General features: G+C 63.9%; 90 protein-coding genes, 1 tRNA gene, 2 pseudogenes and 1 riboswitch (2 of these 94 running past the window's edge). Of the genes and pseudogenes, 46 read left to right on the top strand and 47 right to left on the bottom strand.

Annotated features, from left to right (window positions below):
* On the top strand, positions 1-1,544 hold the 3' portion of the coding sequence (locus tag AC3A43_RS10015) for a TonB-dependent receptor (RefSeq protein ID WP_487792398.1). 829 nt of this gene lie to the left of the window's left edge; only the last 1,544 of its 2,373 coding nucleotides appear in the window; its start codon lies off the left edge, out of view; the stop codon is at positions 1,542-1,544.
* Between the two features lie 142 nt (positions 1,545-1,686).
* Positions 1,687-3,009 carry an amino acid permease gene (locus AC3A43_RS10010; protein ID WP_487792397.1) on the top strand — a complete coding sequence of 441 codons (1,323 nt, stop codon included), beginning with the start codon at positions 1,687-1,689 and terminating at the stop codon, positions 3,007-3,009.
* Here AC3A43_RS10010 and AC3A43_RS10005 read toward each other — a convergent pair.
* From AC3A43_RS10005 to AC3A43_RS09995, 3 genes are read right to left on the bottom strand one after another with little or no spacing between them, the layout of a single operon-like run.
* Positions 2,971-4,575, bottom strand: a complete 1,605-nt coding sequence (locus AC3A43_RS10005) for a phytoene desaturase family protein (RefSeq protein ID WP_487792396.1) — start codon at positions 4,573-4,575, stop codon at positions 2,971-2,973. The genes AC3A43_RS10010 and AC3A43_RS10005 overlap by 39 nt on opposite strands.
* A complete protein-coding gene (locus AC3A43_RS10000) occupies positions 4,572-5,783 on the bottom strand; it encodes an FAD-dependent oxidoreductase (RefSeq protein ID WP_487792395.1) in 1,212 nt (403 codons plus the stop codon). Before AC3A43_RS10000 ends, AC3A43_RS10005 begins: the two co-directional genes overlap by 4 nt.
* A gap of 25 nt (positions 5,784-5,808) precedes the next feature.
* On the bottom strand, positions 5,809-6,972 hold the full coding sequence (locus tag AC3A43_RS09995; RefSeq protein WP_487792394.1) for an aromatic ring-hydroxylating oxygenase subunit alpha: 1,164 nt from the start codon (positions 6,970-6,972) through the stop codon (positions 5,809-5,811).
* Between the two features lie 33 nt (positions 6,973-7,005).
* Here AC3A43_RS09995 and AC3A43_RS09990 point away from each other — a divergent pair, with 33 nt between their 5' ends.
* Entirely contained in the window at positions 7,006-7,596 is a 591-nt protein-coding gene (locus AC3A43_RS09990) for a TetR/AcrR family transcriptional regulator (RefSeq protein WP_487792393.1), read from the top strand.
* A 3-nt stretch (positions 7,597-7,599) separates the two neighbouring features.
* On the opposite strand, the gene AC3A43_RS09985 is transcribed toward AC3A43_RS09990, so the two are convergent.
* The 4 genes from AC3A43_RS09985 to dapB form a co-directional block, all read right to left on the bottom strand.
* Positions 7,600-8,970 (bottom strand): M20/M25/M40 family metallo-hydrolase, encoded by a 1,371-nt coding sequence (locus AC3A43_RS09985; protein ID WP_487792392.1) that lies wholly within the window; start codon positions 8,968-8,970, stop codon positions 7,600-7,602.
* Between the two features lie 67 nt (positions 8,971-9,037).
* A complete protein-coding gene (gene nth, locus AC3A43_RS09980; protein WP_487792391.1) occupies positions 9,038-9,697 on the bottom strand; it encodes an endonuclease III in 660 nt (219 codons plus the stop codon).
* Positions 9,694-10,317, bottom strand: coding sequence for a hypothetical protein (locus tag AC3A43_RS09975; RefSeq protein ID WP_487792390.1), 624 nt, complete (start codon positions 10,315-10,317; stop codon positions 9,694-9,696). The genes nth and AC3A43_RS09975 overlap by 4 nt, the downstream gene beginning before the upstream one ends.
* An 8-nt stretch (positions 10,318-10,325) precedes the next feature.
* A complete protein-coding gene (gene dapB, locus AC3A43_RS09970; RefSeq protein ID WP_487792389.1) occupies positions 10,326-11,051 on the bottom strand; it encodes a 4-hydroxy-tetrahydrodipicolinate reductase in 726 nt (241 codons plus the stop codon).
* A gap of 108 nt (positions 11,052-11,159) precedes the next feature.
* On the opposite strand from dapB, the gene AC3A43_RS09965 reads away from it, so the two are divergent.
* On the top strand, positions 11,160-11,861 hold the full coding sequence (locus AC3A43_RS09965) for an NAD-dependent deacylase (RefSeq protein WP_487792388.1): 702 nt from the start codon (positions 11,160-11,162) through the stop codon (positions 11,859-11,861).
* On the opposite strand, the gene tadA is transcribed toward AC3A43_RS09965, so the two are convergent.
* Complete coding sequence (gene tadA, locus AC3A43_RS09960; RefSeq protein WP_487793030.1) at positions 11,858-12,316, bottom strand: tRNA adenosine(34) deaminase TadA; 459 nt, start codon at positions 12,314-12,316, stop codon at positions 11,858-11,860. The genes AC3A43_RS09965 and tadA overlap by 4 nt on opposite strands.
* 167 nt (positions 12,317-12,483) lie before the next feature.
* On the opposite strand from tadA, the gene rpmB reads away from it, so the two are divergent.
* Positions 12,484-12,777, top strand: a complete 294-nt coding sequence (gene rpmB, locus AC3A43_RS09955; protein WP_487792387.1) for a 50S ribosomal protein L28 — start codon at positions 12,484-12,486, stop codon at positions 12,775-12,777.
* Between the two features lie 36 nt (positions 12,778-12,813).
* Here the strand turns inward: rpmB and AC3A43_RS09950 are convergent, their stop codons facing one another.
* Positions 12,814-13,851 (bottom strand): esterase-like activity of phytase family protein, encoded by a 1,038-nt coding sequence (locus AC3A43_RS09950; protein ID WP_487792386.1) that lies wholly within the window; start codon positions 13,849-13,851, stop codon positions 12,814-12,816.
* Positions 13,852-13,968: 117 nt separating this feature from the next.
* Here AC3A43_RS09950 and AC3A43_RS09945 point away from each other — a divergent pair, with 117 nt between their 5' ends.
* From AC3A43_RS09945 to AC3A43_RS09875, 15 genes are all read left to right on the top strand, one after another.
* On the top strand, positions 13,969-14,370 hold the full coding sequence (locus tag AC3A43_RS09945; RefSeq protein ID WP_487792385.1) for a glycine zipper 2TM domain-containing protein: 402 nt from the start codon (positions 13,969-13,971) through the stop codon (positions 14,368-14,370).
* Between the two features lie 190 nt (positions 14,371-14,560).
* Positions 14,561-15,664, top strand: a complete 1,104-nt coding sequence (locus AC3A43_RS09940) for a Ppx/GppA phosphatase family protein (RefSeq protein WP_487792384.1) — start codon at positions 14,561-14,563, stop codon at positions 15,662-15,664.
* Positions 15,661-16,386, top strand: a complete 726-nt coding sequence (locus AC3A43_RS09935) for an RlmE family RNA methyltransferase (protein ID WP_487792383.1) — start codon at positions 15,661-15,663, stop codon at positions 16,384-16,386. Before AC3A43_RS09940 ends, AC3A43_RS09935 begins: the two co-directional genes overlap by 4 nt.
* Positions 16,387-16,423: 37 nt before the next feature.
* A complete protein-coding gene (locus AC3A43_RS09930; protein ID WP_487792382.1) occupies positions 16,424-17,887 on the top strand; it encodes a S41 family peptidase in 1,464 nt (487 codons plus the stop codon).
* Positions 17,888-17,938: 51 nt separating this feature from the next.
* Positions 17,939-18,122, top strand: a riboswitch (cobalamin riboswitch).
* A 149-nt stretch (positions 18,123-18,271) separates the two neighbouring features.
* On the top strand, positions 18,272-20,224 hold the full coding sequence (locus tag AC3A43_RS09925) for a TonB-dependent receptor plug domain-containing protein (protein ID WP_487792381.1): 1,953 nt from the start codon (positions 18,272-18,274) through the stop codon (positions 20,222-20,224).
* Entirely contained in the window at positions 20,224-20,769 is a 546-nt protein-coding gene (locus tag AC3A43_RS09920) for a hypothetical protein (protein WP_487792380.1), read from the top strand. Before AC3A43_RS09925 ends, AC3A43_RS09920 begins: the two co-directional genes overlap by 1 nt.
* Positions 20,769-21,176: a DUF1636 domain-containing protein gene (locus tag AC3A43_RS09915; protein ID WP_487792379.1), complete on the top strand. Its 408-nt coding sequence runs from the start codon at positions 20,769-20,771 to the stop codon at positions 21,174-21,176. Before AC3A43_RS09920 ends, AC3A43_RS09915 begins: the two co-directional genes overlap by 1 nt.
* On the top strand, positions 21,173-22,189 hold the full coding sequence (cobT, locus tag AC3A43_RS09910) for a nicotinate-nucleotide--dimethylbenzimidazole phosphoribosyltransferase (RefSeq protein ID WP_487792378.1): 1,017 nt from the start codon (positions 21,173-21,175) through the stop codon (positions 22,187-22,189). The genes AC3A43_RS09915 and cobT overlap by 4 nt, the downstream gene beginning before the upstream one ends.
* A complete protein-coding gene (locus tag AC3A43_RS09905; RefSeq protein ID WP_487792377.1) occupies positions 22,186-22,755 on the top strand; it encodes a histidine phosphatase family protein in 570 nt (189 codons plus the stop codon). Before cobT ends, AC3A43_RS09905 begins: the two co-directional genes overlap by 4 nt.
* Entirely contained in the window at positions 22,752-23,471 is a 720-nt protein-coding gene (locus tag AC3A43_RS09900; RefSeq protein WP_487792376.1) for an adenosylcobinamide-GDP ribazoletransferase, read from the top strand. Before AC3A43_RS09905 ends, AC3A43_RS09900 begins: the two co-directional genes overlap by 4 nt.
* Positions 23,468-24,454, top strand: a complete 987-nt coding sequence (locus AC3A43_RS09895; protein WP_487792375.1) for an aminotransferase class I/II-fold pyridoxal phosphate-dependent enzyme — start codon at positions 23,468-23,470, stop codon at positions 24,452-24,454. Before AC3A43_RS09900 ends, AC3A43_RS09895 begins: the two co-directional genes overlap by 4 nt.
* Positions 24,447-25,385, top strand: a complete 939-nt coding sequence (cbiB, locus tag AC3A43_RS09890) for an adenosylcobinamide-phosphate synthase CbiB (protein ID WP_487792374.1) — start codon at positions 24,447-24,449, stop codon at positions 25,383-25,385. Before AC3A43_RS09895 ends, cbiB begins: the two co-directional genes overlap by 8 nt.
* Positions 25,373-26,830, top strand: coding sequence for a cobyric acid synthase (locus AC3A43_RS09885; RefSeq protein ID WP_487792373.1), 1,458 nt, complete (start codon positions 25,373-25,375; stop codon positions 26,828-26,830). Before cbiB ends, AC3A43_RS09885 begins: the two co-directional genes overlap by 13 nt.
* Entirely contained in the window at positions 26,827-27,348 is a 522-nt protein-coding gene (gene cobU, locus AC3A43_RS09880) for a bifunctional adenosylcobinamide kinase/adenosylcobinamide-phosphate guanylyltransferase (RefSeq protein ID WP_487792372.1), read from the top strand. The genes AC3A43_RS09885 and cobU overlap by 4 nt, the downstream gene beginning before the upstream one ends.
* An 89-nt stretch (positions 27,349-27,437) precedes the next feature.
* Positions 27,438-28,514 carry a transglutaminase-like cysteine peptidase gene (locus AC3A43_RS09875; protein WP_487792371.1) on the top strand — a complete coding sequence of 359 codons (1,077 nt, stop codon included), beginning with the start codon at positions 27,438-27,440 and terminating at the stop codon, positions 28,512-28,514.
* On the opposite strand, the gene AC3A43_RS09870 is transcribed toward AC3A43_RS09875, so the two are convergent.
* The 6 genes from AC3A43_RS09870 to AC3A43_RS09845 are packed head-to-tail and all read right to left on the bottom strand — an operon-like array spanning position 28,460 to position 49,948.
* Complete coding sequence (locus AC3A43_RS09870; protein WP_487792370.1) at positions 28,460-29,710, bottom strand: HlyD family type I secretion periplasmic adaptor subunit; 1,251 nt, start codon at positions 29,708-29,710, stop codon at positions 28,460-28,462. The two genes, AC3A43_RS09875 and AC3A43_RS09870, sit on opposite strands and share 55 nt — an antisense overlap.
* Before the next feature lie 12 nt (positions 29,711-29,722).
* Entirely contained in the window at positions 29,723-30,823 is a 1,101-nt protein-coding gene (locus tag AC3A43_RS09865; protein WP_487792369.1) for a cell wall hydrolase, read from the bottom strand.
* Positions 30,820-32,967, bottom strand: a complete 2,148-nt coding sequence (locus AC3A43_RS09860; protein ID WP_487792368.1) for a type I secretion system permease/ATPase — start codon at positions 32,965-32,967, stop codon at positions 30,820-30,822. Before AC3A43_RS09860 ends, AC3A43_RS09865 begins: the two co-directional genes overlap by 4 nt.
* A 37-nt stretch (positions 32,968-33,004) precedes the next feature.
* On the bottom strand, positions 33,005-34,399 hold the full coding sequence (locus tag AC3A43_RS09855; protein ID WP_487792367.1) for a TolC family protein: 1,395 nt from the start codon (positions 34,397-34,399) through the stop codon (positions 33,005-33,007).
* Complete coding sequence (locus AC3A43_RS09850) at positions 34,399-35,121, bottom strand: OmpA family protein (protein ID WP_487792366.1); 723 nt, start codon at positions 35,119-35,121, stop codon at positions 34,399-34,401. Before AC3A43_RS09850 ends, AC3A43_RS09855 begins: the two co-directional genes overlap by 1 nt.
* 52 nt (positions 35,122-35,173) lie before the next feature.
* Positions 35,174-49,948: a VCBS domain-containing protein gene (locus tag AC3A43_RS09845; RefSeq protein ID WP_487792365.1), complete on the bottom strand. Its 14,775-nt coding sequence runs from the start codon at positions 49,946-49,948 to the stop codon at positions 35,174-35,176.
* A gap of 491 nt (positions 49,949-50,439) precedes the next feature.
* Between AC3A43_RS09845 and AC3A43_RS09840 the strand changes: the two genes are divergently transcribed.
* On the top strand, positions 50,440-50,934 hold the full coding sequence (locus tag AC3A43_RS09840; protein ID WP_487792364.1) for a PilZ domain-containing protein: 495 nt from the start codon (positions 50,440-50,442) through the stop codon (positions 50,932-50,934).
* Between the two features lie 15 nt (positions 50,935-50,949).
* Here the strand turns inward: AC3A43_RS09840 and AC3A43_RS09835 are convergent, their stop codons facing one another.
* The 6 genes and pseudogenes from AC3A43_RS09835 to AC3A43_RS09810 form a co-directional block, all read right to left on the bottom strand.
* Positions 50,950-52,182 carry an MFS transporter gene (locus tag AC3A43_RS09835; RefSeq protein ID WP_487792363.1) on the bottom strand — a complete coding sequence of 411 codons (1,233 nt, stop codon included), beginning with the start codon at positions 52,180-52,182 and terminating at the stop codon, positions 50,950-50,952.
* A 72-nt stretch (positions 52,183-52,254) separates the two neighbouring features.
* Positions 52,255-54,618 (bottom strand): TonB-dependent siderophore receptor, encoded by a 2,364-nt coding sequence (locus AC3A43_RS09830; RefSeq protein ID WP_487792362.1) that lies wholly within the window; start codon positions 54,616-54,618, stop codon positions 52,255-52,257.
* Complete coding sequence (pgmB, locus tag AC3A43_RS09825) at positions 54,615-57,593, bottom strand: beta-phosphoglucomutase (protein WP_487792361.1); 2,979 nt, start codon at positions 57,591-57,593, stop codon at positions 54,615-54,617. Before pgmB ends, AC3A43_RS09830 begins: the two co-directional genes overlap by 4 nt.
* Positions 57,594-57,715: 122 nt before the next feature.
* The gene (locus tag AC3A43_RS09820) at positions 57,716-58,714 is read right to left on the bottom strand and encodes a substrate-binding domain-containing protein (protein ID WP_487792360.1); all 999 of its coding nucleotides are present in this window, start codon (positions 58,712-58,714) and stop codon (positions 57,716-57,718) included.
* 59 nt (positions 58,715-58,773) lie between these two features.
* Positions 58,774-59,130: a hypothetical protein gene (locus AC3A43_RS09815; RefSeq protein ID WP_487792359.1), complete on the bottom strand. Its 357-nt coding sequence runs from the start codon at positions 59,128-59,130 to the stop codon at positions 58,774-58,776.
* Positions 59,131-59,162: 32 nt separating this feature from the next.
* Positions 59,163-59,419, bottom strand: a pseudogene (locus AC3A43_RS09810) (transposase); the annotation flags it as partial.
* Between the two features lie 288 nt (positions 59,420-59,707).
* Here AC3A43_RS09810 and AC3A43_RS09805 point away from each other — a divergent pair.
* The gene (locus tag AC3A43_RS09805) at positions 59,708-60,934 is read left to right on the top strand and encodes a site-specific integrase (RefSeq protein ID WP_487792358.1); all 1,227 of its coding nucleotides are present in this window, start codon (positions 59,708-59,710) and stop codon (positions 60,932-60,934) included.
* Between the two features lie 86 nt (positions 60,935-61,020).
* On the opposite strand, the gene AC3A43_RS09800 is transcribed toward AC3A43_RS09805, so the two are convergent.
* The 4 genes from AC3A43_RS09800 to AC3A43_RS09785 form a co-directional block, all read right to left on the bottom strand.
* Entirely contained in the window at positions 61,021-61,413 is a 393-nt protein-coding gene (locus AC3A43_RS09800; protein WP_487792357.1) for a cyclophilin-like fold protein, read from the bottom strand.
* A 119-nt stretch (positions 61,414-61,532) separates the two neighbouring features.
* Positions 61,533-61,886 carry a (R)-mandelonitrile lyase gene (locus AC3A43_RS09795; protein ID WP_487792356.1) on the bottom strand — a complete coding sequence of 118 codons (354 nt, stop codon included), beginning with the start codon at positions 61,884-61,886 and terminating at the stop codon, positions 61,533-61,535.
* 175 nt (positions 61,887-62,061) lie between these two features.
* Positions 62,062-63,030 carry an alpha/beta hydrolase gene (locus tag AC3A43_RS09790; protein ID WP_487792355.1) on the bottom strand — a complete coding sequence of 323 codons (969 nt, stop codon included), beginning with the start codon at positions 63,028-63,030 and terminating at the stop codon, positions 62,062-62,064.
* A 159-nt stretch (positions 63,031-63,189) separates the two neighbouring features.
* Positions 63,190-64,362, bottom strand: coding sequence for an MFS transporter (locus tag AC3A43_RS09785; protein WP_487792354.1), 1,173 nt, complete (start codon positions 64,360-64,362; stop codon positions 63,190-63,192).
* Positions 64,363-64,512: 150 nt separating this feature from the next.
* Here AC3A43_RS09785 and AC3A43_RS09780 point away from each other — a divergent pair, with 150 nt between their 5' ends.
* Complete coding sequence (locus AC3A43_RS09780; RefSeq protein ID WP_487792353.1) at positions 64,513-65,406, top strand: LysR family transcriptional regulator; 894 nt, start codon at positions 64,513-64,515, stop codon at positions 65,404-65,406.
* 143 nt (positions 65,407-65,549) lie between these two features.
* On the opposite strand, the gene AC3A43_RS09775 is transcribed toward AC3A43_RS09780, so the two are convergent.
* The 6 genes from AC3A43_RS09775 to AC3A43_RS09750 are packed head-to-tail and all read right to left on the bottom strand — an operon-like array spanning position 65,550 to position 71,819.
* Positions 65,550-66,119, bottom strand: a complete 570-nt coding sequence (locus tag AC3A43_RS09775; protein WP_487792352.1) for a hypothetical protein — start codon at positions 66,117-66,119, stop codon at positions 65,550-65,552.
* A gap of 49 nt (positions 66,120-66,168) precedes the next feature.
* Positions 66,169-66,828: a hypothetical protein gene (locus tag AC3A43_RS09770; RefSeq protein ID WP_487792351.1), complete on the bottom strand. Its 660-nt coding sequence runs from the start codon at positions 66,826-66,828 to the stop codon at positions 66,169-66,171.
* Between the two features lie 33 nt (positions 66,829-66,861).
* Positions 66,862-68,781, bottom strand: coding sequence for a TonB-dependent receptor domain-containing protein (locus tag AC3A43_RS09765; protein ID WP_487792350.1), 1,920 nt, complete (start codon positions 68,779-68,781; stop codon positions 66,862-66,864).
* Positions 68,781-69,635: a hypothetical protein gene (locus tag AC3A43_RS09760; protein ID WP_487792349.1), complete on the bottom strand. Its 855-nt coding sequence runs from the start codon at positions 69,633-69,635 to the stop codon at positions 68,781-68,783. Before AC3A43_RS09760 ends, AC3A43_RS09765 begins: the two co-directional genes overlap by 1 nt.
* Before the next feature lie 28 nt (positions 69,636-69,663).
* Entirely contained in the window at positions 69,664-70,827 is a 1,164-nt protein-coding gene (locus tag AC3A43_RS09755) for a hypothetical protein (RefSeq protein ID WP_487792348.1), read from the bottom strand.
* A 20-nt stretch (positions 70,828-70,847) separates the two neighbouring features.
* Positions 70,848-71,819, bottom strand: a complete 972-nt coding sequence (locus tag AC3A43_RS09750) for a retropepsin-like aspartic protease (protein WP_487792347.1) — start codon at positions 71,817-71,819, stop codon at positions 70,848-70,850.
* 204 nt (positions 71,820-72,023) lie between these two features.
* Between AC3A43_RS09750 and AC3A43_RS09745 the strand changes: the two genes are divergently transcribed.
* From AC3A43_RS09745 to AC3A43_RS09725, 5 genes are all read left to right on the top strand, one after another.
* Complete coding sequence (locus AC3A43_RS09745; protein ID WP_487792346.1) at positions 72,024-73,118, top strand: sensor histidine kinase; 1,095 nt, start codon at positions 72,024-72,026, stop codon at positions 73,116-73,118.
* Positions 73,115-73,861 (top strand): LytR/AlgR family response regulator transcription factor, encoded by a 747-nt coding sequence (locus tag AC3A43_RS09740; RefSeq protein ID WP_487792345.1) that lies wholly within the window; start codon positions 73,115-73,117, stop codon positions 73,859-73,861. Before AC3A43_RS09745 ends, AC3A43_RS09740 begins: the two co-directional genes overlap by 4 nt.
* Positions 73,862-74,073: 212 nt before the next feature.
* A complete protein-coding gene (locus AC3A43_RS09735) occupies positions 74,074-74,283 on the top strand; it encodes a hypothetical protein (protein ID WP_487792344.1) in 210 nt (69 codons plus the stop codon).
* A gap of 144 nt (positions 74,284-74,427) precedes the next feature.
* Entirely contained in the window at positions 74,428-75,003 is a 576-nt protein-coding gene (locus tag AC3A43_RS09730) for a hypothetical protein (protein ID WP_487792343.1), read from the top strand.
* A gap of 50 nt (positions 75,004-75,053) precedes the next feature.
* The gene (locus AC3A43_RS09725) at positions 75,054-77,270 is read left to right on the top strand and encodes an esterase/lipase family protein (protein ID WP_487792342.1); all 2,217 of its coding nucleotides are present in this window, start codon (positions 75,054-75,056) and stop codon (positions 77,268-77,270) included.
* 165 nt (positions 77,271-77,435) lie between these two features.
* Here AC3A43_RS09725 and AC3A43_RS09720 read toward each other — a convergent pair whose 3' ends face one another.
* Complete coding sequence (locus tag AC3A43_RS09720; protein WP_487792341.1) at positions 77,436-78,017, bottom strand: TetR/AcrR family transcriptional regulator; 582 nt, start codon at positions 78,015-78,017, stop codon at positions 77,436-77,438.
* 90 nt (positions 78,018-78,107) lie between these two features.
* Here AC3A43_RS09720 and AC3A43_RS09715 point away from each other — a divergent pair, with 90 nt between their 5' ends.
* The 5 genes from AC3A43_RS09715 (at position 78,108) to AC3A43_RS09695 (ending at position 81,990) form a co-directional block, all read left to right on the top strand.
* Entirely contained in the window at positions 78,108-78,905 is a 798-nt protein-coding gene (locus AC3A43_RS09715; protein ID WP_487792340.1) for an alpha/beta hydrolase, read from the top strand.
* A gap of 1,057 nt (positions 78,906-79,962) precedes the next feature.
* Positions 79,963-80,109: a hypothetical protein gene (locus AC3A43_RS09710; RefSeq protein ID WP_487792339.1), complete on the top strand. Its 147-nt coding sequence runs from the start codon at positions 79,963-79,965 to the stop codon at positions 80,107-80,109.
* A 168-nt stretch (positions 80,110-80,277) separates the two neighbouring features.
* Positions 80,278-81,177 carry a MerR family transcriptional regulator gene (locus tag AC3A43_RS09705; protein WP_487792338.1) on the top strand — a complete coding sequence of 300 codons (900 nt, stop codon included), beginning with the start codon at positions 80,278-80,280 and terminating at the stop codon, positions 81,175-81,177.
* Entirely contained in the window at positions 81,177-81,356 is a 180-nt protein-coding gene (locus tag AC3A43_RS09700) for a hypothetical protein (protein WP_487792337.1), read from the top strand. The genes AC3A43_RS09705 and AC3A43_RS09700 overlap by 1 nt, the downstream gene beginning before the upstream one ends.
* Before the next feature lie 136 nt (positions 81,357-81,492).
* A complete protein-coding gene (locus AC3A43_RS09695; RefSeq protein ID WP_487792336.1) occupies positions 81,493-81,990 on the top strand; it encodes a hypothetical protein in 498 nt (165 codons plus the stop codon).
* A gap of 20 nt (positions 81,991-82,010) precedes the next feature.
* On the opposite strand, the gene AC3A43_RS09690 is transcribed toward AC3A43_RS09695, so the two are convergent.
* Positions 82,011-82,829: an NYN domain-containing protein gene (locus AC3A43_RS09690; protein ID WP_487792335.1), complete on the bottom strand. Its 819-nt coding sequence runs from the start codon at positions 82,827-82,829 to the stop codon at positions 82,011-82,013.
* A gap of 188 nt (positions 82,830-83,017) precedes the next feature.
* Positions 83,018-83,299 carry a hypothetical protein gene (locus AC3A43_RS09685; protein ID WP_487792334.1) on the bottom strand — a complete coding sequence of 94 codons (282 nt, stop codon included), beginning with the start codon at positions 83,297-83,299 and terminating at the stop codon, positions 83,018-83,020.
* A gap of 155 nt (positions 83,300-83,454) precedes the next feature.
* Between AC3A43_RS09685 and AC3A43_RS09680 the strand changes: the two genes are divergently transcribed.
* The 4 genes from AC3A43_RS09680 to AC3A43_RS09665 are packed head-to-tail and all read left to right on the top strand — an operon-like array spanning position 83,455 to position 86,339.
* Positions 83,455-84,333 carry a hypothetical protein gene (locus AC3A43_RS09680; RefSeq protein WP_487792333.1) on the top strand — a complete coding sequence of 293 codons (879 nt, stop codon included), beginning with the start codon at positions 83,455-83,457 and terminating at the stop codon, positions 84,331-84,333.
* A 31-nt stretch (positions 84,334-84,364) separates the two neighbouring features.
* Positions 84,365-84,961, top strand: a complete 597-nt coding sequence (locus tag AC3A43_RS09675) for a hypothetical protein (RefSeq protein ID WP_487792332.1) — start codon at positions 84,365-84,367, stop codon at positions 84,959-84,961.
* Between the two features lie 26 nt (positions 84,962-84,987).
* The gene (locus AC3A43_RS09670; RefSeq protein WP_487792331.1) at positions 84,988-85,548 is read left to right on the top strand and encodes a hypothetical protein; all 561 of its coding nucleotides are present in this window, start codon (positions 84,988-84,990) and stop codon (positions 85,546-85,548) included.
* Positions 85,545-86,339, top strand: a complete 795-nt coding sequence (locus tag AC3A43_RS09665; RefSeq protein ID WP_487792330.1) for a hypothetical protein — start codon at positions 85,545-85,547, stop codon at positions 86,337-86,339. Before AC3A43_RS09670 ends, AC3A43_RS09665 begins: the two co-directional genes overlap by 4 nt.
* Here the strand turns inward: AC3A43_RS09665 and AC3A43_RS09660 are convergent.
* Both AC3A43_RS09660 and AC3A43_RS09655 read right to left on the bottom strand, forming a co-directional pair.
* On the bottom strand, positions 86,336-88,075 hold the full coding sequence (locus tag AC3A43_RS09660; RefSeq protein ID WP_487792329.1) for a response regulator receiver domain: 1,740 nt from the start codon (positions 88,073-88,075) through the stop codon (positions 86,336-86,338). The genes AC3A43_RS09665 and AC3A43_RS09660 overlap by 4 nt on opposite strands.
* Positions 88,065-90,992, bottom strand: coding sequence for an ATP-binding protein (locus AC3A43_RS09655; protein ID WP_487792328.1), 2,928 nt, complete (start codon positions 90,990-90,992; stop codon positions 88,065-88,067). Before AC3A43_RS09655 ends, AC3A43_RS09660 begins: the two co-directional genes overlap by 11 nt.
* Positions 90,993-91,026: 34 nt before the next feature.
* Between AC3A43_RS09655 and AC3A43_RS09650 the strand changes: the two genes are divergently transcribed.
* Complete coding sequence (locus tag AC3A43_RS09650) at positions 91,027-91,452, top strand: very short patch repair endonuclease (RefSeq protein ID WP_487792327.1); 426 nt, start codon at positions 91,027-91,029, stop codon at positions 91,450-91,452.
* Here AC3A43_RS09650 and AC3A43_RS09645 read toward each other — a convergent pair.
* The 4 genes and pseudogenes from AC3A43_RS09645 to AC3A43_RS09630 all read right to left on the bottom strand — a co-directional run bounded on the left by AC3A43_RS09645 (position 91,410) and on the right by AC3A43_RS09630 (position 95,824).
* Positions 91,410-92,657, bottom strand: coding sequence for a DNA cytosine methyltransferase (locus tag AC3A43_RS09645; protein WP_487792326.1), 1,248 nt, complete (start codon positions 92,655-92,657; stop codon positions 91,410-91,412). The two genes, AC3A43_RS09650 and AC3A43_RS09645, sit on opposite strands and share 43 nt — an antisense overlap.
* A gap of 551 nt (positions 92,658-93,208) precedes the next feature.
* Positions 93,209-93,772 (bottom strand): annotated as a pseudogene (locus AC3A43_RS09640) (ParB/RepB/Spo0J family partition protein); the annotation flags it as partial.
* 148 nt (positions 93,773-93,920) lie between these two features.
* Complete coding sequence (locus AC3A43_RS09635; RefSeq protein WP_487792325.1) at positions 93,921-95,240, bottom strand: HEPN-associated N-terminal domain-containing protein; 1,320 nt, start codon at positions 95,238-95,240, stop codon at positions 93,921-93,923.
* Positions 95,241-95,749: 509 nt separating this feature from the next.
* Positions 95,750-95,824: transfer RNA gene (locus AC3A43_RS09630), tRNA-Gly, on the bottom strand.
* A 203-nt stretch (positions 95,825-96,027) separates the two neighbouring features.
* On the opposite strand from AC3A43_RS09630, the gene AC3A43_RS09625 reads away from it, so the two are divergent.
* Together AC3A43_RS09625 and AC3A43_RS09620 are read left to right on the top strand one after the other, a co-directional pair.
* On the top strand, positions 96,028-96,939 hold the full coding sequence (locus AC3A43_RS09625) for a tetratricopeptide repeat protein (protein WP_487792324.1): 912 nt from the start codon (positions 96,028-96,030) through the stop codon (positions 96,937-96,939).
* Entirely contained in the window at positions 96,939-97,589 is a 651-nt protein-coding gene (locus AC3A43_RS09620; protein WP_487792323.1) for an LON peptidase substrate-binding domain-containing protein, read from the top strand. The genes AC3A43_RS09625 and AC3A43_RS09620 overlap by 1 nt, the downstream gene beginning before the upstream one ends.
* A gap of 8 nt (positions 97,590-97,597) precedes the next feature.
* On the opposite strand, the gene AC3A43_RS09615 is transcribed toward AC3A43_RS09620, so the two are convergent.
* On the bottom strand, positions 97,598-98,299 hold the full coding sequence (locus tag AC3A43_RS09615) for a sigma factor (RefSeq protein WP_487792322.1): 702 nt from the start codon (positions 98,297-98,299) through the stop codon (positions 97,598-97,600).
* A 97-nt stretch (positions 98,300-98,396) separates the two neighbouring features.
* Positions 98,397-99,638, bottom strand: a complete 1,242-nt coding sequence (locus AC3A43_RS09610; RefSeq protein WP_487792321.1) for an FAD-dependent monooxygenase — start codon at positions 99,636-99,638, stop codon at positions 98,397-98,399.
* Between the two features lie 124 nt (positions 99,639-99,762).
* Between AC3A43_RS09610 and AC3A43_RS09605 the strand changes: the two genes are divergently transcribed.
* From AC3A43_RS09605 to ribA, 4 genes are all read left to right on the top strand, one after another.
* Complete coding sequence (locus tag AC3A43_RS09605) at positions 99,763-102,075, top strand: FtsK/SpoIIIE family DNA translocase (protein WP_487792320.1); 2,313 nt, start codon at positions 99,763-99,765, stop codon at positions 102,073-102,075.
* Positions 102,076-102,183: 108 nt separating this feature from the next.
* Entirely contained in the window at positions 102,184-102,828 is a 645-nt protein-coding gene (locus tag AC3A43_RS09600; RefSeq protein ID WP_487792319.1) for a LolA family protein, read from the top strand.
* Positions 102,829-103,218: 390 nt separating this feature from the next.
* Positions 103,219-104,013, top strand: coding sequence for an exodeoxyribonuclease III (locus AC3A43_RS09595; protein WP_487792318.1), 795 nt, complete (start codon positions 103,219-103,221; stop codon positions 104,011-104,013).
* Complete coding sequence (ribA, locus tag AC3A43_RS09590) at positions 104,010-105,065, top strand: GTP cyclohydrolase II (RefSeq protein WP_487792317.1); 1,056 nt, start codon at positions 104,010-104,012, stop codon at positions 105,063-105,065. Before AC3A43_RS09595 ends, ribA begins: the two co-directional genes overlap by 4 nt.
* 39 nt (positions 105,066-105,104) lie before the next feature.
* Here ribA and AC3A43_RS09585 read toward each other — a convergent pair whose 3' ends face one another.
* The 3 genes from AC3A43_RS09585 to AC3A43_RS09575 form a co-directional block, all read right to left on the bottom strand.
* Complete coding sequence (locus tag AC3A43_RS09585; protein ID WP_487792316.1) at positions 105,105-105,911, bottom strand: LytR/AlgR family response regulator transcription factor; 807 nt, start codon at positions 105,909-105,911, stop codon at positions 105,105-105,107.
* Positions 105,908-107,032: a sensor histidine kinase gene (locus tag AC3A43_RS09580; protein ID WP_487792315.1), complete on the bottom strand. Its 1,125-nt coding sequence runs from the start codon at positions 107,030-107,032 to the stop codon at positions 105,908-105,910. Before AC3A43_RS09580 ends, AC3A43_RS09585 begins: the two co-directional genes overlap by 4 nt.
* Before the next feature lie 64 nt (positions 107,033-107,096).
* Positions 107,097-107,618 carry a winged helix-turn-helix transcriptional regulator gene (locus AC3A43_RS09575; protein WP_487792314.1) on the bottom strand — a complete coding sequence of 174 codons (522 nt, stop codon included), beginning with the start codon at positions 107,616-107,618 and terminating at the stop codon, positions 107,097-107,099.
* Positions 107,619-107,743: 125 nt separating this feature from the next.
* Between AC3A43_RS09575 and AC3A43_RS09570 the strand changes: the two genes are divergently transcribed.
* Both AC3A43_RS09570 and AC3A43_RS09565 read left to right on the top strand, forming a co-directional pair.
* Positions 107,744-108,079 (top strand): CC_3452 family protein, encoded by a 336-nt coding sequence (locus AC3A43_RS09570; protein ID WP_487792313.1) that lies wholly within the window; start codon positions 107,744-107,746, stop codon positions 108,077-108,079.
* A gap of 216 nt (positions 108,080-108,295) precedes the next feature.
* Positions 108,296-110,389, top strand: coding sequence for a RelA/SpoT family protein (locus tag AC3A43_RS09565; protein WP_487792312.1), 2,094 nt, complete (start codon positions 108,296-108,298; stop codon positions 110,387-110,389).
* A gap of 105 nt (positions 110,390-110,494) precedes the next feature.
* Here the strand turns inward: AC3A43_RS09565 and AC3A43_RS09560 are convergent, their stop codons facing one another.
* Together AC3A43_RS09560 and AC3A43_RS09555 are read right to left on the bottom strand one after the other, a co-directional pair.
* Positions 110,495-114,832 (bottom strand): hypothetical protein, encoded by a 4,338-nt coding sequence (locus AC3A43_RS09560; protein WP_487793029.1) that lies wholly within the window; start codon positions 114,830-114,832, stop codon positions 110,495-110,497.
* On the bottom strand, positions 114,829-115,343 hold the 3' end of the coding sequence (locus tag AC3A43_RS09555) for a hypothetical protein (RefSeq protein ID WP_487792311.1). 1,417 nt of this gene lie beyond the right edge of the window; the window shows 515 of its 1,932 coding nt (coding positions 1,418-1,932); the start codon falls outside the window, past its right edge; the stop codon is at positions 114,829-114,831. The genes AC3A43_RS09560 and AC3A43_RS09555 overlap by 4 nt, the downstream gene beginning before the upstream one ends.

Below are 115,343 nucleotides of genomic sequence, written 5' to 3'. Positions count from 1 at the left end.
TCCAGAAATCCGACGGCAGCTTTGCGCAGGAACGTTCGTCCGCGGTGACGCGCAGCCTGCAGACGGTGCAGTACAACCCCGAACGCGGCGACGACAAATGGATCCAGGCCGCGCTGACGATCGAAGGCAAGATCGGGAACTGGGATTTGACCGTCACCGGCGGCCATCTGCGCCGCAAGACGCTGACCGACAGCGATTATTCGGACTATGCCTATTTCTATGACGCGCTCTTTGGTTCGGGCGTCTACCTCTATGACAATGCGGGCGATATCATCAGCCCGAACCAATATATCGAGGGCGTCGATCGCTATCGCCGCAACTTCGGCGAAATCCGCTTCGCGTCGCCTGCCGACGCGCGCATTCGCTTCATCGGCGGGCTGTTTTACCAGCGCCAGTCGCACAATATCGAACAGCATTATATCATCGACAATCTGTCCGACGATCTGCAGGTGCCGGGTACCGTCGACAATATCTGGCTGACCAAGCAGCAACGCGTCGACCGCGACTATGCCGCGTTCGGCGAACTCAGCTTCGACATCACCGACAAGCTGACGCTGACCGGCGGCGGCCGCCTCTACAAGTTCGACAACAGCCTCGTCGGCTTCTTCGGCTACAGCAATCCCGGCTACAGCACCAATCCGGTCTATGCTTGCCAGGGGCCCGCGGTCGTCAACGGATCGCCGTGCACCAACCTCGACAAGAGGACAAAAAAGACCGACTTCATCCACAAGCTGAACCTGACCTACAAGTTCACCGACGATGTGATGATGTATGCGACCTGGTCGCGCGGCTTCCGTCCCGGCGGCATCAACCGCCGCGGTTCGCTGCCGCCCTATGGCTCCGACACGCTCGACAATTATGAACTGGGGTGGAAGACCAGCTTTGGTCCGGTCCGCTTCAACGGCGCAGTCTATCAGCAGGATTGGAAAAATATCCAGCTCTCCTTCCTCGGCGCCAACGGGCTGAGCGAAGTGCGCAATGCCGGCATTGCGCGTATCCGCGGGGTCGAAGCAGACGTCAGCTATCGTTCGGGCGGCTTCTCGCTCAGCGCGGGCGGCAGCTATAATGACGCGACGATCCGCCGCGATTTCTGCGCTGTCGCCAATGCGACCTTCGACTGCACGACGCCCGGTAACGACCTGCTCGCGCCGTCAGGATCGCGTCTGCCGGTCACCGCGAAATTCAAGGGCAATGCCGTGGCGCGCTATGAATTCCCGATCAGCGGGCTGGACGGCCATGTCCAGTTCGCGGTCAACCATATCGGCAAGCGGCGGTCCGACCTTCGCACGCTCGAAAATGACATCGTCGGCAATTTCAAAGCCTATACCACCGCCGATTTCAGCATCGGCGTGAAGGGCGAGGGATGGGATGCCGAATTGTTCGCGACGAACCTGTTCGACAGCCGCGGTGTGATCAACAGCGCGGTCCAGTGCGGCGAAACTGTGTGCGGGGACGCCGATGGCGACACGGCGAATGGCGGTGTCTTTTATGACAACGTCATCCGCCCGCGCCTGATCGGCATCAAGGTGAGCAAGGATTTCTGATCGGGCAAGGAACGGCGTGGTTTCTGGCCGCGCTCGGCTCTCACCCGCCAGCCGGGGCATAGACGACGGGCTCCCATCGCGGGCAGTATCAGCCTTTGCGGTCGATCCGGACCGGGAAATGTAGGATAGGGGCCGGCTTCACATGGCAGATACGACCACCGCGCGCGTGAGGCCGGCCCAAAAGCTCGGCCTTGCGATGTGCGTCGCGCTCGTCATGGGCAATATGATCGGCTCCGGCGTGTTCCTGCTCCCCGCCAGCCTCGCGCCTTTCGGCTGGAACGGGGTCGCCGGATGGGTGATCACCATCATGGGCGCACTCGCACTGGCGGTAGTCCTCGCGCGGCTGACCGTCGCCTTCCCGCAGGCAAGCGGCCCGACCGCCTTCGTTCAACTCGCCTTCGGGCGTATCCCCAGCTTCATGATCGGCTGGGCCTATTGGGTGTCGGTGTGGACGGCCAATGTAACGCTTGCGGTCGCCGCGGTCAGTTTCCTCAGCCTGTTCGTGCCGGCGCTCGGCCAGCATATGGCGCTATCGACGCTTGCGCTGATCTGGATCGTTACCGCGATCAACTGGCGCGGCGCGCGGGCCGCAGGCCGCTTTCAGGTCGTGACTTTGCTGATCAAGCTGATCCCTTTGCTGACGGTGATGATCCTCGTGCCGCTCGCCTTCGGGAGCCCGACACCCGTCGTCACGACGCCTTTTCCTGCCGAAGGACTGTCGATCACCGCGGTCAGCGGATCGGCAATCCTCACGCTGTGGGCGCTGCTCGGCTTTGAATCGGCAAGCATCGCGACCGACAAGGTGAAGGACCCCGTCGTGACGATTCCGCGCGCGACGATCATCGGGACGCTGACGACGGGCATCCTATACCTCATCGTCTGTTCGGCGGTCGCGCTGATGCTGCCGGCGGCGGAGGTCGCCAGATCGGATGCCCCCTTCGCGCTGTTCGTCGAGACCTATTGGGGACATGGCCCGGCGCTGTTCATCGCCGCTTTCGCCGCGATCAGCGCGATCGGGGCGCTCAACGGCTTCACGCTGATTCAGGCCGAACTGCCCGCGACGCTCGCGCGGCAGGGCCTGTTTCCCGCCCGGTTCGCACGCACCAATCGCCACGGGACGCCGGTCGCCGCGCTGCTGATCGCAAGCAGCCTCGCGAGCGCCTGCGTCATCCTGAACAGCAACAAGTCGACCGCCGAGATGTTCACCTTCATGGCGATCCTGTCGACCTCGGTGACGTTATGGCTCTACCTGTCGTGCGCCGCCGCGGCGCTGCGGCTGCGCGTCGCGATACCCGCCGCCGCGATCGGCCTCGCCTATTCGGTCTGGACGTTGTGGGGCGCGGGCATATGGGTCAGCGCGCTGAGCCTGATCCTGATGGCGGCGGGCTTGCCTCTCTATTGGTGGACGCGCGAGTCCGCGCCCACCTCAGCGCCATTTGGGAGCGAAGAAACCCCGGTCGCGTAGGATCACCTGCGCCGCGTTATGCCCCGGCGCGCCCGTGACGCCGCCGCCCGGATGGGTGCCCGCACCGCACATATAAAGACCTTTGAGCGGACCGCGATAGGCGCCGTTGCCGAGCACCGGGCGCGCCGACCATAGCTGATCAAGGCTCATATTGCCGTGCATGATGTCGCCGCCGACGAGGCCGAACTTGCGTTCGAGCCCCTTGGGGCTGAGGATCTGGCGTCCGACAATCGAGGCGCGGAAGCCCGGAGCATGCGCCTCGACGGTGTCGATGATCGTGTCGGCCGCCTTGCCTTCCTCATCATCCCAGTCGCGTCCGTCCGGAAGCTCGGGGGCGAACTGCTGACAAAAGAGACTCGCGACATGCTGGCCCGGCGGCGCGAGGCTGTCGTCGATCGTCGAGGGGATGAGCATTTCGACGATCGGCTTCTTCGACCAGCCATATTGTTTCGCGTCGAGGAAGGCGCGGTCCATATAGTCGAGCGTCGGGGCGAGGATGATCCCCGACTGATGATGCTCGCCGGGTTCGGGAAGGCAGGTGAATCTGGGCAGCTCGCTGAGCGCGACGTTCATGCGGAAGGTACCGCTGCCCGCCTTGAACGCCTTGATCCGGCGGCGGAACTCAGGCGCGATATCGCCGTCGTCGAACATCCGTTCGTAGAGCAGCTTTGGCCCGACATTGGCGATGACACGCGCCGCGGCAATTTCCTCGCCGCTGACCAGCTTGACCCCGACCGCCTTGCCGCCATCGACCAGAACGCGCGAAACGGGCGCTTCGAGGCTGATCTCGACGTCGAGCTGGGTGCACACCTTCGCCATCATCTGGGTGATCGCGCCCATGCCGCCGATGCTGTGACCCCATGCGCCCTTCTTGCCGTTCACTTCGCCGAAGACGTGATGGAGGAGGACGTATGCGCTGCCCGGTGTATCAGGGGACGCATAGTTGCCGACCACGGCGTCAAAGCCGAAGGCGGCTTTCACCGCTTCGCTCTCGAACCAGCTGTCAAGGAAGGTCCGCGCGGACTTGGTGAAAAGTTCGAGCACGTCGCGCTGCTGCGACAGGCTGAGTTTGGTCAGCCCGCGCCCCTGCCGCGCCGCGTCGATCAGCGTCTTGAAGCCATCGCCGACATTCGGCGGCGATTTGAGCGCGAGGTCGCGCAGCACGTCGGCCACGCCCTCGAGCATGTCATAATATTCGGGAAGGCGCGCGGCGTCGTGGGCCGAGAAGCGCGCGAATTCCTTCTGCGTGCGTTCCAGCCCACCACCAAGTTTCAGATAGCCGCCATCTTCCTGCGGCAGGAAATTGCTGATCGGCCGCTCGATGACGCGATAGCCGTGCTCGGCAAGCTTCATGTCGGCGATGACCTTGGGCTGGAGCAGGCTGACGGTGTAGCTCGCGACCGAATTGCGGAAGCCCGGCGCGAATTCCTCGGTCACCGCAGCACCGCCGACGACGTCGCGCGCCTCGACGATGCGGACCTTCAGCCCCGCCTTGGCAAGATAGAAGGCGCAGACGAGGCCGTTGTGGCCGGCGCCGATAATCAGGGCGTCATAGGCTTTGGTCATGAGAATTCTTTCGCAAGCGGGGATTGGACATGCTGGCGGCCGAAGCCGAGGCCAAGAATACGGCCCGGGATACGGCGCAGCAGCGGAATGCGGTTGAGCAGGCGAACCGCGAACGGCACGCGCGTGATCTCGCCGCGCAGCATCGGTTCGATGATATTCTGATGCGCGAAACGCTGCATCGCCTGCATCCGCGTCGTCGGTTTCCAGCGGCGCGCCTGCACCTTGGCCAGGAGCGGATCGGGATCAGCCCCGGCGGCAAGCGGCGCCGCGAGAATATTCGCGGTCGCAACCGCGTCTTGCACCGCAAGGTTGATACCGACACCGCCAACCGGCGACATCGCGTGCGCGGCATCGCCGATCGCAAGCAGCCCGGGACGCGACCAGCGCGTCAGCCGGTCGAGCGCGACCGTGAGCAGTTTGACGTCGTCGAAGCCGGCAATTGCGTCGATGCCCGCGGCAAGGCCGGGGACGAGCGACGTGACATCCTCGCGAAAGGCGGCGATCCCGCGGGCTTCGATCGCAGGAAATCCACCCTTTTCGATGATCCGCGCGCATTGCCAATAATCGCCGCGCGGGATGGCGACGACCATGCCGCGCGTATCGATGGTCCCCAGCGGCACGTCGGTCGGAGCACCGGCGGGCATCGGGATACGAAACCACAGCACGTCCATCGGCGCGCCAAGGTCTTCGAGCGGCAGTTCGGCTGCGTCGCGGAGTACCGAGCGGCGACCGTCGGCGGCGATGACGAGCCGCGCCGGAAGCGTCTCGCCCGTGGTCAGCGTCACGCCATTCACCCGGCCCGCGGCGTCGAAGGTCGGGCCGGTCGCTTCGGTCGACAGGCGCAGGTCAAAGGTCGGATAGGCCCGGCCCTGCCGTGCGATGAAGTCGAGCAGATCCCATTGCGGCATCATCGCGACATAGGGCGCGACGACGGGCAGGTTTTTCAACGACGCGATCGTATAGCGCCCGCCGAGCAGGTCGAGCGTCATCGTGTCGACCTTTGCGTGCGGCAGTTTCAGCAGTTCATCGAGCAGCCCGATTTCGTGGAACAGTTCGAGTGTCGAGGGATGCACCGTGTCGCCGCGAAAATCGCGGAGGAAATCGGCGTGCTTTTCGAGGATGGTGACGGGGACCCCGGCGCGTGCGAGCAACAGGCCCGCGACCATGCCCGCAGGGCCGCCGCCGACGATGATAACTGGATCGCTCATACTCCCCTCCTCCCGTGCGTTGCGACTAGCGGCTCCATCCCGGCGGCGGCGCCTGTTCCTGCCGCGCTTCGGGGATCAGGTCGCGCATCCGCGAACAGAAATGCTTGAGGCACACCTCCTTGTCGCTGAGCGGCCCCATGGTGAAGCTTTTCGACTGCATCCCCTGCTGGACGCGGGTGATCAGCTCGGTGTCCTCGGCGTTGACCTGGCGGTTGATGCGCCAGTTCAAATAACGCGCGGCCTTCATCTCGCGGCGCTCATCGGGGAGCACATAGGAGATTTCGCGGATCAGGCACGTCGTCGGCCCCGTCGGCAGCCACTGCATGAAATCGACCTGATCGGGGTAGATGTCGAACGCGACGTTCGGCCAGAGCTTGAAATAGAGCCAGTGGCGCTGCTTGTCCGCCGGCAAATGCGGAACCGGCGGCAGCAGCCGCTGGTACATGCGTTCGGACCAATTGACCGACGGCCGGTCGATCAGGTCGCCCCACATGCGGTCGACATTATCCTTAGCCTCGACGCCATAGCTTTTGCCGAACAGGCGCGTGAGGCCGGGGTGTGCGACGGGGATGTGAAGGCCGTCCGAATAATTGTCGCCGACATTCTTCCAGTTCACGTCGCGCGGGCGGAGTGTGACGCGGCCGAGCGCGCCAAGCTCCTCGAAGCGATAGGGAGCAACCTGCGCTTCATAGGGCGCCATCATCGTCGCGACCGACGGGCCGCCATCATCGTCGAGCCGCACGAACCAGAAGCCACGCCATTGTTCGAGGCCGACGGGGACGAGCCCCGCCCTGCCCTTGTCGAGCGTCGGATAGCTTGCCGAATCGGGGACGCCGGTCAGCCGGCCGTCGAGTTCATAGGTCCAGGCATGATAGGGGCAGACGAGCTTTTTCGCGCAGCCCGCGGCGCCATCGACAAGGCGCGAACCGCGGTGACGGCAGACATTGGTGAAGGCGCGAACATTGCGGTCGGTGCCGCGCACAACGATGACGCTTTCGCCGCAATAGTCGATGCTGTGCCAGTCGCCAACGTTCGGGATGTCGCTGTCGTGGCAGACGACCTGCCAGCTCGGGCGGAAGACGCGCTCCATTTCGGCAGCATGGAAATCGGGATCGCTGTAGGTCCAGGCAGGCAAGGACCAGCCGTCGTGCGGGTCGATGTTGGTGAAGGTGTCGCGTAGCGTTGCCATGAGTCGATCCTTGTTGTACAAGCGTATAACAACATGCAGCCCGCTCGCCAAGCCTTTACGCGCGAAAGCGCCGATGCCCGCCGCGCCGGCCTGATCGAGGCGACCGGGGCGTGCCTTGCCGAACATGGCCTTGCTGGCACCAACGTCCGCGCGATCTGCGCCAAGGCCGGGGTGTCGCCGGGGCTGCTCCGCCATTATTTCGGCGGCATCGACGATCTGGTCGCGGCAACGTACGAAGCGACGAGCGACCGGATGGACGCGATCTTTGCGGGCGCGGTCGAAGGTGCCGGCGCCGATCCGCGCGCGCGGCTTCTGGCCTATCTGACCGCAAGCTTCCGTTCGCCGGTGACCGATCCCGAGCTGCTCGGCGCGTGGACCGCCTTTTGGGCGCTCGCGCGCAGCGATGCGCGGATGGCGGATATTCACGCGAAAAGTTACGCGGGCTATCGCGCCCGGCTTTGCGAATTGCTGATCGCGTGCGGCACGGCCGACGCCGGGCGGCTGGCGATCATGCTGACCGCAATGGTCGATGGTCTGTGGCTCGAACTGTCGCTCGACGCCGAAAGCTTCGGCGCCGAGGCGGCAGTTCAGATGGTCGAACGCGCCGTCACCGCGCTCGCCTGACGCTTATTTCGACAGATCGCGCAGCAGGCTGTCCCAATGCGCGAGCGCCGGCGCGATCGCATCGACCGGAACGCGTTCGTTGAGGCCGTGCGCGTAGCTGTCGCTCGCCTTGCTGAAGAGGCCCGCGACACCATAGCTCGGCACGCCCTGGATGCGGAAATGATAGCTGTCGGTCGCGCCCGCGCTCATCGACGGGATGATCGGCAGCCCCGGCGCGCGTGCATGCACCGCCTTCGTCACCGCGCCCACGACGTCGGCACGCAGCGGCGAGGCATCGCTCGCGCTGGCGTCGGGATCGGTGTTCACCTTGATCGCGGGATCGGCGATGATTTTTTCGAGTTCGGCGCGCACCGTTTCGACGGCAACGCCGGGAAAGATGCGACAGTTGATGTTCGCGGTGGCGCGCTGCGGCAGCGCGTTCTCGGCATGGCCGCCCTTGACCAAGGTCGGCACGCAGGTGGTGCCGATCTGGCCGACATATTCGGGATCGGCGCGGATCGTCGCGATCGCCTTCGCATCCGACGGGTTGGCGGCAAAGGCCTTGAGCGCCGCGCCGATTTCGCCGCCGACCTGATCGGCGACGATCGGCATGCCGATTTTCGTCAACTCATTCTGTTGCGGCGTGAAGCGATAGGCGCCGACCTTTTCGAGCGCCGTCGACAGCTGGACGATCGCATTGGTCGCACCGGGGCGCGAGCTGTGCCCGCCGGGGTTGGTGACTTCGAGCGTGAAGTCGGCATAGGTTTTTTCGCCGGCCTGCAGCCCGTAATATTTGGGCTTGCCGTCCTCGCCGATCGTCCCGCCGCCGCCGTCGCCGTTCAGCGCGAATTCGGCGCCCTTATATTTGGCGGCGAGCGCGCGCGTCGTCAGCATCTGGGTTTCCTCGTCGCCCGAAAGCAGCAGGATGATCGAGCGCCTGGGCTTGAAGCCGTCCTTCTTGAGCTGCGCCATCGTGGCGACCATCATCGAGACGTCGAACTTGTTATCCTCCGACCCGCGGCCGAAAATATAGCCTTGTTCCTCGACCGGCACGAACGGATCGCGCGTCCAGTCCTTCGGATCGGCCTCGACGACATCCATATGGCCGAGCAGCACGATCGGCTTGCCCTTCCCCGTTCCGGCGAGCGTCGCGGCGAAGGTCGCGGTTTCGCCTACGGGCGTGATTTCGATATCGCTGTCGGCATAGCCCGCGGCTTTCAGCACGCTGGCATAATAGGCCGCGAGCTTGGGCACCTGTCCGCGTCCCTCGACGGTCGGGATTGCGATGCTGTCCTTCAGGATTTTCTTGGCGGTTTCGGTGTCGGCCGGTTTGGCATGGACGGGTGCAACTGCGAGCAGCGCGGCGGAAGCAAGAAAAGCGGAAACAAGGCGCATATCTTCGACCCTCTTTTTTGGAATGGCTGTGTTCAATCGGTTCGCGCTGCGCTTGTCGAGCGGAATTTCAGGCAGCCGCCTTCTTTCCTTTCGGCGCGGGCGTCTTCGGCTTGTACCGGCAGAGGTCGTCGACCGGGCAGCGCCAGCATTCGGGGGTGCGCGCCTTGCAGATGTAGCGGCCGTGGAGGATCAGCCAATGGTGTGCACCGACGCGGAAGGGCCCCGGCGTGTTTTTCTCGAGCTGCTTCTCGACCGCGAGCACCGTCTTTCCGGGTGCGAGGCCGGTGCGGTTGCCGACGCGGAAGATATGCGTGTCGACCGCGAAGGTCTCCGCCCCGAAGGCGCAGTTCATCACGACATTGGCGGTCTTGCGCCCGACCCCGGGGAGTTCGACGAGCGTGTCGCGGTCGGCGGGCACCTCGCCGCCGAAATCGCGGACGAGGATTTCGCTGAGCGCGATGACATTCTTCGCCTTGCCGTTGAACAGCCCGATCGTCTTGATGTGCTGTTTGAGGCCATCTTCGCCAAGGTCGACCATCTGCTGCGGCGTCTTCACCTCTTGAAAGAGCAGCCGCGTCGCCTTGTTGACGCCGACGTCGGTCGCCTGCGCCGACAGCACGACGGCGACGAGCAACTGATAGGTGTTGCCATATTCCAGCTCGGTCTCGGGACTCGGGTTGAGCTCGGCTAGGCGGCGATAGAATTCGAAGATATCGGCTTTCTTCATTTCGGCGTTCCATGCCGAATGACCTCGCGTTCAGACGCGCGAGCAATCTCAATGAGCCAACTGACGTCTTCATCAGACAGGGTAAGGTAGCGGACCCATGAAGGGTTTGAGCACTGTCCCTGAACATGCTGTCCAAAGCGGTCAGGCCAACGCGTTGCCAGCTTTTCTAGCCAGCCGCCATCATTGCCGTGCTTGAGATAATTGGCAGCAAAGCAAAGCGCGTCCACGTCCGCGTGAAGTGGCACGCTCTCACGAATCGCATCCGCGATCAGGTCAGTATGTTTTCGAAAGCGGGTAGCGGACTGGTTCGGAATATTTCGTTCCCAATGGTGGTAGATCGCAATGGTAATCGCCGCCCTCAGTTCGACGAGCGCATCATCGACAGTCTGCTGCTCCAAGCGATAGACGTCTTCTTGGTCCCACAGCCTATGCCCGTCTGTTTCCCATTCTCCTATTGGAGCATTGCCGTGATCGGTATGGCGCCGATATTCTCTAGTCCGATCTCCAAGATCGATACGATGCTCGTTCAGTGTTCCCTTCGCAGCATGGTACATCATGCCGATGGCCTTCAGTCCCTCGGCATAATGATACGCGGCCATGTCAAAGCTCAGGTCAGCCACGGTAGTGGTTATAATCCCAACACTTGCGGCATGGTATAGCGATCGGGCTTCTGCTGGATCAGCCACAGCGCCGCGCGCACCGCGCCGCGCGCAAAGATCATGCGGTTTTCTGCGCGGTGTGAGAGCGTGATCATCTCCGCCGGCCCGGCGAAGATCACATCATGATCGCCCGCGACGGTGCCGCCGCGCAGGCTGGCAAAACCGATAGCGCCGCGACCGCGTGCGCCAGTGACGCCGTCGCGGCCGCGTTCGGAGGCAGCCGCGAGGTCGATTCCGCGTCCTTCGGCGGCGGCCTGGCCCAATAGCAGCGCGGTGCCGCTTGGTGCGTCGACCTTTTTGCCGTGGTGCATTTCGAGGATTTCGATGTCCCAGTCGGCGTCGAGCCGCGTCGCCGCCTCGCGCACCAGATGCGCGAGCAGCGTCACCCCGAGCGAGGTGTTGCCCGTCTGGAGCACCGCGATATCCTTCGCCGCATTGTCGATCAGATAATGGTGACGCTCCTCGAGCCCGGTCGTGCCGATGACGATCGGCGTCCCGGCCGCGATGCAGGCGTCGAGCGTCGCTTCGAGCGCGGCGGGTGAGGAAAAGTCGACGAGGACATCGCTGTCGCTGGCGAGCTTCAGCAGATTGCCGCCCTTGTCGACGCCGCGATGCTCCTGCCCCGCTTCGGCAATCGCGGCGGCGAGCGCGACGCCCATCCGCCCTTCGCTGCCGATGATACCGATGCTGGTCATAGTCCGTCCCCTGATTGCCAACCTCCCTTAGCCGCTCGTGCCGAGCGAAGTCGAGACATCGGTCGCGGCGTCTCGACTTCGCTCGACACGAAGGGATAGAGAGGAGGCATGACCGACATCCAGAACATCGTGATCCTGACCGGCGCGGGCGTATCGGCGGAAAGCGGCATCGACACCTTTCGTGACGGCGGCGGATTGTGGGAACAGCATCGGGTCGAGGATGTCGCGACCCCCGAGGCGTTCGCCCGCGATCCCGACCTGGTGCTGCGATTCTATGACATGCGGCGCGAGGCGATCCAGACCAAGGTGCCGAATGCCGCGCATGACGCGCTCGCGCGGCTCGATGCCGCATGGCGGGGCGAGCTGTTGATCGTCACGCAAAATGTCGACGACCTTCACGAGCGCGCCGGCGCGAAGCGATTGATCCACATGCACGGCGAGCATCTGAACGCCTGGTGCACCGCGTGCGACGCGCGCGTGCCATGGGCGGGGCCGCTGCTCGATCGGCCCGCCTGCCCCGCGTGCGGCGCCGTCGGCACATTGCGTCCCGATATCGTCTGGTTCGGCGAGATGCCGTACCAGATGGACGAAATCTATCATGCGCTGAACCGCGCCGACCTGTTCGTGTCGATCGGCACATCGGGCGCGGTCTATCCCGCCGCGGGTTTCGTGCGCGAGGCGCGCAAGTCGGGCGCGCGGACGCTCGAACTCAATATGGAGCCGAGCCAGGGCAGTTACTGGTTCGCCGAGGCGCGGCATGGGCCGGCGAGCGTGCTGGTGCCGCAGTGGGTCGCGGAGATGCTCGGCTAGTCCTTTTGTTTCGGTGTTGCCGAAACGGGGCGCCGCGCGGCGAAGAAATTGCGGAGCAGCGCGCCCGCTTCGTTCGCACCGATGCCGTCGTAAATTTCGGGCCGGTGATGGATGGTGGTTTGCGCAAAGGTGCGAGGGCCATGGACGACGGCGCCACCCTTTGGATCATCGGCACCATAATAGAGCCGCGCGATTCGGGCATGGGCGATGGCGCCGGCGCACATCGCGCAAGGTTCGAGGGTTACGTACAGATCGCAGCCGTCGAGCCGTTCGTTTGCGAGCATTTTCGCCGCAGCGCGAATCGCAACGATTTCTGCGTGGGCGGTCGGGTCGTGCGATTCGCGGGGATTGTTGTGGCCCTCGCCGATAATCGCGCCGTCCTTGACGACGACCGCGCCAACGGGCACTTCGCCCAGATCGCCCGCTTTTGCGGCGAGTTCGAGCGCACGGCGCATGGCCGGGGGGAAGAACGAAACGGTCACCTGGATGCGCTAGTCGCTTGACGAATCTGCGGCAAGCCGATAAGCGCGCGCCTTTCCCGGCTCACTCCGGTCCCGCATCCCCCGATCAGTCGGGACGCACCCGGACGCCGAACCGAAATTTTTGTACGAGGACAAACATCATGTCGCGCATCTGCGAACTGACCGGCAAGGGCCGTATGGTAGGCAACAATGTCAGCCACGCCAACAACAAGACCAAGCGCACCTTCCTGCCCAACCTGCAGAATGTGACGTTGCTGTCGGACGCGCTCGGCAAGGGCGTCAAGATGCGCGTGTCGACCCATGGCCTGCGCACCGTCGAACATAATGGCGGTCTGGACAATTGGCTGGTCAAGGCCGGCGACGACCAGCTGTCGGCTGCGGCGCGCAAGGTGAAGAAGGAAGTGACGAAGAAGCTGGCCGAAAAAGCCGCTTAAGTCGCATTACTTCGCTAAAGCAATCAGGCGGCCGGGTTACCGGGCCGCCTTTTTGCTGTCCGGCTTCGCTTGCGGCGGCAGGCCCACCAGTTCGAACTGCAGCAACAGGCTGCGCTGCCAGACATTGAAATTATCGTCGGCGACAAGCCACAGCCAGGTGCGTCCCTGCTCGATGGAAATCGCCGCGCCTTCGTAATTTTCGGCGAGCCGCACGGGAACGCGGCCGATCGTTCGTGACCGGACGACGGCGTCCTTCTTTATGTCGGCGGGATCGACGATCGCGATGATCGTCGTGAAGACAGGGTCGAAGCCGAGCCGCCGATGCACGAGCAGGATGCGCCCGTCGGGCAGCGCGGCGGCATCGCTGACCAGCCCCTTTCCGCGCGAATCATAGAAGAAGCGCGTCGGAGCCGGTCCGGGCGCCGCGGGGTCACCGGTATAGATCAACGCCGCATCGCCGCGCGAATCCTCGTCGACCCCTTCCGAAAAGACGACCGTGCGCCCGTCGGCGAGCCGCGCCATCCCCTCGGCTCCCCGATTCCTCGGCCAGCCGCGCAGTTTGCGGCGCGATTCGATTTTCGACAGCGCGGGGTCGAGACGCCAGAACTGGTTTATCCCTTCCAAGGCGATCCACGCCTTGCCGCTGGCGGGATCGACAAGCATCGCCTCGGCATCGACCATCGACTTGCGCGCCGGCCGGCCGTCGGGCGTGGGCAGCGGCCGGATGCGAACGGCCGCCACTCCGCCGCGTTCATCGAGCGTCAGCCGCGTTGCATAGCCATTGTCGCCGACGAGCAGGAACCGGCCCGGCCCGATCCGCGCAACCGCCGAGAAACCACCGAAGCCGCTGTGCGGACTGTCCAGATGCCAGCCGCGCACGAAACGCATCGGGCCGTCCTGCGTCGGCGCGACGGCAAGCGGGCGTGCGACGGCGCTCTGCGTCAGGTCGGTTTCGGGAAAGCGCATCACGCCCCCGGGGACCGGGCCGAGCGCAAGAAAGATCAGGGCGGCGAAGAACAGACGGCGCATCGCCGCGGGGTTACGGGGGCCGCGAGCGAAAGGAAAGCGGTTCACCGCAGAAAGCTGAACATTAGCCAACAAGCGCGTTCAGGCTTCGCTCAATGCGAATCGCCCATAACCCCTTCATAGACAACGCCCAGACGGGCCCAACGACGAAGAAGGAGAACGACAATGAAAAAGATGGTGACCCTCTCGATCGCCGCCCTGATGTCCACCGTGACGCTGGGCATGGCGGCTCCCGCAGCGGCACAGAACGGCTATTACGACCAAGGCGGCTATTCGAGCCAATATGTTCGCTACGACCGCGACGATCGCCGTTACGACCGCCGCGATTATCGCCGGGACAACCGCCGCGACTATCGCAACGATCGTCGCAACTACCGGAATGATCGCCGCAACTACCGCCAGTGCGACAATGGCACCGGCGGCACCGTGATCGGTGCGATTGCGGGCGGCCTTGCCGGTCACGAGATTGCCGGTCGCGGCGACCGCGCCGTGGGCACGATCATCGGCGGTGCAGTCGGCGCAATTGCCGGCCGCGCAATCGACAAGGGGAATGACGGCTGCCGTTAAAGGGCAGTCCCGACCCCCAATAATTTCCTTCCCTCCTTCACCCCGTCCGGCCCCGTGCCGGGCGGGGTTTTCTTTGCGCGGACGCGGCGCGGGAGGAGAGCTTGCCATAAGGGCCGGGAAAGCCTAGGTTTGCCGTCAAGTGCACGCCCGCGGTTTTGCGGGCGCGTGAGCAGAACAGGTTACAATAGCCATGCGGCAAATGGCAGCGCCATCAGGGCGACCGCCGCGGCCAGGCCCGGCGGTAAAAGGACGAACCAAGGCAGGCGGCGATGCGCGCGTCGACGCGCGGCCCACGCCGATCACGCGGCAGCGCAGCTATGCCGCCATCGATCTTGGCACCAACAATTGCCGGCTTTTGATCGCGCGCCCGCAAAATGGCGAGCTGGTCGTCATCGATGCTTTTTCACGCATCGTCCGCCTCGGCGAAGGCCTGCACGGCAGCGGCAAAATCAGCGAGGCGGCGATGGACCGCACCGTCGCCGCGCTGTCGATCTGCGCCGACAAGTTGCGGCGCCGCCATGTGTCGCTGTCGCGCGCGGTTGCGACCGAGGCGTGCCGCCGCGCGACCAACGGGGTGGAACTCGCCGACCGCGTCCGGCGCGAAACGGGCATCGTCCTCGATATTATTTCGGCCGCCGAAGAAGCGCGGCTCGCGGTCCTGGGCTGCCACAACCTGATGGAACCCGGCGAAGGCCCGGCGCTGATTTTCGACATTGGCGGCGGTTCGACCGAGTTGATGCACGTCGATGTGTCCGATCACGACGTCAAGATCCACGACTGGATCAGCGTGCCGTGGGGCGTCGTGTCGCTGACCGAACATGCGCCGCTTCCCGAAGACAGCCTCGCGGGGCGCCAGGCCGCTTACACGCATATGCGCGAAGTGACGCGCGATGCCTTTTCCGCCTTCGCGGGGCGCGCCGAACAATTTGCCGGCCAGAATCTGCGCCTGCTCGGCACCAGCGGCACCGTGACGACGCTCGCGAGCGTTTTCCTCGATCTGCCGCGATATGACCGGCGTGCTGTCGACGGGCTGGTGGTTCCGACCGATGCGATGCGCGACATCAGTCGCCGCCTTGCCGACGCGAGCATTGCCGATCGCGCCGAAATCGCGTGCATCGGCCGCGAGCGCGCCGATCTGGTCGTTGCGGGCTGCGCGATCCTCGAAAGCATCATCGATCTGTGGCCTGCCGCGCGCGTCGGGGTTGCCGATCGCGGAATTCGCGAGGGCATATTGCGCACCTTGGCGATGCAGGGGCGCGACATCCCGGTCACCCGCCGTGAGTATCGCAAATGAGCGCGGCAGGCGGAAAAGGCGGCGGCGCCAAAGGTTCCGGGGGCCGCGGCGGGCTGCACGTGCGGGTCAAAACCGCCAAAAAGCGGAGCGTGTCATCGACGCGCTGGCTGCAGCGACAGCTCAACGACCCCTATGTCCGCCGCGCACAGGCCGAGGGTTATCGCTCGCGCGCCGCGTACAAGCTGATCGAACTCGACGAGAAATTCGGCTTTATCAAAAAATCGCGCGCGGTCGTCGACCTTGGCATCACGCCCGGCGGCTGGTCACAGGTCGTGCGCAAGACGAACCCCCGCGCGCGCGTCACCGGGATCGACCTTTTGCCATGCGAACCGATCGAGGGCGTCGAGATCCTCGAGATGGATTTTATGGACGATGCCGCGCCCGAAGCCCTGATCGAGGCGCTCGGCAGCGCCCCCGACCTGGTCATTTCGGACATGGCAGCGAACACCGTCGGCCACCAGCAGACCGACCATCTGCGCACGATCGGCCTGGCCGAAACCGCCGCCGATTTCGCGGTGCAGAATTTGCTGCCCGGCGGCGCATTCATTGCCAAGGTGTTTGCGGGCGGCGCCGACCACACTTTGCTCACCCTGCTCAAGCGCCATTTCACGACGGTCAAGCACGCGAAGCCGCCGGCAAGCCGCAAGGGATCGCCCGAACTCTATGTTATTGCACAAGGTTTCAAAGGCCGTAAAAATGTCGAAGAGGCCGACGCCGAATAACAGCCAATCGATTTGAATGAGCCGGGGGGAATGATTGATGGGTAAGACGAGGCAGTCGGTCGCGGCTGTAACGCTCGCCGCGCTGATGCTGGCATCGTGCGGCGGGGGCGGGGGATCGAATACGGGGGGAAGCGGCGGTCCGGTTACCGTGGCGCCGACCCCGACGCCCACCCCGACCCCAAGTTGCGCGCTCGCCGCGCGGCAGGCCTTTGCCAAGGCGGTCATCGACGAATGGTATCTGTTCCCGAGCGACGTCGCGAGCGGCGTGAATGCCGCGAGCCACAGCAGTGTCGAATCCTACATCGACGCGCTGGTCGCGCCCGCGCGCGCGCTGAACAAGGATCGTTTCTTCACTTACATCACGTCGATTGCCGAGGAGAATGCCTTTTACGCCAGCGGATCGAGCGCGGGTTTCGGCGTGCGCCTGACCTATGACGCGGCAAACCAGCGCATCGTCATCGCCGAAGCCTATGAAGGCGCCCCGGCTTTTGCCGCGGGAATCGACCGCGGTACGGCGATCGTCGCGATCGGGACGAACAGCGGCAATTTGCGGACGGTCGCCAATATCGTGAGCGCCGAAGGGACCGCGGGGCTGACCAATGCGCTTGGCCCCAACGATCCCGGCGTCAGCCGCGTGCTGCGCATCACCGATCCCGCCGGCACCCGCGAGGTCACGGTGGCGAAAGCCGATTATTCGCTTGATCCGATTTCCGACCGCTATGGCGCGAAGATCATCACCGAGGGCGGCCGCAGCTATGGCTATCTCAACCTGCGCACCTTCATCTCGTCGGCGGATCCGCAGCTTCGCGCCGCGTTCCTGAACTTCCGCAATCAGGGCGTCACCGACGTGATCATCGATTTCCGCTATAATGGCGGCGGGCTCGTTTCGACCGCCGAGCTGATGGGCGACCTGCTCGGCCGGAACCGGAATTCGGGCGAGATGTTTTCGCAGACCAATTTCCGGCCGTCGAAATCGGTCGAGAATGACCGGCATTTCTTTGCCGCGCAGCCCGAATCGATCGCGCCGACGCGCATCGCCTTCATCGGCACCGGTTCGACCGCCTCGGCGAGCGAGCTGGTGATCAATTCGATGCTGCCCTATCTGGGTACCAATATGACGCTGGTCGGCAGCAACACCTATGGCAAGCCCGTGGGCCAGATCGCACTCGACAAGGCCGAATGCGATGACCGGATGCGCGTCGTTGCCTTTGCGACCGGCAACTCGACCGGCGCGAGCGATTATTACAGCGGGCTGGCGCCGAAAATCGCGAACAGCTGCGCCGCTAACGACGACCTCACCGCGCCGCTCGGCGACCCGCGCGAAGCGTCGATCCGCGCCGCGATCACCTTCCTTTCGGGCGGTGCCTGCACCACACGGATTGCCGATGCCGGCTTCGGTGCGGGCGCGCAGCGCAGCAGCGCGCGCATCCTCGCCGAACCCGAAATGCTGATCCCCGACCGGCCAAGCGCAGCACAGCGCGAATTGCCGGGGCTGTTCTGATCGGCCGGCCGCTCGCATCGCAGCGATTGACCGCGCCCCGGAAATAGGGCTAACGGCCGCGCAGCGACAGGTTCCCCGGCAACGGGGATTAATAGGGAACGGGAAAACCCCGGCTGCCCCTGCAACTGTACGCGGCGAGCCATCGGCCACTTGCCATTGGGATTTCGATCCTGAGAAGGCGGCCGACCGGCGCTGACCCGCAAGCCAGGAGACCTGCCCGTCGCCGTCGTCTTTCGACCGGACAGGGTGTGCCGGGCGAACGGGGGTGAACCCGCATGACGACAAGTCTGGCCGCGCTCGCGCGCGGGCTCGATGTCGTGCGTCCCCAAAGGACTACCGCATCGATTCCGCGCGCGTGGGCGGCATTGTCGATGGGCTGGTTATATGTTCAAATTTGTTTTCCGAAGTTCGATCTGCCTCGCTGCCGTTGCGGCCTCCTCTGCCGCGTCGGCCAAGGACGCGGCGCATGCCATCGCCGCCGACGGCGACAGCATCATCGTCACCGCAACGCGCGCGCCGCTGACGCTCGACGAAGTGCCGTCGTCGATCGCGGTGCTCGACAAGGCGGCGATCGACCGCGCACAGGACATTGGCGTCACCGAACTGCTGCTCCGCACGCCGGGGATCAGCATCTCGCGCAATGGCGGTTATGGCACGGCGACGTCGCTGCGCATTCGCGGCGCCGAATCCGACCACAGCGTCGTCGTCATCGACGGGGTGAAGCTCAACGATCCGTCGTCGACCGGCGGCGGCTTCAACTTCACCAACCTGCTCGCCGGCGACATCGATCGCATCGAGGTGCTGCGTGGGCCGCAGTCGATCCTGTGGGGCAGCCAGGCGATCGGCGGCGTCGTCAACATCGTCACCGCCTCGCCCGAAAAAGCGCTCGAAGGCAGCTTCGACCTCGAGGCCGGATCGCGCGAGACCGTGAGCGCGCGCGCCGCGATCGGCGGCCGCACGGGTCCCCTCGCCTGGCGCATCGGCGGTCAACGTTTCACCACCGACGGCGTCTCGTCGCACGCCAAGGCATTCGGCGGGGTCGAGCGCGACGGCTATCGCAACCAGAGCGTTTCGGGCCGCGCCGAACTGGCGCTCGCCGACAATGTCAGCGTCGATCTGCGCGGCTATTATTCGAGCGGCCGGGTCGAATTCGACGGGTTCAATGTCGACAGCAATGATGTTGGGAAGAACAAGGAGTTCGTTGGCTATGCGGGGCTGAATTTCGACCTCGTCGACGGGCGCTTCCGCAATCGGATCGCTTTTGCCTATACCGACACCAACCGCGACAATTTCAACCCCGACCGCGCGCGCCCGCAAAGCTTCGAGGCCGACGGCAAGAACAAGCGCTGGGAATATCAGGGCAGCTTCGATCTCTCCGACCGCATCACCGCGATCTTCGGGGTCGAGAATGAGCGCTCCGATTTCCGCAGCCGCTCGCCTTCGGCTTCGCTCGCAACCCCGCTCCCGGCCTTTGCACGCGGCAAGGCCGAACTGACGAGCGCCTATGGCCAGCTCAGCGTCGAGCCGATCGACGGGCTGACGCTGAACGGCGGCGTGCGCTATGACGATCATGACAGCTTTGGCGGCCAGACTTTGTTCGCGGCGGGCGGCGTATGGCGCCTTTCGACCGGAACCGTGCTGCGCGCCAGCTATGGCGAAGGGTTCAAGGCCCCGTCGCTCTACCAGCAGTTCAGCGAATATGGGAATGTCGGGCTCGACCCCGAAGAAGCGCATGGCTGGGAAGCCGGCATCGAACAGCATTTGTTCGACCGCAAGCTGATCGTCGGCGCGACCTGGTTCGAGCGCACGACGACGAACCAGATCATCTACAACAGCTGTTCGGGCACCTCGACCAACCCGATGTGTTTCGTGCCGGGCAATCCGACGACGCGGCGCTTCGGCTATTATTCGAACGTCGCGCGCAGCGAGGCGCATGGCGTCGAAGCCACCGCGGCGTTGACGCTCGGCGGGCTGACACTCGACGGCAATTATAGCTGGATCGTCGCCGAGGACCGTTCGGCAGGCACCGCCAATTTCGGCAAATGGCTGCCGCGCCGTCCGCGTCAGACGGCCAATGCGTCGGCGAGCTATGGCTTCGATTTCGGGCTCGAACTCGGCGCGGCGGTGCGCTGGTCGGGCAAAAGCTATGACAATGCGAGCAACGCCCAGCGGCTGGGCGGCTATACGCTCGTCGACCTGCGCGCCGAATTTGCGCTGTCCGATGCGGTCAAGCTGTTCGCGCGCGCCGAAAATATATTCGACGCGCAATATATGACCGCGTTCCGTTATGGCTCGCTCGGCCGCAGCATCTACGCCGGCATCCGGGGGCGGTTTTGATGGCCGCGCTGTCGGATCGCGGCGCTTCGGTGCTTTGGGTATCGCTGCTCACCGCGGCGAGTAGCGCGACGACGCTCGCGCTCGCCTGTGCGACCCCCTTTCCGGCGCTTGCGGCGCTCGCGGCGGTGCATATGCGCCGCCGCGAGGGCATCGCACTGATGCTGCTGGCGTGGGCGGCGAGCCAGTTCGTCGGTTTTTTCCTGCTCGGCTATCCGCGCGACGGAAGCACGCTGGCGTGGGGTGCCGGGCTTGGCACCGCGGCGGTGGGATCGGCGCTTGCAAGCTATGCGGCGCTGCACGTCGCGGGTTACAGGTCGATCGCCGCGCGGCTTGGCCTCGCCTATGCGGCAGGCTTCACCGCTTTCAAGGGCATCATCCTCGCTTGGGCGCTCGTGCTCGGCGGGCTGCACACCGCGATGGCGCCCGATCTGCTCGCCGAGCAATTCGTGCGCAACGGCGCGATCCTGATCGGGCTCTATACCCTCTACCGCCTGTTGGTCGCGGCGGGCGTTCCCGCGCCGCCGCAGCCGGCAACGGCGGCATAATGCTGACGCGCGTCGACCCGGGCCCGGCGGTGGTGGTGTGCAGCACCTGCCGCCACAGCCGCGAGTCCCGGGACGACGCGACAGGCGTGCGCGGCGGTGCGCGGCTGGTCGAAGCGCTCAACAATCTCAAAGCCGCCGACCCGCGCTACGACGGCATCGCGGTGCAGGAAATGGCGTGCCTCTTTGCATGTCAGGACCATATCACCGTTCACCTGCGCGCGCCGGGCAAGGTCGGTTACGTCCTCGGCCGCTTTGGCGACGACACGGAATCGGCGCGCGCGATCCTCGACTATGCCGTCCATTATGCCGCCAGCGACCACGGCCGCGTCGCCTATTCGCTGTGGCCCGAAGGCGTCAAAGGCCGTTTCATTACCCGCACACCCCCACCAGGATTTGTCGCCGAATGACCAGATTTCCTTCGATCCAGGCCTTCGAAGCCGCCCTCGCCCACCTGCGCGAACCCGATCCCGATGCCGCGGCCGATGCCTGCACGCGGCAGGGCGAACTGACCAAACCCGCCGGCTCGCTCGGCCGGCTCGAGGAGCTGGCGATCTTTTTCGCGGGCTGGCGCGGCCGCGCGCGGCCACGGATCGACCGTGCGCGCGCGGCCATCTTCGCGGCCAATCATGGCATCACCGTCCATGGCGTCAGCGCCTTTCCGCCCGGCGTCACCGCGCAAATGGTCGCCAATTTCGCGTGCGGCGGCGCGGCGATCAATGCGTTGTCACAAGCGTCCGGGCTGGAGCTGAAGGTAGAGGCGCTCGACCTCGACCGGCCGACCGCCGATTTCACCGTCGCGCCCGCGATGACCGAAGCCGAATGTCTGGACGCGCTGAACCGCGGCGCGGCCGTAGTCGATGCCGATCTCGACCTGCTCGTGCTCGGCGAAATGGGGATCGGCAATTCAACCGCCGCCGCCGCGCTGTGTGCGCGCAGCCTCGGCGGCGGCGCGGCGCGATGGGTCGGTCCCGGCACCGGCGTCGACGGCCACGGCGTCGCGCGCAAAGCTGCGGTGGTCGAACGCGCGCTCGCCTTTCACATGGATGCGCCGCGATCGGCGTTCGAGACGCTGCGCCGTGTCGGCGGGCGCGAGATCGCGGCGATTGCGGGCGCGATCCTCCGCGCGCGCCAGCTGGGGGTTCCGGTGCTGCTCGACGGTTTCATCTGCACCTCTGCGATCGCGCCGCTCGCGGCCGACAATCCCGCAATCACCGCGCACTGCATTGCGGGCCATTGTTCCGCCGAACCGGGTCACAAGCATCTGCTCGACTTGCTCGACCTCGATCCGCTGCTGTCGCTGGGCATGCGGCTGGGCGAGGGCAGCGGCGCGGCGGTCGCCGCTAACATCATCCGCAGCGCGCTCGCCGCGCACGACCGGATGGCGACCTTTGCCGAAGCGCAGGTTTCGGCGTCGCTGTGACCGCCTTCGCGCTCCATCTGCTGCGCCATGGCGCGCCCGAAACACCCGGGTTGCTGATGGGCCGCACCGATGGCGCGCCGACCGGCGACGGCATCGCGACGTGCGTGGCGCAAGCCGGTGATCTCGGGATCGAGTGCCTGATCGCTTCGGATCTTCGCCGCAGCCGCAGGGCAGGCGAAGCGATCGCCACGGCGACAGGGGTGCCGCTCGTCATCGATCCGCGCTGGCGCGAACTCGATTTCGGCGACTGGGACGGCAAGCCGAGCCATGCGATCGACCCCGATGCGCTCGGTCGTTTCTGGGGCGATCCCGACGCGAATCCACCACCCGGCGGCGAACGCTGGTCGGCGCTGGTCGCGCGCATCGCGGCGGCGATTGCCGATCTTTCCCCTGTTCCGACGCTCGTCGTTACGCATGGCGGCGCCATGCGCGCGGCGCTCCACAGCCTTTGCGGCTTCGACCAGCGCCAGCTCTGGGCGTTCGATCTGCCCTGTTCCGCCCTGCTGTCACTGCGCGTCTGGCCGGGCGAGCAAGCGAGCGCACAGATCGCGGGGCTTTACCCATGAAGGGTCTGGTCGTCGCGATCCAGTTTCTGACCCGCCTGCCGACGCCGCAAATCGCGGTATCGAGCGACGAATTCGCGGCGTCGATGCGCTGGTTTCCCGCGGTCGGCCTGATCGTCGGCGCACTCGTCGCAGGCGCCGGCTGGGGCGGCGCCCGGATCGATCCGTGGACGGGTGCTTTGTGCGCGCTCATCGTCTGGGTCGCGGTCACCGGAGCGCTGCATCTGGACGGGCTTGGCGATATCGCCGACGCGAGCGGCGCCGCACACAAGGATCGCGAACGCCTGCTCGCCGTGCTTTCGGACCCGCACGCCGGCAGCTTCGCGGTCGTGACCATCGCGCTCCAATTGGTCGCCAAGCTGGTGCTGCTCCATGCGCTGCTCGACCGGCAGATGTTCGCCATCATCGCGCTTGCTCCCTTCGCGGCGCGGATCGGCCCGCTGGTCTGGTCGCGGGCGCTGCCCGACCTTCACGCGGGGCTCGGTTCGCGTTTCCGCAATGCGGTGCGGCCAGTCGATTTTGTCATCTGGAGCTTGGCTCTCGTCGCCGCGGCATGGGCGTCGCCTTCGCTGCTGGTCGCACCGCTGGTCTTCATCCTCTGGGGCTGGTGGCTGCTGCAGAAGATGGGCGGGATTTCGGGCGACGGCCATGGCGCGGGGATCGAACTCGGTGAAAGCCTGCTGCTCGCTGCAGCGTTGCTGCTGGCGCATCTGGGATGAGCGCGCGCTGGACCTGGCACGGCGGCGAGCTTGAGGCGGCGCGACGTCATTTCGGTGCCAACGAGGATGGGGGCGACTGGATCGATCTGTCGACCGGAATCAACCCACACCCGTGGCCGGGTGCCACCGAGATGGCGTTCGACTGGCAGCGCCTGCCCGAACCTGAGGCGCTGACGCGGCTCGAAGCCAGTGCGGCGTCCTTTTTTGGGGTCGATGCGCGTCATGTCTGCGCGGTGCCGGGAAGCGAGATCGGCCTTCGCCTGACCGGCACGCTGGTAGGCCACCCCGCGCGGCATATCGCGCCAAGCTATCGCACCCACGGCGAAATGATCGCGGGCTGCGCTCCCATCGATCCCGAAGCAGCACGCGGCCATGACGGCACGCTGATCCTCGCCAATCCCAACAACCCCGATGGCCGAATAACGGGCGCCGCGGCGATGCAGCTGCTGCTGACCGCGCGTGGCGCCGATGACTGGCTGCTGGTCGACGAGGCCTTTGCCGATGTGGATCCCGCCGCGAGTATCGCACGGTCGGTCGATGACGGGGCAAGGCTGATCGTCTTTCGCTCCTTCGGCAAATTTTTCGGGCTCGCGGGGGTTCGACTTGGGTTCGTGATTGCGCCGCAAGCCATTGTCGCGGCGCTGCGCCAGCGGCTCGGCGCATGGCCCTTGTCGGCTGCGGCGATTGCGATCGGCACCGCCGCCTATGCCGACAACGACTGGATTGCCACCGCGCGGCGCCAGCTGACGGATGAAGCCACCGCGCTCGATGCCTTGCTGGCGCGCCAGGGCCATCGACCGATCGGCGACTGCCCGCTCTTTCGCCTGATCGAGGTCGACGATGCGCATTCGCAGTTCGAGCGGCTCGCGCGGCGTGCGATCCTGACCCGCCCTTTCGCCGATCATCTGCACTGGCTGCGGATCGGCCTGCCGGCCGATGCCAACGCGCGCGCGCGGCTCGAAGCGGCACTCGCCGATGGCTGAGCCAATTGCGCTCACCGCGCTCGCGCTCGACGCGGCGTTCGGCTGGCCGCGCGCGCTCTATCGCCGCGTCGGTCACCCGGTCGGGCTGTTTGCGCGCTTGATCGAGGGCTGCGAAGCGCGATGGAACCGTCCCGAACATAGCTTCGGCGTCCGGCGCGCGCTCGGTGTGCTGACCCTGCTCGTCCTGCTTATCTTCGTTGCCGGCTCCGGCTGGGCGCTTCAGCGCCTGCTGCTCGTATCGCTCGGCGACTGGGGCTGGATCGTCGTGGCCATCCTTGCATGGCCCGCGCTCGCGCAGCGCAGCCTGTTCGACCATGTCCGCGCGGTCGGAGAAAGGATCGACGCGGGCGACCTCGCCGGCGCCCAAAGCACGGTCGGCATGATCGTCGGCCGCGATACCGCCGCGCTCGACGAAGCCGGCATCGCCCGCGCCGCGATCGAAAGCCTCGCCGAAAGCTTTTGCGACGGCGTTGCGGCACCGCTCTTCTGGCTGCTCCTCCTCGGTCTGCCAGGCGTGTGGGCATACAAAGCAGCAAACACCGCCGACAGCCTGATCGGCCACCGCGAGGACCGCTGGCGCGCTTTCGGCTGGGCGGCGGCGCGCACGGACGATCTCGCCAACTGGATACCCGCACGGCTATCCGGCGTGCTGCTCTGCGTGGCGGGCGGTGGCGGATGGCGCGTCCTGTGGCGCGATGCGCGCAAACATGCCTCGCCCAATGCCGGCTGGCCCGAGGCGGCGATGGCGGGCGCGTTGGGGCTTCGGCTGGCGGGTCCGATCGCCTATGACGGCGTCATGCACGAAAAGGCGTGGATCGGAGATGGCGACAGCGGGGCGGGGGGCGACGATATCGACCGCGCGCTCGCGCTCTATGTTCGCGCATGCCTGCTGCTGTGGCTGATCGCAGGGGGCGCGATATGGCTGCGCTGATGCTGCAGGGCACGGGCTCCGACGTCGGCAAGTCGGTGATCGTCGCCGGGCTGTGCCGCGCTTTCACCAATCGCGGGCTTCGCGTCCTGCCCTTCAAGCCGCAGAATATGTCGAACAATGCCGCGGTGACGGCCGACGGTGGCGAGATCGGCCGCGCGCAGGCGTTGCAGGCGATCGCGTGCCGCGCCGACCCGCACAGCGACATGAACCCGGTGCTGCTGAAACCGCAGGCCGACCGCACGTCGCAGCTGATCGTCCATGGCCGGGTGCGCGGGACGCTGGGCAGCGGCAATTTCCGCGAAGCGCGCGGCGCGCTGATGGCCGAGGTGATGCAAAGCTATCACCGGCTGTCGGCACAATGCGATATCGTCGTCGTCGAGGGGGCGGGATCGCCCGCCGAGATCAACCTGCGCGCGGGCGACATCGCCAATATGGGGTTCGCGCGCGCGGCGAACGTGCCGGTCGTGCTGATCGGCGACATCGACCGCGGCGGCGTGATCGCGTCATTGGTCGGGACGCGCGCGGTGATCGAGGCGGAGGACGCGGCGATGATCCGCGGCTTCCTGATCAACAAGTTCCGCGGCGATCCCGCCCTGTTCGAGGATGGATATCGCGAGATCGAGCGACGCAGCGGCTGGCCGGGCCTTGGCGTCATTCCATGGTTATCGGCAGCAGCGCGTCTGCCGAGCGAGGATGCCGTGATCCTCGAACGCCCCGCCGACCCGCGCGAAGGGCGCAAGCTGATCGCCTGCCCGATCCTGCCGCGCATTTCGAATTTCGACGATCTCGATCCGCTGAAACTGGAGCCCGGGGTCGAGCTGGTGATGGTGCCGCCGGGCCGGCCGATCCCGGCCGACGCAGCGATCATCGTCCTGCCAGGGTCAAAGGCGACGATCGTCGACATGGCGGCGCTGCGGGCCGAGGGCTGGGATATCGACATCAGGGCGCATCACCGGCGCGGCGGGCTGATCGTCGGGCTGTGCGGCGGATACCAGATGCTCGGCCGCCGCATTGCCGATCCGCTGGGGATCGAGGGCGCGGCAGCGGAGGTCGAAGGGCTTGGCCTGCTCGACGTCGAAACGACGCTCTCGCCCGCGAAGATATTGCGCCATGTCAAAGGCGAAGCGCTGGGTGCGCCGCTGGAGGGGTATGAGATGCATATGGGGGACACCCGCGGTGCGGGTACCGCCCGGCCGTTTGCGCGGCTGGAAGACGGCGCGTGCGACGGCGCGATCAATTCCGCGAACACGGTCTTCGGCAGCTATCTGCACGGCCTGTTCGCCTCTCCCGACCTGCGCCGCGCGATGCTCGCCCGGATCGACGTTGCGGGCGGCGGCCGCGATTATGCCGCCGATGTCGATGCCGCGCTCGACGACATCGCCGCCGAACTGGCGGCGCATGCCGATATCGACGCCCTGCTCCGGATCGCGGGGATCGGCGGATGACGGGATCGGCGCTGTTCGTGCTGGGCGGCGCGCGATCGGGCAAGAGCCGCTATGCGCAAGCGCGCGCCGAAGCGATGGGGCGCGCGCCGGTTTTCGTCGCGACCGCCGAGGCGTTCGACGACGAAATGCGCGACCGGATCGCCCGGCACCGCGCCGACCGCGATGCGCGCTGGCGTACGGTCGAGGCGCCGCGCGCGCTTCCCGCCGCGATCGACGCTTTGAACATCGGCAGCTCGGTCGTGCTCGTCGATTGCCTCACGCTCTGGGTGTCGAACCTGCTTCTTGCCGATGCCGACATCGCGCACGCGGGGCGGCAATTATGCGACGCGATCGCGCGGTTCGACGGATCGCTGATTCTCGTCGCCAACGAGGTCGGGCTGGGGATCGTCCCCGACAATGCGCTGGCGCGGCGGTTTCGCGATGCGGCAGGACAGCTCAACCAGCTGGTCGCGGCGACGGCCGGAGAAGTCGTGCTGTTGACCGCCGGGCTTCCGCTCACGCTCAAGCCGCAAGCATAGCACCGCCGCCATCCCGGCAAACATGCTGAATGGCGCGTTTACTATCGTCATGAAGCATATCCTCATGTCGCCCGGGCAAATCGGGCCGCATGAGAAAGCCTGCCCATCTTGTCGCTGGCGATTCGCGATGGCTCATTGTCTCCGTCGCCCTTGCCGCTGCGACGCTGACGTCGTCGGCCGCGCATGCCTCGCCCAAGCTGCTCAACGTGAAGATGTTGGCAGACAGCAAGGCGGCGTGCCCCGTCGCGGCCTATTATGCGCCCGCCGCGCGCGTGGACATCTCCACCGCCATTTTGGGCGGGGCGCCAAGCGCGCTCGACCGGATCCGCGCCGAGCAGGGCACCGAAACGCCCGAACCCGCGGTCACCGTGCCGGTCATTGCCAGTCTCGATGCGTTCCCGGTTCGCCAGACGCTCGAACCCGCGAGCCGGTCACCCATCGCCTTTGTGCCGCCCGGCGCCGAAAGCTGCGGCGCGCCGTCGATCTTTGCTCCGCTCGCCGAAACCGCGGGCTATGACGCGACGGCCGAACTCGGCACCCGCGCGATCCCGGTCAAACGGACGCGGTTCGACGATCGCTGGAATCATGTCCGCCGAGCCGCGCCCGCGGGGCTGATGCAAGGCAAGCTGCGCCGCGCGAATGCTGTGCCGGGGCTGAGCGAACAGGAGCTGCTGGCGCGCGTCAATCAGTGGGTCAATCGCGAGATCGCCTATGTGAACGACGACCGCAATTACCGCCAACGCGATTTCTGGGCGACCGCCGAGCAGACGATCGCGCGCGGTAAAGGCGATTGCGAGGATTTCGCGATCCTGAAAATGCAGATGCTGCGCGCCGCGGGGGTCGATGCCGAGCGGATGAAGCTGGTGCTGCTCCGCGATCTGGCCGCGAACGCCGACCATGCCTTCCTGCTCGTCCAGACCGACGCGGGGAAGCTCGTGCTCGATAATGTCACCGACCGTCTGTACGACGGCAGCCGCGCCAATGCCGTGCGACCGGTCCTGTCGTTCAGCGAAAACCAGCGCTGGGTGCACGCCTATCGCGGCACGCAGCCGTCACCGAACCTCACCGCGATCCCGGCGTCGCAAAAATCCTATACGCTGGCGCTGAACAATCAGCGTTCGGTGAGCGCCGACCCGCTGACCTTCAAGACCGGCTTGAGCAAATAACTCAGAACCGATTTCTTGCCCGTCACAATCTCGACATCGCATAGCATGCCGGGGGTGATCGGCAGGCGGCGGCCGTTCGATATCAGATAGCTATTGCTCGTCTCGACAACGACGGTGAAATAGGCCTGCCGCTCGACTTCGTCATAGATGCTGTCCGCCGAGACGCGGACGACGCGTCCCTTCAAGCCGCCATAGATCGAGAAATCATAAGCGGTGACTTTGACGTTTGCGGGGTCGCCGACCTTGATGAACGCGATATCGCGCGGCGTGACGCGCGTTTCGATCAGCAGTTTATCGCCCAGCGGGACGACTTGCATGATCTTCTCCCCGGCGTTCACATAGCCACCGACGGTGTTCACGAGCAAATCGTTGACGACACCGCGGGTCGGTGAGCGGATTTCGGATCGCGCCAGCCGTCCTTCGGCGCCGCGGATCGTTTCCTGATTGACCGCCATCTTGGTCGTCAGCTGGCTGCGTTCGTTGAGCGCTTCCTGCTGGAAGTCGAAGCGCGCGCGTGACACTTCGGCGCCGGCTTCGCGTACCGCGGCCTGCGAACGCGAAATCGCCTGGCGTGCTGCGGCAAGGCGGCCCTGAATATCGACGACTTCGCGCTGCGCGGTGAGCAATTCGGTTTGCGGAACGACGCCCTTCGCCGCGAGCGGCGCGAGCATCGCGACTTGTTCGCGCGCGAGGCCCAGGCTGCTTTCGAGTGACGATGCCGTCGCCTGCGCTTCGCCCATGTCGCGGCGCCGCTGCTCGACGCTGGCCGACAACGCGGCGAGCTGGCTTTGCAGCGACGAGCGCCGTACCTGCGCCAGCCGCATTTCGTCGCCGCAGCTCTCGCCAGTGCACCCCGCTCCGCCGCCTTCGCTGGCGAGCCGCGCCGCGCGCTGGCCCAGCCGGGCGTTTTCGGTTTCGAGCTGGCCGAGTTCGGACTGCGACGATGTGTTGTCGAGACGGACGAGCAGCTGGCCTTTTTTGACCGTCTGTCCCGAACGGACGAGGATTTCGCGAATCGTCGACGGTTCCGCCGACTGGATGATCTGGACCTTCGACGAGGGGATGACGCGGCCTTGCCCGCGCGATATCTCGTCGACGCGCGCGATGCTCGCCCACAGCAGGAACAGCACGAAACCGGCGGCGGCCGCCACCATGATCTGTTCGCTACCGCGCAAACGCTGCCAGAACTTCACCATGAAAACGCGCCTCTACTTAACACTCTGGGGCTCGGGTGCCGCCTCGGCCCCCTGCTGGCTCGTCAGGCTGTCGAACCGCGACTTGCTTTGCGTCGGGTCGGGAATATTCGGGACCCAGCCCTTGGTCACGTCGATCCGGCCGCCGACGTCGGTGTCGGTGCGGCGGTCGGTGGGGTCGCGCGGCGGGGGCACACCCTCGACCGCAATCGCTTCACCGGGCAGCGCATCGGCCGCCGCCGCACCGCCCTGATAAAGCTGGCTGAACGCAGGGATCAGCTCCGCCCCGGCATAGGCGTCGGAGAAGGCACCCGGCTTCCCCCACGACCCCGGCCAGCGATAGAAGATATGCGCGCCGATCTGTTCGATCTTGGTCAGCTTGGGTGCCCAGCGCGGCAGGACATAATTGGCGTGATAGTGCGTCGCCATGCCGACGCTCACCTCGACATGCCCCGACAGCGCGGCGCGCGCGATCTCGGCCGAACGGCGCCACAAAGCGGCGACCGGCGGGCGGCGCATCGATCCGTCGCAGGCAAAGCTGAACTGGCAGCCGGGGCGCGAACTGCCCTGATAGATCACGCCGCAGACGGTGTTCGGATAGGCGGGATGCTTCATGCGGTTGAGTATGACCTGCGCGACCGCGGCCTTGCCCGCATCGGACTCGGTCGCGGCCTCATAATAGATCGCCTGCGTCAGGCAGCGCTGCGCATTGGTCGCCTGAACCACCGTCAGCGTCGGCATGATAAACGGCCGCGCCGCTTCGACCGGCAGCGCCGAAACCGGGAGCAAGGCGTTACGCGCCACCGCATCGGCGCCTTCGGCGGTCGGGACGACCGAGTCGGTCTCGGTCTCGGTAATCAGTTTTGCGATCGCCTTTTGCTTCGCGGCCTTCGCCGCCACCGCGGGGTCGGTCGTCCAGCTGGCGACCAGATTCTCGACGACGCGCGAAAGCCGGTCGTTGGTCGACGCGAAGAGGATCGCCGCCGCGACCAGCGCAAAGGCGAGCAGGACGATCTTCAGGCCCTTCGACGCGCCGGGCGCAAGCGCATCGGGGTCGGCCCAAGGTGCGTCGGTCGCCGCGGCGCCATCGCGCCCGATATTGAGTTCAGGGATCATGATGCCGGTTCCTTGGTCGAGCGCGCGAGCACCTCGGCGCGCGGGCCGTCGGCGACGATGCGGCCGCCGTCGATGACGATGATGCGGTCGCACATCTGCAGGATCGCCTCGCGGTGGGTGGCGATGATCACCGTCTGCGATTTCGCGACGGCCTTATCGAGCGCCTGGATGAAAAGCCGTTCGCTCTGCGTATCCATCGCGCCGGTCGGCTCGTCGAGAAACAGCAGGCGCGAAGGCGAGGCGAGCGCGCGGGCGATGGTCAGAAAGCCGCGCTGGCCGCCCGACAATTGCCCGCCGCGTTCGCCGGTGCCGCGGTCGAGGCCGGTTTCGTCGCGGCCCATGAAACGGTCGGCACCGATCGATTGCAGCGTCGCGAGCAGTTCGGCATCGGTCGCCGAGGGCGCGCAAAATTGCATATTCTGCTTGATCGAGCCGCTGAACAGGACCGCATCCTGCCCGACGAAGCGGAATTGCGAACGCAGATAGATCGGCGAATGCTGGCGGCTGTCGAGGCCGTCGATGAAGATATTGCCGGCCTCGGGCGCATAAAGCCCGCAGAGCAGGCGCCCGAGCGTCGACTTGCCCGACGCGACCCGGCCGACGATCGCGATCCGCTCGCCGGCATCGATCTTCAGATTGATGTCCGTCAGCGATGGCGCCGCGGCGCCCGGATAGGTGAAGGACAGGCCTTCGACGGCGACATTGCCCGTGTCGATCGTCAGGTTCAGCGCGCTGCTGCCCATGCGGCGTTCGTCGTCGGCCTCGATCATCTGCTGGATGCTCGCCATCGTCGTCAGCGCCTGTCGCCCGCGCGTCATCAGGAAGGCGAGCTGCCCGACCGGCGCCATCGACCGGCCCGCGAGCATGACGATCGCGATGATCGCGCCCATCGAAATCTTGCCCTCGTCGAACAGATAGAAACCGCCGACGACGAGCGCGAGGCTGGAGAATTGCTGGCCCAGCGTCGCGAGATTGATCGCGGCGGCGCCCGTCCGGCGCATCGTCGCCTGCGTCCGCGCGCTGGTATCGACCATGCGGCGCCACTGGCCGAGCACCTGACCCTCGGCCGCGCAGCTCTTGACCGTTTCGGCGCCGCCGATCGTTTCGACCAGCATCGCGTGCTGGATGCTGGCGTCGGCCTGATTGTCGAGTGAGGCCTGCACCATGCGCCGCTGCAGGAAATAGCCCGCGACACCCATCGCGACGATGATCAGCAGCGGGACGAGCGCGAGCCAGCCCGCGAGCACCGCGATCATGACCAGGAACAGGACGAGGAAGAGGATATCGACGAGCAGCACGATCGTCGTCGAGGCGAAGAAATCGCGGACCGATTCGAATTCGGACACGCGCCGCGCGAGCATGCCGGTGCTGCCACGGCGGTCCGCCAGCGGCATGTTCAGCACCTTCGAGAAAATCTTCTCCGACAATTTGACGTCGAGCTCGCGCCCGAGATCGTCGAGCAAGGTCGAGCGCGCAAGACGGAGCGTGAATTCCACCGCAAAGGCGAGCAGCGCCCCGATGGCGAGGACCCACAGGCTCGACACCGCCTTGTTCGGGATCACCCGGTCATAGACGTTCATCGTGAACAGCGGGAGCGCAAAGCCGAGCAGGTTGATCATCAGCGCCGCGCCGAGCACCGGATAGAAGGAACGGCGCATCCGCCGGATCTCGCTCCAGAACCAGTGGCGCTTCGCCTGTTCGTCCCACGGCCGTTCTTCGGCGCGGATCGCGGTCGGGTCGGCGGCGACGGCGACCGCCTGTCCGGCATAGCCCTCTTCGACGCTGTCCTCGTCGGCCCATACCGGCGCGTCGGCGCCGGGCTCCCAGACCAGATACTGACTGTCGCGCGCTTCGATCAGCACCGCGCACGACGCGTCCTTGCGGCGGATAATCGCCGGCAGGTCGCGCGCAAGGTTCCGGACCTTGCGCGCGGGCAGCCGCTCGTGGTTGATGAAACACAGGTCGAGCGCGGCTTCGGCCTGATGAAAGGGGAGGAAGCCCCTTTCATCGCGCGCGAGCGCGACAAGCGCGCCGCGCTGGAAATTCTGGCCGAAATGCTGCGCGACAAAGAGGATGCAGGCGATCAGCGGATCGCCTGGCGCCTCTTTACCGATACGCGCAATCGTGGATTGATTCTGAACCATATTGAAATTTTCTACTTAGAATCAATCCACTAAGAAATTATTGCGGGTAATGACGACGCTGGAGTTCGGCCGGCGCCGGCGGGCCATAACCGACCTTTTCGCGCGCATAGACGCGGCGCGATTCGGGTGCGGTCAGGTTGAATGCCTCGAGCAGGCTATTGGTCGATGCGAGGATCTGATAGACCGCGAACATCTCCGAGAAACGCGCGGTTTCGGCGCGTACCTGGACGTTGAACCGCGTGTTCTGCGCATCGAGCACATCGAGCAGCGAACGGCGGCCGACCGAGAATTGTTCGCGGTACGACAGCAGAAGTTCGTCGGTCGACTTGCTCTGGTCGACGAGGTCGCGGAACACCGCGGTCTGCGTCTCGCGGCTGTTCCATGCACGTCGCGTATCGGCCTCGGCATTGCGTTCGGTTTCATGCAGGCGGAAACGGCTCTCGCTCGCGCGGCGTATCATCTCCTGATATTTCGCCTGATTGATCCCACCGTTGAAAACATCCCAGCGCAGGACGACACGGCCGAGCAGGTCGGTCGTCTCGCCCCGGAACGCGTCGATATCGTCGCCAACCCGGCCCGAAAATTCGAGGCCGACCGTCGGGAAGAGATCGCCCTTTTCCTTCTTCGCCTCGGCATTCGCCGCATCGACATCGGCCTGCGCCTCGAGCACCTTGGGGTGCCGCGACCGGGTCAGGCCGACCGCTTCGCTGAGGCTGACCGGCAGCTTTTCAGCCATCGCCGGCGGCATCTGGACGTCTTCGACTTCGAGCCCGCTCAGCGCGAGCAGTTCGATCTTTGCATTCTGCAGTGCTTCCCTGGCTTCGGACACACGCACGCTTGCCGCCTTGGCGCGTTCCTGCGCCTGCTGCAGGTCGGCGACACTGATCGATCCGGCGGTCACGCCGCTCGACAGGTCCGAAACCAGACTGTTGTGAAAGGTCATATTGTCTTCGGCCGCGGCAACGACGCGTTGCTGCAACAGGACGTCGAGATATTGCCGCGCGGATTGCAGCGCAATGAACTCGGACCGTTCGAGCACGCGCAGCGCCGCCCCGTCGACGCGCGCCGCCTGACGCAGCTTTTCGCCGTGGCGCCGGCCGAAATCGACCAGCGTCTGCTCGGCACGGATCCCCGCTTCGAGCGGATAAAGTTCCTGATTGGCGATGCCGAGGTTGCGGCGCGTCGCATTTTCGAGCCGGCGGACGCCCGCCGACATTTCGAGCGTGACGCGCGGCAGATACAGCCCCTTCGCCTGCTCGAGTTCGAACTCGATCGCCTGCTTGTTCATTTCCGCCTGATTGATCTGCGGATTCGAATCGATCGCGACCGCCATGACATTCTGCATGCTGGTCGGCTCGGCAAAGGCCGAACTGGCAAAAAGGGATATGGCGATGGCCGAGGCAAAGCCGGCGAGCTTATATTGCGGTTTCATCACTGTCCCCCCGTCCCATTTACTTCAACTTCGACACGCCGGTTCTCCGGCGTACGCTGGCCATCCACGGTCTGAACACGCGGTTTGCGTTCGCCCATGCCCGACACGGCGATGACATCGGCCGGAATGCCGGCAACGCCCATCATGTCGGCGATGACGCGCGCCCGGCGCATCGCCAGACCATCATTATATTTGTCCGAGCCCGACCGGTCGGTGTGGCCAACGACCGTGAAGCTGCGCCAGCTGCACCGCATGCGATTTTCGGCCATGAAGGCGACCGACTGGCTCGCATCGGCGGGCGCTGCAGTCGAATCCCAGTCGAAATAGAAGGTCGAGGCGACCTCCGGCGGGCAATTTTCCGTCGGCGGCGCCGGCGGTACAAGCGGCGCTTCCGGCGTCGGCTGCGGCCGGCGGGTCATCATGCCATAAGCAAAATCGCAGCGGCGCAGGCTTTCGGCGTCCTTGGTGTTCGACTTCAGGAAGCCTTTGGCGATACCGCACTGAACCTTCGCTTCCGAAGCCCAGGTATAGACGTTGCTGTTGGCGGCGACGACCGAACGGTCGACCGTCAGCGCCAGGGCCGCGTCATACCGGGTTTGAACCTCGGTTCGCACCTGATCGATCGGCAGATCGGCAAGAGCCTGTGCCTGGGCGCTGCCAGGCTGGGCGAAGGCCAGCGCGGCCACTGCCCCCGCCATCCATTTTCCCGGTTGATGTGCCATATTCTTATCGCCCTCCCGTTATTTTCTGTTCCACTGGTCCTAAATTGCTCGATCAGGCCGCCGCCATATTGTGGATGTCCACTTCCAGCGGCTGGCTGGTCGGGAACGCCACGTCGGGCGCAATCTTCTGATCGAGGAACTGCGCGAGATCGAAAGCGGGCGCTTCGGCCGCCACGACCTGTACCGTCTCCGGCCCGCCCGCGACGGCATGGATCAGCTGATCGACTGCGCTGCTGCCGCTTTCCAGAACCTCGGCGAGCACCGCGACGGCCGCCGGATCATGCGCCGTCGCATCGGAGCCCGCCGTAGCCGTTCCGGGCGGGACGACCGCCAGCGAAAGCAGGCCGTCCATCAGGCCCGGGTCGAACGATCCGCGATCCGCGACCGCGTCGAACAGCGAATCCGATTCGGCGGTGTCGGGATTGTCGCCCGATTCGGCGCGCCAGCCGGCATCGCCGACACCATCGGACGACGCGGCGCCCGCTTCGTCGGACAGCGGCGCCGTCGAGGAGGCGGCCACCGCGGAGTCGGCCGTCTCGGACGTTTCGCCGCCGACACTGGACGGCGTTTCGGCCGCGACATCGATGGCGCCGGTTGCCACACCCGTTTCGGTCACGACCGGCGCCGCTTCGTCTTCTACGGCGGCGATCAACGGCTGCGCGGTGTCGGGCTGCGCTTCGCGAACAGCGATCAGCGAGGCGGCGACCAGCGAGGCGGTCAGCGCCTGATTGCTGGCGGCGCGTTCGACATCGTTCGCAGGCCGCGGCGTGATGAACGCAACGTCGCCAACGGCGGCGGTGCTGCCATCGGTGCGCGTAAAGCTCGCTTCGCCATGGACGATCACCTCGCCGTTTGCGGCGATATAGGCCTGGCCGTCGGATGTCAGCGCGATGCTGGCGATGCCAAGGTCGGTCAGCGAGCGGAATTCGCCCGCATCGGTGATGCCGTTGCCGTTGGCGTCCTGCCAGACGCCGAAGCTTGCGAATTCGGCATCCGCGGCGCTGAGCTTGCCGTCGCCATTGCTGTCATATTGCAGGCGGAGCCCTTCGAGGTCGGTCGAGCCGCCCACCGAGAAGCTGATTTCGCTGCCGTTGTTGGCAATCCCGTCGCGATTGGCGTCGCGGACGAGAATGCCGTCGCCGCTGCCCACCCACGACGTCGCTTCGCGGACGCCGTCGCCGTCATAGTCGAAGGCGGCACCGGCCGAGGCCGAGACAAAGTCGAGCCCGTCGCCGCCGAGGTCGAGCGTAACGGGGGTAATCCGCGTACCGATCAGCGTGTTGAGGTTGGCGATGGCCGCCCCGGTCAGTTCGACGAGAATGTCGTTCGCCGGGCTCTGGGTCGCTCCGACCTGCTGGTAGACGAAAGTCCGCCCGCCAGCCGCGAACGCGACGGTCGTGCCGGTCACGCCCAGATCGTTGCGCTGCAGATAGTCGACGACCGCCGCCACCTGCGCGTCGGTCGTGATCGAAAGCGCAGTTGAGAACGTGTTCGCATCGTCGAACGTAATCACGCCGTTGGTCACCGAGTGCGACTTGATCGTCGCGCCCCCGATCGTCAGCAGCGAATCGGTGCCATTCACCGCGCCGTTTCCGGCCGCTGCCGGGGTGCCGGGCAGGTTCAATATGTCGACCGCAACGTTGAAGTCGGTGATGACGTCATGCCCGGCAATCGTTCCGGCGTTGCCCGAGCCACCGATCGTCGCGCGGCTTTCGCCCATGTTGAAGACAAAGGTGTCCGTGCCGGTGCCGCCGGTCAGCGTATCGCGACCCGTCCCGCCCGAAATCAGATCATTGCCGTCGCCGCCGTTGATCGTGTCATTGCCTTCCTGACCATAAATGATGTCGTTTCCGGCCCCGCCATTGATCGTGTCGTTGCCGTTCGTCCGGCCGCTTTCCTTTGCGAGCGCCTCGGCATTCGCACGGACATACGCGATGGTGTCCTGGCGGTTCCAATCGGCACCATTGCCCGCCGGATCGAGCGTTTCGGCGGTCGGCCGGCCTTCCAGCGTCTGGAACACGGCCCAGCCCGAGCCCGGAGACAGATTCACGCCAAGCTGGGTCGCGAGCGTGTCGGTATAAAGGACGTCGCCGAAGATGACGTCGGCGCCGTCGCCGCCGTTGATGACGTCATTCCCCGCCGCGGCAAGGTCGGTCGAGCCTCCCAGGACCTGCAACACGGCGGCCAGCTGTTCCGCCGATGCCGCGTTGGTCGCGCTGCCCGTCCCGCCCGATGCAACGCCATCTTCGACATCGCTCAGGCGGGCAAGCAGCGTCCCATCAACGTTTACCCCGACGGCGTCGATCGAATAGCCCGTCGCGAGGATTTGCTGGGGTTCATTCGACCCGTCCGAGCCGAGAACCTGGTTCATCGAATTCTGGACGTTGGTTGCATCGTCATTGCCGGTGCCGCCGCTGTTCCAATAGGTCGGGCTGCCATCCGAGACGAACACCACCTTGTTGATGTCGGCGCCCGCGATGCCGTTGCCGCCGTTGATCCAGCTCAGCGCGTCTTGCAGACCGTCTTCATAATTGGTGCCGCCGGAGGCCGTCATCCCGTTGACGGCCGCCTTCGCCGACGTGACCTGCGCGGTCTGGACCACGCCGTTCACGATCAGATTGAACGTCCCCAGATTGGAGCCATTGGTGTCAAAATCGATTACCGTGATGCGCACATCTTGCGCACCCGACTGCGAAAGGCTGTCGATCAGCGCATTCACGCCATTCTTGAGCGCCTGCATCCGCGAAATGGTGCCGCCGCCGAAATTGATCTGGGTCGTCATGCTGCCCGAACTGTCGAGCACGAGCACGACATTCGCCTGTTGCCCCTCGGTGATCGTCACCGACCCCGGGTCGCCGACCAGCGTATCGTCGAAGGAACCGCCCTGGATCGCGCCATCGACCTGACCTTGCGGATTGGCGACAACATGGTCGGTCGGTTCGCCGGCCGTATCGCCGGTGGCCGAACCGATGACCAGCAAGGGCGAAGCGGTGGTGATCGCCAGCGACGCCTGCGCGGTGTCGCCATCGCCGTCGACGATGGTGACCGGAACGTTGAAGTTCACCGGATTCTCGGTCTGCACGACCGCGCCGAAATCGCCGATCTTGAACGTGTCGCCGCCAGCGTGGTGGAATTCGATGCTGTTGTACCCGTCGGCGGTGAAGCCGGCAATGACGGTGTTCGCGACAACCCCGGTGACCGTTGCCTCGCCGTTGAGGAAGGTCACGGTAAAGTTCTGACCGCCGACATTATAGGTGCCGTTCGCCGTCACCGAGAGCGTCGCATTGTTGAAGCTGATCGCGACCTTGTTGATCGTGTCCTTGACGCCGTCGCCGATATCATTGTCGGTGTCGATATCGTCGCGCGCGACGAGGCGGACGCTGCTGCTGCTGTTGATATTCGTGAACAGCGCCGACGCCCCGTTCGCATTATAGTGCGAGTCGAAGGCGTGGTTCTGGTTCGCCAGCGTGCCATAGTCGGCGCCGTTGGCGGGCGATCCGGTCAGGTCGATGACGAAATCGACGCGTATGGCTTCATTCGCCCCGACACTGTTGTTGTCGACGCCCGTTTCGGTCGCATTGGCGTTCACCGTGCCGCCGTCGACGCCGCTCTTCATCGGCGTGACCAGAATATCCTGGCTGTTGTTGTCGCCCGCCTTCACGAAGCCGACCCATGCAGTATTGCCGCCGACGAAATTATAGCCGCCGCTGTTGAAATCGACCGTCGCGGTCGAATCGAGCTTCTGGACCATCTGGACCTGATACTGGTCGGCATGGCCGGCGGGCTGGAGGCGAATGATGAAGACATCGTCGCCGTTCGGCTTTTCGGCGGTCAGAACGGTGCCACCCGCCGAAATGACATAGGTCAGCGCCTGGCCGCCTGCGGTCAGATTCTGGCTCTGGAGCGCCGCGATCGTCGCCGCGGTGAAGATCACGCTTCCCGGACCGTCGCCGCCATAATTATTGTCGACGTCGCCATCGGTATCGAGCGACTGATACACCGACGATCCCGGCGCGTTGATCAGCGATGCGTTGAGCGGCGCGATCGCGACCGGCGAGTCATCCTCGAGGCCAATCGTCAGCGCGGTCGCGTTGGTGACCGTCGTTGTGCCGTCATTGACGCTGACCGGCACCACCAGCGACAGCGCATCTTCGAGCGTCGTGTTGGGGTGATCGATCGGGCCCGACAGCGTCACGGTGAAGTTGCCGCCGTTGTTGATCGCAACGCTGATGATCGTGTTCGCCCCGACCTTGCCCAGCAACAATTGCGGATTGGTCGTATCCCAGACGATCGGCTGGCCGCCCGACGACAGCGCCGTCGCCGGTGCGCCAAGCGAGAAGATCAGCGGATCGCCGTCGGGGTCGGTGGCCGTGATCGTGCCGGTCCGGACCGTGAGGTTGGTGGTATCGACCGTACCAGTCGAATCGGGGAATCCGCCCGGCAGGCCTTCGTCCGACACGGCGGTCGTCGCCGATCCGATCGTGGGCAGATCGTTCGAGCCGTTAATGGTGATCTTCAGCGTCGTCGTCGACGTATCGCCATCGGCATCGGTGATCGTGTAGGAGAAGGTTTCGGTCAGCGTTTCGCCTGCGCCGAGCGCCTGCACCGTCGCATTGCCATTGGTCAGCGTGTAGGTGTAGCCACCATTCGCGCCCAGCGTCAGCGAGCCATAGGTTCCCGCGAGTGCCGAACCGACGTTCCCTGCCACCGCAACCGCCGACGTGCCGACGGCGACGCCGGTCACCGACGCACCATCGGCGCCCTGGGTATCGGCGCTGCCCGGCGCGTTGGTCGTACCGACGCCGGTCACCACATTGCCGGTCGCAATGAGCGCAGTATCTTCGGTCACCGCATCGGTGTCGGCCCGCGCGGTCGGCAAGTCGTCCGACACGGTGACGTTAACCGTGCCGGTCGCCGTATCGCCATCGGTATCGGTGGCAACGACGGCGACCGAACCAAGGTTGGCGAGATCGTCGAGATTGATGCCGGGGTGATCGTCATAATTGTCGTTCAGCGTTGCGGTGACCGTCGCACTGTTGCCGACGCGCACCAGATCGAGCGTGACAACCAGTCGCGCGCCGTCCGACCCGGTAATCTGCGTATCGGAGACGCGCACCCAGGTCAGGCCGCCGCCGAGGCCGGCGATGCTGGCCGCAAAAACGATCGATGCGATCGCGTCGGAACCGGGGGTGAAGGCGAGCGAGCCGTTCACGAAATCGGGACCCGCCGGGGTCGATCCGTCGGCCAGATTCTGGTCGTCGAGCGCAAGCGTGATCGATCCGCCACCGATGGGGTTGGCGCCGTCGGTCAGGCTGATCGCCTGCGTCGAGGTCGAGGGGTCGCCGTCGCTGTCGGTGATCGTGTAGCTGAAACCCGCATCGACCGCCGCGGCGTTGCTGACCGGGTTCGGGTTGAACGTCCAGACGCCCGCCGCGGTGAAGGTATAGACGCCGTTGGCGGTGGTAATGGTGGTGGTGCCGACCGCCGCGATCGCGGTGGTTGTCGCACCGATCATCACCGACGTCACGGTGGCGCCGTCGGCACCCTGCGTGTCGTCGTCGAGCAAATTGCCGCCCACGTTCGCCGCATCTTCGGCCACGATGATTGCCGGATCGGCCCGCGCCGTCGGCACATCGTCGATGATGTTGATCGACAGCACATTCGTGGTGCTGTCACCGTCGGTGTCGGTCAGCGAGACATTGAAATTTTCGAACAGGCTGTTCTCGCCCGCGCCATTCGGGTGCGTTTCGGCGGCGTTCAGCGTGTAGGTGTAGCTTACCTGTCCGCTGGCTGCGTCATAGGCGGTTATCTTCAGCGTATTGCCGAGCGGCGTGACGATCGTCGCAGGGGTAAAGACGCCGTTGGCGATAACCTGCGTGCCATGGACCGACAGGTTCGCGACACCGTCGGGCGCCGAGATGTTGAAGGTGCCGGCGGTCGTCAGCGATTCCTTTGCCGTGTCGGACCCGTTGGGCAGGTCGTCTTCGTCGACCATGGCGTCGCCGCCATCGGCGGCCGGCGTCAGATTGGTGATCGTCACCCCGTCGTCGGTGCCGGTCAGCGTCACGACCAGCGTTGCGGGATCGCTGTCGCCATCCTTGTCGGTCAGCGTGTAGGTGAAGCTGTCGGTCAGCGTCGCCCCGGGGGCGAGCGCGTTGATCGCCGTTTGACCGGCGGCGGTCAGCGTATAGGTCTGGGTGCCGTCGCCATTGATGGTGATCGTGCCATAGGTACCCGTCAGGCTGGTGAAGGTGCGGCTGCCGAAGCCATCGGCGCCGTCACTGTCGTTAGTATCGACGTCGAAGGTGACGAAGTTCGGCCCGCCTTCGGTGAGGCCCGCGACATCGTCGTTCGCCACCGGCGCATCGTCATTGAAGACGAGGTTCTGGCCGATATTGGCGACGGCAGTCGCGGTATCGCCGTCGTCATCGGTGACCGTGGCGGTCAGTGTGATCAGAGTGTCTGCCGACAGGCCGGCCGACTGGTTGGGTCCGCTGTTCGGCGTGTGCACGACGGCGCGGAGCTGGTCGAGCGTGACCGTGCCATTTGCCGCGACGCTGAGCGTGAAGACGAGGTCGTTCGAGGTCGCGGTGCGGCCCTGGACCACACCACCAACGACGCTGAGGACGACCGCCTGGTTCGTCAGCGTATCGACAAGCCCCGTCGATCCGACGGCGATGCCGAGCGCATAGGTCGTCGAATTGGTCGCCGCCGCGCCATCGGCGCCGAAGGTCGGGGTGAAGACCGAAGCGAAGTTCGCCGATGCGTCGGTTCCGAACGCCGATTCATCGACCGTCAGCGTCGGCTGCGCGCCATCCGCAACGACCGTCGGCGCATCGTCGTCGAAAGTGATCTGGAGCGAGCCGTTCGCGGTCGATCCGTCGTTGTCGGTCACCGTGAAGCCCAGAGAAACCGTCGCGTCATTTTCGTTGGCGCCGGGGCTGTGCAGGACATTGTCGAGCAGCGTGACCTTATAGGCGCCGGTTGCGGGATCGGTCACCACGACAGTGAAGAGCGCGCCGCGCAGGCCGCTGCCGGTCAGCGTGTTGGTCAGGGCGTTCCAGCTCAGCTGGACCGATTCCTGGCCGACATTGACGAACAGGCCGTTCATCGCGGCGAAGCTTACCGAGCCGGGGCCGTCGCCGCCGAAATTGAGGTTGAGCAGGCCGGTGAAGGTCGCCTGATTATTGTCGCCGTCGCTGTTCGGGTCGATGAGGTCGCCGGTCGTGCTGGCGGGGTTGCCGCCGGCTAGCGCATCGTCGTCGACCGACGCCTGCGTCGTCCCCGCGGTCGGGACATTGGCATCGGTGATCGTGAAGCTGATCGGCGCGGTCGAGATGTCGCCATCGCCGTCGCGGACCGTGTACGTCGCCGAAGCGGTGCCGGTGCCGGGTACCGAGGCGTCGGCGGTGAAGCTGTAGCTGCCGTCGGCCTTGACCTTGATCGAGCCCGCGCCAATGTCGAGCACCTGCGAGAAGCCGTCGCCGCCGAAGACCAGCACCGTGCCGTTGATCTGGGTCACGGTCGCGCCGTCGGCGCCCTGGACGAAATCGAGTGTGCCAGTGACGGTCGCGCCTTCGGCGACATTCTGGTTCGCTTCGGCCGATGCGGTCGGCACATCGTCGATGACGGTGATGTCGAGGCTGGCATTCGCGATCGACCCGTCGCTGTCGGTGACGGTGACGGCAAAGCTGTCGCTCACCGTATCTTCGCCGACCAGCGGATGGGTCAGCGTATTGTCGGCAAGCGTATAGCTGTAGCTGAAGGTGCCGCCGATCACCGAGCCATCGGCCGCGAGGACAGGCGTGAAGCCGGTGATGGTGACGGTGCCGAGCAGGCTGGTCGTCGTCAGGCCGGGGGTGAAGACGCCGTTCGTCATCACCTGCGCGGTGCCGATGGTGACATTGTTGAGCCCGTCGGGCGCGTCGATCGTGAAGCTGCCCGTCTGGGTCAGCGCCGCCGCGTTGGGCGACGAACCGTCGGCGAGATCATCCTCGTTGACGATTTCTTCGCCGCCCGGGACGTTCAGGCCGTTGATCGTGACCAGGTCGTTCGCGCCGTTGATCGTGATCGTCAGCGTCGTGATCGCCGGATCGCCGTCGCTGTCGGTGATTGTGTAGGTAAAGGTTTCGGTCAGCGTCTGACCGGCGGACAGGCCCTGTACGGCGGTGTTCGCATTGTTCAGGACATAGCTGTAGCTGCCATCGGCGCCCAGCGTCAGCGTGCCATAGGTGCTGACCAGCGGTGTGCCCACGGTGCCGCCCTGAAGTGCGGTGACGGTCGCGCCGTCGGCGCCCTGCGTGTCGGCGACCCCGTCAGTGTTGTTCAGATCGTTACCACCGGAACCCGTCAGGACGTTGCCGTTGGCGATCGTCGCGCCGTCCTCGGTCACGCTGTCCGCATCGGGACGCGCTGTCGGGATATCGTCGGTCACCTGCACGGTGACGACACCTGTCGCGATATCGCCGTCGGTGTCGGTCGCCTGCACGGTAACATTGCCGAGCGCCTGCGTCTGCGCCGCAAGGGCAAGCGCATGCGGCAGATTGTCGGCGAGCGTGACGGTGACGGTCGCAACAGCGGTTGCGCCCGGCCCGACGCTGGCGGGCGCCGTCAGACTGATCGTGATCGCGGCGGGACCGCCGAGGGTCAGCGAGCCGATGATCGTCTGTCCGCCGGGTGCCATCGACCAGAAAAGGTCGGTGCCGGCACCGTCGAGATTGGCGACGAGGCCGGCGACGCCGGTAAAGGCAAAGCCCGACAATGTGTCCGAACCGGCGGTGAAGCTGAGGTTACCGCTCGTGGTTTCGGCGTTGCTCGCCGGGTCGCTGCCGATGCCGTTCAGCGCGGCTTCGTTCACGGTCAGCGTGATCGGCGCGGCGTTCGTCGGGTTCGCGCCGTCGGCGATCGCGATCGTCAGGCTGTCCGACGTCGGATCGCCGTCGCGATCGACCGCCGACAGCGTGAAGCTGGCCGACGGATTCGCGGTGTTGTTCTGGTTGCCCGCGGCGGCAAAGCTGAAGGTGCCGTTGGCGTTGACCGTCAGCGTGCCGGTCGGCTGCGTTATCGATACGCTGCTGCCGGGGGCAAGCGAAAGCGTTGCGTTGCCCGCACCGAAGCTGACGTTGACCGAAGCGACGCCATCGGCGCCGCGATCGAGCGTCCATGTGCCGTTGACGGTCGCGCCTTCGACAACGGTCGTCGGGGTGTCGGAGACATTGAGCGTCGGCAGATCGTCGACAATCGTGACACCGAACGCGCCCGAGCTCGCGGTGCCATCGCTGTCGGTGACGGTGAAGCCGATGCCCGACAGGAAATCGCTGTCTTCGCTGCCCGGAACCGCCTGATCGATCGCCTGCGACAGGGTGACCGTATAGCCATAGGTGACTTCGGTCGCGCCAGGACCGGCGGTCGCGGTCGTCAGGCTGATGCGGATCACTTCGTTGCCGGCAACCGAGCCGACGAGGTCATTGCCGACCTTGGCAAAGGTGACGGCGACGCCGCCGACGGTCAGATGCGTGTCGAGCGCCGCGCTGTCGTTGAGGACCAGCGAGCCCGCGAGCGTCGCGGGAACGTCGCTGCCGAAATCGACGGTGATCGTGCCGTTCGCGCTCGCGCTGCCGGTCGAGGTCACTTCGCCGGCAAGGCCGTTGTCGATATTCGCGCCGACGAGGCCATCCTCGTCGACGGTCACATTGACGGGAGTGCGGATCTGCGGCGCCGAATCGGCGACCAGCGTGATCGTGGCGGTGGCGACCGACGTGTCGCCGTCGCCGTCGGTGATCCGGTACTGGAAGGAGACGGTGCCGACCTCCTGCGCGCCGGGCGTGTAGGTGAAGCTGCCGTCGCCATTGTTGACGAGCGTGCCGGTGCCGGTCAGCGAACCACCGACAAGCTGGACGGCCGCGGGCTGGACGCTGTCGGCGCCCTGCACGTCGTTGGCGAGCACATTGATCGTGACCGGCGCATTTTCGATCGATTGCGTCGCGCCGTCGTTCACCGCGGTCGGAACGTCGTCGGTGATGCGGATGTCGATCGTCGCGCTGGCGGTCGAGCCGTCGATTTCGGTGACGGCCACGCCGACGCTGTCGGTGCGGTTGTCCTGACCCGCCGCCGGATGATCGGTGCGGTTGTCGGTCAGCGTATAGCTATAAGTGAAGGTTCCGCCGATCACCGACCCGTCGGCGCCTGTCACTGCGGCGAATCCGGTGATGTTGAGCGTGCCATAAGCAGTCGCGACCGACTGCGGCGTGAAGGCACCATTGGCGACGACGAGCGTCAGCGGGGCGCCGAGCGGCACGCCGTTGAAGCTGTTCAATACGACCGTGCCCATGCCGTCGGGGGTCGACACCGTGAAGCTGTCGCTGTCGGTGACGCCATCGGGGGTCGTGTCCGAACCGGCGGCTTCACCGGCGCGCACCGGCAGATCGTCTTCGTCGACGAACAGTTCGGCGCCCTCGGCATTCAGACCGTTGATCGTGACGCCGTCATTGGCGCCGTTGATCGTGATCGTCAGCGTCGTCGTCGACGGATCGCCGTCGCCATCGGTGATCGTGTAGGTGAAGGTCTCGGTCAGCGTCTGACCCGCCGACAGGCCCTGCACCGGCTGCGCCGCATTGTTGAGCACATAGGAATAGCTGCCGTCGGCGTTCAGCGTCAGCGTGCCATAAGCGCCCGCGAGCGGCGTGCCCACGGTGCCGCCGGCAAGCCCGGTCACGGTCGCGCCGTCGGCACCGCGAACATCTACAACACCATCGGTATCGTTCGCATCATTGCCGCCGACGCCCGTCAGGACGTTGCCGTTGGCGATCAGCGGGCCGTCTTCGGTCACGCTGTCGATATCGGGGCGCGCGGTGGGCACGTCGTCGACGATGTCGATCACCAGCGTGTCCGTCGCGGTGTCGCCATCGCTGTCGGTCACAACCGCGGTGAAGCTGTCCGACGTGTTGTCGCCCGACGTATTCGTGGTGAGCGTATAGCTGTAGCTGTATGCGCCGCCGCTGACCGTTACGGTCAGAACGCCGCGCGGCGTCGTCACAGTGCCGCCAGCGGTCACGTCGATGCCGTTGATGACAAGCGAGGCGACGCTGTCGTTGCCCGTGGTCAGCGTGAAGCTGCCCGTCGTCGTTTCGCTGTTCGACGCGGCGTTCGATCCGGTTGGCAGCCCCGCCTCGTCGACGCTGTTGTCGGCGCCGAGGTTGATTGTGGGGACCGAGTCCCGCGCCAGCGTCACCGTCACCGTCGCGGTCGAGGTGTCGCCGTCGCCATCGGTGATCGTGTAGGTAAAGCTGTCGCTGCCTTCCTGCCCCGCGGTCGGGGTGTAGGTGAAGGTGCCGTCGCCATTATAGACGACCGTGCCCTTGGCCGGTGCCGTCGCGAGCGCGACGCCGGTTGCGGGGTCGACGCCATCGGCGCCGCGGACGTCGTTCGCGAGCACGTTGATGATCACCGGCGCATCTTCGGCCGCACCCGCGCTGTCGTTCGCGGCGGTCGGCACATCGTCGATAATGCGCACGTCGAGGCTGGCATTGGCGCTCGACCCGTCGCTGTCGGTCACGACGACGGCGAAGCTGTCGCCGACGAAATCCTCGCCGGGGTTGCCATGGGTCAGCGTGTTGTCGGCAAGGACGTAATTGTAGGTGAAGGTGCCGCCGATCACCGAACCGTCGGCGCCGATGACGGGAGTGAAGCCGGTGATGTTGACGGTCCCGAGCGGGCTCGTCGCGGTGCCCGCGGTGAACACGCCATTCGTCACGACCTGCACGCCGCCGATCGTCACATTGCCGAGGCCGTCGGGGGTCGAGACGGTGAAATTGTTCGCCTGCGTCAGCGCCGCCGCATTCGGCGACGATCCGTCCGACAGATCGTCCTCGTTGACGATGACTTCGGCGCCTTCGGCATTCAGGCCATTGATCGTCACGCCATCGTCGGCGCCGTTGATCGTGATCGTCAGCGTCGCGCTCGACGTATCGCCGTCACCGTCGGTGATCGTGTAGGTGAAGGTTTCGGTCAGCGTTTCGCCCGCAGCCAGACCCTGCACCGCCTGCGCGCCATTGTTGAGCACATAGGAATAGCTGCCATCGGCATTGAGCGTCAGCGAGCCATAAGCGCCAGCGAAAGCCTGCCCCAACGTCCCACCCGTCACGGCCGTTACCGTCGCGCCATCGGCGCCCTGAGTGTCGGCGACCCCGTCGGTCGCATTGGCGTCGCCGCCACCCAAGCCCGTCAAAACATTGCCGTCGGCGGCCGGCGGATTGTCCCCGTTTCCGCTGTCTTCGGTCACGCTGTCGACATCGTTCCGCGCGGTGGGAACATCGTCGATGATGCGCACGTCGAGGCTGGCGTTGCCGGTCGACCCGTCGCTGTCGGTCACCACAACCGCAAAGCTGTCGGTGACATTGTCCTCGCCCGGCGCGCCGTGGGTCAGCGTGTTGTCGGCCAGCACATAATTATAGGTGAAGGTGCCGCCGATCACCGAGCCGTCGGCGCCGAGGGTCGGCGTAAAGCCCGTGATGTTGACGGTCCCGAGCGGACTCGTGGCGGTGCCAGCAGTGAACACGCCGTTCGTCACGACCTGCGTCCCGCCGATCGTCACATTGCCGAGCCCGTCGGGGGTCGAAATCGTAAAGCTTCCCGGTTGGGTCAAGGCCGCCGCGTCGGGCGACGAGCCATCGGCAAGATCGTCTTCGTTGACGACGACTTCGCCGCCTTCGACGCCGAGGCCGTTGATCGTCACGCCATCGTTGGCGCCGTTGATTATGATCGTCAGCGTCGTGGTCGATGTATCGCCGTCGCCATCGGTGATCGTATAGGTGAAGGTTTCGGTCAGCGTTTCGCCCGCCGCGAGGCCCTGCACCGGCTGCGCCACATTGTTGAGAGCATAGCTATAGCTGCCGTCGCTGTTCAGCGTCAGCGAGCCATAGGCGCCCGCAAGCGGCTGGCCGACGGTACCGCCCGCAACCGCGGTGACGGTGGCGCCGTCGGCGCCCTGCACATCGGCGACGCCATCGGTGGCGTTCGTATCATTGCCCCCGACGCCGGTCAGCACATTGCCGTTGGCAACCGTGGGCCCATCTTCGGTCACGCTGTCGCTATCGGCCCGCGCCGTCGGCGCGTCGTCGATGATATCGATTTCGAGCACATCCGTCGCGGCATCGCCGTCGGCATCGGTGATGACGAGGGCGAAGCTGACTGTCGAACCGTCGCCGGCCAGCGTGTTGTCGATCAGCGTATAGACATAGGTGACCGATCCCTGCCCGGTCGCGGGATCATAGCTGTAGCCGGTGACGACGAGCGTCCCCGTCACGTCGCTCGCGATCGTCTGCGGCAGCGATCCGGGCGTCACCACGACGCCGCCGATCGACACGCTGCCGATGCCGTCGATTGCGGTGAAGGTGATCGTGCCGCTGGTCGCGGCGGCGTCGCCGTCGAACGCCGAACCCGGCGTTTCGGCCGCGCGGCCCGCGAGGTCGGCTTCATAAACCACCGTCCCGCCATCACCCTCGCCGTCGCCTGGCACGAAGGTGATGACGGTCGGTGCGTCGGCGATACTGATGGTAAGGGTCGCCGTCGACGTATCGCCGTCGCCGTCTGTAATCTGATAGGTGAAGACGTCGTTGACGCCGCCGGGCGTGCCCGGATTCCGCACATAGGTATAGCCGCCCTGCGCGTTGATCGTCAGCGTGCCATATTGTCCCTGGACCGTACCTGGTGCCGAAAACCCGCCTTCGCCACCGGGTCCGCGGATACCCGTCAGGCTTGCGCCGTCGGCGCCCGGGGTATCGGCCCCCGCCGCGCCGCTGGTCGTGCCCGCGCCGGTCAGGACATTGCCCGCCTCGGGCGCAAAGCTGCCCGCCACAACCTGGTCGGCGTCATTGCGCGCCGTCGGCACGTCGTCGACGACCGAGATCGTCAGCGTCGCGGTCGCCGTGTCGCCGTCATTGTCGGTGACCACGACGGTGAATTGGTCGGTCAGATTGTTGTTCGCATTGGTGTTGTCGGTCAGCGTGTAGCTGTAGCCGACATTGCCCGGCGTCAGGCTGGTGATCGTCAGCTGGCCAAGCGGCGTGGTGATGACCTGGCCGACGGCGGTGATCGCCGTGCCGTTGATCGTCAGCGTATCGAGGCCGTCGCCGGCGTCGTAGACGATCGATCCGGTCGTCGTTTCGCTGCTCGCCGCGCTGTTGCTGCCCGCGGGCTCATTGCCGCGCGCGGGAAGCCCGGCCTCGTTGACGCTCGCGGTTGCGGTGGCGATGCCGGCGGGCTGATCGGGGGTGACGATGGTGATCGTCGGTTCTTCGTCGGGAATATTGGGAAGCAGTTCGCGCTCTTCGGGCTGCGGGAAGGCAAGCTGGGTATAGGGCAGCAGGTCGCCGAGCGCATAGGCGTCCTGGATCGGGCCTTCGGGGTCGGCGAAATTGCCGCCCGAGCTGCGGACGCCGGCTTCGGGGTTCAGCTCGCCCAGATTTTCGAGCAGCTGTGCCACCGTGCTGGCGGGCACCGTATCGCCGTCGATGACGATCGCGGGAATATCGACCGCACCGTTCGGAATGATGAGAACCTGTCCGTTCGGAAGCGTGACAATCAGGTCGGTGCCCGACACGCTGATATCGTCGATCGATGCGCCGGCGGGCAGGACGATGCGCCCGCTCGCGTCGGGAACGAGGATGGCCTGGATCGCCAGCGGCAGGCTCGAAGCGGCCGCGGTGACGTTCGCTGCGGCAGCCAGAAACTCGCCGCCCGATACGGCCCGGGTCGACTGGTCGTTAGCCGCGCCATCGCGCTCGGGACCCGTCATTCCATTCCGCGCCGGATTGTCGAAAGCATCCATGTCAATTTCCCTCGAACGCACCTCGCCCTGCCGCAAAAACGGCACAGCAAAATTTCCACCAATTTCAGTGCGACCCACTGTCCGAGCGACTCGGACATTCCCCATCCATCAGGAAAGCATGGATTCTCGAGACTCCGCAAGCGCGTTAACACATTTTTAGGCAGCGCCAATCGGCACGAAGTTTCAATCTGTTCGGCGAACGAAGATCAAAGTTAATTATGCCTGTATCCAATTAGATAGAATAACTGTTTTGTTGGAAGATGTGGACTCCGATACTGAATTTCCGTCCCAATTCGAACCACAACCCGGCACGGCTCGTCGCTTTCGAGACCGGCGAAAGAGCGGGTCGACCTGATTCCCGAATGCGCGGAAAGCCGCTCTCGCACGGCGGTTCGAAACCGAACCGGGCCCTGTTTTCAAGGGCGATACGTCGCCGCGACAATGCAATGTTAAGGTTGCTGCGCCATGGCTGTTTGCCAAGGGAGACGTTGGTGAGATCCTTGCTGGCCCATATCGCGGAGCCGATCGAAACGACCGACCGCAGGCGGACGACGCGTCGCACGCTCCGCCTCGACGTCGCCGCACGCTCTTCGAGCGCCGAATCCGCCATCATCATCCGGAACCTGTCGCGGACGGGCCTTTTGATCGAGACCGACGCCGGCTTTGCCGTCGGCGAGACCTTCCTGCTGGTCCTGCCCGAACTCGGCGCCGCCCCTGCGCGCGTCGTCCGCAACGATGGAAGGCTCTTCGGGTGCGAATTTCTGTCGCCCGTCCCCGCGAGCGCGATCAGCGCCGCGCTGCTCAAAGCGCATCATGACGACGAAGCAGACCCGGCTGCCGAAACGGCGCCCGCGGGCGAGACCGAGGGCCTCTACGCGCGCCGGCCTTCGAGTGCGATCCTGTTCACCGCGCTGACGGCTTTGTTTACCGCCGTGGTGCTTCTCTTCGTCATCGCTCTCGTCACGCTCAACTTCTCGTCCAGCTGACCTTCGTGCCGCGCGTCACGATCCGGCCGACTGGATCCGGCGGCGCAGCAGGAACAACCCCGCCGCGAGGATCGCGGTCGGCACCAGCATCAGCGTGAAAGCCGTCCGCCCGTCGAGATGAGCGAAGATCGCCCCGGTGATGATCGATCCCGTCGTCCCGCCGAGCGCCGAAAAGACGACGACGAGCCCCATCAGTGGCGGATGGTTGCGCGCCGGCATCGCGCTCAGCATCACCGATATGATCGTTGGATAGATGGGCGCGAGCGCAAAGCCGATCAGCGGGAACAGAAAGGCCGCGACCGGGGCCTCGCCCCAGCTTGCGATCGGTCCCGGCCGCAGCCCGTCGGCGAGCGGCAGGACGAGGATGATCAGCGCCGCGAGCAGCGCGAGGCAGATGTTGAGCACCGGATACCAGTCGAAACGCGCCATCACCGCGCCGGCACCGAACCGTCCCAGCGCGATGCACGCCGCGAACAGGCTGGCGGCCTGGACGCTCATCTGCGCCGGCAGATGCAAAACCTCGTTGTTGAAGGTCGGCAGCCAGGTACCGATGCCCTGCTCGATGAGGACGAAGACAAAGGCGCAGACGACGAAGACGAGAACGAGCGGCAGCGCGGCAAGGCGCAGCATCGCGCGCATCGGCGCGCGGTCGGCTTCAGTCGCGTCGTCGTCGCCTTCATGCACGCGCCGCTCGTCAACAGGCGCCGAAAGCAGCAGCGCGAGTGCCAGGGCAGTGACCCCGGCGAGCACCCAATAGGCGTTCAGCCAGCGGAGCCCCGCGGGATCGATAAAGGCGCTGAACACCCAATAGGATGACAGGACGCCGACCATGAACATCCCCTCGATCAGGCTGGTCAGGCTGGCGTGCTTGCGGGGACTGTCGGTGACGAGACCGATCATCGAATAAACGACCACCTTGGCAACCGCAAAGGCGGCGCCCACCATCGCGAAATGGAGCTGCGTCGCCCCGAAACCGGCCGCCAGCGGCATGACGAGACAGCCGGCGATCGCGAGGAGGAGCGCGCCGATCAACGCGTTGCGAAGGCCGAGCCGCGACAGATAGCTTGCGGTGAGGAACGACACGACCGCGATGGTGATGTCCTTGAACGCTTCGAGCGTGCTCGCTTCCGTTTTGGTCACATGAAAGCTGGAAATCGACTGGAGGATGACGGTCCCGACGCTGTTGAGCAGCATCGCGAACGCGACATAGGTCAGGATCAGTGCTGCGATCAGTCGAGTGCGCGCCATCGGCCGTCCTTAGCAGAAAAAAGAGGGGTGGCCGCGAAGAGGCCGCGGCCACCCAAGGGGGGGATGTCCCTTTTAGAATTTATAGGCGGCGCTGAAGCGGAACGACCGGCCGAGGATCGGTCGTGCGTTCACGACTTCGCCCCCCGCCTGCCCCAGCGTGCGCGGATCGCCTTCGGTCAGCCCGACCTTGTCGGTCAGATTGTCGGCGGTGACCGCAAAGGTCAGCGCATCGCCCACGTCGACGGTCACACCCGCATCGATCCTGAAATAATGCGGCAACGACTGGGTGTTCGCGGTGTCGGAGAAGCGATCACCGACATAGGAGAAGGTCGAATAGAGCGACACCTTGCTGCTATCGCCAAATTCGATGTCGTACGACGGTGTCACGCGCCACTGCCATTTCGGCTGCCGCTGCACCCGGTTGCCGCTGAGGTCGACCGTGCCGCCGCCCGCAAAGAAATCGCGATATTTGGCATCAAGCCAGGTGCCGGAGAAAGCGATGGTGAAATTGTCGACCGGACGCAACTGTCCCTCAAGCTCAAGGCCCGTGCTCCGTGCCCCGCCGATCGACGCCTGCGGCGCACCATTCTGGATGACCGAAGTTACCAGCCCCTTGAACTTGGTGTGGAACAGCGTGGCATAGAGCGACACGAGATCGGTGCGCACCTTCACCCCGCCCTCGAAATTGTCGACGCGCGGCGACACGAAAATCCCGTCGCGCAGATTATCGAAGAAGGGATTGGTGTTGCCACGGTTGTAACGGACATAGGCACCGACCGACGACGAGAAGTCGTAGTTGAGACCCGCAGTCCACGACCATGCGCCTTTCTTGTACGCGATATTGCGGAACGTCCCGTTCAGAACCGCGGTGCCGTTGTTGTAGAGCGTATTGGGGTTGTTATCGGTATCGACCGAACTGTTGTTCTCGATCGAGCCGGTCGCTTTGTAATTCTGGTAACGCAGCCCCGCATCGAAGCGCAATTCGGGCGTGATCTGAAATTCGTCGATCGCATAAAAGGCGTATTCGCGGCCGTCATAGGCGGCGTTGACGTTGAAGAAACTGCCCTGCGTATATCCCTGGTTGGTCGCGATCTGGCCATTGGCGAGGGTCAGGTTGAGCAGGCGGCCATTATTCTCTGCGGTCAGCAGATGCACGTTGCCGAGGTTCCACTGGTCGTCCGAAGAGAAGTCCGAATAATAGGCGCCGACGGTGAACTTGTTGCTCCCGCTTTCCCATTCGACCGCGAGATCATTGGTGAAATCCTCGATCTGCTTGCGCACGATCCACGTACCGGCACGGATCACCTGCTGGGTGCCGGCAACCGCCTGACCGCCGTTGACGTAGGTCAGGCTGCCGACGGCGCTGCCAAGCGAGGCGGCATAGGCGTTGGCGGTCGTCGCGGTGCTCGCCGGGACGAGGCCAGTCGTGTCGGCGTCACCCTTGAGATAGCTGGCGCGGTAGCGCAGCTGAAGTCCGTCGCCGATCTCGTAATCGAAATTGGTGCCGAGGTTGATCAGTTTCGCCCCGCGCCCGTCGGCGAGATCGGTGCGCGTGCCGTCGGGCAGTGTGCTGAACCGCGTTTCGGGGCCGGCAAGCACGCCGGTGCCGGGGTCGATATTGCCGAACTGACGCACCTTGCTGCCGTCGCGGATCACCGGGATCGGCAGCAGCCACTGGCCGCGATCGTTGAGGTAGCGCGCGAAGACGAGGATCGATCCCTTGCCGAAATCGTGGCGGATATTGCCAGTGATCTGGCCGCCCTTTTCGGCGGTGAAGCGCGGGTCGCGAATGCCGTTGCCGCGCGAATAATAGCCGCCGACCATGAAGCTGGTGTTTTCGCCGAGCGGACCCGACAGCAGCATGTCGCCGCGCAGGTCGCCATAGTCGGTGACGCTCGCCTTCACGAGGCCTTCGAAATCGCGGCCGCCTTCCTTCTGCACGAAGTTGACGGTGAGGCCCGGCTGGCCGTTGCCGAACAAAGCGCCGGTCCCGCCGCGAACGGCTTCGACACGCTCGATCGTCTCGTCGATGCGGATGAGCTGGGTGTTTTCGAGGAACGACAGCGTCGGGGGCGAAAAGAAGGGAACGCCCTGCACGGTCAGCGTGACGAATTCGGCGTCGCCGCCCGAGGGATAGCCGCGCACGAAGATGTTCGCGCCATTCTGGCCGCCCGAGCTTTCGGCCGATACGCCGGGGATGACCTTGAACAGGTCGGCGGTGCTGTTCGGCGCGGCGCGATCGATCGCGTCCGAATTGATGCTGGTGATCGCAAACGCCGCATCCTGACGGTTGACGCCGCCGCCGGCGGTGCCGGTAACGATGATTTCTTCATTGGCCGCCGCGGCATCGTCGGGCTGAGGCGCTTCCTGGGCGAAAGCCGCGGCCGGCAACGCAGCGAGCGCGATCGACGACAGCAGATAGGTCCTTTTCATCATGGCATATCCTCCACTTTATCTGTTCTGATTGACGGGCGTCCACGCGCCGCCGCCTCCTGTTCTGCCGACAGGATCTGGCCGAGCGTGAGATCGCCTATGGCGGGGACGTGCAGGTCGGCATCGGGCAGCGCCTCTTCTGACCCGACGCCAATAGCCACCATGCCCGCCGCATGGATGGCCGAAACTCCGGCGCGTGCATCTTCGACGCCGATACAATCTTCGCCCGACAGGCCCATGCCGGCGGCACAGGCGAGGAAAATGTCGGGCGCGGGCTTCGCGTTCGGAACCGCGCCGGCATCGGCGATGAAATCAAATTCCTCCGCGATTCCGAGCAGGCGCACCACATCGGGTGCATTGCGGCTGGCCGACGCCAGCCCGATTTTCAGGCCGGCGGCGCGGCAGGCCGCAAAAAGGTCGCGGACGCCGGGGAAGAGATTCGCAGGCGAATAGTCCGCCAGCCGGGCGCGATAGAGTTCGTTCTTTTCGGCGAGCATCGCGTCGAACGCCGCAGGATCGACGTCCGCCCCCGCATGATCGAGGATCAGGCGGAGCGAGCCCGCGCGGTCGACGCCCTTGAGCTGGTGATTGGTTTCGCGGTCGAACGCCAGGCCGTGCCGGTCGGCAAGCGCCTGCCAGGCGTGATAATGGTCTTCGGCGGTGTCGGTAAGCACGCCATCGAGGTCGAAAATCACGCCCTTTACCGTAGGCCGGGACACGAAGACCGGCTCTTTGCCAATGCGCAGCGCGCGGCCATGATCGACGATGTCGAGCGGCGCGCCCGACAGCAGGCGATAGGTGCAGCCTGCGGCATCGACCGCGAGTTCGATCACGCTGCCGCGCCATTGCAGGCGAAAGCTGTACCCGTTCCACGCGGCGGGGAGCTGCGGCCGGAACGATGGCACCGGGCCGTCGAGACGAAGACCACCCCATCCCTGCGCGAGCACGAGCCAGCTGCCCGCGAGCGCCGCCATATGCAAACCGTGCGAGGTGTTGCCATGCCGGTCCTCGAGATCGACGAAGGCGCATTCGCGCAGGAAGCCGAGCGCGGCATCTTCATCGCCGAGACGCGCGGCGGCAATCGCGAAGGACACAGATGACAGCGTCGAATCATGCGTCGTGACCCGCGCATAATAATCGAAATTCCGCCGCTGCCGCGACAAGGGCATCGGCACGAGGTCCATCGCCATCGCCTGAACCACATTACCCTGTTTCGCGACCTGATGGCGAAACAGGATCATCGGGTGATAGCGCATGAGCAGCGGGCCATGGCCGTCGCGCGACGCTAGGGCGGGCATTTCGGGGCGACCGAGAAACGCATCGTCCTGCGGATTGACGCCGAGCGCCGCATCGACCGGCAACCACATGAGGTCCGCCGCCTTGCGCCAATTCGCGATTTCGGCCGCATCGAGATCGATCGCGCCGGCCAGAGCGGCGAAGTTCTCATGCGCAGTTGCGCGCAGCCACTCTGCGGTTTCCGCGGCATAGGCAAGGTGGCGGCGCGCGATCGCATTGGTATAAAAGTCATTGTCGACAAGCGCCGAATATTCGTCGGGTCCGGTCACGCCATAGAGGCAGAAGGCGCCGCCGCGCCGATCATCGAAGGCGCCGATCTCCAGCCACATGCGCGCGGTTTCGAACAGCATTTCTGCCGCATCGGCACGAAAGGCCTCGTCGCCCGTCGCCGCGACATAGAGCGCGAGCGCATAAGCGATGTCACCGTTGATATGATATTGCGCCGACCCCGTCGGATAGTGCGACGAACATTCGTCGCCCGCGATCGTCCGCCACGGATAAAGCGCACCCCGGACATGGCCGAGCGCCCTGGCATGCGCGCGCGCGCGATCGAGCTTGCCGAGGCGATAGGCGAGCAGGGTCCGCGCCCTGTCGGGCGCCTGCAACGCGAGCACGGGGAGCATGAAGGTTTCGGCGTCCCAGAAATAATGGCCTTCATAGCCCTCGCCGGTCAGCCCTTTCGCGCCGATGCTGTGATCTTGATCGCGGCTCGCCGACTGGTGGAGCTGAAACAGGTCGAAACGAAGCGCCGCGGCCAATGCTTCGTCGCCGTCGATCGCCAACGCCGCCCCGTCCCACAGCGCCGCAGCCGCCACGCGCTGACTTTGCTGGATCGTGTCGAAATCGGTCGCGACACTCTCGAATGCCGAGAGATCGACCGGGCGGCCGCGCGCCGAAGCGAGCGCAACCACCCGGTCGATCGTCAGGGTGCCGCCGGCGACCAGCTCGCAGCGCACGACATGCCCCGCGCCCTCCGCCGCAACGGCGGCATCGGGACAGGCGACATGCTGACGATAGGCGAGCTCGACGGCATCCTGCGCGAAACGGGTGACCGACGAAGGGTCGCCCGGAAGGGGGGGAGTGATAGCCCAGGCCGGGCGCAGCCGGGCCGAAATTCGCGGATCGTCGGCCGCGGCACCGCCGCTGCTTTCGCGCGCGGCGCCATAGATCAGCCGCGCCTCGATCCGGCCGTCGAAATCAAGCGGCCGGATATGAATGCGCGAGGCGACACACGCCCCGCCCGCGAGCGGAACGATACGCTCGACCGCGATTTCGAGGGTGCGCCCTTCGGCGAGCTGCCACCGTGATACGCGGCGCAGCGCGCCGGCGCCGAAATCAAGCGCACTCTCGGTGTCGACAAGCCCGGCCGCGCCGAATTCGACGGGCTGGGCGTCGATGTGCAGCCGCAACAGGACCGGGCTGGGGCACGCGATCCGCGTATCGGTCGCGGTCGCATAGCCGGGGAAGCTTTCATGATACTCGATCGGCCGCCGGATATAGGCATCGGGCAGATAGGCACACGGCGCGGTGGCGCGTTCGTCGATCACGCCTTCGACGCCGACGAGGCCGTTCGCCAAGGCGAAGATGGCCGCGGCCTGCGCGCCGGTCGCGGCATCCCCACGGCGGACAAGCCGCATCGCTTCAGCAGGATGTTCGAAAATCGCCACGCCGTCCTCACCCACGGCGAAGGCTGCTTGGCCTTCGCTCTCGATCGACGGTTTCCCGCAAAATGGTATCGATGTCAAGGTATCGATACCATTTTGCGGGAAACCGTCGGCCCCGGCCAGAGAAGCTGGCTGTATCGCTAGCTTTCGCGGATAATCAGCGCGACCGGCATTGCGTGCGATGCGACGGCCTTTCCCGCCACCATGTCGAGCACTTTTTGCGCGAGCAGTTCGCCGCCCACGCCCCAGTCCTGCCGGATGCTCGTCAACCGCGGCGAGAAAAGCGCGGCGCCGGGCGAGTCGTCGAACCCGACGACCGACACCGCGCCGGGCACATCATGCCCCTTTGCCTGCAGCGCTTCGATCGCGCCCATCGCAATCGCATCGCTGCTTGCGAAAATGCCGTCGAAGCCGAGTTCTGCGCCTTCGAGCAGCGGCGAGACCGCCTCGCGGCCGGCAGCGAGCGTGAAGGCGCACGGAATATTCGCGACAATCGCGGCGCCCGAATCGGCAAGCCCCGCCTCGAACCCGCGCAGCCGGTCCTCGGCCTCGCCATGTTCGGCATCGCCAAGAAACAGGAGGCGGCGGCGGCCGCGGCCGATCAGATAGCCGGCGGCAAGCCGCCCGCCCTCGCGATTGTCGCTGCCGACGACGACGCGTTCGGGCGGCCCATGCGCGGCGCCCCAGACCACATAGGGGAGCGCGGTCGCCTCGATCACCGCAGCGGCATCGTCGTGTACGCCCTGCCCCAGCAGGATCACGCCGTCGGCCGACGGCGGCGCTTCGGAGAAGAGGTCGATCGTGGTGAGCACCATATTCTGCCCCGCCGCGGTGAGTTCCTGCAGGATGCCGCCGAGCAGCAGCAGCGGATAGGGCTCGCTCATCAGGCGTTCGTGCGACGGGGTCATCTCGATGACGACGGCGATCGTGCGCGTGCGCTGTTGCCGCAGGTTGCGCGCCGAGACGTTGAGCCGATACCCCATGCGCTCGGCGGTCTCGCGGATCAGTGTGCGCGTGCTTTCCTTCACCGTCGACTGGTCTGACAAAGCCCGCGAAACGGTGATCTTGGCCACGCCCAGTTCGCGCGCGACGTCGGCCATCGTCGGCCGTCCGCCGTCTGTGCGTCGATCCCTTTTCACCTCCGGCTCCGCGGGGCAATCGAATTGAAGGGAACGAGGCAGCGAACCATGGCACACCCCTAACGCCCCGCCGCCATCTTCCACAAGTGGCTTCGCAGCGTTCGGCATCGGCGACCGATCCGCAAGTCTTGCAGCGACGCGAGCGACCACAGCGCCGTGATCACCGGCCCCATGCGATTGATCACGGTGAGCAGCGTCCGCTCGAGGAAATCAAACGGCGGCGCCGCCAAATGGCGTGCAGATGATGACCTTGGCTCAACGGAGTTGCCAATGGTCGTCGGGGGCGACACAATCGTCTCATGAAGATCAGTCGCTTCGACCTGGCCGATTTCAGCTACTTCCTCGCGATCGCCAAGCATTGAAACTTTCGCCGTGGCGGGCTTGATCTGGGCGTCAGCGCCTCGGCGCTCAGCCATTCGCTCAAGGGCCTAGGGTCAGGACTCATTGATCAGAGCCAGAAGATGACGGTAGCGGCGAGGGCTACGGCGGAGAAGAAGGCCTTCGGACACCGATCGTAGCGGGTTGCGACACGCCGCCAGTCCTTGAGGCGATCGAACACTCGATGCGGTTGCGGCGTTTGTAGCGGCGCTTGTCGTATTTGACGGTCTTGTTCCGTATTTTCCGGCCGGGGATGCAGGGTGTGATGCCCTTTTCCTGCAAGGCGTCGCGGCACCAGTCAGCATCATAGCCCCGGTCGGCAAGCATCCGGGCGCTGTAACCCGAGCGGTACCCCGAAGGCCTTTAAGTCACGAAAGTCTTGTAAAATCTGGAGCGGGCGAGGGATTCGAACCCTCGACCCCAACCTTGGCAATAAATAGTGCGGCCTACGACATTCTAACCCACGCTATCCGCCTATACTATTTTCTTTATATTTCTTGATTTTAGCCTACGCGTGGCTATCCTCTCTTTTTCTGGAATGCGATTTCAGTTGGAGACTTTTTGGAGACATAGACGGTTTGATAGAATTGTCTCCCGTGTGCGGAGAAAAGGAACATGCCAACGGCGAAACTGACCAAGCGAACGGTCGAAACGCTGGAGCCTCCAGCGGAGAAGCAGATCATCCTGTGGGATAGCGAGATCAGGGGCTTCGGCGTGCGGGTGATGCCGTCCGGGCTCAAAACCTTCGTCGTCCAGTATCGCAATAGCGAAGGAACAAAACGCCGGATCAATCTCGGACGCTTCGGTATCATGACGGTCGAGCAGGCGCGCGATCTCGCGAAGGTCCGATTGGGTGTAGTGGCTGCCGGCGAGGATCCGGCCTTGGCTCGTCCGAGCGGGTCGACAGTCAATGAAGTGTGCGACTGGTATTTGAAAGATGCGGAGGCGGGTCGTCTTCTCGGGCGCAGAAGGAAGCCTATCGCTTCATCGACGCTGGCCCTAGATCGCAGCCGGATAGAACGGCATGTCAAACCGCTCATCGGCAATCGATCCGTCGAGAAACTGTCGATCGCCGATCTCGAGCGCTTCCAAGCCGACATCAAGGACGGGAAGACTGCCAAAGACCGCAACGGCCGTGGCGGTATCACGAGCGGGGGCGCTGGCGTCGCCGGCAGGACCGTTGGGATGCTCCATACGATCTTCGAACAGGCCGCTCGATGGAAGGTGATCGAGGCGAACCCCGCGCGCGGGGTTCGCAAAATATCGATGGAGGTGAAACGCGATCGCCGCCTGTCGGTCGATGAGCTCAAACGCTTCGGCAAAGCGCTGAACCAGCATGAAGCGGAGAGTTCGGTGGCTGTCGCCGCAATCCGGCTGATCCTGCTCACAGGGTTCCGGCGCATGGAAGCCCTTGGCCTGCAATGGGCATGGGTCGATGACATGACGGGATGTGTCCGGTTCCCCGATACCAAGACCGGACCGCAAGTACGACCGATCGGCGCCGCCGCACTGGCCCATATCCAGTCTCAACCGAAGCGCGACAACTGCGACTATGTCTTCCCGAGCGAATTCTCCGATGGCCATCTTGTTGGCCTGCCCCGTATACTGCAGCGCGTTTGTATCGCCGCGGGCATCGCAGGGGTCACACTCCACACGCTACGCCACACCTTTGCGAGCATCGCCGGCGAGTTGGGCTTCTCCGAGCTGACAATTTGCGTGCTCCTAGGGCACGCACCTCGCGGCATCACGCAGCGATATGTTCATATCGACAATGCGACCAAGCTTGCCGCCAACGAAGTGTCCAGGGCTATTGCGGAAGGTTACATCGGGTCTCGCTATTAAGCCCGCATTTGGCCGGTTGCGGTCGGTCAGCTTTCAGGTTTCAGATCGAAAGAAGCGGCCATTTGCTGTGACGAGCCAAGCGGTCGTCAGTCGGCTTGCCGAAGCGAAATCGTGACGCCGTCAGAATTGTTGAACAGGGAGAGATCGCCCCGCACCTGCCCAAGGACGACGATGCCCGGCGCAGGAACATGCCCTGCCCGATAGTAGATCACGAAATCCCGGTCGCCCCACAACCCCAGCGTGCCGACCGAAAATTCGGTTTGCCGGTGGCCGCCGGGCAGCGCCGACGGGAGGACGCCGGTCTTCTCCTGGCGAAGATGATCGCGCATCTGAATTTTCAGCGGTAGCATCGCTGCGAGCGCCCTCCCCGCCTCGTTGTCCGCCAATTTGGCACTCAGCTCAGAGCTTTCGGATGCAATCAGTATCTCCATCGGATGCATGCTGAGCCCTTTCTCCGTTGCAGCGCGCGGCGAACCCATTTGCGCGGCAGATGCTCCGTGGCTGTCGCCCTTAGGCTCGACACCCGGACTGTTCGACGCTGCAGGAGGGCTACAAGCGCCTAGCATCAAGGCGCCGATCGCGATCGCCGCCCGGCGCATTATTGAGGCCCCGTCGCATAGTGATTGTCAGGCACATGCTCCATCCATTCTACGGGTGAGCCATTCTCGGCTTCCTGTACCGCGATGTGGGCCATCGAGCTGGTCGGAGTCGCACCATGCCAATGGCGCACGCCGGGCGGACACCAGACCACATCGCCGGCATGGATGGCCTCAATCGGACCGCCTTCGACCTGGGTCCACCCGTTGCCTTCGAGAACCACGAGACGCTGCCCCAGCGGGTGCTTGTGCCACGCGGGCCGGGCGCCCGGCTCGAAGCGCACAAGGCCGCACCAACCTGCGACTGTCCTTTCGGGTTGAACAGCGGGGTGATGGTGACGGCGCCCGTGAACCATGCGTCCGGCCCGCGGGCGGGCGGGCGTGCCGCACTCCGACTGACTTCCATCGCCGCACCATCGGCGGCAGCGCTACGCACATCGGTCGCCTCGCTTAGTGCGGGCGAGCCTTGTTGGGACTCCGGTGTGCACGCCAGCAATGGAAGGGTACAGGCAATTACCGTCAGGAGTATCGTCATTTGCCTCCAGCCAGGTGCTGCTCGAAAAAGGTCGTGAACTTGTCGAACGGGATCACATCGACCTTATCGTAAAGATCGGTGTGGTTCGCGCCGCGTATAATCACCAGCTCCTTCGGCTCGGCGGCCGCGGCGTATGCCGTCTCGCTGAAATAGCGCGAATGGGCGTTCTCGCCGTGCACGAACAGGATCGGCCGCGGCGAGATTTCCTTGATGTAGCTCAGAATCGGCATGTTCATGAACGGCAGCGGGGTGGTGATCGTCCACGATCCGTTCGAGTTGACCGATCTTTTGTGGAAGCCGCGCGGCGTCTTGTAATAGTCGTGATAGTCGACAAGAAACTGCGCCTCGCCGCCCTTCAGCTCATTCATCGACGGCCCATAGCCCGGCACGCCCTTTTCGGCATCCTCCCAGCGTTGGCGGCCGAGCTGCTCAAGCATTTCTGTACGCTGCTCGAGCGTCACCCTATCGTTGTAGCCCTTCGACATGACCCGGGTCATGTCGTACATCGTGCTGACCGCCACGGCCTTGACCCGCTTGTCGACCGCCACGGCGTTGAGCGCCATCCCGCCCCAGCCGCAGATGCCGAGGATACCGAGCCGCTCGCGATCGACCGAAGCGTGCGTCCCGAGATAGTCGATCGCCGCACTGAAGTCCTCGGTGTTGATGTCGGGCGAGGCGATATTGCGCGGCGCGCCGCCGCTCTCGCCCGTGTATGAGGGATCGAAGGCCAAGGCGACAAAGCCTCGCTCAGCCATTGTCTGGGCATAGAGGCCAGAGGACTGCTCTTTCGCAGCGCCAAAGGGGCCGCCGACGGCGATCGCGGGCAGAAGGCGATCACCGCGATTCTTTGGCAGATAGAGATCGCCGACGAGGGTGATGCCGTAACGGTTGGTGAAGGTGACCTTCTGATGATCGACCTTGTCGCTCTTGGGGAAAATTTTGTCCCAGGTCTGGGTGAGTTGCATACGTGCTCCATTGGGTTGGCTCGGTTCAGATTGCGCCAGCGTCGGCTGGGCGATGGCGAACGAAAGCGCAGAGATCGCCAGCAGGCCGCCTCGCATCAGGTTTCGGCGAGTCGGCGCCGGGCGATTGATCAGGGAAAGTTTCATGCGTTTTCTCCGGTTTCAGGAAGCCGCATTGGCGGCGTCGGCTTGAGCAGAATGATCGATTGCGGCCTGCGAGGTCCGCGCGGCAAGGACCGCGACGAGCGAGGATGAAATGAGCAGCGCTGCGCTTGCGAGGAAGGTGGCCTGGTAGCCCCAGGCGTCGAACAATATTCCGCCGAATGCGGCGCCAAGAGTGATCGCCAGTTGGACTACTGCGACCATGAGCCCGCCGCCGGCCTCCGCTTCGTCCGGCAACGCTCTGCTCACCCAGGTCCACCAGGCGACGGGGGCAGCCGTGCCGATCAAGCCCCACATCATAAGCAGGATGGCGACGCCAACGGCAGATGCGCCGGCGGCGACAAGCCCGGCGGCGATCGCGGCCATCGCGAGCGGCATCGAAATCAGCAATCCGAAAAGCGCGTGCTTGAGCGCGATCCCGATGGCATAAGTTCCGGCGAGGCCTGCAACACCGAGGCCAAGCAGCATCAGCGACAAGGTGGTCACGTCGACCGCGGTGACCGTCTCCAGGAACGGCCGCAGGTAGGTGAAGAGCGCGAACTGGCCCATGAAAAAGAGTGCGACCGCGAGCATGCCGAGCGGCACTTGCGGGCGACGAAGCACCTTGAAAGCCGCGACGCCGCTTGCCCGCTCGCGGCTCGGCATGCTCGGCAGGGTCATGAACTGCCACGCGAGCGTCACCGCCGCGAGAGGCACAACGCAGAAGAACGCGCCGCGCCAGCCGATATATTGACCCAGATAGCTACCCAATGGCGCAGCGATGGTCGTCGCCAGCGCATTGCCTCCGTTGAGCAAGGCTAGCGCGCGTGGGACGGCATCCTCCGATACCAGCCGCATGACGGTTGCGGTCGACATCGACCAGAAACCGCCGATCACCACGCCGAGCAGCGCTCGGCCCACCATGAAGATCTCATAATTGGGCGCGAACGTGACGATGGCGCCCGAGACGATCATCAAGGCGGTGAGGGCCAGGAGAAGAGCGCGTCGATCAAGGCCTCGCGTGGCCGAAGCGACGAAGAGGCTGGTGATCACGGCAAAGATGCCCGAGACCGCGATCGCCTGCCCTGCCTGGCCTTCGCTCACCGCCAGGCCGGATGCTATCGGTGTCAGCAGGCTGACGGGCATGAACTCCGACGCGATCAGCGTCGACACGCAGAGGGTCAGCGCGAACACCGCCGCCCAACCGCCAGCTGTCGAAGGCTCTATCGCGGGTTCTCGTGCGGGGATCTGGGAGTGGGTTGTTTCCATTCCGCCCATTTAGGCCATCTACATCATGCGGATTACCCGCTATGATCGGCATGCGGCTGTGAGCAGGATTCAACGATGCAACGCGAAACCATGTCGGATCTTGTGGCCTTTCTGGCGGTGGCGCGCGAGCGCAGCTTCACGCGTGCAGCCGCCAAGCTGGGTGTCTCGCCCTCTGCCCTCAGCCATACGATCCGGAAGCTGGAAGAGCGGCTCGGCGTCCGTCTGCTGACGCGCACCAGCCGCAGCGTCTCGACGACCGAGCCGGGCGAGCGGCTGCTGGAGCGTGTCGGTCCGCGCTTCGACGAAGTCGCCGATGAACTCGCAGCGCTGACCGAGCTGCGCGATAAACCGGCTGGGACATTGCGCATCACGACCGGTGACCAGCCGGCCGAGAGCATCCTGCTGCCCGCCCTGGCGAAGTTGCTGCCGCTCTATCCGGACCTCATCGTCGATTTGACGGTAGACAATGGTTTCGTGGATATCGTTGCCGAGCGCTTCGACGCCGGCGTCCGTCTGGGTGAGACGCTCGCTCAGGACATGGTCGCGGTACGCATCGGTCCCGACATGCGAATGGCGATAACCGGGTCACCGGGATATTTGGCGACCCATGGATCGCCGCGAACGCCCGACGACCTCGCCAACCACAACTGCATCAATCTCCGACACCAGGCCAAAGGTGGGATTTCGGTCTGGGATCTGGAAAAGGACGGTCGGGCCGTGAACGTTCGCGTCGAGGGGCAGCTGGTCGTGAACGACATTGCCGTAGTCCGCCAGGCGGCAGTCGATGGTCTCGGCTTATGCTACCTGCCCCGCGACTATCTGCAGTCTCACATAGACGCAGGCGAACTCGCGCCCGTGTTGGAAGATTGGTGCCCGCCGTTCCCCGGCTATCATCTCTACTATCCGAGCCGGCGCCAGCAATCGCCTGCTCTGGCGGCGTTCGTTGCTGCCGTCCGATATCGAAGCTGAGTGGCTTTTGTCCACATCAGCGAGTGGAGCTTTCCAATGGTTCAAGCTTCTACCGACGGCCGACTTCTCAACATTTTTGGCCGATTTGAGACGGACCGCTTTCGGATTGGTCTGCGCAAAAGCGGACATAGAATGATCCGCACCTAGGCCCGCGAGAAGGTCCAGCGGGTCGCACCGCTTTGCAACACCAGCCGGCTACCCCCAAGTTGGGCATCATATTGCTCCGATGTTCGCGCGAGCTTGGAACTGCCTTGACGGCCACAGCTCGATACGAAGCTTTCGGTGCCATCCTCGACCGCGAAACTTGCCTTACCACCTCCTTGAGTGAGCAGCCCCTGCTTCACCTCGGTCGTGGTCGTCGAGCATTTTTCCGTTTCGGCGTGGCGTTTGACGATCCTCCACGTAAAACGGCCATCCTCTCCGACTTCAAGCGTCATGGAACGCGTCACCTGCATCATAACCGGTTCGGTCACGATGGTGGTGCGCGTAGGCGAACCATAGCCGGCTGTGCCGCCCAGACTGGTGCCATAGGACACGCCGACGTTCGGCTGGAGCTTGATGCGCGGGACAAGTACCAATTCTTTGCTGCTACTGGACTGCGTCCAGCGGCCTGCGGCGCTCGCCGGCGCCGGCTGGGCATGGAGTATTGAAGTCGCCGCGATCGCCGTTGCGGCGGCAAGGATGGCGAAAAAATTCATCAAAAATCCTTTCATCTGCAGCCAGCCTTCCGAGAGGACTTAGCCCGACGTCGAGGCCGGCGGCTCAGTAAATCTCATGCCAGTTTTCGACATCCGACGAGCTGTTCGCCAGTCCAAGGCAGATCAGACCGGGCCGGCTGACCGACGCACCGCTTCGCTCCAGCCGATACTCGAGCCGGCGACACTGAAAGCCGTCGACCCGTTCTTCGGCCGTCACGGTCAACGTGCCCTTGGAAGCGCGCCCCTGCCAACGGTGAATGTAGCCAACAGGCCAACTGCCCGCGCGCTTGGCGCGCTCATTATATCGCCCGCTGAACTCGTCGAACTGGAAGGTCGGGCGGCCATCGAGTTCGATTCCGCCTTCGCAGTCGTTGCAGCTCACTTCACCAAATTTGTCATACTCGGCTTTCTTCGCTTCGACGTCGGGTGGCGTCTTGAGGCTGTCGATGTAACGTGCTTTTGACACGGGCGCTTCGGGAACGGGCTGAGCTGACGCCGGCTCCTGCGAAGTTTGAACAGGGACAGGTGCCTCGTCATTCGAGCTCTTATCCTGGCGCGGTCTGCCCGATCCATTGATCACTTCGCCGGCGAGCTTTTCCGCATTCTGCTCCACCTTTTCAACGGCGCGATCGGCCAGGCGTTTCAGAAACCCCTGAGCATGTGCGTCATGGGCCGATATCAGAAGGGCGGGAGCGGCAAGGGCCGCGCACAAAATGCGTTGCATGTTGGTCTCCGAAAATTTCACGATGCGAGGACGTCAGCCCAGGTCTGTCGTCAGCGTGGCGGTCAACCGACGCGGGAGGTTGTAGAGGTAGATACCCGACGACCCGTTCGCCCAGCCATATTTGTTGCCGATGTTCGCAACCTGCACGCGCAAGGTTGCCGGCGCCTTGCCGAGCTTGAACCGGTAGCGGCCCCCGACCGACGCAATGGCGCGCGCCGGGATAACGAGCTTGCCATCGGTACTCGCGACCCGGTCCGACGTGCTTTCGACGACGAGATCGACCGAAATGGCTGGCGCGAAGGTCGGCCGGTAATCGAGCACCGCGGTCGAAAGCCTTCCGAAGCTCGCGACCGGTTTCTTGCCGAGCAGTCCGCTATCGACGGCATCGCCCGACAGCGTGGCGTCGATCAGCGCGGTGCCCGCGATGGCGGTCAGGCCCGGTGCTATCTGACCCGAAAGCGAGAATTCGGCGCCGCGATGGCGAACTTCGCCGAGCTGGCGGAACAGCTTTGCGCCGTCGAGTGAATAGAAGGGCTTGGTCACCTCGAACACGCCCGCCACCAGACGAATCGCGGGTGTGATCGACCAGCGAAGGCCTGCGTCGATCTGGCGCGTGCGGATCGCTGGGGGCGCTTCGTCGCGGTTGACCGCGTGGCCGGGCGCAACGGGGCTTTCCTCCAGCCCCTCGGTGTAGCTGCCGTAGAAGGCGAGCGACGGCGAGGCGTAGACGGCCGCGGTCGCGTTCAGTAACAGTGGCGCATCCTTCGTCGTGATGACGGGCCGGCCGGGGCCGAACACCCGCTTGCTATAGTCGGTCTTCTGCAAGCCAATGCTGACTTCGCCGACATCTTTCCAGCGTCCCTCATAGGCGATACCCGCGGTCCACTGCCGGACGGTATCGCGCGTCTGCGGCCCAAAGTCCAAAACGGGCTCGGGGAAGTCGACGGGATCCTCGAGCGGATGATTGCCGACATAGATTTCGCGGCCGCCGCCATAGGCGCGCGCGCGGTCGCGTCCCTTGATCGAAAGGTGCAGCGTGTGGAGCCGCGGCCCGTCGGCGACGCGACGCGACAGCCGCACCTCGCCGCTCGTCGAGGCCGAACGCCGCCCAGGCTCCGCGATGACAACCTCGTCGGCGGTGCCGTCGGGCCGGACATTGAGAAACAGCTGCGTGTGCGAGCGGTCAAGATCGAGGATCGAACGGAACGCGCCCGCCTTCAGCGTCCAGCCGCCGCTTTTCACCGTGGTCGCAAGACCCGCGTTGATCGTTTCGCCATCGTTGGCCGCCCATTTCTGACCGATCCGCTTCACCCGGTCGAGCCGCGGCGGCAGAAAGTCCCCGGCGGTCAGCAGCAGCGGCGGCAGTTCCTCGTCGGCGATGCCGACGCGGCTCCAGAAAGGCGTGATTTCGACGCCGTCGACCGGCTCCCAGCGCGCGATTAGCGCGGCCGTGCGAAATTCCGCCGCGCCACCCGTATGATTGCGGTCGGACACGAGTCCATAGCCCGCGCCGATCGACAGCCGGTCGGTGACCGGCAACTGCCCGTCGAGTTCGAGGACCTTCGATCCAAACGGCCCGAGGCGCCCACTGACGCTCAGCAGACGTTTTACGCCGGGTTTGCGCAGCTCATATTCGGCGATGCCGGTGGGCGCGGGAAAGGGATATCCTTGCGCCGACAGGCCGACGCGCATCTGCAAGCCCCCGATCAACCGATCGGAAAAGGCCGCCTGCTGGTCAATGTAGAGCCCGTCGAGACGGATGTTCCCCGCCTCCGCCGCCGAAAAGCCCCGGACATAGTTCGGGTTGTAGATGCCGATCTGCTCGCCGCCGATCGAGGTGCCGAAGGCATCCTCGGCGCTGGTCGTCGCATTGTCGTCGGTGCGCTGGGCCAAGGATGTGGCCGGTGCGGCGGCAAGCGCGAGCCCGAGCGTCGTGAGGATCAAGCGGCTCATCAATTTATCTCCTTCATGCGGCGTTGCACATCTTCCCAATCGGTCATGAACATCGCCGCGGCGAGGCGCGCGGCGGGGCGCTCGGGGCTCAGCCGGTCACTGCGCAGGTCGTCATTTTCGTGCGAATAGCTCGACATGTGAACGAGCAGCGGATGCACGCCCGCAGCGCCCGGCTGATACCAGCTTCGGTCGTGCTGCAGTTGCAGCGCGAGCGGGCGCGGGCCCCAGGCATATTCCGAATTGGGGTCATAATCGGGGAGGCGGTCGGCGACATACACTCCGAAGGCGGACCCGGTTCGCACCTGAAAACTTCTGCGCTGCACGCCCTCGGCCTGCACCTGTCGGCGCGCCATCATGTCATAAGGATTGAGGAAGACGCTCAGCACCGCGCCCTCTTCCGACGGGGTGAGATAGCGCCCGTCGCGTTGGATCGTGTCGGGGTTGCCATCGATCACGCTTTTGGCCCGGAGGGTGAAGGTCGCCCCGACCAGCCGCACGCCATCGAGCGTCGGCACGACGGAGATGTTGATATCGGCGTGCAGGCTGGTTCCCCGAACGTCGCGGAGCGAGGGTTGCTGCATAAGCGCATTGAAGGCGACCGTCGCGCGCCGGCGCAGCAGGTCGATCTCGGCGATCGGGATCTTCGCGAGATTGCGGGGCTGATGGACGTGGACGTCGGGCGCCTTCGAATACCATCCGGGCAGACCGGTCCCGGGATTCGGCGTTGCGGCCGTCCAGCGCTCCATCAATTTCTTCGGTGCCCGGCTATCGCCCGCCGCGGCATGCGCTGCGGGAGCGGAGGGTGCCGCGGCGAACAGGCCGAGAAGGGCAAGCTTCAAGAGGGTAATTTTCATCGCTCGAACTTTCTTGGTTTGCAGGCCCTCAACCGGGCAACCCCAGCGCGCCGCCGATGACGCCGCGCAGCAGGCCGCGCTTCTTTTTGGGCTTGGCGTCGCGCGCAGGCGCGTCGCTCTCGGCGTCATCACCGCCGCCGCCAGCCATCAGCGATGCGACATCGACACCGAGCATGGACATATGTCTCGCCTTGGTGCGCAGCTTGACGCCCCAGCCCGCGGGCGCCTCGCGCGGCGAGCCGAAATTTCCCTCGGGTCCATAAGCGGTCATCATCAGCATCGACGATTCCGAAGCCTTGCCCACCGCCGAGGGGACGACGCATTCGGTGGCCTCGGGGGCGAGCAGCATGCGCTGCTGGACGAGGCGGGCGATGTCGCCCTGCTCGAGGTAATCGGGCAGCGCCATGCCGGGCATACGCACCGCGCTCGAGGTCCACATGACGATCGTGCCGTCATCGCGCGCGCCCGTGACGGTCATGATATAGCCGCGGGCATTGGCGAGCACGGGCCAGCTCACCTTGACCGCGCCCGACGCAAGCTTGGCACTTTGCGGCGCGAGCGGCGCGAGAAAGTCGTTTCCGCCGGCAACGGCGAAGCGCATTTCGGGTGAATAATTGCCCTGCACGACATGATCGCCGACGAGCGAGGCCGCGCGGGGCACGCGGGTGCCGTTCTTGCCCCCCGGCCATTCACCATAGGTTGCGTGGCGCCCCGCCGACGGCGGCACCATCGCCTTCACATCGGGAATCGCGCCGAAAGGCGACGCCGCGCCGGGTTTCATCGTCGCAAGGTCGATGACCACCGGCTGTCCCGAGGGAGTGGTTTCCCCGCAGCCCCAGTATAGCTCGATCCGCCCCTTGGGCTTGTCCGGCGTGCCGGGCCGGTAATCGGGTTTGCTATCGGCTTTGGGCACACCCTTGCTCGGCGAGACGAGCGGGAGGCGCTCGCCGGCGCGCAGGCCCTGCGGCGGCAGATGTTCGGCGCTGGGAGCTGTGCTGCTCCGCGTCGAGCCGAGCTGGAGCGACAGATTCTTCTCGACGCCCGCAGGCCGGCCGGTCGCCATGCCTGAAACGGTTTCGGCGGACAGCCAATAGACAGCCTCGATCTTGGGCTTGGGCGCCTGTTGCGCAAGGGCGGCTGCAGAGATGGCGAGTGCGCCGAGCGCGGCGCTGCCGGTCAGAATCATCTTCATGGTACGAGCTCCCTCGCTGGTCAGGGCTGTTTCGGTGCCGACGCGGTCGGCGGCGAGATATGGAGGCGCAGCCCCGGATGATCGATCACGAAGCGTCGGTCGGCGAACATGTCGATCCCCAGGATCACCGCGGGCTGTTCGAGCGTGAAGCCAAGCACCTTAAACACCGAAAGATCGGCGATGCGCACCTTGCGGCCCTCGACCCTTGCCTCACCGATCGTCAGCACGTCGACCGACGCCTGGACACTCGCGGTCGCATGGTTCGTCGCGCCCTTGATGTCCGACGCCTTGGCGAGACCGGGGCTGTCAGGCGATAGTCCGATCGCCTTTGCCGCCGCCCAGTTGATGATCGTGCCGCGCGCTCCCGTGTCGAGAATCGCAGGCACTTCGACGCCGTTCAGGCGGACCGTCAGGCGCGGCGCGCGCATGTCGTCGAGTGTGAAGGGAACCGACGACGTGAGACCGTCGAGCATCCCGACCTCAAGCTTCGGCGTCATGCGCCAGCGGCCGCCCGGCATATCCAACTCGACCGCAAAGTCGGCAATGATGTCGGCGCCCAATATGCCGTCGACGCCGAGATGATCCGTCGGTCCGGGCGGAAGCAGCATCAGTTCGGGCGAACGAAAGACGTGCCCGGCAACCTGGACTTGGCCTACCACCGTCGTTTCGACGTCGCTCCGGCCCGCAGCCCCGTTGAGCGGAATGTCCGACAGCTTCGTAATCAGCCCGGGCATTTCTGCGCGCAGCTTCGGCATGATCGTGGTGCTGCTCGCCGCCGTGTCGATGACGAAGCGTTTCGGCGCCGAGCCGTCGACGCTCACCTGGACAACGGGATGGCCCGACGGCAGAATTTCGAGCGTTTGCATGACCGCCGACGGAGCGGCGACAGCGCCAGGCTGTTCGGTGGCGGTCGCACGCGCCTGCTCGGCAACGATCAGTGCGCCGAGCAGGCCGAATGCGACCAGACTATAACGATAACGCGTGAGGGCCATGGCCGATCTCCTGGCGGCGGGTGCCGCGAACAGGGACCGGTTATGACGGGTTTGGGGCAGGCTCTACGCCTCTGCGACCAAGGCCGATATCGCCTCGCCGGAGTCGATTGTCGCGCGACGAAGGCGGACACCGGCGCGACGAGCAAGGGCGTCAACCGCGAGCACTTCCTTTATGCTTGGCGCGAACTACACATTGGAATTGCCATGCAGCTGAAGCCCGAACATCGTCAGACCATCTATCTGGTCGCCGCGACCTGGATTTTGTCCGGGGTGCTCTACATCATCCCCTATCATGTGTTCAGCGGCGCCGGCCTCTATGTCACGGTCTCGGTCATCAACATCTGCGTAATGGGCACGCTACTGTCGGGGGGCGTCTATTGGGCGGTGCGAGCGACGCGACGCCGCAATATGGCAGTGCGCCTCGCCGCGATGGGAGCGGCGGTGGTCCTTGCCTCCGGCACGCTCGCGCTCATCGACGCGGCGACCGGCGAGTGGATCGGGCGGCTCGTCGTGTCGCCTCAGAAATCGGCGCCCTTTGCGCTACGCGCGACCAACAATTTCATCGCACTCGTCTGGCAGTTCGCGTTGCTTGGCGCCGCCTTCACAGTGATCGAGGCGAACAAGCTCACGCGCGAACGCGAACTGGAGCTGGCCGTGGCGCGCGAGGCGGCAAGCCGCGCCGAGGCGGCCGCGAGCGCCGCCAGCCTTGCGGCTCTACGCTATCAGCTTAACCCGCATTTCCTGTTCAATACCCTCAACGCGATCTCGTCGTTGATCGTCACGAAAGAATATCGGACAGCCGACGCGATGCTCGCCAAGCTGTCCGAATTCCTGCGCGCGACACTGTCGTCGCAGCCCGATGCCCTGCTGCCGCTCGAGGACGAACTCGCGACGCTGCAACATTATCTGGAGATCGAAAGCGTCCGCTTCGGCGAGCGGCTCGCGGTCGAATTCGTCTGCCCGCCCGCGCTCAACAGCGCGCTGGTGCCGGGCTTCCTTCTCCAGCCCTTGATCGAGAATGCGATCAAATACGCACTCGCGCCGTCCGCCGTGCCAGTGACGATCAAGGTCGAAGCGTCGAGCGACGACGACATGCTGCTCGTCTCGGTCGAGGATGACGGCACCGGACAGGAAAAGGACGCAAGGCCGGGCACGGGCGTCGGCATCGCCAATGTCCGCCAGCGGCTCAAGACGCTTTATGGCAACCGGGGCAGCCTCGAAACGCTGAAACGAGAACGCGGTTTTCTTGCGATCGCACGGCTACCGCTCACACGTCGCAGAGACGAGTTGGTGGCATGAGCGCGCTGCACGTCCTGCTCGTCGACGATGAGCCGCTGGCGCTTCGGCGTCTCGAAACGCTGTTCGGCGACATCGACGATGTGGTGGTAGTCGGGACCGCAACGACAGGCGAGGAAGCCGAACAACAAATCGCGGCGCTTCGGCCCGATCTCGTCATGCTCGATATCTCGATGCCGCAGAAGAGCGGCATCCGCGTTGCTGCCGATCTCGTCGCCGACCCCCGCCCCGAAATCATCTTCGTCACCGCGTTCGAACAATATGCACCCGACGCCTTCGAGGTCGATGCCGCCGACTATCTGCTGAAGCCCGTGCGCTTCGACCGGCTGCGCCAGGCGGTCGAGCGGGCGCGCCGGCGGCGGGCGATGCGCGATGCGGTCGACCGGATTGCAGGCGCCCCGCCCGCGGAAATTCGCGAAGAGGCGATCTGGGTCCAGGTCGCCGGCGGCAACCTTCGCCTCCCCATCGCGCAGATCGAATGGGTCGAGGCGGCGCGCGACTATGTACTGCTCCACACCTCGACGCGAAGCTACATCCACCGCATTTCCATGACGGCGCTGGAGCAGCTGCTCGATCCGTCACTTTTGATGCGGGTACATCGGTCGACCTTCATCCGGCCCGCGCTGGTGAAAGCGGTGCAGCGGCTCGGCAAGGGACTGATAGCGCTCGAAATGGAGGATGGCGCGGTCGCGCAGGTCGGGCCGAGCTATGTCCGGGCCGTGCTCGACCGGCTTGGCCTGTCCTGACGCCTTCGTCGCACCGGTGTCCGCTTTGGTCGACGCAGCAGCGGCCATGTCGCACGACGATCTGGTTTAGAAGCAAGCGCGGAGCGCTGGCATCCAAACTCCCATAGCGTGACTGTCGCGGCATCGAGCCGCGCAGAGACGACCGGCCTTGTCCTCCGCCTCCGGCGAGAGGCCGGTGTCTCTGCTCCCCTCACCGACGATGGAGCCTTATCATGAGCAAACTCCCCTTCCTCGCCGCTGCGATCGCCCTTGGCCTGCCCATGCCCGCACTGGCAAAGGCCGAAGCCAAGCCGGAAGCCCGCGCAAAGGCCGAGGCCAAGCCCGAAGCGCGGGCAAAAGCGGAGGCGAAGCCCGAGGCGCGCGCCAAGGCTGAAGCCAAACCCGAAGCCGGCGCAAAAGCCGAAGCGAAGCCCGAAGGCTGATTGCGTCGGTAAGGAGTGCCGGCAGAATCCCCCCCCTCCGCCGGCACGCCCCGCCCGCGCGCAACACATGTTGAGCGCGGGCATCCTCCGGGTGCGCGAGTTCGCCCACTTCTGGACTTCCAATGAACACAAAAAGGGACTGACATGCGAACCCTGATCCCGGCGGCCAGCTGTGCCGCGCTTCTCCTCGCACTGCCTTCGCCGGCCCTCGGGCAGGGCTTCCTCAAGCGTCTGGCCGATCACATTGTCGAGGCGCCGCAGAAGGTCGCCGAAAAAACGGCGCCTGCAAATGCTCCTGCCACTGCCAAAAAAGCATCGTCGCCCAAAGCAACTTACCCAAGCGAACTGCCGCGTCCGGCCGACTTCGATGCCGTGAGAAAAGCCTATACTGACTTTGGGAAAGTTCGCTGCACAAGCTGTGAAGGCGGCTTTGCCCACGACAGCTGGCCCAAATTTCCACGCGATGAAACTCCGCGACCTTCTAACGGCTCGAAGCATATTCTCGGCGAATTTCCGATTGGCCATGTCCATCGCTGGCAGGGCGTCGAAGCGCAGGGATCGCTGACCATCGTAAGCGAAGAGCCGGTTGCTGGCTTCCGATGCCGTCAACTCCTCTATCGGCTCACCAAGGGAAGCGCCTCGGCAGAAAGGCCGGGTCTGCTGTGCTGGGGTTACGCCAATCAATTCGCCGGGTCCGAGGGGTGGAACGAGGTCTACTGACCGGCCCACGCCGCCAGCGAACGGCGCAGCAGCAACCAAAGGATATCTCCATGACAAGCTTGCGCACCTTGCAGGCACTCGCGGCCGGATTGATGCTGTCCGGCGCGGCAACTCCCGTCGCAGTCTCCGCGGCCGCCCAATGCACGGGTGGCTGGTCGGGAACGGTCGAATATGCGCGGCACCAGGCCAACAGCAATTCCAAGACCGTGACCCGCGTCTCCGGCAAGGGAACTCAGACGACCGATTGGTCGATGAACTATGACTATACGGCCCAGATCGCGGTCCGGCCGGCGCCTGGCGCTGAATACAGTCTTGGCCTGGCGAATATCAACCTGAGCTCGGTCTCGACCGAGACGATAAACTCGAACGACCAGATGATTTGCCCCCATGAGCGCACGATGCGCCAGATGTCGGGCAACTCCGTCAGCAAGAGCCAGACACGGGCGAATGCAAGCGGGCTAGAGGCGGGTGTCGACATCACGACCGACACCGGCGGCACCTATACGGTCAGCGTCCGACTACCGGAGGTACAAGGAACCGCCTCGGGATCAAATTCCGCGAGCTACAGCGGCCAGTGCAAGCGCAAGGATGCCACGAACCAGCAGGTTTCCGATATGCCTACAACGGTCGACGCGATGCACTTCTCGAGCAGCGGCGAAGACCGGATGCAACCATCCAACCCCAACCAACTGTCGGGCGCCCATTCGGTTACTTCGTTCGGCGTGACCGAAACGCTGCGCTGGAACCTGCGTCGCTGCGGCGGCGACCTGCGCCTCGTCGATGTGAAGTTCGAGGACATGCGTTTCCCAACCTGGGACGCCTGGAAAGAGATCGTTGAGCAGGTCGGCACGATCGATGGCAATATCGTGCGCCTGACCGCCGTCGTCGCAAACGACAGCCCCGATGCGAAAGCGGCGACGGTGAAGTTCCGCGACACGTACAAGGGCGACAAATGGGACGGCGCCAAGCCCGACGGGCTGCTCGGCGAGGTCTCGGTCACCGTGCCCGCGGGCGAGCAGCGCGAAGTGCAGTTCAAATGGGACAGCTCGGGCTATGCTTGGTTCGACGACGGCCGGCCGCGGATCATGCAGCGCATCAAGGCCGAGGTCGAGGACAAGGGCAAGAAGGTCGACGACATGACGCGCAGCCTGAAGGTCGCGCCGAAGCCGCTCGTGCTCGTGCACGGTCTCTGGTCGAACTGGCGCGCGTGGGAGCCTTGGCAGAACATCCTGACCACCAGCCACAGCTATGACTGGAAAGCCTTCCCCGTCGGCGAGAAGCCCGAACATGGCCGGATGAACACCGGCGAGGAGATGGGCAATTTCGGGCCGACAAACACGATCGCGCAAAATGCCGTCGAGCTCGGCAATTATGTCCGTTATGCCCAAAAGGACCGCAATGCATGGCATGTCGATCTCGTCGCGCACTCAATGGGCGGGCTGATCAGCCGGCGCTACATCCATGCGACGATGCCGACCTACCCCGATGGCAAGCCTCAGGTGTCGCATCTGGTCATGCTGGGCACGCCCAACAAGGGTAGCAGCTGCGCTGACCTGATCAGCGTCCCGCTGGAACTCGCCGGCCGGTCGATGGAAGCGCTGCGCGAGCTTCGGCCGATCAACGTTCTGAGGTTCAACGCCGAGAACAGCAACAGCAAGGGAGTGCCTTTCTCGATCCTTGCCGGAAACCCGCTGCCGCCCGTATGCCGGATGCTGAGCCGCAACGACGGCGTGGTCGCCGAGCCCTCTGCAAAATGGACGATCACGGACAATGAAACACAATCGATCCTGCATACCAGCATGACCGGTACCGAGCCTTTCGGCTCTTTCGTGAAGCCGCGCGTAGCACTCGGGCCGGGCAAACAGACGGCAGGCGAACCGTCATCGTCAGGCGGGAGCGCGCATGCGCCAGCACGCCTCATGATATTGGGTGTCGAAGAGCCCGATGACGTCGTCTCCGTCATGCCCGACGTTTCCAAGGTCGTGATGATCGCTCCGGGTCAAACGCTGAATGTCTCGATCCCGGTAAACGATGCCAAAAACTTCGGCTTGACCTTCGTGGCCGCGAGCACGGTCTCGGTGACGCTGATCGATGGCACGGGCGCGGTGGTCGGCACCAACCTGAGCGACACGCCCGAGGCAAGGCAGATTTTCCGGTCCATATTCGTCGACCGGGCAATCACCAAGGGCAACTGGACCGTGAGATTCCAAAGCAAGGATCGCGCAGACCGCGAGATCATCCTGTCAACTTGGTCCACGGCCAACTAATGGACGGTGCGCGGCGCAGCGCGATCGGCACGCCAGAACAACGTTTTGGGAACGAGAGTTTTTTGTCGGGTCTCACCTCGATAATTGCCAGCGGCGTGCCTCAGGGAGCATCCCGTTTTCACTTCATTCGCGACGAGCGCAAGCTCGCGAGCGATGTCGCGCCTGCTAGCGGGCGGCCTCACTTTCGACATAGCGGGCGAGCTCCTCGGCAGCTTTTTGCAGCGGCTCCGCGCTTCGTTCCACGCGCGCCTGGATGAGCGCGCCCTGCAAGGCCGAGGTCACAAGAATCGCGAGACTGCGGGCCCGCGACGGCGCAAATCCTGCATCGCTCAGCGCCGCCTCAAGCACGGCGTTGCGCGCGCGATAAGCCTTGCGCCCAGCCTCGGCGATCGCGCGGTCCTGCGGTGCGAGTTCGAGCAGCACGGTGGTCATCGGGCAGCCGTCACGATAGTTGGACTTCGCCATCCATTGCCCAAGCAGCGCGGCGTGGTCCTTGATGATCGCGGCCGGAGCAGCCGACCCGCCGGCGAGCTCTTCGAGCGTCACAGCGGCCCGGCGTCCGGCTTCTTCGATCGCGGCAGCCGCGATCGACGGCTTGCCGTGTGGAAAATGATAATAGAGCGAACCCTTGGGTGCTCCGCTCTGGTCAACGATGTCGTTGACCCCCGTGGCGCTGTACCCGCTTTGACGAAACAGGCGCACTGCCGCCTCGATGATCGGCTGGCGATGCTTTTGGGGCGGTGCCAATGTGAATCTCCCTAAAACCCATTCTACATATTATATTGACTGGTCTAAATCAAATCAGGATTGCAATGTCTTCCACAGCCAAAGGATGACATGATGGATTATGCCTTCTCCGACCCCGGCCTTGAGCTTGCCGGTATGCTCGCCGCCGGTCTTGGCGCTTCGACGCCTTTGGCGATGCGACCGCAGGATGAAGCACTTCTTACCGATCTCGACACATTCTGGTTCGGCCCAGATAACAGCCGCATCGGCTGGTCGATCGGTGCGGGGCCACTTGTGCTGCTGGTCCATGGCTATTCAGGGCGCGGGGTTCAGATGGCACCGCTCGCCCACACCCTCGCAAAACGGGGATTTCGCGCCGTCTTCTTCGATGCCGGCGGCCATGGCGCGTCGCGCGCAGAGAAGATCGGCTTCTTCACCTTCATTGAAGACACGCGCGTGGCCGCTGAGTATCTGGGTGAAGACCTGCACGCAATGATCGGCCATTCGGCTGGCGGTCTCGCGATGATGCGCGCGCGCGACATCCACGGCGTCCGAGCGAAGAAATATGCGGTGATCGCGGCCCCCTTCTACCCTTATGTTCCGCTCGAAACGATGCGCAAAAACGGAGCGACCGATGATGCTTTGGGGCATATCAAGGCGATCCTCGCGGACCAGTTCCGCACGAGCTGGTCGCACCTCGCCAGCGGGGGCGCCTACGAGCCCGAGCACGGGACGCCGTTGCTCGCCATTTACGACCGCGACGATGAACGCGTCCGTCACACCGACTTTGGCCGACTGCTTGCGCATTGGCCGGGTGCTGTCGGCGTTAAGACCAGCGGCTACGGGCACAATAAGATTGTGCGCGCGCCTGAAGCGCTCGATGCGATCAGCAAATTCGTTGTCGACTGACCGCCTGCTTCACCGCCCGCATTCGCTGGCGATACCCAGCAACGGTTCGGCGGCGATTTTGCAGAGTGAAGGTACAAGACACGGCTGACCGCGCCACCTTTTCAATATGACCGAACAAAATCCCAAGCCTCTTCCGATAATTGAGAGCGCCTGTCGGCGAGGTCACTTCCCAACGTCATGGCCATGTTCGCCCCAGCGGACTTTGCCCACGCGACTGTCGCGGCGTCATAAATCCATCTTCAGGGTCATTAGGGAGCGCCGAGTGTCATTAAACTCGAACGACGCGTTGGGAGCACTTGTCGCGATCCAAACTATGTCGGTACGCAAGATGGCCGATGGCGGCCAGGCCGCTTTTGGGCACCGATCTGAAGAAGCAGACGTTCGCGGCAAAAACTTTCGCATCGCCAGGTCATGCGCGCCGCCAGACCTGTGATTTGCAGATCAGCTCCCCCCTCGCGCGCCGTCTCGGCCAGCGCATATTCCCGTTCGACGATGGGCCGGCAACCTCGGCGCGCACGGTGGCATCCGGCCATGCACGCCGCAATCAGGACGATCCGACCGCGCCGTCGATATTGAACATCGTCGATCCGGTTCATGTTCGCACCTCGACAGGATCAGCGAGCGCCGCAAGCCAATCTCAGGCGGACAGACTTGACCGTTCATCGCGGCCTCTCAGGACAGACCTGTCCGGCGGCAGCGTGATAGGGCCTGCCTCTTACGATACACGAAGCGGAAAATCGGGCCGCAATGCCGTGGATTGGCGGTGGGGCAATCGGGTAAGAGGCCCGACAGCAGCCGATCGCGGCGCAGGGTATGGGAGAGATGGCGCACATGGCCGAAGGAACTTGGAAGAACGGGCCGATCGCCGAAACCGATTCAAGAGCGCGATCGCAAGACGCTAGGCACGGCACCAAAGTCGCCATGTCATTAGACGCGATTCCGTCGATAGCGTCCGCTGGCGGACGGGATCCCGCCCCGAAAATTCGGCTATCTGACGCCGGTAATGCGCGCGTCGGTGACAGATGACACTGCGCCCGGATTGTTTCAGGAGCCGCCCATGACCGAACTGCTGCTGATTATGGGATGCCTCGCCATCCGCGAACTGGTGCGCTCGCTGCCCGCCATCATCTGGTCGGTGCGATGCAAGCCCGACAGCGCGCAGTACAAGCTGCCCTCGCCTCCGACGTGGCGACGACGGGTCTGAGCGCGATATGGCCAAAGGGATCCCACGCGCCGCAGCAGGCCGCCGCACAATTTGCCCGATGGCTTGACCACCCATCTTACCACCCGCCCCCCCTCCCCCCCGACCGACAAAGGATCGATGGTCCTTTACAAAGGACCTATGAACCTGTATCGACGTTCCAGAGGCCCCATGCAATATCCCCAGATCGACTTCACTCGCCAACAGATCGCCGAGCGCATCGGCGCCAGCGACGACGTGATGAGCTTCTGGCTCAAAAGCGGGCTTCTGGTCCCGTCGCGCGGCGGTACCGGCAAAGGCCGCCATCGCAAGTTCGACATCTTCCAGGTCAACATCGCTGCGGTGCTGTTCGAGATGCGACGCTTCGGCGTCAACATCGCCGTTCTTCGCGAGATGGCCGCCCTTCTGCAACGCGGTACCGAGCTTGCGCTTGGAGCGGAGTGCAACTTCCTCGGCCTGTACGACGCGCTCACCGTGCATTCCGATCTCCAGCACTACCGCGCCGGGCGAGACGTCGAGGTGCGAACGCAGAGCTGGGACGAGCGCTTCGGCACGCGCGACGCGGTCAAAAAGCCGGACCGGATCGCGACGTCGGAACAGGACATCCTCGATGCGGCAGTCTTCGACGTCCACAATTTTCATGATGAAGCCTTAAATATCACGGCGTTTGCCGCGCGTCTTGAGGAGGAGGACCGCCTCCCGCTCCAGTTGTTCATCGACCTCAACCAGAGCGCATATCGATATGTATACGACGGGCGTATCGGCACTTGGGGCAGTCGGGAATGGGTCGTGATCCCGCTCGAGAACGGCGGTCTCCACTTTGCTTTCGTATTGGGCCAAGATGCCATCCTAGGCAGCAATGAGGACAGGATCCGAAGCGGGCTCTTCCTCGCGCCCGAGGCGATCTTCGCCAATGTCTGGGGCGAAAGTCTCCAGCCCATTCTCATTCACGAACTGCCGCCGTCCGACGTGCAGATCGCGCACCGGAAACGCCTGGCGCGCGTTCGTGAGCTGCAGGCCGAAGGCCATAGCGCGGCCGCCATCAGGCGCATCATCGAGGAGTCCGAGTGATGGATCCCGCTGCCCAGATCATCCTCGCTATCGGCGCCACCCTCCTCCTCGCCATGATGGGCAGTACCGCGGTGATCTGGTCGCTCCGGTGCGACCCGAAGCGCGCCCACTATCGGCTCCCGACCCTTCTTGCCCTCGCGCTGCCTGCCGCCTCAATCATCCTTACAAAGGTAGGATGACGCCGAAAGCATCGGCAGCGGCGCTGGCGGCAGCCAGCGAAATACAATCGAGATGAGAGAGGTAATTTCAGTGACTACGAAATGCATCGACCAAGATTTTCTATGCCAAGCGCCAGAATATGAAGAGTTTGACCGAGTGGCTGGCGCAGAACTGCATGCGCCGATGTCCGCTGCGGAGATAATCAACGAGAGCCTGTTCTGCACCGAACTGCCGATAGATCCCGATCTCATAATGGGCGATGTGGATTACAAGATGTACCTGAAGGGCATCAAGGGGCAATTCGGCCTGTATCACCTGTGGATCGACCATGATGAGTGCGACGATCACCGCACAAACACCATGCTTTGCGTCTATGTTGGCAAAGGCTTGGCGGACAAAAGGATTCCCATCCACATCAAGGAAAAATGGCCCGACGGAATCCGGATGTACGCGACCTTCACGAAGATCGAGAACCGCCTGTCGAAATATTACGAGCAACTCTTCTTGGACACCTATGATTTCCATCTGAACTCATATGAGAACGAAGGAGACAAGCAGTTGTTCGCCGTGTGGGACGAAGAGGTCCATGCCATCGGAACGCATCTCAACGAAGTTTCCGCGCTGAGCAAAATCCAGAGTTTCGACGATTTCTAGCCGACTATTCTTACGTGCTTTCAGTCCTTTCGCGCTCCAGCCGGTTCCGCCGAACGCTCCTTGTTCCGCTTGTCGGCGATCCAAATGTGCCCGCCCTCGGCCTTGTATAGTTCGAACAAGCCGGTCGCCTCGAACAGCGCCGAGAAATTGCGTACGCCATAGTTGCGGTGATCGATCGGACCCGACCGTTTCGCCGCGCTGCCGGCGGCGGCGAGCAGCGCCCATCCATCGTCGCGCGCCGCCGCGGCCACAGCACCGCGAAGCTGGGTCACCAGCTTCGTATCCTGCGCCAGCGGCGCCCTCGCCTCTTCCTTTCCGGCCGCTTCCTCGGCGGGCGCAGCCTTCGCGGCCGCCTTGGGAGCCGGGCCGGCAAGATCGCCCAGACTGTCCAGATAGAGGAAGGTGGTGCACGCAGCCGCGAAGGGCGCCGGCGTCTTCCGCTCGCCAAAGCCGAACACATCATGCCCGTTGCCGCGCAGCTGCATCACGAGCGGCGTGAAGTCGGCATCGCTCGACACCAAAGCGAAGGCGTCGAGGTCCTGCGTGTAGAGCAATTCCATCGCATCGATCACGAGCGCAATGTCGGTCGCATTCTTGCCCGCGGAATAGTTGAACTGCTGGATCGGCCGGATCGCAAGTTCGTGCAGCCGGTCTTTCCACGGCTTGAGGCCTGGGCTCGTCCAGTCGCCATAGGCCCGGCGAATGTTCGCGGTGCCATATTTCGAGAGTTCGGCCACGATCGCGCCCATCTTTGCGTGCGATACATTGTCGGCATCGATCAGCAGGGCGATGCGCCGGTCGGAGCCGCGAGGCCGTTCGTCGCCAGTCGCGTCGCTCATGACAAGGCTCCACCAAGGCGAGTCAAGCGGCGATGAAGACGGCCCGGTTGAGCCGTCAGGTTGAGGTTCGTTCTCATCGCCCCGGCTTTATCAAGACCGGAGCATAGATGCATTTCGATTGTCGACCGCGACCGACAAAGCCCGCCCCTCTCAAGCTTGTTCTCAACACCCGGCGGCGCGCTCGCCCGTCAGTCCTTGGTTGCCCACTCCGGCGGATCGATCCGGCGCCAAGTCTTGTAGGTACCAGGAACGGATATTTTGCCGTTCGGGTCGATCAGTGCCCCCGTGTCGAGATTGTAGATTTCCGCGAAGACCTTCGGATTGCCGAAATAGGGCGGGGGCCCCTTGAGCTCACCGACCAAGACCACCTTGGCGCAGGTGTTGCCCCACGTCGTCCGCTTGATCCAGAAGCCTGTTTCGTTCCCATTGCGGACAAACATCTCGAAGACATTTTGTGACGAGAAGTCCATTTCCTGTCCTTCAAAGCGTTGGATGCGATGGTATCGCTGGCTAACCGCTTATAGTCGAATCCGCTAAGTATCGATGCCGGATAGCATGCCGAAGCGAGCATTACTCGGGAACTGGAAGAAGCGGCCGAAACAGGATTTCAGGAGGGGGGCACTAAGTGGCGATCGAATTGCGGGAACGCCTGTCGGAATTTTCCTATGGCTACGGCGTTACGCGGGAGACCGAAAACCTGCTGCGGCAAATCGGAATCAGGCCCGTCCCATTCCTTCCGAGCCTGCTTCACGAGGCTGACCTCGGCTTCGATGTGGCATTCGACCGCCCCGGCGCGCCGTTGCTGCTTCAGTTCAAGCTCGGGCAGTCCTTGACCCGCTTTGTCCGGTCCGATCTGACCGTCCCGGCGCCGCCGCTGGACCGGCCCTTCTGGCGATTTTCGATCAACACCGCCGAGCCCGACGGTCAGTTCGAAACGCTGCTGAAAGCCGAGACGGACGGCGCGGAGGTCTATTATACCGCTCCGCGCTTCGCCGATTGGCCCCACTACGCCCAGCTGTTTGATCGCGAAGAAATCCTGGAACGGTCGCTTATTATCCGGCCAGCCGACATCCGCAGCGCACTTGATCGAAAAGCGGCAGCCGATGGACCGCACCGCATTGTCTATGATTGTTACCGCGTCCATGTCTGCTCGAAGCCGGTTCAGATACCCGAGGTCGAGCCTGAAGACGCCGTCCGCAAGATTGCGCTCGAGATTAGAGAGAGGCGTCAGCCTGCCGCGGCTGTTCTAAAAGCACTGTTTGACGGTTTCGACGACCGCTCGTCGATCCGGCAGGACAACCCTCTTTCCGAGGTTGAAAAATTTGCTCAAACGTCTGACGACGTCGGGCTGCGAGCCACCAGCAATTATATCCGCGCGCAGCGGCGGCGGCGTTATCGCGCGCTCAGAGAAAGAGCAAAATCGCCCGAACACGCCTTGGCTGCAGCCGTTGGGGTCGAGCTTTGGGCGATGGGGATCCAGATGATACTGGCGGTCGAACCATGATCGCGACGGCCGAAACGGAAGGACGTTGAATATGGCGGTATTAGGCGCTCAGGAATGGCAAGAGCATGCAACGCTCGTCGGACACGTCACCTTGTCATGGAACCGTACCGTTCACCAGCTTTTGCGTATTTTCGGGCACCTCACCGGGATCGAGTCCCCGCTGGCCGAAGCCATATTCTTCAGTCCGCGGTCCGACAGCGCGCAGCGACGCCTCATCAGGGATGTTGCCAAAGCGGTCGAACTTAACGACGACAGCCTGAAGGATCTGGAGAAGATTTTCAGAAAGCTGGACAAGGCGTCGACCGGCCGAAATCTTGCCGCTCACATGATATTTGGCATTACGATGTTCGACCCGGAAACCGGAGCTTGGGGGGCGAAGGTCGTGCCGGCACTCCCGATCACGCAGGACCCGCGGCTTGCTGCCGACTTCGCGGAGCAGTTCCGAATGGTCGACGAGCAATTGTCGAGCATCTACCAGGATCTGGAGGATTGGCTGCTGCACGCACCGATCCCCGATCGGCCGTGGGGCATGCCACCCTATCCGAAATATGCCTCTGCGAAGCTGCAGGCCCTGCTTGAGGGTGAAGGCGAGACAGAGCACGCACAGCGCGATGAACACACAAAATAATATCTCGCGTTCTGGGAGTCGGCACCATGTGGAACAGCGTAGAAGTTGAGATCGTAAGGGACGTCGCGCTTGGCGCGATAGGCCCGTTCGAAAACGCAGATGCGCAAGACGGCATTCTGCTGAATCATGCATATATCGACATGCGAGGATATTCGCTCGCCGAAGCTGAAGCCATAGTTCGCGAAGAATCCGAACTCTTGCGCGACCTTGAGGGGGCGGGAGAAAACGATGACAAGGTAGATGCGCTTTTGGACGGTCTGATAGAAGATTGCAGTGAGCTTAGCGGGTTTGATATCGGCACGGCGGGCGCCATCTACGCTCTTTCCGCAGCTGGGGCCACTCCGATAACGAGTTGCAACGGCGGGCTGCTTGGTGGGCAGTCCCATGCGTCGGACGTGCCGCACGTCCTATTTTCCATCGAGCCGGCAAAGTTTTCGCCGATATTGAGAGCTGCCGAGATCTCCGACACGGGCCTCCTGAATAACGACGGTCACATAGAGATTTTTGCTACGACCATCCCGCACCTTCACTCGTTCGCGGTCGCTCTAGTCAAGGTGATCGCAGACCAAGGCCTTTCGAAAACGTGACCGAAAAACGCACACTCACCAGCCTCTTGTTGGTCGAAGAAAGACTGCTCGAAGCCGACTATTTTTCGCGCACCTTAAGGCGGGCCTTGCCGCACGAGCTACCCTATTTGCTCAATGCGTTTCTCAGCGCGGCACGCGCAGTCACCTTCATGCTACAGAAAGAGATGTCCGATGTGCCCGGATTCAAAGAGTGGTACGAGCTGCAGCAAGTTGCATTGGGCGCCGACCAGGCGGCTCGCTTCTTCCTTTTGCAGCGCAACTACTCTCAGAAGGAAGGGCGTGTAAGGACCGCCGGATATCGAGGCACCGCTAGGCGAAGTGGTTGGTCGTACCGATTTGTCGACGGCAAATACAAAGTCCCCGAGGAGCTTATCGGTCGCGACTTGGCGGAATGCAGCTCCGAACACGTCGCAAAGATTGCAAATCTGATTCTAGAATTCGCGGAGAGTTTTCCGTACCACTCATGTCCGCACCGCGCTCTCACGCCGCCCGGTGTCGAAGCTCTAAATTTGAACTTGCGAGACGTCTTCCTCTCGACCGGAATGCCTAGGGAGGTTTTTGACGCAGCTCCGAAAGACCCGGAGGTAATGCTGGGCGGGATGCGGACCCTTGTGGATGCGGTCGATTTCGGTGCGATAAAGAAGCTTACGAAACCAAGAAAGCGGCGCATGCCCAATTCGGTTGACGGCCCGCTACGTCGCGCGTTGATGCTCGCAGACGGCAGCCAAGGTTCGCGAGAAGCCGTCATCGCGGCTGCTATTCTCATGGATCGAGATCGGGGCGAGCCTTAGGGATCGACGAAATCTACACCCACGCGCGAGAGATGCTGGCCGGTAACCATCAAAAAGCGAGTGGCAAAGCTGCCGCGTAATTGGGACACCACCGAAAGCTTCCACGGCTTTGGCTTGGATTTCGCCAGAGGAAGGTGGTTGGCAAACCACCCGCGGATCGTTGGCGGAGCTCCCTCTTCCCCCGGAGTAACGCGCGATCCGTCGGGCAGGAGAAGCATCGACAGGTTGGGTTGCCTGGTTTTTGCATTCAAAGCGCGCAGGATCACAGGGCCGCGGTCCGTCACGATCACTACCTTATCGCCCTGCGTGAAGGCATCGCCTTCCTTCTCCACCGTAAGCTGCATAATCTGGAGGCCGACCAATCCCGGCTCGCGTGGAACTAGATCACACGCCGGCGACATGCTTAGCCAGTAATCGCCGCGAGAGTCGCGAAGCACGCTCCCGGTCGTAATGTGCGAGCCCCGAAAGGTATCCGAAACCATGAACGCGTTCACCGAGGGCAAAACCTTGCGCGCCCAGTTCACTTTCCGGTCGGCGGGAACATGTGCAAATTCGCGAGCGCGCGTGTGCCGAACGCCCTCGCCCTCGGCCACCGCCGCCGCGGGGAGGCTAAGGCGACCATGGAGCATGGCAGACGCCGTTTCCGTGATGCGCTCTTGGGTTGCGAGGCGCCGGCGGATGAGATCGACGAACCGGTCGATCAGAGTATGGGCGGAGCCTTTGATATCGTCCGGGGAATGTTCGGCCGCCGCCGTCTCTTCGGTTTCAAGCAAGTACATGCCGAGCCCGAGACATAAATTGTCGTCGAGCCACGATTCGTGATCGACGATAGCTTCGAGTTCGAGGGCGTTCTGAACCTCCGACAGGATTAACCTATAAACGTTCGGTCGCCATGCTCGAAGCGCGTGGCCGAGCCGTCGCCACACAAACTCGCCCTCGTCTTCTCCCTCTCCCGCCGTTCCCTTGCCGACGATAGCGACGAAACAGCTCCCGCATCGGATCCAGAGGCAAGCCTCGTCAGCAACATCCGCCTCGATATCAAGTATCGGACCCTCGGCGGGATAATCTCCATGCAGCTTGGCGATCCAAGCACGAGGGATATGATCCGCCAACGCTTTGAGGTTGGCCAAATCGATCTCGGCTTCTTCTAGAGACTTCCGCAGGCCGACAATCCACGGCGTCTTCCCAGCGATGAGGTAGTCGATCAAACCGTCATGATCGATTTCAGAATAATCTTCCTGAGAAAGTAGGTCGCGCGCCTCGTCGAGCACTTCTTCGGACGGCTTCAGCTGGGCGGCAGGCGGTATAACTCCGCGCATCGCTGCAGCCGCCGCAAGTGCTACCCCCTTCAATGGGTCCGACGTGTATAGAACGACTAGATTAAAGTGGGGCGACACAGCCAAGTGGCGCAGGATTTTTAACGCCGATTCAGGGCCATGACCTAGTTGATAATCGAGAACGACGAGATCGCTTTTCCGAACCTTGTCGAGTGAGACAAACTCCGTTTCCTTTTGGGCGCGCCAATTGACGATATCGCACAACAAGCCGCGGGCGTGCAGCGAACGGTAGAGGCTTCGCGCCCGATCGAGATCCTTGTAATCCTTATCGTTCGCGGCCTGCATCTGCAGATAATTGGGAAATTGATCATCGATCAGCATCGCCGTGCGAATTGCATCGTCACGAAAACTACGCTCGATCGCGTCGGCATAGCTAGCGGCGTAGACTTCAGCGGTCATTGCCGAGACCTCGCAACTCAATCACAAAGTTCGCACCGGGAAGAATATGCGGATCCTCGTCTTCTGCGTAACGAATTGCGTGGCGTCCCGCCTCAAGATTTACGCGACAGAGATACAATCCGACGCCCCTTCCGGAAGTCCGCTTCGTATAGAATAGCTCGAAGAGCCTCCACACGTCGTCTTTATCGACGCCAGGCCCGCTATCTCCAACGACAATTTTCCCGTCGATGTAGTCAAAACGGATTGTTTTTTCCGGTGAGTTTGCGACCCAGTAGAGGGCATTGTTCGTCAAGTTGATAAACACCGGGTATATTCTGGACCGCAACTCGGTGAACTTGATCGCCTTGAAACGGTCGGTCGCGTCGAACGCCACGCCGTTATCCTCGAAAAGATTACCGAAAAAGTCCCGGACATACTCATACACTGACTGCCCGGAGATCGTCTCGCGTATACGGGCACCCGCCAGTTGAAGAGGAGCAAGGAACCGGAGCTTTTCGGTCAATGCGCGATGCGCATCTAGCGCTCTACGGAACGAAGGGGCCGAACGCGCTTCTGCCGGCAGTTTTTCCAAACTCCGAGAGACCTCGCTGTCGAGATCTTCCAGTTCGTGACCGATGATTTCGACGGTAATCCCAAGCTGAGCGACGGCGTTGAGGTCGCGCACCTTCCGGTCAAGGTCTTCGCGGTCATCGTCGACCATTGCCAGCGCCGTCTGCGCATCGAGGCCGTCGATAATCGCGGACATGTTTTGTACGACGGATCTGTAACGGTCGGTAAACTCTTCTTCGAGCTCAGCCCGGGTTCCGTCCAGTAAAGCGAGGAGATCCGCGAGATCGGTGTCCTTGCCCAACCCTTTCATCAGCGGCGCCGTTGCGCGATCGTATCGCTCACGGTCATCCGCGATCGTTGACGTCCAGTTTCCGGTCAGACCTTTGATCCCCTCCCGGATCTGGAAGTGATAGTCGTCCAGCATCTCTTCGAGAGCTTTTCTGTGGTGCATTTGAGCTGCGGTCGCAACTTCGCGAACAGACGACTTCCCAGCCTCGGCTTCAAGCGCCCGGAGCACATCCTCCGACACGGCGAGCAGTTCTCCCGCCTCGTCGAGGTCGTCCCGGAACCCACGATATTTCAGCTCAAGATCGCCCAGAACGTTTGGAACCTCGGCGGGCGACAACGCGACGAATTCCGCGCGGGCCCTCTCGACGTCGCCTCTCAACAGCGAGAGCGCATCTCGATCAAGAGACGCGTCTTTAGATAGTCGAGCCCCGATCGCCTCCACATTACTGGTTAACGCAGGCATGCGTTCAACGGCGTCATTCAAGTAAGCCCGGAAGGCGGCTCGTCTCCGCTTACGTGCCTGATCCGCCGCCTTGTGACCCTTCTGGTTGCGCTTTCGTGTCTCCGCAATCTTCTCGGCGCGGTCAGGCGAGTCCGTGCCGAAGTATTCCAGTGCGAGCCGCAATAGCAGGCTCTGAACCAACAATCTGAGCTGACGGCTCGCCTGGTTCTCGACCAGACCCTCACGACCAGCCTTGTCACGCAGTTCCGGATTGCCGTCGCGCGTGAACGCGAGACGTCCAAAACTGCGCCGATGAGCCCAAAAGTAACGACCGGCGTGCTTTTGGCGCTGCTCCTCCAAGCCAAAAAAGTCGGCGTCGGTCGAACCGTACGGCATTACGCGAAGACCGTCCCGATACACGCGGACGCCGCCATATCGCGTTGCCTGCTCGAGCAAATCTCGGTGTCGTTTCGCAACATGCGTTGAACTGGTCTGCACTTGCTCGAACGTCCCGATCGCGAAATCAAAAGGACCCGGCCGGGCTGCTGCGGGTATCGGCCTCGTGGGAGCGATCTCCCGCTCTCCCAGATCAATCCCGAATGCCTTGACCTTCCCCCGGAACACGCCCTTCTCGTCGAACCGGCCCTCGACCGAATGCTCGAGATCGCGAAAGTCCGAAATATCAAATACATCCGTTGAAGAGAGCGCGCGGCGAGATCCCGCACCGCGGTACAGAAGAACTTCGTAGTCAAATTCCACTGGGTCGTCGGTCAGCGAGTCCGTAAAGCCCGTCAAAATATCCAGCAGGCGCTGTTTTGCCGCTTCCGCTTCGTCGTCCTGATGCGACGCATGGAGCCAGACTGACAGCTCGTGGTGCGCCCCGAGGAGGAACAAAGCGGTGCCGTGCTCTTCCAATCCGGCGTAGACCAACCACTCATTCAGATGGCGCTGCTGGACAGGCAGCTCTTTCCAAAAATCGATAATCCGCGTCGGGTCGGTTGTGGGAACCGGGTTGGAATCGGGGTCCCGGTTCCAAGCCGGCTTGAGGTCCCACGCTCCATCCTTGCCTTGCGCGCCGACGTTTTTCAACAACGCGGATGCCATTTCCGGCAACCCGGCCAAAATGTCGGATCGCGCCTGAAATTTCCGCACCGGGAGCGTTATTTCGTCGATCGACAAGAACGGATTCTCGAATAGCCGCCAATCGACGAGAACTGCGGCGAACTCGCCGGCCTCCTGCAGAGAGACGACGAGGGCAGCGGGAGCGAGAAACGCAGTCGAGAGACGGCCGATGCCTTTTTCGCCCTGCCGCGCACGTGGTTTGCCTTTGTAGAACGGCGGAGGGGGCGGAGGCGGGCCTTCAATCTTCGACTCGGTTCCGATAACAAGCCAGCGATCGACAAAATCCGAAGCAGTCATGCCGACTCCGGTGTCGAAAATCGCCGCCACAATCGGATCGCCGTCGAAGATATTCAGGGACACGGAAGATGAATAGGCGTCCCAAGCATTTTTCCACAGCTCGCTGACGGCCGTCGGCGCATCGGCAATCTGTCCTCGGCCCAGATGGTCAACGGTACGGGCGCGCGTTTTGAAACTGACATCGAGCTGCCCGGCGTCAGCATTTTTCTTCTCAGTCATGGCGGCAGCCTTGCGATGAGCCTATATTCCGGTCGTGGCGGACACCCTTACCCCAGATCAGCGATCGAAACTGATGTCGCGCGTGCGATCGAAGCATACGGCTCCCGAGCTGGCTGTTCGATCCGCTCTCCACCACGCGGGCCACAGATTTCGCCTTCATCGACGAGACCTTCCTGGTAACCCCGACATCGTTCTGCCGCGTCATCGCACCTCCGTATTCGTTCACGGGTGCTTTTGGCATGGCCATAGTTGCAGACGCGGCAAATTGCCGGCGTCGAACACGGAGTTCTGGTCGAGAAAGGTCGCGGCTAATATTGCGCGTGACAACCGTTCGCATGACGCTCTCATTGCAGCGGGTTGGTCCCCGTTGACGATCTGGGAGTGCGACTTGGCGCAAGGCATCCAAGACCTGCTCGGTCACCTCGCCTCCTCGGCAACGGTCAAAGAGCCGACGAGATAATCCGAAAAATACTTGGCGAGCCGTGGCGGCACCGCGTTCCCGATCATCCGAGCGACTGGGTCGATGGAGTGCTTCGGATAAAAAATATAGTCCCGCGGAAACGACTGGAGGATGGCAGCCTCGCGGAGAGAGATGCCCCTTAGCTGCTTTGTATCATAGTGACCGAACCGTCCGTTCGAAATGCTATGGCACTTCGTCGTGATCGTAGGAGACGGCCGATCCGGGCTCATCCGCGTATATACGTCGGTGAAGCACCGGACTTTGAGCTTTGCGTTCACCTTGCGATGGCAAGCGAGCGACAGATCCCCATGCTCCGTATTCTCCATGTAGGAATTCGGTTTCCCGGGCAGCGCTGCGGCTATTCGCTTCAAGTTCAGTTCCGAAAGTGTACGCGTCTTGTGGTTCGGGATTGTCGGGTGCTGAGCACCGGCCAACATGGCGGGCAAGCTTCCAATCGCCTGTCGCACGGTCACAGTCTGGGCGTCGGGGTCTCTTTCAGGAACAATGAGCTCGCCGTCTTCCGACAGGAATTCTTCCCTGATCAGTTCCTTCCGGACGGCAACGAGAATCGAACGACGTCGGAACTGAGGAACCCCGAAATTCGAGGTGCAGACCACTCGCGACCCGGCAACATATCCCAATGACTCCAGCTTCTCCTTAAACTCGTTCCAAACCCCGCCGTATTTCGGATCGCGTATTCCGCGCACATTCTCCGACAGGACCATCTCGGGACGGAAGCGGGCAACGAACTTTGCCGCCTCCTGCAGAAGATTGCTGTCACGTTCCCGACCTGCCTTGCGATCGTCCGAAAGCTCTTTCTTGGACAGCTTGGTAAATGGCTGACACGGAGCACAGATCGCGAAAAGCAATGGCACGCCGGGCGCATGGCGCCGTCGGTCCGTTATAAGGTCCTGCAATTCCGTCTCGAGCTGCTGTTGCTCGCCATCAGCATATTCTTCGGTCGCAGGGAAAATGTCGCGATTGAGAAACTTTACCTTCTTTCCGTCAAGCGTTCGGTTGGCATTATTCTCGACGTAGGTCTCCTCACACCGCCCATCTTTGTCGATGCCTGCGATGACGTAACCGCCGGAATCGATCAGGCCACGGGTCGTCCCGCCGGCGCCGCAGAAGAAATCCACGGCCAAAAATGTTGGCGAAATGGCGGCGACGTCCTCTTGGCGCTCAGGCATATCGGCACCGTTCATCGGGGAGCTCTCTTGGCGGCACTTGCGACCCTTTTTATCTTTTCGACTTCCGCGGAATTGAAAACACGCCACCCATTTCGGTCGCGCTTTGAGGCATCCGCGATACGCCCGCTCTTGATCCATCGAAGCAACGTCGGCTTCGAAATCCCGGCGGCGTTGGCCACCTCAGCGGCATGAAAAAGTTGAATAGCCATCTGCGCCCCTCCGACGGGGTGAGTATAGTCAACCTGAGTCAAGGTCAATTGTGCCGCCTAAAAGATTTTTACGGCGCAGATGGGAGAGAAGCCTATTGTTGGCATCGGATCAACCTGGACTTCAACAATCGAATAAATGGCGAACTTCAGGCAAATGATCGCCCGATTGCCAAAACATATCGGTCAGTAACAGCCGCATTTTCGAAGTGGAGCGCCCTTGAGGCCCTACCGATATGGATCATTCTCCCGGAGGTGTCTTGCCCCGCCCCGCTTCCAGGCTATGCTGTAGGGGCACCGGGCCGAAGGCGCGCAGTGCCGGGGCGTGAGAACTCTGCTTGAGCTTTGATCCAGATTCTAGACGGTGAACGCCATCAGCTGGTCGAGCGTCATCGCCCCGTCCGCATAAAGGTCGTGGAGCTTCGTCGAGACGCTCGCGAGCTTCAGGCGCTGGCGCACGGCGGCGGGCGTGGTGTGAAAGCGGGCGGCGATTCTTCCTCGCCGGCGCCCTTGTCGACCGTCGCCTTCATGGCGCGGAATTCATCGAGCGGATGAAGCGCCTCGCGCTGGCTGTTCTCGGCGGGGCCGTCTTCCTCGGCGAGAACATCGTTGACGGCCGAACGGACGACGCAGGGAATAAGCGCATCCTTCGCAAGCTTGCCCTGCCTCACCAGCAGTTCGAGCGCCCGAAAGCGGCGGCCCCCGGCCAGGATTTCGAACCGGCCGGTTTTCCTGGCCCGTTTCATCGAGGATGGGCCGGACGTTGAGGCTCTGAAGCAGGGTCCTGCGGGCGATATCGCCCGCAAGGGTATCGATCGAAACGCCTGCCTTCACGCGCCGGACATTGGCTTGGGAAAGCTCCAGCCGGTCGAACGGAATATCGCGCGACGGGCTGAGGATGAGGTTGGTTTTGGCCTTGGCCATGGCGGCTTCTCCAGGGCGGACCGCCGCGAGACTCTCTCCCGGCTCTCAATCCGCCACGGAACGCCCTGCCCTCCTCTCGCTCTCGCGGCGCCGGTGCGGCACCGCGCGCCGGCAGCACCGGCGCCCGGGCATCAGCCGAACAAGGCGCTCAGACCCGCCTCCAGGACGTCACAATCTTATGTCTGGCGTTGACCCCGTAGCGGCGAACGAGCCGCGGGTGGAACTGAAGGCTGTCGCCGCCCCAATGCATGCCCTTGATGTCGTACCGATCGAAGAAGAGCGCTACGTTCCGCCCGTCGGGATTGCGCGTGCTCGGATAGATGATGCCATCGAGGCGCTCACCATTGGGGAGCTCGAACACCCGCCGGAAATATTCGGTGACGATCTGGGCGGGGACATAATCGATATGCTCGCGTCCGTCGCGCGCCGACACTTTCGCAACATCGTCGCGCAGCGCTGCCAAAAACAACCGAAGTCCGCGCGCCGTCGCCGAAACATTCTCGAATATGCTGCGGAACGGGATCGTATCGACGCGCGTCAGGTCGAGAACATGGAGGTCCCTCAGCGGCGAGAATACGCCCATCGAAACCCGACCGTTGCTCCCGAGAGCTTCCGCCATCGGAGTGTCGGGATCGAGCGCGCCGTAAAAGACGGACACGCCGGCGGCGTTCATGCGGCCGGCGGGCGGGCCGCCATCGCTTTCGGGCGGCGGTCCCAGATCGGCTGCCGTGCGATACCAGTCGTCGCCCTTGTCGACCTTCCTTGCCCGGTACACCCGCGTCCCGGCCTTCAACGTTACGAGGAGACCTTCCGAATGCGCCGCGCCGCCGACGAGATCGAGCATCGCGGCGGCGGGCACATAATTATCATCCGGCGAATCCATAATTCCGCGCGGCCGCTCGTCGTCCCTGAGGAACATGAACCGCGACCGGTGCTTCACATAGCGGCTGAAACTCTCCCAGCTCACCTCGAGACGCCGGGATGGGGAAAGGACGGCTTGATCGGCCCTGCACCAGACGCGGTCGGTGGTGACGCAGTTCACCAGAGCCTCGATCACCTCATACTCGGCATGGACATAGTCCTGGATGAGGTCGTCGGCGTCATAGGTCTGCCCTGCCCAGCCATTTTCGCTCTCATTGTCGATAAGCAGCGTGTTCTCGGGGATATCATAGTCCTGCAGGAGACAGCCCATGATGAAGGCGGCGATTTCCTCGACGGGCGCGGTCTTGTCGGAACGAAAGCGCGTGTTGCAGAAATCGCAGCGCTTCGATGCTGCGAAGAACTGGATCGCTTGCCGGATGCCGGGATCGGTGAGGCATTTTTCGCAGACATGCCGCGGGTCTCGGCCGTCGATCGTCGAAAGCCCATTCGATTGCATGATGTCTATGAAGTCGAGGCTGCTGAGGCCATCATCGATCACAAACGGCTCTGGCGGTTCGGCCGGTGCGAGGAACTTCAGATTTGCCATGAAGAGCTGCTTTCAAGTGCTGGTGAGGCGGTCGAGGCCTGCCGCGAATATCGTGAGCATCTCTGCAATTCCAACCGCGCCGGCCCGCTTTTTTGGCTGGCAATCTATGCCCCGGACAGCCGGCACGCCCTGCGATTCCGATCTGCAAGGCCGATCGATGCAAAAGCGCTCTAGTGGGAACCGGCAGCTTTGCCCTGATCAAAGTCATGATTTAAATGTCCGCTTCCAAGCCCTCAGGAATCGCTGCCGAATGGCGAGGTTGAGGCGCAAAGCGGTCGTGCCCGAAAACCGCCGGAGATGACCGCTGGCCCCGTGCTAGCCAGCCAGCGCAACCATAAAACTTAGTGGCGAAGGTTCTAGGGATGCCGGATTCGAACCTTCGACCCGAACCTTCGGCCCTCGCCAGAATTTGGAGACAAATTTTGCGGGTTTCTGGAGACAATCGGGAAAAAACGCTCGGCTTCATAGCACAGTAGCGTAGGTTTGGCCTCTGCATCGCAGAGACGCGCTGGAGCGGGCGAAGGGATTCGAACCCTCGACCCCAACCTTGGCAAGGTTGTGCTCTACCCCTGAGCTACGCCCGCTCTGGCGGCTGGAAACCGGTCGGTTCCAGCGGGTGAGGCGGGCGATTAGCACCGGCTTTTTGACTCGGCAAGCCCTGTTTGCGTTTTTTGCTGAAGGGTTGGCATATCGCCCGCAAATCCCACATAAGTGAAGAAGAGACTCTCTATCCGCCCACGCGGAAGCGGCATTGCCCGCTCAAACCGATATAAGGAGCATCCATACCGTGGCCACGCTCGGTCTGAACCCCACCGAAAAAGAAGCCGTCGAAGCTTTCCGCCGCGACGTCGTCGAGCCGTCGATGACCAGTCTCGTCATCCTCGATTTCTGGGCCGAATGGTGCGGACCGTGCAAACAGCTCGGCCCCACGCTCGAGAAGGTTGCCGCCGATTACGCCGACAAGGGCGTCGTGCTGGTCAAGGTCGACGTCGATGCGAATCGCTTTATCGCCGGCCAGTTCCAGGTGCAGTCGATCCCGACCGTCTATGCGATCTTTCAGGGCCAGCCGGTCGCCAACCTGACCAACGCGCGCACCGAAAGCCAGCTGAAGACGATTCTCGACCAGTTGCTGGCCCAGCTGCCGATCGAGAGCGAGGCGACCGCGCGTGCGGTCGAGATCGCGCCGCTGATCGAAATGGGCGAAAGCGTTCTGGCCGAAGGCGACGGGCCGCGCGCCGCAAGCGTCTTTGCGCAGATCCTCGACATGGCGCCCGACAATGCCACGGCGCATGGGGGGCTGATCCGCGCGCTCGTCTTTGCGGGCGATATCGAAGGCGCACAGGCCGCGCTCGATATGGTGCCGGCCGAGATCGGCGAAGATCCCGCGATCGCGCAGGCGAAAAGCGCGCTTGCGCTGGCGGCCGACGCCCCCGACGCGGGCGAACTCGCCGCGTTCGAAACCGCGGTGGCCGCGAACCCCGATGACCATCAGGCACGTTTCGACTTGGCAAGTGCCCAGATCGGCACGGGCCAGCGCGATGCCGCTGTCGACAATCTGCTCCACATCGTCGCCGCCGACCGCGAGTGGAACGAAGACGCCGCGCGCGCCAAATTGCTATCGCTGTTCGAAGCTGTCGGCCTTGAGGATGCCTGGGTCGCGGCGCAGCGCCGCCGCCTGTCATTGATCCTGTTCGGTTGATGGGGGACACTGCGCCCTTGACGATCCAGCGGATTGCGATCTTTCCGCTGACCGGCGCGGTGCTGTTCCCCGGACTGCACCTGCCGCTGCATATCTTCGAGCCGCGCTATTCGGCGATGGTGCAGGAGGTGCTGGCGCGCGATCGGCAGATCGGGATGATCCAGCCGCGCCAGCTTCCGGGCGAAGAGGATCGCGAGCCCCCGGCGCTCTACGACATCGGCTGTGTCGGGCGCATCATTGATGTCGAGGCACTCGACGAAGGCCGCTTCAATCTCGTTCTTGAGGGCGTCGCCCGCTTTCGCGTCCGCCGCGAACTCGACGTCACGACACCGTTCCGGCAGGTCGAGGCCGAGATCGAGATGGAAGCCGAGGATAAGGCGGTGCTGGCGAGCATCGAACGCGCCAGCCTCGAGCGCGAGGCCAAGCGCTTTGCGGCACGGCAGGGCTATGTCGTCGATTGGGATTCGGTCGGCCAGCTCGACGATGCGACTTTGGTCAACGGCATCGCGCAGGTCGCGCCGTTCGATGCCGCCGCGAAACAAGCGCTGCTCGAGGCAACGCCGATCGATGCGCGCGCCGAACTTGTCGTCCAGCTGATGCAGTTTTTCGGCCGCTTCGACGGCGACGACGGCCGCGTCACCCTGCAATAGGCCTTCGGTCAGTTCGGCTTTCTGAGCCCGGCGTGACGGACCATGTCGGCGAGCGCGCGGCGCAGGATATGACGGTCGCTCTCGCGTAGCCGCTCGGCCGCTTCGGTCACCATCAGCTGATGCCGGACAAGCGCCTGTTCGGCGGCGACCCGCGCTTCGATCCGATCGCTTTCGGTCCGGCAGGACATCGACAATCCGGCGCGGCGGCGCGCCGCCCAATCGCCGACCAAACGGTCGGCAAGCCGGGTGGCAAGGCTATCGGCCGCGCCCTGCTCGGTCGCCATTTCGGCAGCGGGATCGACCAGCCAATTCTCCACCCCGTCTTCGCTCAGCGCGTCGAGCGACAGCGTCGCGGTGACATGCCGACGCCCCGCGCAGCGCTGGTCGCCATGGAGGCGGTGACGCAGCGCCTGCAACTCGGCGCGAAATTGCCAGTTCACATAGGTGGTGAAGCGCGCGCGCGACGGATCATAGCGTTCGGCGGCGCGGTGGAGCGCGATGGCGCATACCTGCTCCGCGTCTTCAGCCACGTCGGTCAACCCATAAGTACGCGTGAAATAGCGGACGCGCGGCGCCGCCAGCATAGCGAGCCGCGCGAAGTTGCGATCGGCCAAAGCCCGCGCCCGCGCACCCGGCGCCGCGTCGAGCGCCGTCCGCGCCTGAATATAGTCTGTTACCGCCGCTTCGAGCGCATCGCTTTTTGCCGACATGGTCCTGTCCCCCATCGCCTCGCGGCATGTTTGCCGCACCGATAGGGATAGGTGGCCATGATTAGCGGCGGACTGCCGCGCGCTTAGGTAGTAATACCTAGATTTCGGCGCCCGCAAGCAGGCGCGGCAGGTCGCCCGCCTCGCCCCGCGCCTCGTCCATGAAGAAGCGTTTGAGCATCGGCATGCGCTGCACCGCGCCGAGCCCGGTGCGGCGCACCGCAGCAGCAGTGCGACCGGGGATGCCGAACAGCCGCGTCAGGCCATCGGTCGCCAGGCTGACCATCATATTGTCGAGCCCGCGCCAGCGCTGATAGCGCGCGAGCAGCGCGGCGTCGCCAAGGTCGAGCCCGAGCCGGGCGCCCTCGACCAGCACTTCGGTCAGCGCCGCGACATCGCGCAGGCCGAGGTTAAGCCCCTGCCCCGCGATCGGGTGGATGCCGTGCGCCGCGTCGCCGACGAGCGCGATACGGTCGGCGACGATCGAGGCGCTGTGATGAAAGCCGAGCGGATAGGTCATCCGCGGCGCGACCAGCTCCATCGCGCCGAGCACGCCGCCCGCACGCTTCTGCAATTCGGCAACAAAGCCGCGCTCGCCGAGCTTGGCAAAACCCGGTCCGTCCTTTTCGGCGACCGTCCAGACGAACGCCGAGCGGTGGCGCCCCTGTTCGTCATCGACGAGCGGCAACAGCGCGAACGGTCCCGACGGATAAAAGATTTCGTGCGCGACATTGCCGTGCGGTTTTTCATGCACGACCGCACCGATCATCGCGTGATGATGGTAAGACCAATTTGCGATACTGAAGCCCGCGGCGTCGCGCGTCGGCGAGCGGCGCCCTTCGGCGACGATCAGCAGCGGCGCCGCAAGCCGCGTGCCATCGGCGAGCGTCAGCGTCACGCCATGCGCGTCGATATCGCGCGACACGACCACCGCCGGCATCCGCAGCCGGACCAGCGGTGCATCGGCAAGCCCCGCCGCAAGCGCGAGGCGAAGCTGGCGATTTTCGATCATCGTACCGAGCGGCGGATCGCCCTCGCCAGTGACGAAGTCGAGATCGCCGCCGCGGCCATTTTCGGGCGCCCCGTCACCCACCTGAATCGCGCGGATCGGGCACCCGTGGCCGGCAAGGCGATCGGCGATGCCCAGCACCTCGAACATCTGCCATGTCGCACTCGCGATCGCCGATGCCCGGCCATCGAAGCCCGGTGCGATCGTCGTCACCGGGTCGGCGGGATCGACGATCTGGACCGACAGGCCATGGTGGGCGAGGGCCAAAGCCAGCGCCTGGCCGACAAGGCCGCCACCCGAAATCAGGACATCGCTGCGGTGCGTTTCGCTCATGGCTTCGCCCTAGCGTGCGGCAGGGCGGTTGGAAAGGCTGTGGGCGACCGCGGCGGCCCGCTTGACGCCGAGTCCGCCCCATGCGCATATCGCCGTGGTTAACTGACAGGGACCGGACAAGAGCATGGCTAGCCGCAAGGCCGCACCCGTAAAGGCCGATTGGCGCACCGTTTTCCGCCAAAGCATCGCGCGATCGCTGGTGATCGCGGCGGCGGTGGCGCTCGGGCTTTTCACCCTGTTTCTGACCCTCGCGCTGGTCACTTACGACAGCACCGACGCAGCGCTCAACACCGCCGCGCATGGCACCGCCGCGAACTGGATGGGCAGCGCGGGTGCATGGTTCGCCGACCTCGGCCTGTCGATCGGCGGCGTGGCCGTCGGATTGTTGCTGCCGCTGCTCGGCATCATCGCGTGGCGGCTGTGGACCGGCGAGCCGCAGCCCTATTGGCCGCGACAGCTGGCTTATTGCTTCATCGGCATCCTGCTCGTTGGCCTCGGCGCCGAACTCTGGTCGCCTGCGACCAATGCCCCGATGCCCGCGGGTTGGGGCGGGATCATCGCGCTGCTGCTCGGCGGTGCGATCGCGCCCCTGTTTGCACAGGCGGGCGAGCCCGCCGCCGCGCTGATCCGCTTTGCGACCATATTGCTGCTCGTCGGACTCGGCCTGTGGCTCGCTTGGCGCGCGCTCCGGCTGGAGAAGGGCTGGGCGTCGCGCTTCAGGCTGCCGGCGGCCGAGAGCAACCGTGTCGTCGAACCTGTCAGGGTGGCGACCGACGGAGCACGGGCGCCGACCCTGATCGAGCCCGTCGTCCGGCCGCGCGCAATCGCCGAACCGAGCGACCGCGCGCCGCCCGAGATCGCCGATCCCGCGCAGCGTACCGTTCCGTCGAAACCCAAAGCCAAGCCGCAGACCGAGCTGTTCACCAATTATCAGCTGCCGTCGATCGATCTGCTCGCGCCGCCGCCGCCCGGACCGACCGGGCAGATCGATAAAGCGGGGCTGGAGCGTAACGCACGTCTGCTCGAATCGGTGCTCGAGGATTTCCAAGTGAAGGGCGTCGTGACGGCAGTCCGCCCCGGCCCTGTCGTCACCATGTACGAACTCGAGCCTGCCCCCGGCACCAAGGCGAGCCGTGTATCGAACCTTGCCGACGATATCGCGCGTAACATGTCGGCGCTGTCGGCGCGCATCGCGCCGATCCCCGGCCGTACCGTGATCGGCATCGAACTGCCCAATGCGAACCGCGAGTCGGTGGTGCTCCATGAAATCATCGGCAGCGCACTGTTCCAGGACCAGACCGGCGCGCTGCCGATCATCCTCGGCAAGAATATCAGCGGCGATCCGATGATCGCCGATCTCGCCCCCATGCCGCACCTGCTGATCGCCGGGACCACGGGCTCGGGTAAGTCGGTCGGCCTCAATGCGATGATCCTGTCGCTTCTCTATCGTCTTGGCCCCGACCAGGTGAAGATGATCATGATCGATCCCAAGATGCTGGAACTCAGCGTCTATGACGATATCCCGCACCTGCTCGCCCCCGTGGTCACCGAGCCCAAGAAGGCGATCCGCGCCTTGAAATGGGCGGTCGAGCAGATGGAGGATCGCTACCGCATGATGTCGTCGCTGTCGGTGCGCAACCTCGCGAGCTATAATGACAAGGTCCGCGGTGCGCTCGCCAAGGGCAAGTCGCTCGGGCGCCGCGTCCAGACCGGATACGACCCCGAAACGGGCCAGCCGATTTATGAGGAAGAGGCGCTCGACTATGCGCCGCTGCCGCAGATCGTCATCGTCGTCGACGAGCTTGCCGATCTGATGATGACTGCCGGCAAGGAAGTCGAATTCCTGATCCAGCGCCTTGCGCAGAAAGCGCGCGCCGCGGGTATCCACTTGATACTTGCGACACAGCGCCCGTCGGTCGACGTCATCACGGGCGTGATCAAGGCGAACCTGCCAACGCGCATCAGCTTTAATGTGACGTCGAAAATCGACAGCCGCACCATTTTGGGCGAAGCGGGCGCCGAGCAATTGCTGGGCAAGGGCGACATGCTGTACGTCCCCGGCGGCAAGCAGATCACGCGTATCCACGGCCCGTTCGTGTCCGACGACGAGGTGCGCGCGGTCGCCGACCATTGGAAAGGCCAGGGCCGCCCCGACTATATCGAAAGCGTCACCGAGGATCCCGAAGACGGCGGTTTTGCGATGGAGGGTGCCCCGGCAGGCGGCGACAGCGCCGAAGACCGCATGTACGCGAAGGCGTGCCAGATCGTCGTCGAAAGCCAGAAGGCGTCGACCAGCTGGCTGCAGCGGCAACTGCGCATCGGTTACAATAGCGCTGCGCGCCTGATCGAGCGGATGGAGGAAGAAGGGCTAGTCAGCCCGCCCAACCATGTCGGCCGCCGCGACGTGCTCACCGATCAATATGGCCAGCAAAGGTGAGGAACCTTTACCGGTGCCGCGACTTGAACAGCGTCTAACGGCAGGGTTCAGCGCGGGTTCAATGCCGACCTGCGAGGGACCGCTGTCCTATTGCAGAATGAGAGCCAGATGACCTTCGACCATTCCCTCACCCGCCTTGCCGCATGGACGCTTGCCCCCCTGGCGGCGGCCAGCCTCATAATCGGGGCGCCGGCCATCGCCCAGTCGTCGGGCACGCTGGCATCGGTGCAGTCGCACCTCAAGTCGACGAGTTCGATGACCGCCGATTTCGTGCAGACCGACCGCAACGGACAGCGGCTGAACGGCAAGCTCACCCTGAAGCGCCCGGGCAAGATCCGGTTCCAGTACCAAAAGGATGTGCCGCTGCTGATCGTCGGTGACGGCAGTTCGCTGACGATGATCGATTATGAAGTGCGGCAGGTCCAGCGCTGGCCAGTCAAAAATTCACCGCTCGGCGCGCTGCTCGATCCCGACCGCGATCTGACCAAATATGCCAAAATCCTGCCAACCGGCAGCGGCGATGTGCTGAGTGTCGAGGTCAAGGATCCAAAGCGTCCCGAATATGGCACGATCACCATGGTGTTCGTCCGCGACGGCGCGGCGCCCGGCGGCCTGCGTCTGCGCGGCTGGGTCGCGCTCGATTCGCAGAACAACCGCACGCGGATCGACCTCACCAACCAGAAATTCAATGTCGCGGTGGCCGATTCGGCTTTCCGCTGGACCGATCCGCGGCCCAACAAGCGCGGGCGCTGAACGCGGGTTCAAGAAGAATATTCGGGCCGGAGGACTTTTGGCAGAATTCTCCGGCCATTTTCCAGACCAACCGACGTGGCGCATCGACGAACTGCAAAACTGGCCCATGGCCGCCGATTTTCGTTCAGCTTGGCGACAGGGAAGACCGTCTATTTCATCTCTCGAAGGCGCCAACATCGCCCCCGGATTTGGGTTTCCCCCTGTTGCCCCTCCCGGACTGGCAGGCACCTTCATTCAAGAGCGTGACGAACGCTGACCTTGAACCCCCGTTCCACCGCCCCTGGAACGGGGGTTTAATTTATCCGGTGCTGTTTTCTGCCGCTAACCCGGCATGCGGCACCAGCCCGCAATCGCATTGCGAACGACGCCGCGCGCCGATAGAGCCACCGCATGACTCGCACCAGCATCGCTTCGTGGAATATCAACAGCGTCCGCGCCCGCATCGGCATCGTCGAAAAATTCCTGCGCGAAGAGGCCCCCGACGTCCTCTGCCTGCAGGAAACGAAAGTAGAATGCGGCCTGTTTCCGCCCGACATGTTCAAGCGGCTGGGCTACACGCATATCGTCACGCACGGCCAGCGAATGCACCACGGTGTCGCGATCGTGAGCAAGCTGCCGCTGACCGATGTACGCAAATATGACTGGCAGGCGAATGGCGAGGCGCGCCACGTCGGCGTGACGCTGCCGTCGGGCGTGCGGCTCGACAATGTCTATATCCCGGCCGGCGGCGACATCCCCGACCGCGAACTCAACCCCAAATTCGGCCAGAAGCTCGATTTCTATGGCCGCATGACCGAATGGTCGGCCACGCTTGCGGGCATGCCGACCGTGCTGACCGGCGACTTCAACGTCGCTCCGCTCGAAAGCGACGTGTGGAACCACAAGGCGTTGCTCGACGTGGTCAGCCACACGCCGATCGAGGTCGAGACCCTCGCGCGGCTCCAGGCGGCATCGAACTGGGTCGATCTCGGCCGCCATTTCATTCCGGCGCCGACCCGGCTTTATACCTGGTGGAGTTACCGCGCGAAGGACTGGGAAGCATCGAATCGCGGCCGGCGCCTCGATCATATGTGGGTAACACCCGACCTCCTGGCCAAAGCGGTGTCGCATCGCATCGTGCAGCCGACGCGGAGCTGGGAACGGCCATCGGACCATATCCCCCTCATCACCGAGTTCGCCTTTTGAACAATCCGGGCGCCCGTGATGCTGCGCGCGCCATCGACGCGCTGCGCCGCGGCTGGCCGTTTCGCGTCGAGGGCGCCGACGGTTCGCTCGACCTGCTGGCGGTCGAAAGCGTCCGCGACGAAGCACTCGCCGAATTCGCCGGCCATGACGTGCTGCTGTCGGGCGAGCGCGCAGTGACGCTCAAGCTCACCAACCAGCGCGTGGCCGCGACCCCGGGACCGGTTCGATTGGCGAATGCCGCCGATACGGCCGCCGCAGCGCTTGCGATCGCCGATCCGGCGCTCGACCTCACCCATCCGCTGAAAGGTCCGTTCCGGACCATCGCGACCGGAGGAGAAGCGGCGGCAACCGCCGCGATGACGATGGCGCGCCACGCCGGGCTGCTTCCCGCCTTTTTCGTGCGCGAAGCGGCGGGAAACGCCGAGACCCACTGCACCGTCGAGGATGTCGCCTCGCTGCTCGACCCTGCACGACTCGCGATCGCTGCCCGCGCGCGCCTTCCCGTCGAAGCCAGTGAAGCCGCAGAGATCGTGGCTTTCCGCTCGCCCGAAGAGGCGTCGGACCATGTGGCACTGGTGATCGGCAAGCGCGACGGCAATCCGCCGGTGGTGCGACTGCACAGCGAATGCCTGACCGGCGACGTGCTCGGCAGCCTCAAATGCGATTGCGGGCCGCAACTTCATACGGCGCTGCATGCGATGGCCGACGCGCCGTGGGGGGTGCTGCTCTATCTTCGGCAAGAGGGCCGCGGCATCGGCCTCGTCAACAAGCTGCGCGCCTATGCGCTGCAGGATCAGGGATATGACACGGTCGACGCCAATTTGCGGCTGGGTTTTCCGGTCGAGGCGCGCGACTTCGCGATCGCGGGTCGGATGCTCGAACTTTTGAACATTCCGCGTATCCGGCTGATGACGAACAATCCCGAAAAGGTCGCCCGGCTGGAAAAAGAAGGCGTCGAAGTCGTCGAACGCCTACCGCTCGCGCTGCCGACCAATAAATATAACGAGCAATATCTCGCGACCAAGCGTGACCGGACGGGGCACCAGCTCTGAATGATGAAGGCGCCGGACGATGCCGGCGCCTTCATCAAATCAATGCACGAAGCGCGCGACCACGTCGCGATAACTTCGGCTGACCTTCACCTGCGCGCCCGAACCGAGCACGAGGAAACATTCGCCGTTGGTGTGCGGCTTGACCTGTTTGACCTGTGACAGGTTCACGATCGTCGAGCGGTGGACCCGCTGGAAATTGCGCGGGTCGAGCCGTTTTTCCAGATCCTTCATCGTCTCGCGCAGGATCAGGCTGTTGTCGGCGGTATAGATGCACATATAATCGCCCGCGGCATCGATCCGCTCGATGCTGTCGACGTCGACGCGGAAAATCTGGCCGCGATCCTTGATGTTGATCATCTTTTCATAACGATCGGCAGCATGCGCGTCGGGCTGGGTCTCGGCGTCATAATCGTCGACCGCGTCGGGCGCGACTTCGGCGAGCACCGTTTTCAGGCGTTCGACCTCGGCCACACCGCGCTTTTCGGCAAGACGCTGGCGCACACGGTCGAGCGCATCGGCAAGCCGCTCGGGCTCGACCGGTTTCACCAGATAATCGACCGCCTGCGCTTCGAACGCGCGGATCGCATGGTCCGAATAAGCGGTAACGAACACCACCAGCGGCGGCTCGACCTCCATCAGCCCCTGAATAACCGAAAAGCCGTCGAACCCCGGCATCTGGATATCGAGGAACACAAGGTCGGGTTTGTGGGTCTTGATCTTGCGGATGGCTTCGCGGCCATTGAGCGCGGTATCGACGATTTCGACATCCGTATGCGGCTCCAGCCGCAGTTGCAGGCCTTGGGTGGCCAGTTTTTCATCATCCACCAGGATGGTTCTGATCGTCATGTTCTCTCGGTTCCAATCGTCATTTGCCCATCGGGCTGAAACGGAAACTCGATAATCACCGTGAAGCCGCCTTCAGCGCCCATATGGACATCGAACCGGTGCTGGTCGCCAAAAGCCTGCGCCAACCGGTCCCTGATATTGGCTAAACCCACGCCGGTCGATTCCGTTGCAAAGCCAGTGGTGGGGTCCGTGCCGTCGGCTGACAATCCCGCGCCGGTGTCGGACACGGTAATCCGAACATTTTGACCGGCCAGCTGTGCAGAAATCGTGATATCGGCGCCGTCTTCCTGCGGCGTCACCGCATATTTGATCGCGTTTTCGACGAGCGGCTGGAGCAGAAGCGACGGCAACCGCGCGCGCGCGACCACCGGGTCGATCGCGAAATGCGGGCGCAATCGCTCTTCGAAGCGCATCTTTTCGATGTCGAGATAGAGTTTCAGCGTCTCGATCTCTTGCGCCAATGTCACCTGCGCGGTCGGCTCGTTCGCGAGTGTGTATCGAAGGAACGCCGACAGCCGCGACAGCATCGCGTTGGCGGGCTCCGACTGTTTGAGCAGAACCAGCGTCGAAATGCTGTTGAGTGTATTGAACAGGAAATGCGGATTGAGCTGGTAGCGCAGCATCGCAAGCTGCGCCGACGCCGCCTGCGCTTCAAGCCGGATGACGCGGTCATTCTGTTCCTCGAGCTGGAGGAAATAGTTGATCGCAAAATAGAGCGCCGACCACGCCGCGAGCGATGTCGCGTCGATATACATCGCGCCGAGCAGCAGGCTGGTAAAGCCCGCCTCGCTCGCCGGATTCTGGATCTGCGCAACCCACGCATCGATGAACGCCCATAGCGCGGTGGCAACCCCGGCAAGCCCGAAGCTGACCCCCCACATGAGCAGCGGCCGGCGGTTGATCAGCGAACGGTAGCAGACCGAGAGGATCAGCGAGAGCGAGAAGCCGGTGATCGCCGAAATCGTCTGCGGGATGATGAAGGTGAAGGGCTGGCCGTTGGCAAGCCCCGACACCCCGCGAAGGCCGAGCCACGCGGCCCAGCCCAATATCTGCAGATTCCAGAAAGCCCGGACCTTATTGTCGAAAAACGGGCCGGGCGAAGTCAGTCGAAACAGCGGCATGGGAGTCCGTGCAATAGCGATGGTCAGCGGCCGCTTACGCGGTCTCGGAAACCGGCGCTACCGATCATTCGGCCGCTACCGGCGCGAGCCCGCTTTCGACGCGCACGCGCGCTTGGCCGAGCGGCTGCAGCTCCGCCCGATGCTTCCACAGCAATTCCTTGTAACCGATCACCCGGCCGTCATGCGCGGTCAACGTGACGGGACCGATCGGCTGTTCGTCACGCGCGTCGACGAGCACAGGGGTCGAGGGTACGCCGGCGCCCCATTTTTCGCCCCATTGGCGCAGTGCGATCATCGCAGGAAGCAGTTCGATGCCCTTTTCGGTGAGCTGATATTGAACCTTGCGGCGGTCCTCGGCCATCACTTCGCGCGCCATGATACCATGATCGACCAGCCGCGACAGCCGGTTCGACAGGATGTTGCGCGCAATGTTCAGTTCCTGCTGAAATTCCTCGAAATGATGGACGCCGTTGAAGGCCGCCCGAAGGATCATGAACGACCATCGCTCGCCCATCGCTTCCAGCGCCAGCGGCAAGGCGCAATTGCCCCCATCCATGTCGTTCAGCAGTTCGCGTAATTTTCCCATGACCCAAGCCCTAACGTAAAATCGGCATATGCGCCAAAAAAATATAGGCCCTCCGTTGCATTTCGCAACTCAAAGTCTAGGTAGCGTTTCGCAACCTTTTGGTTGTGCAAAAACAGGAGGTCCAGATGCCCGATTTCAAGCTTTCTCCCCTCGCCTCTACATTCTCGCTGGCCAGCGCCGCACTGATCGGCGGCCTCGCATTCGGGTCGACCGCGGCGACCGCTGCGGGCGGTGCCTATTACCGTGCCGAACTTGCCAGCCCGGCAACCGCCGCGCGTTTCGTCGCACGGGACGTCGTCTGGGTTTGCAAGGACTCCAGCTGCCTCGCCGGTCAGGGGACCAGCCGTCCGCTGATCATGTGCTCGGCGCTCGCCAAAGCGGCGGGTCCGGTGACCAGCTTCACCGCGGGTGGCAAGGCGCTCGCCGCCGAAGAACTGGCGCGCTGCAACGCTGTAAAATGACGCGCTGACGGGCGGAAGGCCGCACGCCTCTCGCCCGATAGCCGTAACGGCCGTCGTACCTACCTGTTTTGCAGAAAAGATACGGCGGCCTTTGGGTCGGCCAACCCACCGCGAACGATGCTTCCAATCGCCTTTATCAAAATTGCCGAGCACTGGCGGTTCCGCGCAAGCAAATTTCGCATTGCAATATTGTCTGCATGAACGACATTGGATGCGATGCTGAGGCAATATGAACTTGTCGAGCGCGTGCGCGCTTATGATCCCGACGTCGATGAGGCGCTGCTGAACCGCGCCTATGTGTTTACTGTCCAGAAACATGGCAGCCAGAAGCGCGCGTCGGGCGACCCCTATTTCAGCCATCCGGTCGAGGTTGCGGGCATTTTGACCGACCTTCACCTCGACTGCGAAACGATCGTCACCGCGCTGCTCCACGACACGCTCGAGGACACGCTGACGACGCCCGAGGAGATCGAGCGCCTGTTCGGTGCCGACGTCGGCCGGCTGGTCGATGGCGTCACCAAGCTGTCGAAGATCGAGGCACAGACCGAAAACGAACGCGCCGCCGAAAATCTGCGCAAATTCCTGCTCGCCATGTCAGACGATATTCGCGTGCTGCTGGTGAAGCTCGCCGACCGGCTGCACAATATGCGGACGCTGCATTTCATCCAGAGTCCCGAAAAGCGTCGCCGTATCGCCAAAGAGACGATGGATATCTATGCCCCGCTCGCCGAGCGGATCGGCATGTATGAATTCATGCGCGAGATGCAGTTGCTCGCGTTCAGCGAACTCGAACCCGAAGCCTATGCGACGATCACCGGCCGCCTCGCCAAGCTGAGCGCCGGCGGCAAGGACAAGGTCGCCGGCATCAGCCGCGAGTTCAAGGAACTGCTCGCAAAGAACGGCATCGAGGCCGATGTGTCGGGGCGCGAAAAACATCCCTATTCGATCTGGCGCAAGATGCAGGAGCGGCACGTCAGTTTCGAACAGGTGACCGACATCATCGCCTTTCGCATCATCACGCCGACCGATGCCGATTGCTACGCCGCGCTCGGCATTCTCCACCGCAAGTGGAAAATGGTCCCCGGCCGGTTCAAGGACTATATCTCGACGCCGAAGCGCAACGGTTACAAGTCGCTGCACACGACGATCATGCACCAGCAGAATATGCGGATCGAAATCCAGATCCGCAGCCTGGGCATGCATCAGGAGTCCGAATTCGGCCTTGCCGCGCATTGGGCGTACAAGCAGGGCGGCAGCGCGCCCGACGGACAGGCCGGATGGATCCGCGACCTGATCGAAATCCTCGAGCAGACGCACGACCCCGAAGAGTTCCTCGAAAATACGCGCATCGCGATGTATCAGGACCGCATCTTTGCCTTCACCCCCAAGGGCAGCCTGCACCAGCTGCCCAAGGGCGCGACGCCAGTCGATTTCGCCTATGCGGTGCACACCGGGCTTGGCGACCGGACGGTCGGCGCCAAGGTCAATGGCCGGCTGGTTCCGCTGCGCACGCAGCTCAACAATGGCGATACGGTCGAGATCCTGTCATCGGACAAGCAGACGCCGCAACCCGCCTGGCTGGGTTTTGCGGTCACCGGCAAGGCGCGCGCCGCAATCCGTCGTCACGTCCGGTCGAAGGAAAAGGTCGAGCTGTCGGCACTTGGTCGCAAGATGTACGACGAGATCGCCCTCCGCCTGCCGAACAAGGTCGGCGACAAGGCGCGTATCGCGGCGCGCGAGCGGCTGAAGCTCGATGACGATACCGCACTCTATGTCGCAATCGCCAAACAGCGGATCACCGACAATGCGCTGCTCGAGGCGCTCGTCCCGGGCATCACCGCGGAGATGAAGACCAAGCCGGGCAAGCTGGTGCAGGGCGCCGCGGTGTCGATCGCGGGACTGACTCCGGGCGTCGCCTATCAGCTCGCCGACTGCTGCCATCCCGTCCCCGGCGACCGCATCGTCGGCCTGTCGCGGCCGGGCGAGGGCATCGAGGTGCATGTCATCGACTGCCCGAAGCTTGCCGACGGCATCGATGCCGACTGGATCGACCTCAGATGGCAGGAAGACAGCGAGGGCGGCAATGCGCGGCTATGCATCGTCATTCTCAATGAACCGGGCACGCTCGCCGAAATGTCGGGCATCCTCGCCGCCAATTCGGCGAACATCACCAATTTGCGCCTGTCGAACCGCGAGGGCGGTTTCCACACCTATGACGTCGTCGTCGAGGTACGCGACGTCCAGCATGTGATGCGGATATTATCGGCGCTGCGTGCGTCGGACACGGTCGTGCAGGCCGAGCGGCTTTAGCGCTGCCTCAAGACCCGTTCGTGTCGAGCGAAGTCGAGACACCCGTCGTCCGTGCGCGCCTTTCAGGCATCTCGACTTCGCTCAATGCGAACGGGATAGGGAGGCTCAGTTCGAATATAGCAGCGGCGGCCGCCAGGCGTTCTGGTCGACCGAATCGCTGACCTTATAGACAAGGCCGCTGCTGTTAAGGAACAGCTTCTCCATCTCGGGCCGCGTGAAGGGACGTGAGCCCAGACGACCGAACACCGCCATCTGCCCGCCCGTTTCGTCGACCGCGCGGTCGCGATCGAGACCCTTCGACAGCGCGAGCGCCGGCGACGGCGTCTTCGCCCAGGCGATCAGCTCGGGGGTCGGTTTCGGCGAGAAGCCATAGAGGCCCGGATTGTCGGGGCTGGTCAACTGGAGCACCTTGATGCCGTTCCGCCCGTCGGCGACATAGCCGAAGAGCGATGCGTTGGTCGACGCGACGATCACATCCTCGGCATCGGTCAGCTTGCCGCCAAAGGTCAGCCCGGGCCACACGATCGGGGCCGCGGGGCGCGTGACATCGACGATGACGAGTCCGTCCTGCTTCGCCGCGACATACATATAGGTTCGCGCCAGATAGATTTTGCGCGCATTGGCGAGCCGCACCGTTCCCTCAGGCACCGCGACTGGCTGCGCCAGATTGGTGACGTCGAACAGTTTCACACCCTCGGCATCGGTGACCCAAAGGTAGCGGAACTGCACCGCGCTCGCCCGCGCATCGGTCAGCGGCAGCTGCGCGGTGACCTTGGGCTGGAGCGGCGTCGAGAGGTCGAGCACGACCAGCCCGGCGTCGGTAGTGATATAGGCCATGCTGCCCGCGAGCGTTACATGCCGCGCACCAGCCAGCACATTGCCCTCGTTCCAGGTCAGCGCGCGCCTGAACTTGTTGTTACGGAACTCGGCGTCGGCCAGCGTGTCGATGTCGACCAGAACCAGCCCTTCGACGCTGTCGGTGATCACGGCGTAGCGATAGATGTCGTGCATCACCTGTTCGTGGTTCTCGGGGTAATTCTTGACGATATTCTCGTTGCGGCTGACGCTGATCGGCTGGGTCGTCGCGATTGCCATGCAGGTCGCATTCTTCGTCTTCACATGCGTGTCCTGACCGAGCGCCGAGAAGGGCGCGCGGACGATGCGGTCCGAGAAGCCCTTGTTGCCGACCGAGGCGATGTCATAGACCCGGAAACCGCCGCGCCCTTCGGCGACGAACATATATTCACCGCGCTGCTGCAGGCAGTTCACCCGGCCGCTCGTGCCCTGGACGATATTGGCGAATTCCTCGAGCGCGTGGGTTTCGCCCGATCCCTTTTTGTCGAAGGCCTTGCCGCGCACCCAATTTTTGAGCTCGCGCCCATTCTGCTCGACGTGCAGCTTCCAATAATCGGGGTAGCTGTATTTCTGGAGATAGCTGCCGATCACCGCCTGCGGCTCGTCCCATTCGGTGACGCGCGTCGCCTGGAAGCTGTTTTCCTGACCCGACCAGACATTGAGCCCGACGAAATTGACGAAGTTGGTGCCGAGCAAATTCAACTGCGCCATGATCGCATTATTATCGTCGGCCGCCGAGAGATGGCAGTCCGAGCATTGCTTCGTTTCCGAGCGCCGCACCGTATGGGGGAAATGCGGTGCGAAGGCCTGGCTCGAATAGCCTGCCGACGAGATCGGCGGCTGCTGCACATAGATGCGCTCGCGGTTGATGTTCGTCGATGACAGCACCAGCGCCGAGGTCGAGCGCACCGGGGTGATGATGCCGCGCACCTCTCCGTTCGGACCGGGTTCGCCGGGCTTGGTCAGCTGGTGGCGGCCGAGCTGGAACATCTCGTCACGCGCCACCTGCGGGTTGTAGGTCGCGAAGTTGCGCGTCTCCTCACCCTCGAAATGGTGCATCTTGGTCTTCCAGTTCGCCTCGATCGGCAAATGGCAGCCACCGCAACTCGTCGTCCACGACAGGTGACAAGTGAAACAGGTCATCTTGTCATCGCCGTGTGCGCGCTCTTCCTTCGCGACCCCCGGGCCCCATTCGAATTTGCCGTCGTCGGCGCCCGCGCGCGCCATCAGCTTCGCGCGCGCCGCCTTGGCATTGAAATGCGGCCCCGGCGTCACCGCCTGTTTGACCAGGCTGACCTGCCATTCGAGCTTCGGATCGACGATTGAGCGCTGGATCAGCCCGACCACCTCGGCATCGTCATTATACTGGAATTCAAAGCGGCGGCGTCCGTCGGGATTGCGGAGCAGCGCGAGATTATTGCCCTGCGGCCGCGCCGCGACGTTCGAGGTGAGCAGGTTCGGGAAGGCATCGGCGGTGCCGTGGCAATCCTTACAGCTGATCTCGACCGCGTTCGCGACTTCGCCCTGGATGAAGCCGTTGCCGTGGCTGTCCTGCGCGAAGTGGCAATCGGCGCATTGCATGCCCTTTTCGGCGTGGATGTCCATCATATGGACCGCCTTGCCGGGGTTCAGCCCCGGGGGCACGAATTTGCCCTCGACGCCGGGTTTGCCCGGATCGGCGCTCGAAAGGCACAGATCGCGCTCCTTCGAATCGGTGTAGTGGCTGCAGCTCTTACGCCATTTCTCGGGATCCTTCGGGTCGATGATGTTCGCGCTATCGGTGCCGTACGTCGCCATATTGCCGTCGGCGGCCAGCAGATTGCCATTGCGGTCGCGCTTGAAGATACCGCGGAAGTTCCAGCCATGGCCGTGATAGTCGGCGAACTGGGTATCCTTGTTGCTGTCGTTGACGTCATAGACGTCGCGCAGGAACTCGACGTCGGCCCACAGCCCGCGCGTCGCCGCAGCTTCGGGATTGCGCTCGAGCACCTGGTGCACCTCGGCGGCAGTCGGATAGCGCTGCTGCTTGTATTTCTTCTGATAGTCCGCGTCGCTCATCCCCGGCGGGCGCGGTGCGGTGTTGTCGGGGCCCGGCCACATCTGCGGCGCGTCCGATTCATAATCCCACATGGTGTAGCCGAGATAGGAGTTCAGGAAGATATTCGGCTGGTGCATGTGGCACGACATGCACTGCGACGTCGGGATCGCGCGGGTGAACGCATGGCTGATCGGATGGCCCGATTCGCGGCGCGGCCGGGGCGGTTGTTGCTGCGGGCCAGCCGCGCCCGCCGCCGGATCGATCAGCGCGCCATGCCCGCCGCTCGCCGGATCGTCGTTCGGCGCCATATGTCCGGGATCGGCATGACCGCCGCCGCCAAGCTTTTTCTCCGCCCCATGACCGTCGCCGCCTTCGGGCGCGCGCAGCTTTTCGCGGATCGTCGGATCGACGGTATCGGTCTCGCCGTCGCGGCCGAACTTGGCATAGGTCAGGCTGTGCCGCGGCTCGCGGTCGTTGGCATAGATGACGTGACACCCCGAACAGCCCGAATGGCGATAGTCGCCGGGCTGGTCGTTGGTGCCCATGAACCACGACAGCGGATCGTTGAGGCGCGTCTTGTGGATGTTGAGCACGGGGATCGAGACGCGCAGGCCGGTGCCGGGGCCGCGGTTCGACTGCTTGAGGTCGGGACGCCCAGGCTCCTCGAGCCGCTGGATGCTGCCGGTCGGATTCGGCAGGCCGATTTCGGGGAATTGCGTGTTGATGTTGCGTCCGCCGCGTTCGAACACGCGGAAGACGTCGCCCGGCGGGATGACGCTCCAGCGCGGCAGCGGGTACATTTTAGCGAGCGCGCCGCGTTTCTTTTCTTCGTCGGTCAGGATCTTGTCGAAACCGAAGCCCGGCTTGCACGCTTCCTTATATTCCTCGGCAGTCAGTCGCGACGAGGGCGAGAGGATGCAGGCGGGTTCGCCTTTGCGCGTATAGGCCTCGCCAAACACGTAATTTTTATAGGGCACGATGCCGTTGTTATAGGCTGCGCCGCCCCACAGCATCGCGCCGGTTGACATCATCGATCGTTCGGTCGCCTCGATCACCTCGAGGTGGCACGACCCGCACGCCTCGCGCGCAACGCGATAATCGCTGGGGTTCACGAAGCGGATGAATTCGGGCGATTCCTTGTTGAGCAGCGTATAGCTGCGCTGCGGGTTTGCCGAGCTGTCGTGCCAGGCGCCGGGCAGCGTCGGCTGCGGATGCGCGAGCGCCATCACCGCCTTGTTGGTCGGATGCTGATAGCCGAGGCTGGGGGTGCCGCGCTGGCTCGCATCGCCGCCATGGCAGTCGGTGCAGCCCAGTTTGACCGCGGGGGTCGCATGCATCGACGGCTGATCGGTGCGCGTGTGACAGCTGTAACAGCCCTCGGATTTCTGAACGACCTCGGCATCGCTCTGTTCGCGCGGGGCGGGGGGCGTGAAGCGATATTCGATCTTGAGCGGCTTTTCCTCTTCGGCCGCGCGAACGACGCTCGCGCCGAAAGCGGCGCACATCGTCACGAAAGCGAGCAAGGCGAAGAGTTTGCGCAGCACGGTCAGAAACTCACGATCACATTGGCAAGGACGGAGAGATAGGCGTCGTTCTTTTTCTTGTTGTCGAACAGATCCTTGAACCCCTCGCCCGGCAGCAGCACCGCGGCGCTGAGGCGGCCGACGATGTTCTGCGTCGCCTTCGGCCGCCAGATCGTCGCGACCGAAAGGTCGTAGCCGATATCCTTGGGGATCGACCCTTCGGTGCGCAGCGCCTGCAGGCTCGACGTATTCTCGAACCACAGATGATTGAAATTGGTGCTGACGCGAAATTCGGGGGTCAGGTCGAAATCGGCGCCCGCGCCGATGAAGACGGTGCCGGGGTTGTTGAAATTCGACTGCCCCTCTTCCTTCGACGAGCGCAGCGAATTCAATATGCCGTTGCGGCCGCTGATCGCGATGACGCGCCCGCCGCCCGCGAAGGGGATCGTCTGGCGGATCCAGTAACTGGTGTCCGCGCCGCCGAAGATCGGGTTCTCGAAAATCGCGTCGTAGCCGCCTTCGGTGTTGTTATACGGAT

The organism is Sphingopyxis sp. Soil_C_28 (assembly GCF_057657055.1).
The sequence above is the reverse complement of the archived record's forward strand: the minus strand, read 5'-3'. Positions and strand labels throughout refer to the sequence as shown.

What these genes read in the sequence shown, in the direction of transcription:
- AC3A43_RS09655 (WP_487792328.1), bottom strand. Translation starts at nt 90,992, where the DNA reads ATGACTGAGAAGAAAAATGCTGACGCCGGGCAGCTCGATGTCAGTTTC.
- AC3A43_RS09795 (WP_487792356.1), bottom strand. Translation starts at nt 61,886, where the DNA reads ATGGTTCACGGGCGCCGTCACCATCACCCCGCTGTTCAACCCGAAAGG.
- tadA (WP_487793030.1), bottom strand. Translation starts at nt 12,316, where the DNA reads ATGCGCCGTGCGCTCGAACTCGCCGCAAAAGCGGGCGATCTGGGCGAA.
- AC3A43_RS09925 (WP_487792381.1), top strand. Translation starts at nt 18,272, where the DNA reads ATGTTCAAATTTGTTTTCCGAAGTTCGATCTGCCTCGCTGCCGTTGCG.
- AC3A43_RS09790 (WP_487792355.1), bottom strand. Translation starts at nt 63,030, where the DNA reads ATGCAACTCACCCAGACCTGGGACAAAATTTTCCCCAAGAGCGACAAG.
- AC3A43_RS09860 (WP_487792368.1), bottom strand. Translation starts at nt 32,967, where the DNA reads ATGGTTCAGAATCAATCCACGATTGCGCGTATCGGTAAAGAGGCGCCA.
- AC3A43_RS09850 (WP_487792366.1), bottom strand. Translation starts at nt 35,121, where the DNA reads ATGGCACATCAACCGGGAAAATGGATGGCGGGGGCAGTGGCCGCGCTG.
- AC3A43_RS09570 (WP_487792313.1), top strand. Translation starts at nt 107,744, where the DNA reads ATGCCCGATTTCAAGCTTTCTCCCCTCGCCTCTACATTCTCGCTGGCC.
- AC3A43_RS09685 (WP_487792334.1), bottom strand. Translation starts at nt 83,299, where the DNA reads ATGGACTTCTCGTCACAAAATGTCTTCGAGATGTTTGTCCGCAATGGG.
- rpmB (WP_487792387.1), top strand. Translation starts at nt 12,484, where the DNA reads ATGTCGCGCATCTGCGAACTGACCGGCAAGGGCCGTATGGTAGGCAAC.
- AC3A43_RS09875 (WP_487792371.1), top strand. Translation starts at nt 27,438, where the DNA reads ATGAGAAAGCCTGCCCATCTTGTCGCTGGCGATTCGCGATGGCTCATT.
- AC3A43_RS09835 (WP_487792363.1), bottom strand. Translation starts at nt 52,182, where the DNA reads ATGGCGCGCACTCGACTGATCGCAGCACTGATCCTGACCTATGTCGCG.
- AC3A43_RS09865 (WP_487792369.1), bottom strand. Translation starts at nt 30,823, where the DNA reads ATGATCCCTGAACTCAATATCGGGCGCGATGGCGCCGCGGCGACCGAC.
- AC3A43_RS09770 (WP_487792351.1), bottom strand. Translation starts at nt 66,828, where the DNA reads ATGCAACGCATTTTGTGCGCGGCCCTTGCCGCTCCCGCCCTTCTGATA.
- AC3A43_RS09920 (WP_487792380.1), top strand. Translation starts at nt 20,224, where the DNA reads ATGGCCGCGCTGTCGGATCGCGGCGCTTCGGTGCTTTGGGTATCGCTG.
- cobU (WP_487792372.1), top strand. Translation starts at nt 26,827, where the DNA reads ATGACGGGATCGGCGCTGTTCGTGCTGGGCGGCGCGCGATCGGGCAAG.
- AC3A43_RS09705 (WP_487792338.1), top strand. Translation starts at nt 80,278, where the DNA reads ATGCAATATCCCCAGATCGACTTCACTCGCCAACAGATCGCCGAGCGC.
- AC3A43_RS09725 (WP_487792342.1), top strand. Translation starts at nt 75,054, where the DNA reads ATGACAAGCTTGCGCACCTTGCAGGCACTCGCGGCCGGATTGATGCTG.
- AC3A43_RS09775 (WP_487792352.1), bottom strand. Translation starts at nt 66,119, where the DNA reads ATGAAAGGATTTTTGATGAATTTTTTCGCCATCCTTGCCGCCGCAACG.
- AC3A43_RS09735 (WP_487792344.1), top strand. Translation starts at nt 74,074, where the DNA reads ATGAGCAAACTCCCCTTCCTCGCCGCTGCGATCGCCCTTGGCCTGCCC.
- AC3A43_RS09750 (WP_487792347.1), bottom strand. Translation starts at nt 71,819, where the DNA reads ATGGCCCTCACGCGTTATCGTTATAGTCTGGTCGCATTCGGCCTGCTC.
- AC3A43_RS09870 (WP_487792370.1), bottom strand. Translation starts at nt 29,710, where the DNA reads ATGGTGAAGTTCTGGCAGCGTTTGCGCGGTAGCGAACAGATCATGGTG.
- nth (WP_487792391.1), bottom strand. Translation starts at nt 9,697, where the DNA reads ATGAAGAAAGCCGATATCTTCGAATTCTATCGCCGCCTAGCCGAGCTC.
- AC3A43_RS09715 (WP_487792340.1), top strand. Translation starts at nt 78,108, where the DNA reads ATGATGGATTATGCCTTCTCCGACCCCGGCCTTGAGCTTGCCGGTATG.
- AC3A43_RS09805 (WP_487792358.1), top strand. Translation starts at nt 59,708, where the DNA reads ATGCCAACGGCGAAACTGACCAAGCGAACGGTCGAAACGCTGGAGCCT.
- AC3A43_RS09755 (WP_487792348.1), bottom strand. Translation starts at nt 70,827, where the DNA reads ATGAAGATGATTCTGACCGGCAGCGCCGCGCTCGGCGCACTCGCCATC.
- AC3A43_RS09580 (WP_487792315.1), bottom strand. Translation starts at nt 107,032, where the DNA reads ATGCCGCTGTTTCGACTGACTTCGCCCGGCCCGTTTTTCGACAATAAG.
- AC3A43_RS09615 (WP_487792322.1), bottom strand. Translation starts at nt 98,299, where the DNA reads ATGTCGGCAAAAAGCGATGCGCTCGAAGCGGCGGTAACAGACTATATT.
- AC3A43_RS09595 (WP_487792318.1), top strand. Translation starts at nt 103,219, where the DNA reads ATGACTCGCACCAGCATCGCTTCGTGGAATATCAACAGCGTCCGCGCC.
- AC3A43_RS09610 (WP_487792321.1), bottom strand. Translation starts at nt 99,638, where the DNA reads ATGAGCGAAACGCACCGCAGCGATGTCCTGATTTCGGGTGGCGGCCTT.
- AC3A43_RS09575 (WP_487792314.1), bottom strand. Translation starts at nt 107,618, where the DNA reads ATGGGAAAATTACGCGAACTGCTGAACGACATGGATGGGGGCAATTGC.
- AC3A43_RS09740 (WP_487792345.1), top strand. Translation starts at nt 73,115, where the DNA reads ATGAGCGCGCTGCACGTCCTGCTCGTCGACGATGAGCCGCTGGCGCTT.
- AC3A43_RS09670 (WP_487792331.1), top strand. Translation starts at nt 84,988, where the DNA reads ATGTGGAACAGCGTAGAAGTTGAGATCGTAAGGGACGTCGCGCTTGGC.
- AC3A43_RS09645 (WP_487792326.1), bottom strand. Translation starts at nt 92,657, where the DNA reads ATGAACGGTGCCGATATGCCTGAGCGCCAAGAGGACGTCGCCGCCATT.
- AC3A43_RS09605 (WP_487792320.1), top strand. Translation starts at nt 99,763, where the DNA reads ATGGCTAGCCGCAAGGCCGCACCCGTAAAGGCCGATTGGCGCACCGTT.
- AC3A43_RS09930 (WP_487792382.1), top strand. Translation starts at nt 16,424, where the DNA reads ATGGGTAAGACGAGGCAGTCGGTCGCGGCTGTAACGCTCGCCGCGCTG.
- AC3A43_RS09800 (WP_487792357.1), bottom strand. Translation starts at nt 61,413, where the DNA reads ATGGGTTCGCCGCGCGCTGCAACGGAGAAAGGGCTCAGCATGCATCCG.
- AC3A43_RS09855 (WP_487792367.1), bottom strand. Translation starts at nt 34,399, where the DNA reads ATGAAACCGCAATATAAGCTCGCCGGCTTTGCCTCGGCCATCGCCATA.
- AC3A43_RS09745 (WP_487792346.1), top strand. Translation starts at nt 72,024, where the DNA reads ATGCAGCTGAAGCCCGAACATCGTCAGACCATCTATCTGGTCGCCGCG.
- AC3A43_RS09600 (WP_487792319.1), top strand. Translation starts at nt 102,184, where the DNA reads ATGACCTTCGACCATTCCCTCACCCGCCTTGCCGCATGGACGCTTGCC.
- AC3A43_RS09895 (WP_487792375.1), top strand. Translation starts at nt 23,468, where the DNA reads ATGAGCGCGCGCTGGACCTGGCACGGCGGCGAGCTTGAGGCGGCGCGA.
- AC3A43_RS09990 (WP_487792393.1), top strand. Translation starts at nt 7,006, where the DNA reads ATGCAGCCCGCTCGCCAAGCCTTTACGCGCGAAAGCGCCGATGCCCGC.
- AC3A43_RS09965 (WP_487792388.1), top strand. Translation starts at nt 11,160, where the DNA reads ATGACCGACATCCAGAACATCGTGATCCTGACCGGCGCGGGCGTATCG.
- AC3A43_RS09730 (WP_487792343.1), top strand. Translation starts at nt 74,428, where the DNA reads ATGCGAACCCTGATCCCGGCGGCCAGCTGTGCCGCGCTTCTCCTCGCA.
- AC3A43_RS10000 (WP_487792395.1), bottom strand. Translation starts at nt 5,783, where the DNA reads ATGAGCGATCCAGTTATCATCGTCGGCGGCGGCCCTGCGGGCATGGTC.
- AC3A43_RS09760 (WP_487792349.1), bottom strand. Translation starts at nt 69,635, where the DNA reads ATGAAAATTACCCTCTTGAAGCTTGCCCTTCTCGGCCTGTTCGCCGCG.
- cbiB (WP_487792374.1), top strand. Translation starts at nt 24,447, where the DNA reads ATGGCTGAGCCAATTGCGCTCACCGCGCTCGCGCTCGACGCGGCGTTC.
- AC3A43_RS09815 (WP_487792359.1), bottom strand. Translation starts at nt 59,130, where the DNA reads ATGGCTGAGCGCCGAGGCGCTGACGCCCAGATCAAGCCCGCCACGGCG.
- AC3A43_RS09915 (WP_487792379.1), top strand. Translation starts at nt 20,769, where the DNA reads ATGCTGACGCGCGTCGACCCGGGCCCGGCGGTGGTGGTGTGCAGCACC.
- AC3A43_RS09635 (WP_487792325.1), bottom strand. Translation starts at nt 95,240, where the DNA reads ATGGCAAATCTGAAGTTCCTCGCACCGGCCGAACCGCCAGAGCCGTTT.
- dapB (WP_487792389.1), bottom strand. Translation starts at nt 11,051, where the DNA reads ATGACCAGCATCGGTATCATCGGCAGCGAAGGGCGGATGGGCGTCGCG.
- AC3A43_RS09995 (WP_487792394.1), bottom strand. Translation starts at nt 6,972, where the DNA reads ATGGCAACGCTACGCGACACCTTCACCAACATCGACCCGCACGACGGC.
- AC3A43_RS09935 (WP_487792383.1), top strand. Translation starts at nt 15,661, where the DNA reads ATGAGCGCGGCAGGCGGAAAAGGCGGCGGCGCCAAAGGTTCCGGGGGC.
- AC3A43_RS09710 (WP_487792339.1), top strand. Translation starts at nt 79,963, where the DNA reads ATGACCGAACTGCTGCTGATTATGGGATGCCTCGCCATCCGCGAACTG.
- AC3A43_RS10005 (WP_487792396.1), bottom strand. Translation starts at nt 4,575, where the DNA reads ATGACCAAAGCCTATGACGCCCTGATTATCGGCGCCGGCCACAACGGC.
- AC3A43_RS09780 (WP_487792353.1), top strand. Translation starts at nt 64,513, where the DNA reads ATGCAACGCGAAACCATGTCGGATCTTGTGGCCTTTCTGGCGGTGGCG.
- AC3A43_RS09845 (WP_487792365.1), bottom strand. Translation starts at nt 49,948, where the DNA reads ATGGATGCTTTCGACAATCCGGCGCGGAATGGAATGACGGGTCCCGAG.
- AC3A43_RS09900 (WP_487792376.1), top strand. Translation starts at nt 22,752, where the DNA reads ATGAAGGGTCTGGTCGTCGCGATCCAGTTTCTGACCCGCCTGCCGACG.
- AC3A43_RS09585 (WP_487792316.1), bottom strand. Translation starts at nt 105,911, where the DNA reads ATGACGATCAGAACCATCCTGGTGGATGATGAAAAACTGGCCACCCAA.
- AC3A43_RS09620 (WP_487792323.1), top strand. Translation starts at nt 96,939, where the DNA reads ATGGGGGACACTGCGCCCTTGACGATCCAGCGGATTGCGATCTTTCCG.
- AC3A43_RS09765 (WP_487792350.1), bottom strand. Translation starts at nt 68,781, where the DNA reads ATGAGCCGCTTGATCCTCACGACGCTCGGGCTCGCGCTTGCCGCCGCA.
- AC3A43_RS09700 (WP_487792337.1), top strand. Translation starts at nt 81,177, where the DNA reads ATGGATCCCGCTGCCCAGATCATCCTCGCTATCGGCGCCACCCTCCTC.
- AC3A43_RS09675 (WP_487792332.1), top strand. Translation starts at nt 84,365, where the DNA reads ATGGCGGTATTAGGCGCTCAGGAATGGCAAGAGCATGCAACGCTCGTC.
- AC3A43_RS09985 (WP_487792392.1), bottom strand. Translation starts at nt 8,970, where the DNA reads ATGCGCCTTGTTTCCGCTTTTCTTGCTTCCGCCGCGCTGCTCGCAGTT.
- cobT (WP_487792378.1), top strand. Translation starts at nt 21,173, where the DNA reads ATGACCAGATTTCCTTCGATCCAGGCCTTCGAAGCCGCCCTCGCCCAC.
- AC3A43_RS09660 (WP_487792329.1), bottom strand. Translation starts at nt 88,075, where the DNA reads ATGACCGCTGAAGTCTACGCCGCTAGCTATGCCGACGCGATCGAGCGT.
- AC3A43_RS09945 (WP_487792385.1), top strand. Translation starts at nt 13,969, where the DNA reads ATGAAAAAGATGGTGACCCTCTCGATCGCCGCCCTGATGTCCACCGTG.
- AC3A43_RS09885 (WP_487792373.1), top strand. Translation starts at nt 25,373, where the DNA reads ATGGCTGCGCTGATGCTGCAGGGCACGGGCTCCGACGTCGGCAAGTCG.
- AC3A43_RS10010 (WP_487792397.1), top strand. Translation starts at nt 1,687, where the DNA reads ATGGCAGATACGACCACCGCGCGCGTGAGGCCGGCCCAAAAGCTCGGC.
- AC3A43_RS09940 (WP_487792384.1), top strand. Translation starts at nt 14,561, where the DNA reads ATGCGGCAAATGGCAGCGCCATCAGGGCGACCGCCGCGGCCAGGCCCG.
- AC3A43_RS09690 (WP_487792335.1), bottom strand. Translation starts at nt 82,829, where the DNA reads ATGAGCGACGCGACTGGCGACGAACGGCCTCGCGGCTCCGACCGGCGC.
- AC3A43_RS09565 (WP_487792312.1), top strand. Translation starts at nt 108,296, where the DNA reads ATGCTGAGGCAATATGAACTTGTCGAGCGCGTGCGCGCTTATGATCCC.
- AC3A43_RS09830 (WP_487792362.1), bottom strand. Translation starts at nt 54,618, where the DNA reads ATGATGAAAAGGACCTATCTGCTGTCGTCGATCGCGCTCGCTGCGTTG.